Annotated in this window: 96 protein-coding genes and 2 tRNA genes; 53 read left to right on the top strand and 45 right to left on the bottom strand. The window is 45.4% G+C overall.

The annotated features are described in order from the left end of the window. Positions 1–174: 174 nt before the first annotated feature. A complete protein-coding gene (locus C8R34_RS08125) occupies positions 175–960 on the bottom strand; it encodes a hypothetical protein (RefSeq protein WP_110339634.1) in 786 nt (261 codons plus the stop codon). Positions 961–1,226: 266 nt separating this feature from the next. Here C8R34_RS08125 and C8R34_RS08120 point away from each other — a divergent pair, with 266 nt between their 5' ends. Beyond that, positions 1,227–1,946, top strand: coding sequence for a Crp/Fnr family transcriptional regulator (locus C8R34_RS08120; protein ID WP_110339632.1), 720 nt, complete (start codon positions 1,227–1,229; stop codon positions 1,944–1,946). Between the two features lie 90 nt (positions 1,947–2,036). Here C8R34_RS08120 and C8R34_RS08115 read toward each other — a convergent pair whose 3' ends face one another. The 3 genes from C8R34_RS08115 to adk form a co-directional block, all read right to left on the bottom strand. Further along, complete coding sequence (locus tag C8R34_RS08115) at positions 2,037–4,094, bottom strand: sodium-translocating pyrophosphatase (protein WP_110339630.1); 2,058 nt, start codon at positions 4,092–4,094, stop codon at positions 2,037–2,039. Between the two features lie 226 nt (positions 4,095–4,320). After that, positions 4,321–5,580 (bottom strand): 6-phosphofructokinase, encoded by a 1,260-nt coding sequence (locus C8R34_RS08110; protein WP_110339628.1) that lies wholly within the window; start codon positions 5,578–5,580, stop codon positions 4,321–4,323. A gap of 257 nt (positions 5,581–5,837) precedes the next feature. Further along, a complete protein-coding gene (gene adk / locus C8R34_RS08105; protein ID WP_110339626.1) occupies positions 5,838–6,497 on the bottom strand; it encodes an adenylate kinase in 660 nt (219 codons plus the stop codon). A gap of 218 nt (positions 6,498–6,715) precedes the next feature. Between adk and recA the strand changes: the two genes are divergently transcribed. From recA to mutS, 9 genes are all read left to right on the top strand, one after another. Next, complete coding sequence (gene recA, locus C8R34_RS08100) at positions 6,716–7,765, top strand: recombinase RecA (RefSeq protein WP_110339624.1); 1,050 nt, start codon at positions 6,716–6,718, stop codon at positions 7,763–7,765. A gap of 5 nt (positions 7,766–7,770) precedes the next feature. Beyond that, positions 7,771–8,229, top strand: a complete 459-nt coding sequence (recX, locus tag C8R34_RS08095; protein WP_110339622.1) for a recombination regulator RecX — start codon at positions 7,771–7,773, stop codon at positions 8,227–8,229. Next, complete coding sequence (locus C8R34_RS08090) at positions 8,226–8,594, top strand: hypothetical protein (RefSeq protein WP_110339620.1); 369 nt, start codon at positions 8,226–8,228, stop codon at positions 8,592–8,594. Before recX ends, C8R34_RS08090 begins: the two co-directional genes overlap by 4 nt. Next, a complete protein-coding gene (gene alaS / locus C8R34_RS08085) occupies positions 8,591–11,185 on the top strand; it encodes an alanine--tRNA ligase (protein WP_110339618.1) in 2,595 nt (864 codons plus the stop codon). Before C8R34_RS08090 ends, alaS begins: the two co-directional genes overlap by 4 nt. A gap of 109 nt (positions 11,186–11,294) precedes the next feature. After that, positions 11,295–11,828: a YceK/YidQ family lipoprotein gene (locus C8R34_RS08080; protein WP_219999587.1), complete on the top strand. Its 534-nt coding sequence runs from the start codon at positions 11,295–11,297 to the stop codon at positions 11,826–11,828. A 157-nt stretch (positions 11,829–11,985) separates the two neighbouring features. After that, on the top strand, positions 11,986–12,273 hold the full coding sequence (locus C8R34_RS08075) for an MBL fold metallo-hydrolase (RefSeq protein ID WP_110339616.1): 288 nt from the start codon (positions 11,986–11,988) through the stop codon (positions 12,271–12,273). 446 nt (positions 12,274–12,719) lie between these two features. After that, entirely contained in the window at positions 12,720–12,917 is a 198-nt protein-coding gene (locus C8R34_RS08070) for a type II toxin-antitoxin system RelE/ParE family toxin (RefSeq protein WP_110339614.1), read from the top strand. Between the two features lie 28 nt (positions 12,918–12,945). Beyond that, the gene (locus C8R34_RS08065) at positions 12,946–13,845 is read left to right on the top strand and encodes a hypothetical protein (protein ID WP_110339612.1); all 900 of its coding nucleotides are present in this window, start codon (positions 12,946–12,948) and stop codon (positions 13,843–13,845) included. A 640-nt stretch (positions 13,846–14,485) separates the two neighbouring features. Then, complete coding sequence (mutS, locus tag C8R34_RS08060; RefSeq protein WP_110339610.1) at positions 14,486–17,080, top strand: DNA mismatch repair protein MutS; 2,595 nt, start codon at positions 14,486–14,488, stop codon at positions 17,078–17,080. Between the two features lie 36 nt (positions 17,081–17,116). Here the strand turns inward: mutS and C8R34_RS08055 are convergent, their stop codons facing one another. From C8R34_RS08055 to fnr, 14 genes are all read right to left on the bottom strand, one after another. Continuing rightward, entirely contained in the window at positions 17,117–17,602 is a 486-nt protein-coding gene (locus tag C8R34_RS08055) for a peptidylprolyl isomerase (protein ID WP_110339608.1), read from the bottom strand. A gap of 211 nt (positions 17,603–17,813) precedes the next feature. After that, the gene (rnhB, locus tag C8R34_RS08050) at positions 17,814–18,452 is read right to left on the bottom strand and encodes a ribonuclease HII (RefSeq protein ID WP_110339606.1); all 639 of its coding nucleotides are present in this window, start codon (positions 18,450–18,452) and stop codon (positions 17,814–17,816) included. A gap of 35 nt (positions 18,453–18,487) precedes the next feature. After that, positions 18,488–18,931: a 3-hydroxyacyl-ACP dehydratase FabZ gene (gene fabZ, locus C8R34_RS08045; RefSeq protein ID WP_110339604.1), complete on the bottom strand. Its 444-nt coding sequence runs from the start codon at positions 18,929–18,931 to the stop codon at positions 18,488–18,490. A gap of 61 nt (positions 18,932–18,992) precedes the next feature. Next, positions 18,993–19,496, bottom strand: coding sequence for an OmpH family outer membrane protein (locus tag C8R34_RS08040; RefSeq protein WP_110339650.1), 504 nt, complete (start codon positions 19,494–19,496; stop codon positions 18,993–18,995). A gap of 60 nt (positions 19,497–19,556) precedes the next feature. Further along, a complete protein-coding gene (gene bamA / locus C8R34_RS08035) occupies positions 19,557–21,869 on the bottom strand; it encodes an outer membrane protein assembly factor BamA (RefSeq protein ID WP_110339602.1) in 2,313 nt (770 codons plus the stop codon). A 3-nt stretch (positions 21,870–21,872) separates the two neighbouring features. After that, positions 21,873–23,240 (bottom strand): RIP metalloprotease RseP, encoded by a 1,368-nt coding sequence (gene rseP / locus C8R34_RS08030; RefSeq protein WP_110339600.1) that lies wholly within the window; start codon positions 23,238–23,240, stop codon positions 21,873–21,875. A gap of 152 nt (positions 23,241–23,392) precedes the next feature. Beyond that, on the bottom strand, positions 23,393–24,580 hold the full coding sequence (gene ispC, locus C8R34_RS08025) for a 1-deoxy-D-xylulose-5-phosphate reductoisomerase (RefSeq protein ID WP_110339598.1): 1,188 nt from the start codon (positions 24,578–24,580) through the stop codon (positions 23,393–23,395). Further along, entirely contained in the window at positions 24,577–25,401 is an 825-nt protein-coding gene (locus C8R34_RS08020) for a phosphatidate cytidylyltransferase (protein ID WP_110339596.1), read from the bottom strand. The genes ispC and C8R34_RS08020 overlap by 4 nt, the downstream gene beginning before the upstream one ends. A 14-nt stretch (positions 25,402–25,415) precedes the next feature. Continuing rightward, complete coding sequence (gene uppS / locus C8R34_RS08015; RefSeq protein WP_110339594.1) at positions 25,416–26,183, bottom strand: polyprenyl diphosphate synthase; 768 nt, start codon at positions 26,181–26,183, stop codon at positions 25,416–25,418. A 1-nt stretch (position 26,184) separates the two neighbouring features. After that, positions 26,185–26,742 (bottom strand): ribosome recycling factor, encoded by a 558-nt coding sequence (frr, locus tag C8R34_RS08010; RefSeq protein ID WP_110339592.1) that lies wholly within the window; start codon positions 26,740–26,742, stop codon positions 26,185–26,187. 52 nt (positions 26,743–26,794) lie between these two features. Continuing rightward, positions 26,795–27,511: a UMP kinase gene (gene pyrH, locus C8R34_RS08005; RefSeq protein WP_110339590.1), complete on the bottom strand. Its 717-nt coding sequence runs from the start codon at positions 27,509–27,511 to the stop codon at positions 26,795–26,797. Positions 27,512–27,548: 37 nt separating this feature from the next. After that, a complete protein-coding gene (gene tsf, locus C8R34_RS08000) occupies positions 27,549–28,430 on the bottom strand; it encodes a translation elongation factor Ts (RefSeq protein ID WP_110339588.1) in 882 nt (293 codons plus the stop codon). 145 nt (positions 28,431–28,575) lie between these two features. Further along, complete coding sequence (gene rpsB, locus C8R34_RS07995; protein ID WP_110339586.1) at positions 28,576–29,298, bottom strand: 30S ribosomal protein S2; 723 nt, start codon at positions 29,296–29,298, stop codon at positions 28,576–28,578. Between the two features lie 294 nt (positions 29,299–29,592). Further along, on the bottom strand, positions 29,593–30,345 hold the full coding sequence (gene fnr, locus C8R34_RS07990; protein ID WP_110339648.1) for a fumarate/nitrate reduction transcriptional regulator Fnr: 753 nt from the start codon (positions 30,343–30,345) through the stop codon (positions 29,593–29,595). A gap of 228 nt (positions 30,346–30,573) precedes the next feature. On the opposite strand from fnr, the gene hemN reads away from it, so the two are divergent. Further along, positions 30,574–31,974, top strand: coding sequence for an oxygen-independent coproporphyrinogen III oxidase (hemN, locus tag C8R34_RS07985; protein WP_258364424.1), 1,401 nt, complete (start codon positions 30,574–30,576; stop codon positions 31,972–31,974). A gap of 43 nt (positions 31,975–32,017) precedes the next feature. On the opposite strand, the gene C8R34_RS07980 is transcribed toward hemN, so the two are convergent. Then, entirely contained in the window at positions 32,018–32,329 is a 312-nt protein-coding gene (locus tag C8R34_RS07980) for a cytochrome c (RefSeq protein ID WP_110339584.1), read from the bottom strand. A gap of 700 nt (positions 32,330–33,029) precedes the next feature. Here C8R34_RS07980 and C8R34_RS07975 point away from each other — a divergent pair. From C8R34_RS07975 to yut, 6 genes are all read left to right on the top strand, one after another. Beyond that, positions 33,030–33,782, top strand: a complete 753-nt coding sequence (locus tag C8R34_RS07975; protein ID WP_110339582.1) for a DUF2490 domain-containing protein — start codon at positions 33,030–33,032, stop codon at positions 33,780–33,782. A gap of 197 nt (positions 33,783–33,979) precedes the next feature. Then, entirely contained in the window at positions 33,980–36,880 is a 2,901-nt protein-coding gene (gene rapA / locus C8R34_RS07970) for an RNA polymerase-associated protein RapA (RefSeq protein ID WP_110339580.1), read from the top strand. Positions 36,881–37,389: 509 nt separating this feature from the next. Beyond that, a complete protein-coding gene (locus C8R34_RS07965; protein ID WP_110339578.1) occupies positions 37,390–37,953 on the top strand; it encodes an OsmC family protein in 564 nt (187 codons plus the stop codon). Between the two features lie 113 nt (positions 37,954–38,066). Next, entirely contained in the window at positions 38,067–39,254 is a 1,188-nt protein-coding gene (locus C8R34_RS07960) for an NAD(P)/FAD-dependent oxidoreductase (protein ID WP_110339576.1), read from the top strand. Between the two features lie 44 nt (positions 39,255–39,298). After that, entirely contained in the window at positions 39,299–39,937 is a 639-nt protein-coding gene (locus C8R34_RS07955; RefSeq protein WP_258364423.1) for a TetR/AcrR family transcriptional regulator, read from the top strand. A gap of 37 nt (positions 39,938–39,974) precedes the next feature. Further along, positions 39,975–40,943, top strand: a complete 969-nt coding sequence (gene yut, locus C8R34_RS07950; protein WP_110339642.1) for an urea transporter — start codon at positions 39,975–39,977, stop codon at positions 40,941–40,943. A gap of 103 nt (positions 40,944–41,046) precedes the next feature. On the opposite strand, the gene ychF is transcribed toward yut, so the two are convergent. From ychF to C8R34_RS07895, 11 genes are all read right to left on the bottom strand, one after another. Next, complete coding sequence (gene ychF, locus C8R34_RS07945; RefSeq protein WP_110339574.1) at positions 41,047–42,138, bottom strand: redox-regulated ATPase YchF; 1,092 nt, start codon at positions 42,136–42,138, stop codon at positions 41,047–41,049. 78 nt (positions 42,139–42,216) lie between these two features. Then, entirely contained in the window at positions 42,217–42,786 is a 570-nt protein-coding gene (gene pth / locus C8R34_RS07940) for an aminoacyl-tRNA hydrolase (protein ID WP_110339572.1), read from the bottom strand. Positions 42,787–42,897: 111 nt separating this feature from the next. Continuing rightward, positions 42,898–43,524, bottom strand: a complete 627-nt coding sequence (locus tag C8R34_RS07935; protein WP_110339570.1) for a 50S ribosomal protein L25/general stress protein Ctc — start codon at positions 43,522–43,524, stop codon at positions 42,898–42,900. Between the two features lie 63 nt (positions 43,525–43,587). Then, on the bottom strand, positions 43,588–44,538 hold the full coding sequence (locus C8R34_RS07930) for a ribose-phosphate pyrophosphokinase (protein WP_110339568.1): 951 nt from the start codon (positions 44,536–44,538) through the stop codon (positions 43,588–43,590). A gap of 162 nt (positions 44,539–44,700) precedes the next feature. Beyond that, a tRNA-Gln gene (locus C8R34_RS07925) sits at positions 44,701–44,775 on the bottom strand. A gap of 6 nt (positions 44,776–44,781) precedes the next feature. Continuing rightward, positions 44,782–45,621: a 4-(cytidine 5'-diphospho)-2-C-methyl-D-erythritol kinase gene (gene ispE, locus C8R34_RS07920; RefSeq protein ID WP_110339566.1), complete on the bottom strand. Its 840-nt coding sequence runs from the start codon at positions 45,619–45,621 to the stop codon at positions 44,782–44,784. A gap of 38 nt (positions 45,622–45,659) precedes the next feature. Continuing rightward, a complete protein-coding gene (lolB, locus tag C8R34_RS07915) occupies positions 45,660–46,403 on the bottom strand; it encodes a lipoprotein insertase outer membrane protein LolB (RefSeq protein WP_110339564.1) in 744 nt (247 codons plus the stop codon). A gap of 124 nt (positions 46,404–46,527) precedes the next feature. Then, a complete protein-coding gene (gene minE / locus C8R34_RS07910) occupies positions 46,528–46,806 on the bottom strand; it encodes a cell division topological specificity factor MinE (RefSeq protein WP_110339562.1) in 279 nt (92 codons plus the stop codon). Then, positions 46,803–47,615 (bottom strand): septum site-determining protein MinD, encoded by an 813-nt coding sequence (minD, locus tag C8R34_RS07905; protein WP_110339560.1) that lies wholly within the window; start codon positions 47,613–47,615, stop codon positions 46,803–46,805. Before minD ends, minE begins: the two co-directional genes overlap by 4 nt. Before the next feature lie 26 nt (positions 47,616–47,641). Continuing rightward, entirely contained in the window at positions 47,642–48,409 is a 768-nt protein-coding gene (gene minC / locus C8R34_RS07900) for a septum site-determining protein MinC (RefSeq protein ID WP_110339558.1), read from the bottom strand. 145 nt (positions 48,410–48,554) lie between these two features. Continuing rightward, positions 48,555–50,297, bottom strand: a complete 1,743-nt coding sequence (locus tag C8R34_RS07895; RefSeq protein WP_110339556.1) for a tetratricopeptide repeat protein — start codon at positions 50,295–50,297, stop codon at positions 48,555–48,557. 445 nt (positions 50,298–50,742) lie between these two features. Here C8R34_RS07895 and lnt point away from each other — a divergent pair, with 445 nt between their 5' ends. From lnt to C8R34_RS07835, 12 genes are all read left to right on the top strand, one after another. Beyond that, the gene (gene lnt, locus C8R34_RS07890) at positions 50,743–52,212 is read left to right on the top strand and encodes an apolipoprotein N-acyltransferase (RefSeq protein ID WP_110339640.1); all 1,470 of its coding nucleotides are present in this window, start codon (positions 50,743–50,745) and stop codon (positions 52,210–52,212) included. A gap of 35 nt (positions 52,213–52,247) precedes the next feature. Beyond that, on the top strand, positions 52,248–53,168 hold the full coding sequence (gene glyQ / locus C8R34_RS07885) for a glycine--tRNA ligase subunit alpha (protein WP_110339554.1): 921 nt from the start codon (positions 52,248–52,250) through the stop codon (positions 53,166–53,168). Beyond that, the gene (gene glyS, locus C8R34_RS07880; protein ID WP_110339552.1) at positions 53,165–55,327 is read left to right on the top strand and encodes a glycine--tRNA ligase subunit beta; all 2,163 of its coding nucleotides are present in this window, start codon (positions 53,165–53,167) and stop codon (positions 55,325–55,327) included. The genes glyQ and glyS overlap by 4 nt, the downstream gene beginning before the upstream one ends. Position 55,328: 1 nt before the next feature. Beyond that, positions 55,329–55,868: a D-glycero-beta-D-manno-heptose 1,7-bisphosphate 7-phosphatase gene (gene gmhB / locus C8R34_RS07875; protein ID WP_110339550.1), complete on the top strand. Its 540-nt coding sequence runs from the start codon at positions 55,329–55,331 to the stop codon at positions 55,866–55,868. Continuing rightward, entirely contained in the window at positions 55,865–56,596 is a 732-nt protein-coding gene (locus C8R34_RS07870; protein ID WP_110339548.1) for a 1-acyl-sn-glycerol-3-phosphate acyltransferase, read from the top strand. Before gmhB ends, C8R34_RS07870 begins: the two co-directional genes overlap by 4 nt. A gap of 3 nt (positions 56,597–56,599) precedes the next feature. After that, on the top strand, positions 56,600–57,301 hold the full coding sequence (locus C8R34_RS07865; RefSeq protein WP_110339546.1) for a M48 family metallopeptidase: 702 nt from the start codon (positions 56,600–56,602) through the stop codon (positions 57,299–57,301). Positions 57,302–57,596: 295 nt separating this feature from the next. Then, complete coding sequence (locus tag C8R34_RS07860) at positions 57,597–58,868, top strand: RidA family protein (RefSeq protein WP_110339544.1); 1,272 nt, start codon at positions 57,597–57,599, stop codon at positions 58,866–58,868. Between the two features lie 299 nt (positions 58,869–59,167). Beyond that, entirely contained in the window at positions 59,168–59,815 is a 648-nt protein-coding gene (locus tag C8R34_RS07855) for a hypothetical protein (protein ID WP_110339542.1), read from the top strand. A gap of 210 nt (positions 59,816–60,025) precedes the next feature. Next, positions 60,026–60,451 carry an Hsp20/alpha crystallin family protein gene (locus tag C8R34_RS07850; RefSeq protein ID WP_110339540.1) on the top strand — a complete coding sequence of 142 codons (426 nt, stop codon included), beginning with the start codon at positions 60,026–60,028 and terminating at the stop codon, positions 60,449–60,451. A 188-nt stretch (positions 60,452–60,639) separates the two neighbouring features. Beyond that, a complete protein-coding gene (locus tag C8R34_RS07845; RefSeq protein WP_110339538.1) occupies positions 60,640–62,565 on the top strand; it encodes an ATP-binding cassette domain-containing protein in 1,926 nt (641 codons plus the stop codon). 106 nt (positions 62,566–62,671) lie between these two features. Further along, the gene (locus C8R34_RS07840) at positions 62,672–62,998 is read left to right on the top strand and encodes a cytochrome c (RefSeq protein WP_110339536.1); all 327 of its coding nucleotides are present in this window, start codon (positions 62,672–62,674) and stop codon (positions 62,996–62,998) included. A 27-nt stretch (positions 62,999–63,025) separates the two neighbouring features. Then, positions 63,026–63,355, top strand: a complete 330-nt coding sequence (locus C8R34_RS07835) for a cytochrome c (RefSeq protein WP_110339534.1) — start codon at positions 63,026–63,028, stop codon at positions 63,353–63,355. A 90-nt stretch (positions 63,356–63,445) separates the two neighbouring features. Here C8R34_RS07835 and C8R34_RS07830 read toward each other — a convergent pair whose 3' ends face one another. The 6 genes from C8R34_RS07830 to aat are packed head-to-tail and all read right to left on the bottom strand — an operon-like array spanning position 63,446 to position 67,695. Then, positions 63,446–63,886: a DUF1841 family protein gene (locus C8R34_RS07830; RefSeq protein WP_110339532.1), complete on the bottom strand. Its 441-nt coding sequence runs from the start codon at positions 63,884–63,886 to the stop codon at positions 63,446–63,448. Between the two features lie 13 nt (positions 63,887–63,899). Continuing rightward, entirely contained in the window at positions 63,900–64,532 is a 633-nt protein-coding gene (gene nth, locus C8R34_RS07825) for an endonuclease III (RefSeq protein ID WP_110339530.1), read from the bottom strand. Further along, positions 64,519–65,211 carry an electron transport complex subunit RsxB gene (rsxB, locus tag C8R34_RS07820; RefSeq protein WP_110339528.1) on the bottom strand — a complete coding sequence of 231 codons (693 nt, stop codon included), beginning with the start codon at positions 65,209–65,211 and terminating at the stop codon, positions 64,519–64,521. Before rsxB ends, nth begins: the two co-directional genes overlap by 14 nt. Position 65,212: 1 nt before the next feature. Next, on the bottom strand, positions 65,213–66,247 hold the full coding sequence (locus C8R34_RS07815) for a quinone-dependent dihydroorotate dehydrogenase (RefSeq protein ID WP_110339526.1): 1,035 nt from the start codon (positions 66,245–66,247) through the stop codon (positions 65,213–65,215). A 40-nt stretch (positions 66,248–66,287) separates the two neighbouring features. Further along, positions 66,288–66,995 (bottom strand): arginyltransferase, encoded by a 708-nt coding sequence (locus tag C8R34_RS07810; protein ID WP_110339524.1) that lies wholly within the window; start codon positions 66,993–66,995, stop codon positions 66,288–66,290. Next, positions 66,988–67,695, bottom strand: coding sequence for a leucyl/phenylalanyl-tRNA--protein transferase (aat, locus tag C8R34_RS07805; RefSeq protein ID WP_110339522.1), 708 nt, complete (start codon positions 67,693–67,695; stop codon positions 66,988–66,990). The genes C8R34_RS07810 and aat overlap by 8 nt, the downstream gene beginning before the upstream one ends. Positions 67,696–67,826: 131 nt before the next feature. On the opposite strand from aat, the gene C8R34_RS07800 reads away from it, so the two are divergent. Both C8R34_RS07800 and C8R34_RS07795 read left to right on the top strand, forming a co-directional pair. After that, positions 67,827–68,750, top strand: a complete 924-nt coding sequence (locus C8R34_RS07800) for a porin family protein (protein WP_110339520.1) — start codon at positions 67,827–67,829, stop codon at positions 68,748–68,750. 306 nt (positions 68,751–69,056) lie between these two features. Next, on the top strand, positions 69,057–69,887 hold the full coding sequence (locus tag C8R34_RS07795) for an inositol monophosphatase family protein (protein WP_110339518.1): 831 nt from the start codon (positions 69,057–69,059) through the stop codon (positions 69,885–69,887). 17 nt (positions 69,888–69,904) lie between these two features. Here C8R34_RS07795 and scpB read toward each other — a convergent pair whose 3' ends face one another. The 6 genes from scpB to C8R34_RS07765 are packed head-to-tail and all read right to left on the bottom strand — an operon-like array spanning position 69,905 to position 74,785. Then, on the bottom strand, positions 69,905–70,534 hold the full coding sequence (gene scpB / locus C8R34_RS07790; RefSeq protein WP_110339516.1) for an SMC-Scp complex subunit ScpB: 630 nt from the start codon (positions 70,532–70,534) through the stop codon (positions 69,905–69,907). Further along, positions 70,500–71,342, bottom strand: coding sequence for a ScpA family protein (locus C8R34_RS07785; RefSeq protein WP_110339514.1), 843 nt, complete (start codon positions 71,340–71,342; stop codon positions 70,500–70,502). Before C8R34_RS07785 ends, scpB begins: the two co-directional genes overlap by 35 nt. 19 nt (positions 71,343–71,361) lie before the next feature. Further along, a complete protein-coding gene (locus tag C8R34_RS07780) occupies positions 71,362–72,564 on the bottom strand; it encodes a tryptophan--tRNA ligase (protein ID WP_110339512.1) in 1,203 nt (400 codons plus the stop codon). A gap of 26 nt (positions 72,565–72,590) precedes the next feature. Continuing rightward, on the bottom strand, positions 72,591–73,256 hold the full coding sequence (locus C8R34_RS07775; RefSeq protein ID WP_110339510.1) for a site-2 protease family protein: 666 nt from the start codon (positions 73,254–73,256) through the stop codon (positions 72,591–72,593). Beyond that, a complete protein-coding gene (locus C8R34_RS07770) occupies positions 73,249–73,881 on the bottom strand; it encodes an L-threonylcarbamoyladenylate synthase (RefSeq protein ID WP_110339508.1) in 633 nt (210 codons plus the stop codon). Before C8R34_RS07770 ends, C8R34_RS07775 begins: the two co-directional genes overlap by 8 nt. 52 nt (positions 73,882–73,933) lie before the next feature. Next, entirely contained in the window at positions 73,934–74,785 is an 852-nt protein-coding gene (locus C8R34_RS07765) for a 3',5'-nucleoside bisphosphate phosphatase (protein WP_110339506.1), read from the bottom strand. A 109-nt stretch (positions 74,786–74,894) separates the two neighbouring features. Here C8R34_RS07765 and C8R34_RS07760 point away from each other — a divergent pair, with 109 nt between their 5' ends. The 15 genes from C8R34_RS07760 (at position 74,895) to C8R34_RS17355 (ending at position 85,366) form a co-directional block, all read left to right on the top strand. Next, positions 74,895–76,118 (top strand): NnrS family protein, encoded by a 1,224-nt coding sequence (locus tag C8R34_RS07760; RefSeq protein ID WP_110339504.1) that lies wholly within the window; start codon positions 74,895–74,897, stop codon positions 76,116–76,118. A 20-nt stretch (positions 76,119–76,138) separates the two neighbouring features. Then, entirely contained in the window at positions 76,139–76,288 is a 150-nt protein-coding gene (locus C8R34_RS07755) for a hypothetical protein (protein WP_207896456.1), read from the top strand. Continuing rightward, the gene (locus tag C8R34_RS07750) at positions 76,285–76,569 is read left to right on the top strand and encodes a plasmid stabilization protein (protein ID WP_110339502.1); all 285 of its coding nucleotides are present in this window, start codon (positions 76,285–76,287) and stop codon (positions 76,567–76,569) included. The genes C8R34_RS07755 and C8R34_RS07750 overlap by 4 nt, the downstream gene beginning before the upstream one ends. 266 nt (positions 76,570–76,835) lie before the next feature. Continuing rightward, positions 76,836–77,123 carry a ComEA family DNA-binding protein gene (locus C8R34_RS07745; protein ID WP_110339500.1) on the top strand — a complete coding sequence of 96 codons (288 nt, stop codon included), beginning with the start codon at positions 76,836–76,838 and terminating at the stop codon, positions 77,121–77,123. A gap of 146 nt (positions 77,124–77,269) precedes the next feature. Then, positions 77,270–78,157 carry a cysteine synthase CysM gene (gene cysM / locus C8R34_RS07740; protein WP_110339498.1) on the top strand — a complete coding sequence of 296 codons (888 nt, stop codon included), beginning with the start codon at positions 77,270–77,272 and terminating at the stop codon, positions 78,155–78,157. 9 nt (positions 78,158–78,166) lie between these two features. After that, entirely contained in the window at positions 78,167–78,577 is a 411-nt protein-coding gene (ybgC, locus tag C8R34_RS07735) for a tol-pal system-associated acyl-CoA thioesterase (protein WP_110339476.1), read from the top strand. After that, on the top strand, positions 78,574–79,254 hold the full coding sequence (gene tolQ / locus C8R34_RS07730) for a protein TolQ (RefSeq protein ID WP_110339474.1): 681 nt from the start codon (positions 78,574–78,576) through the stop codon (positions 79,252–79,254). Before ybgC ends, tolQ begins: the two co-directional genes overlap by 4 nt. Before the next feature lie 19 nt (positions 79,255–79,273). Next, on the top strand, positions 79,274–79,687 hold the full coding sequence (tolR, locus tag C8R34_RS07725; RefSeq protein WP_110339472.1) for a protein TolR: 414 nt from the start codon (positions 79,274–79,276) through the stop codon (positions 79,685–79,687). Between the two features lie 10 nt (positions 79,688–79,697). Then, the gene (tolA, locus tag C8R34_RS07720; RefSeq protein ID WP_110339470.1) at positions 79,698–80,684 is read left to right on the top strand and encodes a cell envelope integrity protein TolA; all 987 of its coding nucleotides are present in this window, start codon (positions 79,698–79,700) and stop codon (positions 80,682–80,684) included. 114 nt (positions 80,685–80,798) lie between these two features. After that, positions 80,799–82,034, top strand: coding sequence for a Tol-Pal system beta propeller repeat protein TolB (gene tolB, locus C8R34_RS07715; RefSeq protein ID WP_258364422.1), 1,236 nt, complete (start codon positions 80,799–80,801; stop codon positions 82,032–82,034). 31 nt (positions 82,035–82,065) lie between these two features. Next, positions 82,066–82,587, top strand: coding sequence for a peptidoglycan-associated lipoprotein Pal (pal, locus tag C8R34_RS07710; RefSeq protein ID WP_110339466.1), 522 nt, complete (start codon positions 82,066–82,068; stop codon positions 82,585–82,587). Between the two features lie 2 nt (positions 82,588–82,589). After that, positions 82,590–83,492 (top strand): tol-pal system protein YbgF, encoded by a 903-nt coding sequence (gene ybgF / locus C8R34_RS07705; protein ID WP_110339464.1) that lies wholly within the window; start codon positions 82,590–82,592, stop codon positions 83,490–83,492. Between the two features lie 90 nt (positions 83,493–83,582). Continuing rightward, complete coding sequence (queE, locus tag C8R34_RS07700) at positions 83,583–84,239, top strand: 7-carboxy-7-deazaguanine synthase QueE (RefSeq protein ID WP_110339462.1); 657 nt, start codon at positions 83,583–83,585, stop codon at positions 84,237–84,239. Between the two features lie 37 nt (positions 84,240–84,276). Then, on the top strand, positions 84,277–84,948 hold the full coding sequence (queC, locus tag C8R34_RS07695; protein WP_110339460.1) for a 7-cyano-7-deazaguanine synthase QueC: 672 nt from the start codon (positions 84,277–84,279) through the stop codon (positions 84,946–84,948). 292 nt (positions 84,949–85,240) lie between these two features. Then, the gene (locus C8R34_RS17355; protein WP_110339458.1) at positions 85,241–85,366 is read left to right on the top strand and encodes a hypothetical protein; all 126 of its coding nucleotides are present in this window, start codon (positions 85,241–85,243) and stop codon (positions 85,364–85,366) included. 70 nt (positions 85,367–85,436) lie between these two features. On the opposite strand, the gene C8R34_RS07685 is transcribed toward C8R34_RS17355, so the two are convergent. After that, positions 85,437–85,796 carry a dihydroneopterin aldolase gene (locus C8R34_RS07685; protein WP_110339456.1) on the bottom strand — a complete coding sequence of 120 codons (360 nt, stop codon included), beginning with the start codon at positions 85,794–85,796 and terminating at the stop codon, positions 85,437–85,439. A 137-nt stretch (positions 85,797–85,933) separates the two neighbouring features. On the opposite strand from C8R34_RS07685, the gene plsY reads away from it, so the two are divergent. Further along, entirely contained in the window at positions 85,934–86,548 is a 615-nt protein-coding gene (plsY, locus tag C8R34_RS07680) for a glycerol-3-phosphate 1-O-acyltransferase PlsY (protein ID WP_110339454.1), read from the top strand. Here plsY and tsaD read toward each other — a convergent pair whose 3' ends face one another. Continuing rightward, positions 86,549–87,580 carry a tRNA (adenosine(37)-N6)-threonylcarbamoyltransferase complex transferase subunit TsaD gene (gene tsaD, locus C8R34_RS07675; RefSeq protein ID WP_110339452.1) on the bottom strand — a complete coding sequence of 344 codons (1,032 nt, stop codon included), beginning with the start codon at positions 87,578–87,580 and terminating at the stop codon, positions 86,549–86,551. A 148-nt stretch (positions 87,581–87,728) separates the two neighbouring features. Between tsaD and rpsU the strand changes: the two genes are divergently transcribed. From rpsU to C8R34_RS07650, 5 genes are all read left to right on the top strand, one after another. After that, positions 87,729–87,941, top strand: a complete 213-nt coding sequence (rpsU, locus tag C8R34_RS07670) for a 30S ribosomal protein S21 (protein ID WP_013648785.1) — start codon at positions 87,729–87,731, stop codon at positions 87,939–87,941. Positions 87,942–88,029: 88 nt separating this feature from the next. After that, a complete protein-coding gene (locus tag C8R34_RS07665) occupies positions 88,030–88,476 on the top strand; it encodes a GatB/YqeY domain-containing protein (RefSeq protein WP_110339638.1) in 447 nt (148 codons plus the stop codon). 90 nt (positions 88,477–88,566) lie between these two features. Then, complete coding sequence (gene dnaG / locus C8R34_RS07660) at positions 88,567–90,366, top strand: DNA primase (RefSeq protein WP_110339450.1); 1,800 nt, start codon at positions 88,567–88,569, stop codon at positions 90,364–90,366. Positions 90,367–90,453: 87 nt separating this feature from the next. Next, entirely contained in the window at positions 90,454–92,652 is a 2,199-nt protein-coding gene (rpoD, locus tag C8R34_RS07655; protein ID WP_258364421.1) for an RNA polymerase sigma factor RpoD, read from the top strand. A gap of 24 nt (positions 92,653–92,676) precedes the next feature. Beyond that, positions 92,677–92,753 (top strand) — tRNA-Ile (locus tag C8R34_RS07650). 150 nt (positions 92,754–92,903) lie between these two features. Here the strand turns inward: C8R34_RS07650 and C8R34_RS16455 are convergent. Continuing rightward, positions 92,904–93,056, bottom strand: a complete 153-nt coding sequence (locus C8R34_RS16455; RefSeq protein WP_165872541.1) for a hypothetical protein — start codon at positions 93,054–93,056, stop codon at positions 92,904–92,906. Positions 93,057–93,300: 244 nt separating this feature from the next. Here C8R34_RS16455 and C8R34_RS07645 point away from each other — a divergent pair, with 244 nt between their 5' ends. Next, entirely contained in the window at positions 93,301–93,885 is a 585-nt protein-coding gene (locus C8R34_RS07645) for a hypothetical protein (protein ID WP_181415483.1), read from the top strand. Positions 93,886–93,957 lie beyond the last annotated feature (72 nt).

Raw genomic sequence — 93,957 nt, 5'->3', positions numbered from 1 at the left:
TACAAAATCAACTCACAGTGATGGATGAAATGGAAGGGAGGTTTGGGCAACTACCGCTCTTCTAAAACTCGGTCGCTTGCGGCCGAGTTCTTTATGTGCACTCTTCCCAAGGGGCGAAGAATTAAACCCGATAGAGATTGAAATGTGATAAGAGTTCATGTTACAGATTTGAAATTAGGCAGTTGCTAATCCTAGAAAACTATGATCAAGTATACCTACGAGCACTTCACCATGCGTCCAGTGCTTTTCAATGATATAACTAGCTTCATCTTGCACCATCATAGCCATTTTTTCGTCGGACCAAACCATCGATGAGGGTGATTGTAAGCTTGTGAGAAGCAATCCATAATAACCTTCAGTGCTATCATCAGCAGTACGAAGTGCGGTTATCTGATTCCACTCAGACTCATCAATCGCTGAAAACATATTGATTAAAGAACCATAAAATAAAGACTCTAAACTTTCATTTGTTGCTGAAACAGTTCCCAGATTTCCAACGCCCAATTCTTCTGCATCATAAGAGCCATTTTTTTGCCTGTCTCGACCTTCTGGCATAAAAGTAGGGTCATAAAAAAGTGAAAAAGGCGGATTTTGTTCGTTTTCATCTCTTAATAATATCTTTTGAACCCCATCCCTTAGCGCAACATTAGATAGGATATCGGTCTTACTATTGAAATTTACAAGTTGTTCCAAAGAACCCAAATCAGAATTTACAAGAATGCTTTTACCATCTAGTGATTTACCATCTTTGTTTATAGTATTAAAATACTCTTTAACAATATCTTTTGGATAATCTGTGATTTCGCTCAACATAGCGGTTGTAACACCATATTCATATGCAACCTCGAATATTGTTCTGGGATCCTTAATATTTAAACTAATAAACTCCTGTGCTTGTTGGATTGTAATTCCAAAGCTATTTAAATATAGCTCAGCTGAAATGAATGATCTTACTGACATTAGACTCTCCCTTTTCTATGAATGAGCAGCTATTCTAAATTTACTGTTAAATGTTTTTATTCCTACCTTTGAAGCTAATTTAGTTGGAAGCTAACGGATAAGAGCAAATTAACATAATGCCATTATATGTCGAATATCGTAATTCGCATGTAGGATTTTTTTACATTTAATGTAGTAAAGCTATTGAAAATTCTAAGTTAAGTCATTCTCATATAGAATGCTAGGTGTACTGAAAAATTTTATTCACTCAGTTTGAAAGGATTCAAGTGGCTATACGACAAATCTCACCCGATCGCGCCTGTGCATTTCTTTCGGTCATCAAGGAATTTAAAGATCTGTCTTTAACTGACCTGGAAGCTATTGCACAAGTTTGTCAGTGGTATCGCTATGAAGCTGGAGAAGAGATTGTTCGATATCACGATGATTCCAATAGTGTATTCTTCGTCACGCAAGGTGAGGCGCGTGTGAATTATAATTCTATGTCTGGTAAGGAAGTTATTTTGTGCGATCTGGTTGCGGGTGAGATATTTGGTGAATTGACGGCGATTGATGGTCAGTCACGGTCGGCTAATGTTGTTGCCAAAACCAGCACCTTACTGGCATCTATTTCCTCATCAGCTTTCCAGGAATTGATTTTCAGCAATCGGCAGATTGCAGCGGCAATTTTGCAAAGATTGACTGGACAAATACGTCGATTGACCGAGCGGGTTTTTGAATCCGATACGTTGAAAGTGCCTAATCGTATTCGTGCCAAATTGCTGCATCTTGCCAAGACACAAGCAGCGATATCGAACAATAAAGCAATTATTTCATCGGTACCCACGCATGTTGAATTAGCGTGTCTGATTGGTACGCACCGTGAAGCTGTGACACGGGAGCTCAATGATCTGGAAGCTGAAAATATTATTATGCGTGCAGGTGATGCAATACATATTCTCGATGTGGCAAGGTTAACCGAGTTGGTTGAGAGCGTTCGTTGTATGTAAAAAACTTGCTGATGCCTTGTGGCAATTCTGGCCATCAAATAAAAAAAGCACACCATAAATCGGTGTGCTTTTTAATTTCTAAAGACTATATTACAGCAGTGGAATAATCAGCAATGCCACGATGTTAATAATCTTGATCAGTGGATTGATCGCCGGGCCTGCAGTGTCTTTGTAAGGATCGCCTACAGTGTCACCGGTTACCGAGGCTTTGTGCGCTTCACTGCCTTTGCCGCCAAAGTGACCATCTTCGATATATTTCTTCGCATTATCCCAAGCACCGCCACCGGTTGTCATGGAAATCGCAACAAACAGACCGGTTACGATAGAACCCATCAGCACACCACCTAAAGCTTGTGGTCCCAGAATCACGCCGACTAATAAGGGAATCAGTACAGGTAATAATGAAGGAACCATCATTTCCTTGATCGCTGCCTGAGTCAACATATCCACTGCGCGTGAATAGTCGGGCTTGGCCGTACCTTCCATAATACCGGGGATTTCCTTGAACTGACGGCGTACTTCAATTACCACTGATCCGGCAGCGCGTCCGACAGCTTCCATCGACATGGCGCCAAATAAGTAGGGGATCATACCGCCAATGAAGAGACCGATAATAACCATGTGATTGGATAAATCAAAGGTTATCTCATGTCCGGCATGTTCCAGTGCGTGGGTGTAGTCAGCAAACAATACCAATGCGGCTAAACCGGCAGAACCAATGGCATAGCCTTTGGTAACAGCCTTTGTGGTATTGCCAACGGCATCCAAAGGATCGGTAATGGCACGAACTGAATCAGGCATCTCTGACATTTCAGCAATACCGCCGGCGTTATCGGTAATTGGACCATAAGCATCCAGAGCCACGATAATACCGGTCATGGAAAGCATCGCGGTTGCAGCAATCGCAATACCGTACAGACCTGCTAATGCATAGGCCAATAAAATACTGATACAAACAGCCAGAACTGGTGCTGCGGTTGAGCGCATTGAAACACCCAAACCTGCAATGATGTTGGTTGCATGTCCTGTTGTGGATGCTTCAGCGACATGTTGCACTGGCGGGAAATCCGTTGACGTATAGTACTCAGTAATGACAACCATGAGTCCTGTCAGTACCAGACCGATCGTTGCAGCCAGGAATATACGCATCACCAGCATGCCACCGGCAACTTCGGTACCATCAATATTCAAAGACATATCGCCCATGAACCAAACGGTCACTGGAAGATAAGCAAGTAAAGCGATACCGCCAGCAACAGCCAGTCCACGATAGAGCGCATTCATAATCTTGCCACCTTCGCGCATCTTGACGTAGTAGCAGCCGATAATGGATGCGACGATGGAAACCGCACCTAACATTAATGGATAAATCACCGCATCAAGGGCATTGGTTGAAAATAGCAGCGCACCCAAGATCATGGTAGCGATGATGGTTACCGCATAGGTTTCAAACAAATCAGCCGCCATACCTGCACAGTCACCGACATTATCACCCACATTATCAGCGATCACCGCCGGATTACGTGGATCATCTTCCGGAATACCGGCTTCCACTTTTCCAACCAGATCAGCGCCTACGTCCGCGCCTTTGGTGAAAATACCGCCACCCAAACGAGCAAAAATAGAAATCAATGATCCGCCAAATGCAAAACCGATTAAAGGTTTAATCACATCGCTGACTGCTTGATTGGGATCGGCACCATCAAATAACATGGCGCAATAGCCGGCGACACCCAGCAAACCTAAGCCGACTACCAGCATTCCGGTCACAGCACCGCCACGGAAAGCAATAGCGAGCGCTTCATTCAATCCGACGGTTGCAGCCTGAGCGGTACGCACATTCGATTGAACTGAAACGTTCATACCAAGAAAACCGGCCGCACCCGAGAGGAGCGCGCCCAAAGCAAAGCCAATGGCTGTGTCCAAACTGAGTGCTATTGCAAGAGCGATAAATAAAACAACGCCCACGATACCGATCGTCATGTACTGGCGTTTCAGGTATGCGGATGCACCCTGTTGTATAGCGGCAGCAATTTCTTGCATGCGCTGGTTACCAGTCGATTGAACATATATGCCCCTAATCCATATACCACTGAATATCAGGGCTAAAATCGCGCTACCTATTGCGATAACTAAACCATTAGCCATAAAGAACTCCAATTAAAGTCAGACCAAACAAAATCACATGCAGAATCTTGGCCTAAAAATTCCACATTATTAATCACTTGTTAACAACCTAAATACGATCAGGGTGTATTTTAATATGTTCTTGTTACCCGAGTGCAGCAAATTTCATGAAATTTGGATTGCCGGATAACTGGAGCAAGATTGTATGACTTCATTACAACACTCAAACCGGGCAATCCAGTTATTCCTAAATCTTGAACTCATCCAGTTTTTTTACAACCGCAACATTTTTTAACCGAACATAGTCAGGCAGCCCATCTTTATAAGGTGGATAGTCTTCACCTTCAATCAGTGGCACCAGGTATTCACGGCATGCTGGAGTAATACCAAAACCATCTTCACTGATAAAATCAGCCGGCATCATTTTCTCGACATTGGCGACATTGGCAAGCTGTGCCATACCCACCTTCCAGCGATATGGTGTATTGGATTCACGAACGATCGTCGGCATGACGGAATTATGTCCGGCGAGGGCGTATTCCACCGCAGCCTTACCCATGGCGTAAGCTTGCTCTACGTCGGCTTTAGAGGCAATGTGGCGCGCGGCGCGCTGCAGATAGTCAGCGACACCCCAGTGATATTTCAATCCTAGACCATCTTTGATGATATTTGCAACGACTGGCGCAACACCGCCCAATTGCGCATGACCAAAAGCATCGCGCAGCCCCTGATCGGACAAGAAGTTACCATCTTCTCCTTTAACCCCTTCCGATACCACAACTGAACAATAGCCATATTCCCTGACACAATGGTTCACTTTGGCAAGAAATTTTTCTTTATCGAAAGTGATTTCCGGGAACAGAATAACCACTGGAATTTCGCAATCCGGACTGGAAGCCAATCCACCTGCCGCAGCGATCCATCCTGCATGACGACCCATCACTTCCAGTATGAAAACTTTGGTTGAGGTCTTGGACATGCTGGCGACATCAAAACTCGCTTCGCGTGTAGAGACTGCAATATATTTGGCGACCGAACCAAAACCAGGGCAACAATCAGTAATCGGCAGATCATTATCAACTGTCTTGGGAACGTGGATCGCCTGAATCGGATAGCCAAGAGTATCTGCTATTTGCGAGACTTTAAGGCAGGTATCAGCGGAATCGCCGCCGCCGTTGTAAAAGAAATAACCAATATTATGTGCTTTGAATACCTCGATCAGGCGTTCATATTCACGCCGATTCTGTTCCAGGCTCTTTAATTTGTAGCGGCAAGAACCAAAAGCACCCGATGGGGTGTAGCGTAGTGCAGCGATTGAAGCTGCTGAATCTGCGTTGGTGTCGATCAAATCCTCGGTCAACGCGCCGATGATGCCATTGCGGCCTGCATACACATTACCGATTTCATCGGAATGTTGCCGCGCTGTTTCCAGAACGCCCGCAGCGGAAGCGTTGATAACAGCCGTAACACCACCCGACTGAGCATAGAATGCATTTTTAATTGCCATGTTTTTCTCCTGATTGATTAAATCGTAAGCAAGCTACTTATTTATTTGTATAAAAACTCAGGTGCGATTTATCGTGATCCCGAATTCTGTTGATATGAGTCAAAGACGAAGCTGGTTAACTTTATTTTAACAGGCGTTGAAAAATTATCCGCATTGCCGCTACAGTGTTAAAAACAGGCTCAAAATGCTCATTTATCATGCATAAACTGCGCTTTTTCGCCTGTTTTGCCTTGCATTGGCTGCTTCGAATATGTTTCTCAACGACCTGTTAATGCTGCGAAAATCTGATCGCGTATTTCCTCAACTGTCCCTATTCCAGCTATTTTGGTGTAGTGAGGCGCACCGTTTCCACCGTCTGCCGACCACTTCGAATAATAGCCAATCAAGGGTTCAGTTTGTTCGTGGTAGACTTGCAGCCGTTTTCTGACCGTTTCTTCCTTGTCGTCATCACGCTGTATGAGCGGTTCGCCGGTGATATCATCCTGACCAGGTACTTTGGGCGGATTAAAATCGATGTGATAAGTACGACCTGATGCCGGATGCACTCTACGACCCGACATGCGCTTAATAATCTCAGCGTCTGCGACATCGATTTCAACCACGAAATCAATGGGCACACCGGCTGCTTTCATGGCGTCAGCTTGCGGAATCGTGCGTGGAAAACCATCAAATAAGAAACCATTGGCGCAATCAGCTTGTGCAATACGCTCTTTGACCAAATTAATGATAATGTCATCAGAAACCAATCCACCGGCATCCATGATTTTTTTTGCCATGACACCCAACTCAGTACCTGCCTTGACAGCACTGCGCAACATATCGCCAGTAGAAATTTGCGGAACACCAAAATGTTCCTTAATATAATTGGCCTGCGTACCTTTTCCGGCACCAGGGCCACCTAGTAAAATGACTCGGATAGCAATTCTCCCCTTGTTACCAATTAAAATTGATTAATGCAGCTTGTAGTGAATTTATATCTGCCACTTCAATGACATCGTGCGATTATATCGCAGGCAAAGCAGATACTCGAGTTTTTTACTACAGTAACCTTGAGAAGTTAAACAACTTGATCACAAGTTACATTGATGCGGCACAGGTTATGCGATAATTTGATTGACTCTTAACAGGAAAAATCATGGACGAAAATAGAAGTAAAGCGCTTGATGTTGCTCTGGCCCAAATCGAAAAACAGTTTGGCAAAGGTTCAATCATGCGATTGGGCGCTAATGATGTCGCCTATGATATACAAGTTGTTTCTACCGGTTCGTTGGGGCTTGATATCGCGCTGGGGGTGGGAGGATTGCCGCGTGGTCGGGTCATTGAAATTTATGGACCTGAATCTTCCGGTAAAACCACGTTGACACTCCAAGTGATTGCAGAAATGCAAAAAATCGGAGGAACTGCAGCCTTTATTGACGCAGAACATGCACTGGATCCTCAATATGCGCAGAAAATCGGTGTTAATGTTCAGGAATTGCTGATATCTCAACCCGATAATGGCGAGCAGGCGCTGGAAATAGCCGATATGCTGGTACGCTCAGGTTCGGTGGATATTGTGGTGGTGGATTCAGTCGCCGCACTGACACCCCGTGCAGAAATCGAAGGCGATATGGGCGATCCGCAAATGGGATTGCAGGCACGGCTCATGTCACAGGCTTTACGCAAGCTCACCGCCAATATCAAACGCAGCAATACCATGGTCATCTTCATTAACCAGATTCGCATGAAAATTGGTGTGATGTTTGGTAACCCTGAAACCACGACCGGCGGCAACGCATTAAAATTTTATGCATCCGTGCGTCTGGATATCCGCCGCACCGGATCGATCAAAAAAGGTGAAGAAGTCATCGGCAACGAAACGCGCGTGAAAGTGGTTAAAAATAAAGTGGCGCCACCGTTCAAGCAAGCGGATTTCGATATTTTGTACGGCGAAGGTATTTCGCGTGATAGCGAGATTATCGAGCTGGGCGTATTACATAAGCTCATCGATAAATCAGGTGCCTGGTATGCTTATAAAGGTGAGAAAATCGGCCAGGGCAAAGATAATGTGCGAGACTACCTGAAAGAGCACGAAGATATCGCCCAGGAAATCGAACAAAAGATTCGATCGATTGTAGGCATTGTGGATCAAGCCAGACCTGCAAAAGAGAAAGTCGAGAAAGAAAAAACGGATAAAGAGAAATAAGCTTTGTGGAAACCCGTTCCCCCCTGGAAATGCGTGCGCTGCGTTATCTGGCTCAACGCGAGTATTCTCGTTCGGAACTGGAAAAAAAGCTTTGCGCTTACGCACGCTCGTTTTCTCCGGAAGCTTTGTCGACTGTACTGGACAAGCTGGAACAAGATGGCTTTTTATCAGCCGAACGGGTTGTTGAACAAATCGTCCGCACGCGCAGATCCCGTTTTGGTAGCCAACGTATTGTTTATGAGTTAAAAGAAAAAGGCATTGATGAGCATTTGATTCACAGTGCATTGCTATCGCTTAAGGAAACCGAGTTGGACGCAGCACTTGCAATCTGGCAAAAGAAATTTGGTGAATTACCCTGTACCAGAGAAGAACGCGGCAAACAAATGCGGTTCATGATGAGCAGGGGGTTTTCAATGGAAGTAATACAGCAAGTTTTATCACAAGCGCACGAGGAGAATCCATGAAAAAATTGCTGATGCAAACGATGTTCATACTGGCAATTTTTTTATTGGCAGGCAATCAGGCCAGTGCGGATGAAATAGTATCCATCAACGAAATCAACGAATCCACCGTCAATTTTGATGACAAAGAAGTGAAACTGAAGGGCATTGCAAAAAACCCCACACGTCTACCGATGGTCAATCTAAAATCCTATGTATTGGAAGATAAAAGTGGTGAAATTACGGTGTTAACCGAACTCGATTTACCCAAGATGAACGAAGAAATCACCATCCGCGTTAAAGTCAAAAGCCTGGCCATCGTCAAAGGCGAAGCAGTGGGTTTGACGGTATTTGAACTAGAACGATACGAGCAACAGCAAAAAATATGAAAAGCAGCGAAATACGACAAAAATTTCTCGAATTTTTTGAATCACATGGTCACACCATCGTAGCTTCCAGCCCGCTGGTACCGAACAATGACCCGACTTTATTGTTCACCAATGCGGGTATGGTGCAATTCAAGGATGTATTTCTGGGCCAGGATAAACGTCCCTATGTGCGTGCAGTCAGTTCGCAGCGCTGCGTGCGTGCCGGTGGTAAACATAATGACCTGGAAAATGTCGGCTACACGGCGCGGCATCATACGTTTTTTGAAATGCTAGGAAATTTCAGCTTTGGCGATTACTTCAAACGTAATGCCATTCAATTTGCCTGGGAATTTCTGACCCAGTCGCTCAAAATTCCGCGCGAGAAATTGTGGGTGACTGTCTATGCGGAAGACGATGAAGCCGCGGATATCTGGTTGAATGAAATAGGTGTTGAACCATCGCGAGTGGTACGAATTGCCACTATGGATAACTTTTGGCAAATGGGCGATACTGGACCTTGCGGTCCTTGCTCCGAAATTTTTTATGATCACGGGCCGGATGTCAAAGGAGGGCCACCGGGTTCTGCCGATGCTGATGGCGATCGTTACATTGAAATCTGGAATCTGGTATTCATGCAATATAACCGCGACAGTGCCGGTACACTGCACCCGCTGCCCAAGCCATCGGTGGATACCGGCATGGGCTTGGAACGGATTTCCGCGGTCATGCAGCACGTTCACAGTAATTACGACATCGATCTGTTTCAAAGCTTGATCAAAGCCGCCGCGCGCGTCACCCATACCAAAGACCTTGCGGATAATTCCTTAAAAGTGATTGCCGATCATATCCGCGCCTGCTCGTTTTTGATTACCGATGGCGTCATTCCCGGCAGCGAAGGGCGCGGTTATGTGCTGCGGCGCATCATCCGTCGCGCTATCCGCCATGGCTACCAACTCGGACAAAAACAGCCTTTCTTTTATCAACTGGTAGAAGATTTAAGCAAAGTGATGGGGCAAGCCTATCCGGAACTGGTTGCTGCCAAAGCACGTGTTGCCGCCGTGTTACAGCAAGAAGAAGAGCGCTTTGCCGAAACACTGGAAAACGGCATGCAGATTCTGGAAACTGCACTCAGTCAGAAAATCAAGGTACTGGACGGTGAAACCGCATTCCGACTCTATGACACGTTCGGCTTCCCTGTTGATCTGACTGCCGACATCGTGCGTGAACGCGGCATTAGCGTCGACCATGCCGGTTTTGAGCAGGCCATGGCACGGCAGCGCGAACAAGCGCGCGCCGCCAACAAATTCACCATGCAGGAAGGCATTGAATACAGCGGCAATCAAACCACTTTCTATGGTTACGAGACCTTGCAGCACGAAGGGCAGGTATTGGCGATTTACAAGCAAGGCAGCGCGGTGGATTTCATCGAAGCCGGTGATGAAGCGGTGGTGGTTCTGGATCAGACGCCGTTTTATGCCGAATCCGGTGGACAAGTGGGCGACAGCGGCGAGTTGCTGGTGGCGAATGGTACTTTTGTCGTAGCGGACACGCAAAAAATACAAGCCGGCGTGTTTGGACATAAAGGCCGGTTACGCAGCGGCCGACTGGTGATCAAGGATACCGTGATGGCCAAAGTCAATCCGTTAACCCGTACCAGTATCGCGAACAATCATTCCGCGACTCACTTGCTGCATGCCGCACTGCGCCAGATACTAGGTACGCATGTGACGCAAAAAGGCTCGTTGGTCGACGCCAACCGCACCCGCTTTGATTTTGCCCATAACGCACCACTATCTGCAGACGAAATTCGTGACATTGAGCGTTTGGTCAACGACCAAATCCGTAACAACGCCATCGTGGAAGCGTCCACGATGAAATATGACGACGCCATCAAGCGCGGTGCCATGGCGCTGTTTGGTGAAAAATATTCGGATGTCGTGCGTGTCATCGGCATGAGTGAATTCTCTACCGAATTATGTGGTGGTACGCATGTGCCGCAAATCGGGCAAATCGGCTTTTTTAAAATTGTAACGGAATCGGGCGTCGCTGCCGGTATCCGCCGTGTTGAAGCGGTCACGGGAAAAGCAGCGGTTGACTATGTGCAGCAGCGCGAGGCGCAATTATTGGAAATCGCTCAGACCTTAAAAACTAGTCCGCAGGAGGTCACGCAAAAAATTGCCCAAATTATCGACAATGTACGGCAAGCTGAAAAAGAACTGACACGGCTAAAAACCAAACTGGCCAGCTCTCAGGGCGACGATCTGGCGGCACAAGCGCAGGAAATAAAAGGTATCAAAATTTTGGCTGCCAACCTGGAAAATGCCGATGCTAAAGTTTTGCGTGAAACGCTGGATCAGCTCAAAGATAAACTGAAATCCTGTGCCATCGTGCTGAGTGCTGTTGAAGACGGAAAAATAACCCTGATCGCCGGTATCAGCGCTGATCTGACCAGCCGGATAAAAGCTGGTGAGCTGGTCAATTTTGTGGCGCAGCAAGTCGGTGGCAAAGGCGGCGGTCGACCCGATATGGCGCAGGCGGGCGGTACACAGCCGGAGCATTTGCCGACGGCGCTTCAAAGTGTGATGGATTGGGTGGATAGGAGATTGGTGTAGTAAGGGATGTACTGCTGTCGGCTATTCGCGCTAAAAACAGAAATAATCCTGACTTAGGATCGTTCATTTGATTGATCATCCACGACACTCGACAAGCTGAATAGTACTTTTGTACAACATCCCTGCAATCAATTCTGGTTTTAATCTGTGGTCATATGTCAGAGATAATTATCGAGCAGGCTCCGATATTGGTCTTACTATTAAGAGCGATGAAATTCCATGTGCTGAAGTGGATATTTATAACAAGAGGAGAGAGGTACTCATCATGTCGTTGAGCAATGAGCCAATATTTCTGCATATCAGTAGCATAAAAAATATATTTAAAAATACGTTTGTTTGTTTGATAGTTTTTTCTCTATCGGGATGTGGGACGATCAATACAGTTATCAAAGGCGATTCAGCCGTACAATATAATCTTAATCAAGTAAAGTCGCCTTGTGAAACGATACCGCGGATTTACAGTGGTATTTCTTATGATATCTGTGCTTTACGCGGAAAACCACCTCGTACAGCGCTGTGGTTAGGATCGGCACCAGAATTGGTGCTCATTGATTTGATGCTGTCAGGGGTATTGGATACGGTTTTTTTACCTTACACAATCTATGGGCAAATGAGTGAAGGTTCGATCCATATAAAATATTGATTTCAGATAATATTTCTTGCAACACTCGAAACAGTTGGTGGTAATTTCAATGCCTTTTGGCCCAAAAATCATGAGAAATGTCCCATGGGCCACTGTCATTTCCCAATAGTTTATTCATAATGAACTCCATCAAATGCAGATAGAGGAGTTTATAAAAATGCAATTCACGCAAATCCGAAGCGCAACTCTTAAGATTAACTATGCAGGTAAAAAAATATTGATCGATCCTTGGTTGGCAGAAAAGGGGGCAGTGCCGGGGGTTGGTGGAACGATCAACGATCACATCGGCAATCCGACGGCTGAACTACTGATGCTGATCAACGAGATCGTTGATGTGGATGCGGTTATTTTAACGCACGATTATCCGGATCATTGGGACGAGGCAGTCAAAAATGTCATCCCAAAAGAACGGTGCAGTACACTACGGAAAGAAGGTAACGTATAACCAGCTTGGTTACTTATGGGCTAGCATGAAAGGTGTGCAATAAACAACTTGTGCATTTTACTTCTCCATTATTCAATTTGAAATCGGTAATATCGGACAGATCAGTGATACGCACGATTCGTTAAGTGGAGTTTACCCACGTTTATTTTTAGAACGTTGTTCGGTTTCTTCCCACCAAATCTCCCTCACAGTTTTATTGCTTACGCCACCGTCCAATCCTGCTTGAATGGCTTAATTGTTGGTTGTTTTATGGATTAAAATCAAACGCTCTATCAAAGATAGAGAGTCGCTATGTCCGTTAATGTCAAATTACCAGAGAGTTTTGTCAATTAAGCCAAACAATATACTCAGATCGAGCATCACTCGATACCGGAGCAAATTGGGTATTGGTCAAGAATTGCATAAACAGCAAAAAGTTGTACGTGACATTGCCGTTAATCCCGTAATTGGGGAAGAAAAGGTCGCGATATAAGGGTTTAAAGTTTGTTTTATCCAACCCGCTTATTCTGCTGGCTTATCGTACTATCGATCAAGATACCGTCAAGCTACTGGCTTTAGGGCCGCATGAAAATTTTTACCACAATCTGAAACGGTTGAGCAAGTGGGAAAATAGCCGAAATTTATTACATCATTTGTGCATCTAGATCAAAATAATCCAGAGAAAGGAGTGAAATGCAGAATCGGAAAGCTATTCTGAAAGCGGGTGCTAACGTAGGTTTAATTGCTGGGATAGTGTACGTTGTGTATATCGTTTTTACGTCAACCAGTTCAACAGCCCCTATCGGTTTGATACTTATCCCCTTCTATGGTATGTCGGCCGCAGCTGTGGGGTGGGCTTTGGTTTACACTATTTTTGCTTTGCTTGATCTGAGTACCGGTAGGTCTTCGTGGAAAAGTAAGAATGTACTTGTCGCAGCAGTGTTTCTAAGCGCTTTCTCAATCGCGGGGTTCTGCTTTTTCGTGCAGCAGAGTGCGCTATCGGTTGCGAAGAATTTGTTTTCTACGCCGCAGGCGCTTGAAGAAATCAGTCAGCGCTGGATTCCTTGGGGTCGAAGGGATGTAGACATTGCATTGGCAGAGCATCCGTCAACACCTGTAGTTATTCTCGAAACGCTGGCGGAATCGAGTGATACTTCTTTGGTGCAATTAGTCGGTGCCAACCCCAGCACGCCGCCAGCGGTTTTGGAAAAGATCGCCGCTGGGCCGCTCACTTATGATCGAGTTGCGGGATTGGCCAGTAATCGCAACATTTCGCGAGCGATCATGGAAAAGTTGATCGTGGCTACGATGAGTAACGCCAACACTGCCGACCGTTGGCGTGATGAATTATACAAAACTTATGTTTTGGGGGCGCTCACCCGTAATTCAGTGCTGCCGCAAGATCTCTTCGACCGCTTGGCTGCTATCCGTTCGCCAACGAATTACATGGTGCATGCGATTATCAACCAGCCCCGTGTCAATTGTATGCAATTGTCCGAACTACTGACTTCTGCACCGTCATTGAAAAATGACGGCTTGTACTATGAAATCCTAAACAAAATGACCGAAAAGGGCTGTGCCGTCGAGGAATAGCGTCATAAATACTATGTGAACGAGTAAAATGCCGGGGGTCATCTGCGCGGATGAATGCTCGGCTGGGAAAGAGTTATCGACATCGTATGTCGATACCACAATTTATGGAAAGAAATCTAAATTTGTAGTGGTATTTTGCTCCTTGGCCTGCATAGTAAATATTGGCTTAACTCATGAGCCTCGAACTCCTCTATACCCCTTAATAGAAGGTGAAGAAGGTCGAATACTTCCGATTATGCTGTAAAATATTGATGTTCTCGGTTTACCGAAATCTATTGGCCACATCAGTGCTAGTTTGAAATCGGTAGATGAAATTGTTTTACTTTTAATTGTACTAGCTCAGATCGAGTCTGGATTACTACAATTTATGCCGGATGGCGGGAAATTATTTGAAGAAACTGTTGGGGCGGATTGTGTAAAGCTATCTGCGTTACCACCACAGTGTTAAAAACAGGCTCGTGATGTTCATTGATTACGAATAAACTGCGCTTTCCCGTCTATTTTTGCCTGGTATCGATTATCTCAAAAACGTTTTTCAATGGCCTGCTAACTTCCGAACAATTAAAATTTGTACCATAATCAACGCTTGATATCAGCGATTTCAGTTTCTCCAATGTAACAATAATCTTCTGTAGAGCCGATGAAAACCCAAAAAGACCCACATACCCCCATGATGCAGCAATACTTGCGCATCAAGGCGCAGCATCCGGACATGCTGATGTTTTATCGCATGGGGGATTTTTATGAATTATTTTTTGACGATGCGGAGAAAGCGTCAAAACTGCTGGGAATCACGTTAACGCAGCGCGGCGCTTCTGCCGGGGAGCCGATTAAAATGGCGGGGGTGCCTTATCATGCGGCTGAGCAGTATTTGGCAAAGCTGGTCAAGGTGGGTGAATCCGTCGCTATTTGTGAGCAGGTGGGGGATCCGGCGACCAGCAAGGGGCCGGTAGCGCGTGAAGTGATCCGTATCATCACACCTGGAACGTTGACTGATGCGGCATTGCTCGAGGATAAGCGTGACTGCATTTTACTGGCTTTATTTTTGCATGAATCGACTTTGGGGTTTGCGTGGCTGAATCTGGCGGCTGGGCAATTGCGTGTGATGGAGACGTCATCTCAAAATCTGCTCAGCGAGCTGGAGCGATTGCAACCGGCAGAAATTCTGTTACCAGAAACGTTGACACTGCCTGAGCTACAAGGGAAAAATTGGGCATTAAAGCGCTTACCGGTGTGGCAGTTTGATAACGATAGTGCAGTTGATAATCTTACGCGACAGTTTGCAACGCATGATTTGTCCGGTTTTGGTTGTGAAGATTTATCGACCGCGTTATGCGCCGCCGGCGCTTTATTGGAATACACCCGCCTGACGCAAGGATCGGCTGCGCTTCATATCACGTCATTGCAAGCTGAGCGAGAAAGTATCTATGTGCGCATGGATGCTGCGACGCGGCGTAATCTGGAGATTTCTGAAACCATTCGCGGTGAACGATCGCCTACGTTGCTGTCATTACTGGATACGTGCTCAACCAACATGGGTAGCCGTTTGTTGCAATTCTGGCTGCATCATCCATTACGCGATCGTTCGGCCATACAAAAACGGCTCGATAGTATTGCAGCTTTGATCGGAGAGAATGAGCAGAATCATTATCTGACCGCGCGCAGCCTGTTGCGGCAGATTGTCGATGTTGAGCGGATTACTGCGCGCATTGCGCTCAAATCTGCGCGCCCGCGAGATTTATCGGGATTGCGTGATAGTTTGCAACGATTACCGGAAATTATCCAGGCCATTGCAGCGTGTTGCAGCGAGAGAATCAGTCAATTGATCCAAGCCATGCAGATCGAACCTGCACTGGTTGAGTTATTGGGCAAATCCTTATTGAAAGAACCCGGTGTGGTACTGCGCGAAGGCAATGTGATTGCCGATGGTTATGACGCTGAACTCGATGAGTTGCGTGCGTTGCAAAACAATTGCGGGGAATTCCTGTTGCAGCTGGAAATGCGTGAAAAGGAGCGCACCGGTATTCCTAATCTGAAGGTGGAATACAATCGCGTGCATGGTTTTTATATTGAAGTCACGCACGCGCACAGCGAAAAAATCCCCGATGATTATCGGCGCAGACAAACCTTAAAAAGCGCTGAGCGCTACATTACGCCGGAACTGAAAGCTTTTGAGGATAAAGCATTGTCTGCGCAGGACCGGGCGTTGGCGCGGGAAAAATATTTATATGATGGATTGTTGGAGGCGCTATTAAAGTATGTCCATGCACTGCAGAAAATAGCCGCGAGCATTGCTGAGATTGATGTTCTGTGCGCACTGGCGGAACGTGCGCAAGCACTTGACTATTCTGCCCCGCATCTATCTGATGAGGATGTTTTTACCATAGAGACCGGCCGTCACCCGGTTGTGGAGAGCCAGATAGAAAACTTTGTTGCCAACGATGTTCAGTTAGGCGCTGAGCCTACCGGAAAGCCGAAAATGCTGATGATTACCGGCCCCAACATGGGCGGTAAATCCACCTACATGCGGCAAATCGCGCTCATTGCCTTACTAGCTCATTGCGGCAGTTATGTACCCGCCAAACAAGTGCGCATCGGTGCGCTGGACCAGATCTTCACCCGGATTGGCGCTGCCGACGATCTTGCCAGCGGCCGATCGACGTTTATGGTGGAAATGACGGAAACAGCCAATATATTGCATAACGCGACGGCACACAGCCTGGTGCTGATGGATGAAGTCGGGCGTGGCACCTCCACCTTTGACGGTTTGGCGCTAGCGTTTGCAATTGCCCGGTATTTACTGACTAAGAACCGCAGTTTTACATTGTTTGCAACGCATTACTTTGAATTAACAAAGCTTGCGGAAGAATTTAAGCACATCAAGAATGTTCACTTGGATGCGGTGGAGTATAAACACCGTATTGTTTTTCTACATAAAGTGGCCGAGGGTCCGGCAAGCCAGAGTTATGGCTTGCAAGTCGCCGCATTGGCAGGCGTTCCCGAGTCAGTCATTAAAGTGGCGAGAAAGCACCTGATCAAACTGGAACAGGAGAGTGTAAAGAGAGCACCACAACTGGATTTGTTTTCCAATTCCGTTTCTGAGCCGGAACAAGATATTGCAAAAGAGCATCCGGTGATTGCGATGTTGCAAAACCTTGCACCGGATGAACTCAGCCCCAAGCAAGCGCTCGAACAGCTTTATGTATTGAAGAAAGCAATTGATACTACAAAATGACAGTTAATCTTTCGAGCAACCGGATCCGATTTTTTGTTAATGCTCATGACCATGACCATGCGCACCATGCACATGCTCATGAGTAATTTCATCCAGCGTGGCTGGGCGAACTGCAGTCACTGTACAAGCAAAATTCAATCGCATGCCTGCAAAAGGATGGTTGCCATCGACAATGACGCTATCGTCAGTCACATCGGTGACTTTGTAGACGATGACGTCATCCGAGTCTTCTGCACCGCCCTCAAAATGCATGCCCACCGCCACATTATCAGGAAAAGAACTGCGTGGTTCTACGCGGATCAATTCGGCATCATATTCACCAAAAGTATCTTCCGGTTCCATAGAAACGGAACAGGAATAACCAATTTCCATTTCATGCAGCGCTTCTTCAACCAAAGGAAAAATGCCGCCGTAGCCACCGTGCAAGTAACTGATGGGCGTATCTGTTTTTTCCAGAATGTTTCCTGTGGCATCTGACAATTCATAATTGAGAGAGACCACGGTATTTTTTTCGATGCGCATAGTATAGGTTTATCCTTATTTAATCTAATACTAAAAGAGTTTATCTAAAACTTATATGAAATTGAATAAGCGCCATTATACGCACAAAGCAAATTTTTGCCTTGTTTTGGAAGATATAAATGCTCGGTGAAAATGCTATCCCCAGCTATTGCAATTACTTTATTATCCCATTTTTCAGACGAAATTCAGTTACTGGTTAAGTAAATACGAGTTAGCAGCAGTTTGGTATTGCTGCTTGTGTGAGCGTATCCTGGGAAAGTGAGCTTTTTCTGACCGGCGCAAAACTTTGCCGGTGTATCTTGCTGGCACCATGTTGTTGTAACGCGGCTAAATGTTGTTTGGTGGGGTATCCCTTGTGCTGATCAAATCCATACAATGGGAAACATTGATGCAATCTTTGCATTTCTGCGTCCCGCGCTGTCTTGGCAAGGATTGATGCGGCTGAGATTTCGGGTATCAGACTATCACCTCGTATGATGGTGCGTACTGGGCATTTCAGACGCGGACTTTGATTGCCATCGACCCATACCAGATGCGGTGTGAAGGGCAAGCTTTCGACAGCGCGTTTCATGGCAAGCAAGCTGGCTTGTAGAATATTGAGCTGATCAATTTCTTGTACCGAAGCAGAAGCGATTGCCCATGCTTTGGCATATGTTTTGATCGTGATTGCCAGCGCGTTACGCTTTTTTTCACTTAATGTCTTAGAGTCAGCCAATCCGTCTATTTTGTAGCCGGCATCCAACACAACGCATGCCGCAAAAACAGGCCCAGCCAGTGGTCCTCTGCCAGCCTCGTCGGTACCGCAAATCAACGTATTGGCACCAGTCGTTTCGATTCCTGGATTTTTCATTCGCGGCAGCTATAACAGCGGGAGATGGTTAAGTATCATATATTTCTCGAGGTACACATCAGTTTGGCTTCAGTGACGAGTTGTCCATCGACTTCAGCGCGCGCTGAATATTTCCATAAGCCTTTTATTTGCCGCTCGATGGCCACCTTGAGCATTAACTGATCGCCGGCCATAACAGGTTTTTTAAAACGAACGCCATCAATGCCTACAAAGTAATAAACTCTGTCGTCCTTGCTGGTTGTGTCTTCTGTTCTAAGTGTCAGAATGGCGGCAGCTTGCGCTAATGCCTCTACAATCAAAACGCCAGGCATGACAGGATAATGCGGGAAATGCCCTGAAAAGAAGGGTTCATTGATAGAAACATTTTTTAGCGCAATGATATCCTTGCCCGCCTCGAAAGAGATCACTCTATCCACCAATAGCAGCGGATAGCGATGTGGAAGATATTTTAGGATTTCATGAATATTCATGGTGCTCATATTGTTTTCCTTTTAACTCAACATCTATCTTAATAGACGACTGGATTCCATAAATGATGGGTTATTCACTATTGAGTGCTTTAATGACTTGGTCTGTAATATCAATGCGATGGCTTCTATAAACAGAGTCTTGTAGTTGCAAAATCAGATCATACTTTTCCGCTTCGGCGATTTTGCTGATCGCTCGATTGGTACGTTCTAGAATGACGCCGTATTCCTCATTTTGACGCACGCTCAGATCTTCACGCATTTGTTTTTGTGCGCGCTGATATTCCCGGCTAAGATTTGCCAGATTTCTTTCTAAGTGGCGTCGTTCAGTCTCTTCCATGGTCATGCCGTTTTTCTCAAGTTTGTCTTGAAGTGTCTTAGCTTGTACAGCAATTTTTTTGATATCTTCGTCACGTGGCACAAATTCCTGTTCAATTTTTTTCTGTGCTTGTATCGCCGGCAAAGATTCTCGCAAAATTTTTTCGGTATTTACCACACCAATTTTGATATTGCTGGCATACGCAATACCGTCGGCCAATCCACTGGCGAAAGCCATGAGGATAAGGACCATCGTCATATTGCACCACCATTGATTGATTTTTTCCGGTATTTTCACCTGACAGGATCTCAACTGAATTTAGAATTGTTGGCCAAACATAAATTGGAATCTTTGTAAATTGTCAGCAGGAACGTCGTTGAGCGGTTGTGCAAGGCTGACTTTCAGCGGCCCCATCGGCGATACCCAGGTAAGCGCAATCCCAGCGGAGTAACGCATGAAATTGTTAAGTTCACTGAAATGGTTAAATGTTGTACCGCCATCCAGGAATGCACTCAAGCGCAACGATCGGTCATCTTTCATAAATGGCACGGGATACATCAGTTCTATATTACCAACAACACGTTTACTAGCACCTACTGCAAACAACCTTGAGTTGAGGGCAGAGTTGCTGGTATTTGGGATAACCGTATCACGAGGGCCCAGAGAATTTAAGTCATAACCCCTGACAGAGTTATTACCCCCGGCAAAAAAGTTTTTGAAAAAAGGTAGTGATTTTCCGGTATAGCCATCACCATAACCAAACTCTCCATTGATCATCAGGGTCAGATCATCTGTAATGGGATAAAACCATTTTTGATGGTAACTCACTTTATAGTAATTTAAATCCCCACCCGGTGCGCTGACTTCACCAAATAATCGATGCGTCGTTCCGGAAGTTGTCCAAATCGCGCTATCACGGCGGTCACGCGCCCAGCTGATTGTGAGCGGGAAATTGTTGGTTGACGTGCCAAACTCCCTAACGAAATCTACGTAGCGTGGCGGACTATTCTCGAAAATACCCAATTTCGTGTTTTCTGCCGCCAAACCGATCGATACAATATCATTTTCTGCAATCGGGATACCTACTCGTATTCCGGCGCCTACAGTTTCGGTTTTAAACTCGCCAAATCGGGTTAACGGTCGTGTGTCTACGTCGCGTTTGTAAACATCGAATCCAAGGCTTACTCCATTCACTGTAAAATAGGGATTGGTAAATGATGCGGCATAGGTTTTATTGATCGCGCCGGTATTGACATCAAGGCTAAAGAAATTACCGGTGCCAAAAATATTGTTCTGAGAAATTGAACCGTTCAGAATCAGTCCCTGGCGATCCGAGTAACCAGCACCGAACATAATAGATCCGGTGGGCCTTTCTTCTACTTTGACATTGATATCGACCTGATCAGTTTTGTTAGGTACGGCCGGCGTTTCCACGTTAACACTGTTAAAGAAAGCCAGCCTATCAACGCGTTGCTTGGAAAGATTAATATTTTTCGTGGAATGCCAGGCGCCTTCCATTTGACGAAACTCGCGGCGTATGACTTCATCGCGTGTACGGTCATTACCCGATATATTGATACGCCGCACGTATACACGCCGTCCCGGATCAATAAAAAATGTGAAGGCTGCTTGCCGGTTTTCATAATCCAGTTCCGGTGACGCATTGACATTGGCAAATGCATAGCCATCGTCACCTAAACGATCTGTGATCAATTTAATGGATTCCGTCAATTTCTGGCGCGCAAATACTTGTCCAGCCTTGAACAATATCAATTTGCGAATTTCTTCTTCCGGTATCAGGAGCTCACCAGCCACTTTGATATCAGAGACTTTATACTGAGCTCCCTCGGTAACATTGATGGTGATGTAAATATCACGCATATCGGGTGTTATGGACACTTGCGTGGACTCAATATTGAATTCCAGATAACCGCGATCAAGATAATAGGAGCGTAGTGTTTCTAAATCGGCGCCTAGTTTCTGTTTTGAATATTGGTCATTTTTGGTGAACCAACTCAATAAATCAGGCTTCCTGAGAACAAGCAGACCGCGTAACTCGCTATCTTTAAATTGTTCGTTACCGACAAAATTTATTTTTTTGATGCGGGCGGTGCGGCCTTCATGAATGTCAAAATTAATGCCAATGCGGTTACGTTCTAAAGGTTTCGTCGTGGTGGTGATTTTGACGGCATATTTGCCGCGACTGATATATTGACGCTTGAGTTCTTGCTCGGCGCGTTCCAAAAGTGAGCGGCTGAAAATTCTGGATTCCGCTATGCCTGCTTGTTTTAAGCCTTCAGCAAGCTTATCTTTTTCAAATTCTTTTGCGCCGTTGATGCTGATTTGCGCGATAGCCGGCCGTTCATCGACTTCTACGATTAACACACCGCTTTCAGATTTTAATCTGACATCTTTGAAGAAGCCTGTTGCATAAAGTGCTTTGATGGCTTCTGTTGCTTTTGCTTCATCCAGCGTATCGCCGACTTTAATCGGGAGATAACTGAAAATAGTACCAGCTTCAGTGCGTTGTATACCTTCAACGCGAATATCTTTAACTACGAAGGATTCACTTGCCCAGCATGAGATCGCAAAGAAAAAGCCAGCTAGTGCAACAAAATACTTGAATTTCATTATCTAACCAGTGATAAGCCGATTAATATCGTTATATATGGCAAAAACCATCAGTGTAAGCAACATCGCCAGACCGATCTTCTGGCCAATCAGCATAATCTTGTCAGAAAGTGGAGCCCCTCTGATCATCTCGATGAGATAATACATTAAATGTCCGCCGTCCAGAATGGGGATGGGCAGTAGGTTCAGCACACCGATGCTGACGCTGATTAAAGCAAGAAATGCCAAATAGGATACCAATCCCATTTGTGCAGATTGGCCAGCATAGTCAGCAATCGAGATGGGGCCGCTGACATTTTTCCAGGACACATCCCCCGTGATCATTTTAGATAGCATTTGTAATGTTAGGATGGTTGTTTCCCAAGTCTTCTCAATTGCTTTCTGAATCGCTTTACCGGGTGGATAGCTGACGGTGATCATTAATTCTTCGAATTCAGCTTGATTGATAACAGGCGCTATGCCGATCTTGCCGATTTGCTTGCCATTTTCTGTGGCTGTTTCCGGTGTGATGGCCAGCATGACCACTTGATTGTCACGTAAAATTTCCAGCTCTAGGGTGCGCCCTGGATTGGTGCGTATCTCTTGCACCAGCGTCATCCAAGTTTCGATTTCGATATTATTGATGGCTAAAATTTCATCCCCTACTAGTAAGCCGGCATGATAACCAGGGCCATCAGCGACTACTTGAGCGATAACAGGCTTGATCGTGGGCTGATAACTATTTAATCCGATAAGTCCAAGCAAATTTTCATTTAATTTATCGGGATCAATATGACTCAAGTCTAAATGTCGCCAGTTGATCTCGCCATTCTTATTGACGGTTTGTACTTTGACGTTTGCCGATTGATCAATTGCGTATCGTAATAAAGTCCAGCGGGCATCCTGCCAACTGACGACTGCTTCATTCTCGATACTGACAATGGTTTCACCTGCTTCAAATTTTGCATAGGCAGCAGGTGTGGCCGGTTCAACGGGTCCCAATACTGGTTTCATGCCATTAACACCCAGTATAAATAGTAGCCAATACAGCGCGATAGCTAATAGAAAATTGGCTATCGGGCCTGCTGCAACGATGGCAAAACGACGCGCAACCGGCTGACGATTAAACGCGCGAGATAAATCTTCGGGGGCTACTTTACCTTCATTCTCATCCAGCATTTTGACGTAACCACCCAGTGGGATAGCCGCAATTACCCACTCTGTTTGATCTTTTCCCCAGCGTTTACGAAAAATGGGTTGACCGAACCCAATGCAGAATCGCAATACTTTGACGCCATTCCAGCGGGCTATCAGGTAATGGCCAAATTCATGGAATGTAATCAGGACGCCTAAGGCAACAATGAAAGAAATGATTGTATAAGTTATAGACATATCAAGTTGTTGTGCCAAGTATGCACGTGGAGATGGATGTTAACTGCGTGACGCTGATCATTTCATGGCTTCATTGAGTAAATGCAAGGTAGATACTATCATTAATTAAGAAAAATTGAATCCATCATCATTAACAAGTTTTTTCGTGGCACTTATTGCAGATTTGCAAGCCACTCTTGTGCTTTGTCACGCGCTAATGCGTCTGTTCTTAGCACATCATCCAGCGTAGTCATCTCTTCCCGTTGTATTGTTTGCATAACATGTGCAATCATGGTTGGGATCGCTGTGAATGCCATGCGTTTTTTAAGAAAAGATTCTACGGCGACTTCATTGGCAGCATTTAGCACTGCGGGCATGTTTCCACCCGTGGCAAGTGCTTGATACGCTAATCCTAAGCATGGGAATCTATTAAAGTCAGGCGCTTCAAAATCAAGATGAGCAACTTTGAACATATCTAAAGCGGATACCCCACTTTCAATTCTATCGGGATAGCCCATGGCATGCGCAATCGGTGTACGCATATCAGGATTACCAAGCTGCGCGATGACCGAGCCATCGACATAGGCAACCATCGAGTGAATCACACTCTGTGGATGAATGACCACCTGGATTTTATCCGGCGCGGCATCAAACAGCCAATGCGCCTCAATGACTTCCAAGCCTTTATTCATCATGGTGGCTGAATCCACTGAAATTTTCTGTCCCATGTCCCAATTGGGGTGCGCGCAAGCCTGCTCAGGCGTTACTTTCTCAAAGGAAGCTAAAGGAGCGCAGCGGAATGGACCACCCGAAGCGGTGAGCAGTATACGACTGATACCTGCTGCAGCTAAGTTACCATTAAAGTGATGCGGCAATGATTGATAGATCGCGTTATGTTCGCTATCAATAGGCAACAGTGTGGCATTGTTTTGCTTGACCAGATCCATGAAAATCCGCCCAGCCATAACTAACGTTTCTTTATTGGCGAGTAACACCAATTTTCCTGAGCGAGCTGCTGCAAACGTCGGACGAATACCGGCAGCCCCTACAATGGCTGCCATGACAGCATCTACTTCTGGCAGGGAAGCTACTTTTTCTAATGATTCAATGCCTGATAAGACTTCGGTATCGATTCCGGCTGTTTGTATTGCTTGAGTCAATTGCTCAGCACTTTCTGCGTTTAACATTACCGCATAGCGTGGCCGGAAACGTTGACATTGCGACAGCATCTTTTCAGCACTATTGTTGGCAGTCAGTGCAAAAGCCTGGAAACGTTCAGGATGACGCGCGATGACATCGAGCGTGCTTTCTCCAATACTACCGGTAGATCCGAGTATAGTTATTTGGCGGATAGTTTTCATAACGAAGGAGAGTAATAAATGAGTAATGCCAGCGTAGCAAGTGGCAATGAAGACGTCAGCGCATCAATGCGATCGAGTATGCCGCCATGACCTGGCAGAATGCTGCCACTATCCTTAACACCCGCCTGACGCTTTATCAGTGATTCGTACAAATCTCCGATAATGCCTAGGATGGCCATAGTCATCAGTAATGGTATCAATGTTATCGCTGAAGACTCTTCGGTTATCCAGAAATTCCAAGCTAAGCCATATATCAATACAGCAATTAAAGCACCCGCGACACCTTCCCAAGTTTTATTCGGGCTAATCGTATAGGCAAGTTTATGTTTGCCTAGCGATCGTCCGGTGAAGTAGGCTGCTGTGTCTGAAATCCAGATGGTTGCCATAAAACCCAGTAAGAGCAAGGGACTGATAACGCGTAATTGATATAGCGCCAGACAGGTTGGTAGCAATACTATCCAGCCAATCAACATCCAGATCACGGGATTTTTAATGGTATAAAGTTGTTTTAGATAGAGTGGTGCGCCCACTATCCAAAAAATAACCGACAAGATGTATACCCATAGTAGATCGGATGAATAGATGCTGGTCTGTACAGATTCACGCAATAGAAACAATAATTCTCCGCCTACTAATACCGTGAGTAGCATATAAGCGATGGTGTTTCGGACCGAGAGTTGTGCTAATTTACTCCATTCACGTGCACCGATGGCTGTCAGCGCCAGTAAAAAAGTTACCCAGAAAATGTCTTGCAAATAGAATATTGCGGATAGAAATAAAGGCAAGATGATGATTGCGGTGAGAATACGAGCTTTAAGCATGTATATTGCTCTTCTTATCCTTCGGCAGATAACGGCATCTGAAGCTGCTCGCTGGTGCGGCCAAATCGACGCTCCCGCTGTTGATAAGATTGAATGGCTAACTCAAGTTCATGTTCATTGAAATCAGGCCATAGCGTATTTGTAAAATATAATTCAGTATAAGCGAGCTGCCATAGCAAAAAATTACTGATGCGATATTCTCCTCCGGTACGAATAAATAAATCCGGTTCGGGCGCATAGCTTAGAGAAAGATATTGTGCCAGATTTTCTTCCTCGAAGTTAAACGGTACCTCGGATGATTGCGCCATCATTTTACGCATAGCCTGCATGATATCCCAGCGCCCCCCGTAATTGGCGGCGATAGTGAATGTTAGCCGTGTATTTTGAGCAGTTAATTGTTCGCCGTTCTGGATGAACTCTATTATTCTAGGTTCAAACTTTGATATATCGCCGATTACTTTAAATCGAATACCATTTTCATGCAGCTTGGTAATTTCTTGCTCCAACGCACCTGTAAAAAGTTGCATCAAAAAAGAAATTTCTTCTGCAGGTCGGCGCCAATTTTCGCTGCTGAATGCGAACAAAGTGAGGTAGGCAACATTACGCTCTATACAGGCTTTTATAACGCCACGAACGGTTTCAACGCCTTGCTGATGTCCAGCCATACGAGGCATGAAGCGATTTCGAGCCCACCGCCCATTACCATCCATGATAATAGCGATATGTTTGGGCATTAAACCTGTTTCAGGTATCTCTAATGTTGAACTTGGGCCTTGAGGCATATCAAACAGCCATCAGTTCGGCTTCCTTGATTTGTAAAACTTTATCGATCTCAGTGATGTAACGATCAGTCAATTTTTGAATATCGTCTTGACCGCGACGCTCATCATCTTCCGATATTTCTTTGGATTTCAGTAATTCTTTCAAGTGCGCATTGGCATCTCTGCGTATATTGCGCATTGCAATACGAACAGCTTCCGCCTCATGTTTTACCACTTTAATAAGATCTCGGCGTCGTTCTTCAGTGAGCGCCGGCATAGGAACACGGATGGTTTCACCAACAGGCATTGGGTTTAAGCCCAAATCAGATTCCCGAATTGCTTTTTCAATTGCACTGCCCATTTTTTTTTCCCAAGGAATAACGCCGATGGTTCGTGCATCAATTAAATTGATATTGGCCACTTGGTTGATTGGTGTGGGTGTTCCATAATAATCAACGGTAATATGATCAAGGAAACCAGTATGTGCTCGCCCACTTCTGACCTTACTTAAATCTACTTTTAATGCTTCGAGGCTTTTTTGCATTTTTTGTTCAGCAGATTTTTTTACATCAACAATCATAATATTTATCCCTTTTGCATCTTTATTTCAAGAGATTACAATCAAATTTGGATCAGACTGTTACTAACGTTCCTTCATCCTCTCCAATTATTATACGTTTAAGAGCTCCGACCTTAAAAATACTAAATACATTTAATGGTAATTTCTGGTCACGACAGAGTGTCAATGCTGTTGCATCCATCACTTGCAAATTCTTGGCAATCGCTTCATCAAAAGATAACTTATGAAAACGCGTTGCTTCTGGGTTGGTTTTGGGGTCGCTGGTATAGATACCATCCACCTTGGTAGCTTTAAGCATAATATCGACATTCATTTCCATGCCCCGTAATGCAGCCGCAGTATCTGTGGTAAAAAAAGGATTTCCGGTTCCTGCTGCGAAAATAACTATTCTACCGTCTTTCAGATAGCGTATCGCTCTTCCGCGGATATAGGGTTCCACCACTTGCTCGATGCGCAAAGCGGATTGTATGCGCGGTACCAGTCCAACCAGCTTCATGGCATCTTGCAATGCCAAAGCATTCATGACGGTAGCCAGCATGCCCATATAATCTGCAGTAACACGTTCAAGCCCGCTATTGGCCGATTGCATGCCACGAAAAATATTACCACCACCTACAACGATTGCGATTTCAACCCCTAATTTACTGATTTCTTCAATCTCAGCAACGATTCTTCCCATTACTGCGTGGTTAATGCCATATTTATCTTCGCCCATCAGGGCTTCGCCGGAAAGCTTGAGTAAAATGCGTTTATAGGCAGTTGTGGTCATAGAGGGTGGATTTTTGAGAGTACCGTAACTTAAATGATTATACTTGTCCCATCTGTGCTTTTACTTCCTCAGCAAAATTCTCAGATTTCTTTTCTATACCTTCGCCTACAACAAACATAGTGAAACCATTTACTTTGGCAGATTTTTTAGCCAATAATTTTTCCACGGTTTGTTCTGGATCTTTGACAAAGGGCTGGCCTACTAATGTTATTTCGGCTAGATATTTTGCGATGCGCCCATCAACCATTTTTTCGATAATATTCGCTGGCTTACCACTATCGGCGGCTTGCGCAGTAAAGATCTGACGTTCGTGTTCCAATACATCTGCCGACACCTGTTCCTTGGATACACACATAGGTTTGCTGGCAGCAATATGCATCGCTAAATCCTTGCCCAGTACTTCATCTCCACCTGTGTAATCTACCATGACACCGATTTTGGTTCCATGGAGATAGGATGCCAGTTGGCCTTGTGTCGTATGGTGTGCACAACGGCGGATGCTGATGTTTTCACCCAATTTCATGATTAGTGCCTTGCGGGTTGATTCCACAGTTTCGCCGGAAGGGAGCGATGAGTCACTTAATGCCGCGATGTCAGTCAAGCTTTTGGTTGCTATGAGTTCAGCCAGGTTCTTGGAAAAATTAATGAAGTCGTCGTTCTTGGCGACAAAATCCGTTTCGCAATTGACTTCAACGAGCGCACCGCAGCGACTATCTGCTGAGATATATGCGCCAACGACACCTTCCGCTGCGATTCGGCCTGCTGCCTTACTTGCTTTGGCGCCACTTTTAATTCTCAACAAATCCTCAGCTGCTTTCAGATCACCAGCAGTCTCTGCCAAGGCTTTCTTGCACTCCATCATGCCGAGCCCTGTCATTTCACGCAGTTCTTTTACCATGCTTGCGGTAATTTCTGCCATTTTTACTTTACTCCAGATACAAAATTAGTTTACGAATGAGATACAGATACTTACCAGATTGAGAGTACGCTTATATTCTATACAAATCTGGTAAGTTGCACATTCCAATATGCTTGATGAATACTAAAGAAAAACAGTTTTTTGTTTATTCAGCTTCTGCAGTACTCATTTCAACAATTTCTTGAATAGCTTGATTACGTCCTTCCAGAATAGCATCAGCTACACCTCGGGCATATAAGCGTATTGCCCGGCTTGAGTCATCGTTTCCTGGGATGATGTACTGTAAACCATCCGGATTATGATTGGTGTCCACTACGCCAATGACTGGAATACCAAGTTTTCTAGCTTCTGTAATAGCACCCTTCTGATATCCAACATCAATGACGAATAAAGCATCGGGAAGGCCTTTCATGTCTTTGATGCCACCTAGGCTGTTGTTGAGTTTGTCTAATTCTCTTTGTAGATCAAGTGCTTCTTTTTTTACTAACTTATCCAGCGTGCCATCTTGAACCATATTTTCCATATCTTGTAAGCGCTTGACAGATTGTTTTATGGTCTTGAAATTAGTCAACATTCCGCCTAACCAGCGTTGGTCTACATAAGGAGAATTGCAACGCATTGCTTCCTCGCGCACAATGTCGCGTGCCTGCCGCTTGGTACCAACAAACAGGATAACACCTTTGTTCGCTGATAATTGACGTACGTATTTCATGGCTTCTTCGTACATCACCAAGGTATTTTCAAGATTGATGATGTGAATTTTATTACGATGGCCAAATATATACGGGGCCATTTTTGGATTCCAAAAGCGTGTTTGGTGTCCAAAATGAACACCTGCTTCCAGCATTTGTCGCATGGTTACAGACATAAGTTCTCCTTTAGGATTGAGCCTCCATTCACCGCGATTGCCCCACATGCAGAGTATATTTTATAGGTGAATGTGCGAATTTAATTTGACTTGCATATAATGCAGGTATTACAGCCAGTTACCAATAATTGAGAGTCAAATTATTTGTATATTATAGCATTTTCCAATACTTACTCAAGTTGACATGAAATAGAATAAGCGTGTTGACGATTTTTATGCTGTGATGGAAATTTTTCCAGAGAACTGATCTGATAAGATATTCTGTTGATTCGTGGCAAAGATCATCAAGGCTTGCTAGGTATCACAAGTTGTGTTTCCCATTTTCATTCTTAAGCGAGTAATATCGTTTATTTGTATATGCTTGTTATCGACTCTAATGATATTTTCATCCTGAAGTTTAGAAAAAGCGCGACTAACGGTCTCTAGTTTAAGGCCGAGGTAGCTGCCAATCTCTTCGCGCGTCATGCGCAGATTAAAATTGCATTCGGAATAGCCACGCATTAGAAACCGGCGCGATAAGTTGAGCAAAAAGGTTGCCAGACGTTCTTCCGCTTTCATACTGCCTAGCAACAGCATAACCCCGTGATCTCGTACTATCTCACGACTCATAATTTTATGAAAATGACGCATCAGTGATGGGATAGCGCGGCTGATTTCCTCTAATTTCTCAAAAGGAATCTCGCATACTTCGCTATCTTCAAGGGCGATCGCATCACACGTGTGTATTTCAGTACTGATAGCATCCAATCCCAGCAATTCGCCTGTCATATGAAAACCGGTAACTTGTTGCCGTCCATCTTGCTCGAGTATGCAGGTCTTTAAAAATCCTCTGCGAATGGCGAATAGTGATTGAAACTTTGAGCCTGCGCGATAGAGTGTTCCGCCCCGTTGAATTTTGCATTTATGGCTTACTACATCGCCGAGTGTTTGTATCTCTTGCTCATTAAGGCCGACCGGCAAGCATAGTTCGCGCAAACTACAAGTTGCGCAGCTTGACCTGATGTGTGAGATGTCAAGATGATTACATGTTGAGGTTTCTAGAGGCAAAGTATTTTCCAAATGTAAAAAACTACGTATTCATACTCCGGTTGATTTGAATCAAAGCTGGTATTTGTGATTTATGCATAATCTTACCGATATTATCCAAGAAAGTGGAGCTTCTTTTTTGATTTGAACAAGTATTTAGGGTCATGCGGATTAGTGTCATTAGATTTACTGATTACACCTCAATTTTAATTTCTTTTGACTTCAATCGTTACAAAGGGAAATATCTTAGTGCATTCGTCATCGGTTGCTGATTTGCTGGAAATTAATTCGGACCTTATGCGCCATTTCGGATGTCATTATGCAGACTATCGCGTGTATCCGGAAATAGATTCTTTTGTTGAAACATTTGACGCGCATCGATATTCAGCTTGGTTTAGTCGTCGTAAGACTGGGTCTTTTCGTAGATCGTTGTCATTGTACGTGCATATTCCTTTTTGTCATTCCGCATGCTTTTATTGCCATTCTAATCAGATTGTTTCCGATACTCATGAGAGTATAAAAAAATATCTCGATTATTTGTCACGTGAAATAAGACTCCAGGGCCAGTTACTTAAAAATGCCCCCATAGTTGAGCAATTGTATTTCGGAGGAGGCACACCTACTGTTCTGAGTAATGCGCAATTAAGCGGCATCATCAACGACATCCAGAAAAATTTTAACTTAATAAAAGCGGGAGAGCTTTGCATAGAGATTGATTCGCGGCAAATTGCTAAACTTTCTATGCCTGCATTGAAAGCAATCGGTTTTAACTGTGCAATTATCGGGGTACAGGATTTTGATCAACTGATACAGCACTCCATACATCGTATTCAAACAGAAGATGCTACATTGTGTGCTATTCGCGATGCGCAACAGGCAGACTTTAAAACAATCAGAATTGAATTGATTTATGGATTACCTAAACAGGACCTAGAAAAATTTGCCTATACTTTGGAAAGCATTATTGCTGCAAACCCGGATCAAATTAACTTATTGAATTATTGGCATCTACCAGAGAAATTCAAGCCGCAGCGAGGCATTAACTTAGAAGATTTGCCAAATGAAGAAATGAGGGTTGAGATGTTGTTGCTTGCAATTACTCGTTTAACTGACGCGGGTTATATGCATATTGGCATGAATCTTTTTGCTAAACAGGATGATCAATTAGTCATAGCGCAACGGCAAGGAAAGCTGCATTATGGTCTGCAAGGTTATTCGATTCATCCTGATTGCGATCATATTGCACTAGGTGTCTCGGGAATCGGAAGTATCGGGCCGACCTTAAGCCAGAATTATTGTGATCTTCTACACTATTACGACAAGCTAGAACACGGCATACTTCCAATTATGCATGGGATTGAATTAAGTGCTGACGACTTGATGCGCCGTTCCGTTATGCAAGCGCTTATTTGTCACTCAGTACTCGCATTCGAATCGGTGGAAACTTTCTTTTCAGTCGAATTTAAATGCTACTTTGCAACGGAATTAAAAGAACTGCTGATGTATGCACAAGCTGAATTGATAACGCTGGATGATGAAGAGATTGTTGTTACACAGAGAGGGCAGCTGCTGATTAGCAGTATTTGCGGAGTCTTTGATAAATGCCTGCATATCAATCAGCAGCGCAAAAACTATTCGCTGCTGATATGATTTAATTCCACCTACGCGTCTATTCAAACTGCCGAGTGAAATACTATTTATTGACTTGACTATTAGTCAGAACATACTCGGCTAAACGATCTGCAGCTTCACCTTGAATATTTTTGAATGCTGGCATTCTCATGCTTCCCGACTGGAATTTCTTAATAATCGCTTCCTTATTAGCAACTTTTTCACTCAGCACCATCGCAACATTGGCGCTTATTGGTTTGTGGCACTCCGTACAGGCTGAACTGAAGATCGTTTCGCCAGAAGCACCTGCCGGAGGAGTATAGTCTTTACTAGTTCCACAGCCGACTAATATCAATAGTGCCGACATTGTTAACGCACAATTTAATTTTTTCATTTTATAACTCCGGTTTGCAGTTTTATTTAATTCAGTTCTCAATAACACGGAAGAAATTTCATCTTCCCGTTAAAAAATTAGCTACAGTAGCATTATATAATCAAGTCGCCATATAATCAGGCTACCATACCCAGTGTTATGATAATTTGTCAAACAAATGTTTTAAGTCGATTGTTGGTTATTTTGTACTCACCTTTTTTGATGTTGTATTTAATGCATTGATTATTATATTAATTTGTGATGAAAAGAAGTGTTTATTTTAATAAAGGTGAAAGTTCTTAAGAAAATAACGTCGACTTAAGGTGTCAAGCCTTAGTGAGAACAATTGAAGTACTACCGCACATTGTGGTTTTTCTTGACACTTTCTTAACAATTGCCATGTTATTGTGCGCAGCTGTGTCATAAAAAGATGTCATTAGAGTTCTTGGATTTCTAACTTAGGTTATTAAATCTTAATTGTAATTAGCTACAATAATTATGTTTGTTGTGGTCGTTTTCGTTAACACTTTTTTAACATTTATTGTGTTAATGTGCGCGGCTGTGTGAATAGTAAGAGAGCGTGAGAATTCATTTTTCAGGCGAGAAAGTCAAGTAACTATCTACATTTAAAATTAGTGTAGTTGTTGCATGCGATAAATATTGCTTTATTTATATTAACTAACAGCTTCAGAGAATTATATTGTTTTAAAAGGGAGATTGCATGTTTAAGAAAATAAACAAACTTGTTTTATTGGCTGCGTTTGGTTTGGTTTTTAGTAATCCAGTTGCCGCCGATGCTACAGCCGAAGATTTTCAGGTGTGGGGCGCTGTTTTTTCACAAGGTAATTTTGGTTTTGTCAATCAAAATAATCCGGACTTAAAAAAATTCAGATGGTGGATGGAAGGTCAAGGACGTTTCGGTAATGATGCTTCTCAATTTACGCAATCCTTGATACGTCCCGGTTTAGGCTATGCGATAACCGATAAAATTGTTGTGTGGGCAGGTTATGCTTGGGCGCCTACAGCTGAGCCACTAGCCGCGCGTCCATTTAATGAGCATCGCATTTGGCAACAAGTGACTTGGGCAGATAATTTCTCATTCGGTAGATTATCGGCGCGTAGCCGTTTTGAGCAACGCTTCTTTGATCATCATGCACCCATTGCTGGTAATGATGATGTGGGTCATCGATTCCGTCAATTGGTTAAACTGGCGGTTCCAATGCCGGCAATAGATCCGAATCTTAGTTTTATCGTTCAGAGTGAATTGTTTATCGCGATGAATAGCGTTGATAATCATGCTTTCATTTCTCGTGGCTACGATCAGAACCGCGCCTTCGTTGGATTGGGTTACAAAGTCAATCAGTATGCAACCGTTGAATTGGGCTATATGAACCAATTCATCAACAGGCCGCATAGCGCTCGTCCCGATCAAATGATGCATAATCTGGTAGCTAGTTTGTTCCTGAATTTCTAATATGCAGTAGTGATCAAACACAATATCCGGCACACAGCCTGATGTTATTCAGCCGACTAATTTCCTGGGATCCGGGAAATTAGTCGGCTGAAATTTTTTTGCTTGCCGGAATCTCAATTTCTCTGGGAAAGAGTAATATTTTTCTTCCGCTTCCATTACCATACAGCTCCTTTTCAATTACACAGCCAAAGTAATACATGCACGATTTTAAGCCGGGTCAACGTTGGATTTGCGATGCTGATTTACAACTGGGTCTAGGTACAGTCCAGAATGTTGAACATAGAGCAATCAGTATCGCTTTTGGGGCGGTGAATGAAACTCGCTCATACGCCAGACTTTCAGCGCCGTTGACACGTGTTGTTTTCAAGGTGGGAGATGTCGTCAGTAGCCATGACGGCATTTCATTGAAAATCGAGCAGGTGGATGAGCATGATGGCCTGGTTGTCTATTCCGGCACCAGTGAGAGTGGAGATTGGCTTGAACTCGCCGAAGAACAGCTAGCACACCATCTGCAATTGAATCGTCCGGCAGAACGCTTATTTACCGGCCAGTTTGATCAGGACAAATGGTTCCGGATTCGCTATCAAACCTTGCTGATACGTAATCAACTGGCAAACGCGCCGCTATACGGACTGATCGGTACTCGTACCAGCCTGATTCCGCATCAACTCTATATTGCGCATGAAGTTGCGCGTCGTTATGCGCCCCGTGTTTTACTGGCGGATGAAGTGGGATTGGGAAAAACCATTGAAGCGGGATTGATACTACACCAGCAATTGTTGACAGAACGTGTCAAGCGCATACTCATTGTGGTTCCAGAAACATTGATACACCAATGGTTGGTGGAAATGTTGCGGCGTTTCAATCTGCAATTCAGCATATTTGATGAAGCGCGCTGCCAATCATTGGAAGAAGGCGATGAGTGGGAGAATCCATTTCATAGCGAACAACTCATACTTTGCAGCTTGAATTTTCTGTGTCAAAACCCAAAACGATTTCAGGCCGCATTGACAGGTAATTGGGACTTGTTGGTGGTCGATGAAGCGCATCATTTACGCTGGTCTGAACAGGAGGTCAGTCCGGAGTATGCCATGATTGAGCAACTGGCAGCCCGTATCAAGGGTGTGCTGCTATTGACAGCGACCCCGGAGCAATTAGGTAAAGCCAGTCATTTTGCGCGTCTGCGCTTGCTTGATCCGGATCGCTTCAATAGCTTTGCGGCTTTTGTTGCTGAAGAACAATCCTATGAACCGATTGCTAAAGCAGTCGAAGCGTTATTGGAAGGCCAGAAGCTGAGTGACGCAATCACACAGATGATTATCTCGACAGTCGATTCCGCGCAATGCAAAGAATTACTTGCGCAGCTACAAAGCCAGGAAGCAGATGAGGGACAAAGTTGGCGAGCAAGAAAAATGCTGGCTGAATTATTGCTGGATAGGCATGGAACCGGCCGCATATTATTTCGTAATACGCGTGCGGCGATTAAAGGATTTCCTGAGCGCAAACTCAATGCTGTTTCTTTGGCGTTACCCGCACAATATCAGCAATGTTTGACCACCTTTGAAACAACAAATCTGTCAAAACCCCAATTGTTGTTGTGTCCCGAATTACTTTACCAAGTCAGAGCCGAGCCGGAAGATCCCTATTGGACAGACGTAGATCCGCGTATTCACTGGTTAACTGTTACGCTCAAACAGTTGAAACCGGAAAAAGTGTTGGTTATTACCGCTAATGCGCAAACCGCCCGGGATATCGCTCAAGCACTCAAGATTCTGACTGGTCAATATATACCGGTATTTCATGAGAGTATGAGCTTGATTGAGCGTGACCGTGCAGCGGCCTATTTTGCTGATAAGGATATTGGAGGGCAGGTATTGATTTGCTCGGAAATTGGCAGCGAAGGGCGCAATTTTCAGTTTTCCCATCACCTGGTCTTATTTGATTTGCCGCTCAATCCTGATTTGCTGGAGCAGCGCATAGGCCGATTGGATCGTATCGGCCAGACTGATACCATCAATATCTATGTTCCTTATCTGGAGGATAGTGCATTGGCGGTCATGTTCCATTGGTACCACGAGGGATTGAATGCGTTTGAGAAAACCTGCCCGGCGGGCCAAACTGTCTTTATGCAAACGCAAGACGTGCTTATTGCTGCGCTGCACCAGCGCAAAACCCACGATGATACGTTGTCAGATCTAATCACTGTCACACAATCTGCTAATCAGTCACTTAATGAAGCATTAGAACGTGGGCGCGATAAATTGCTGGAATATAACTCTTTCCGTCCTGCTATATCGGAAAGACTGTACCAAGAAGCGTGCGCTCAGGATGACGATCCCGTACTGCCGCACTATATGGAAACGGTTTTTGACTGTTGCGGCGTGCATGTCGAAGAACACCGTGCCGGCAGTTATTTGATCGAACCGAGCGAGCACATGAGTATGCCGTTTCCCGGTTTAATGGACGAAGGTTCGGTGATTACGTATGCTAGGAATGTTGCGCTCGCCAATGAAGATATGTATTTCCTGACGTGGGAACATCCGATGGTCATCCACGCGATGGAACGAATTCTGAATCATGAAACCGGTAACGCAGTGGTTTCTGCCATGAAACATAAAAAGGTACAACCGGGCACCTTATTTTTGGAAAGCCTGTTCGTGCTGGAGGCGGGCGGGCAAGGTATGCAGCAAGGCAACCGCTATTTACCGCGCGCCGTGATTCGAATTGTGCTCGATGAGCAAGGCAGCGGCGACTATCCTTATCTCGACCGCGAATCGGTTAATCAACACCTGCAACCAGTTGCGGCAGCCATCGCCAAGCAAGTGATTCAACTGAAAGAAGACGTGATCCGCGAGCTACTGACAGCGAGCGAACAGGCAGCCGCAATGCAGGCACCACAACTCATCGCTGAGGCGGAAGCGCGCATCCAACAAACCTTCATTCCGGAAATCGAACGCCTCAAAGCCTTGCAACAAGTCAATCCGAATGTGCGTGAAGAAGAAATTCAATTCTTTGAACAACAATTTCAGCAACTGACAGACGCACTAAAATCAAGCAATCTGCGTCTCGATGCCGTGCGGGTGATTGTGGCGACTTAAAGAAGTCCAAAACAAGTGTTATTCCGAGTAAGAGCGAGAAATCTTTTGCATTGATTACTACAGATTTCTCACTGCGTTCGGAATGACAAATGCGGGTTATTTAGCATTTCCTAAGCGATTTCCAATGGTGACAAGCCATTGATGATTTTTCATCGTTTCCAGGTTCACGGTGATAACGCGCATGAACAATTCCATCGGGTAGCGCGGATTGCCCATCGCTTCGAAGGCCAAGTCGTCGGAAAGTTTTTAACGCTGCTAGACGTTCTACCAAGAAATGGCGCAATAGCGCCTCTATCTCTTAATTTTTTTGCAGAAAGTTTACCTGAATTCCAGTATTGGACTTTCAAGAATCCGCAACAGAACCGAATAGTCTCAATGATTATATTTAATATAGACCGATCGGTATGCTTTCTTTAAGAAATGTACTAGAATGGTGATTAATTGGATATATTTGAGGGATAGATGGAAGATCGGCTTTCATCATCCATACTTATCACGGAGATTTAGCTATGATTAATTCGACGAATGATATTACTGTGAACGGACTCGACTTCAATCGAATGCGAGAGGTTCTTGATTCAATCAAAGCGGATAGCCAAGGCGACATCGCTAACCCGAGATTCCAGACAACGGTAGTTTGGGATAGCGGCTATCACAGCACGGCGTGTGTCACCGATGGTCAATCGATCATTTCCGATGAGCCCAAGCGATATGGCGGCGAAGAGGTGGGTGTTACGCCAGAAGATTTATTGTTGGCTGCCGTTGGTTCCTGTCTAGTCAATACTTATATTGCTGCATTATCCGCCGCCCGCATCAATGTGGGATTCCTACGGATAAATGTTTCAGGTCGTGTCAATTTTCTAACCGCTTTTGGTTTGGAGGCTGGCGCACCTGGCTATGAGGCGATTAAGATCGCGGTCGATATACAGACCGACGCTCCAACAGAAAAAGTGACTGAGCTTATGGAAAAAGCATTTCCTGCCGCACCCATTCCTGACACGATCATGCGGCCAGTGCCCATCAAAGTCGAAATTGCCCACCATCTCGAAGAGAAAGCGATGCACCCATCCTGAGTGCATCATGCAATCGCCAGGTTTTTCAGGAAATCTTTTGTGTTGAAGCATATTGCTCTGACTATGTGATGCACGGTTTTGTGCATTGTTTATGATTCCCCACAATATTGATTATGAAAAATGATGATATACATGACGTAGTCGTGGTTGGTGCAGGTCCAGCGGGATTATCGGCTGCGTTTGAGTTGACTAGGGCAGGTTTAAATCCATTAGTGTTGGAACGTACGCCAGCAGTGGGAGATGTCTGGCGTAACCATTATGATGGCGTGCGCCTGAATTCCGGTCGTTATTTCTCTGCATTAGCAGGTAGCAAATTTCCCCTTTCTGCAGGGTCTTGGCCTTCGCGTGAAGAAGTGGTGCGTCTTTTGGAGACTTTTCCTGCTCGTGGAGGGTTTTCGGTTCAAACCAACATTGACATTGCGCAAGTTAACTATGATCGTGAACGAGATCTCTGGATTATTACCGGTAGCGATGGTAAACACTTTGAATCTCGCAGTGTTGTCATGGCAATTGGTGGGTGCCGCATTCCGATAATTCCTAAATGGGATGGGGCAGAATCCTTTCCAGGTGAGATCATCCATTCTTCGAAATTTAAGAGTGCCAAAGATTTTTCCGGCAAGCATGTACTGGTAATAGGCACGGGAAACTCCGCTGCCGAAATTGCCAGTAGGTTAACCGAGTACGCTAGCTCAGTCACCGTATCAGGTAGGACGCCCCCTCATATCCTGCCTAAAAGTATTTTCGGTATCCCATTGATTGGAATCGGCGTATGGACAAGGAGCTGGCCCAGCGCTGCGGTGGATCGCATATTGAGCTTTCTGCAACGAACAGTGATCGGGGATTTGAGTGCTTACGGTCTTCCCTATCCGAGCCTGCCACTTTCCAAACAATTCGATATAAACAATGTCGTGCCGATTCTTTATCGTCCTTTTGTTGATGATGTCCGTACGGGTCGGATTAAAATTGTGGGGCCGATACAGGAAATTACCGGGCGAACAGTACAAGCCCAGTATGCCATGAGAGCTTCTCCGAATAATGAGCACACATTGATTGCACTGGAACCCGATGTCATCATCGCAGGAACAGGATTCCGAACCGGTATTTCTAAACTGGTTCAAGTCCCTGGTATTGCTGACGAAAAAGATCGGTCGCTTATTTCGGGAGATCAGGAACACAAAGATGCTCCACGCCTTTATTTCATTGGACAAATCAATCCGCTAAGTGGACTATTGCGGGAAATTCGCCTTGAAGCTGAAAGAATCGCCAAAAAAATCAAAAAACAACTGGAAGAAGGACGATAATGAAAGCTTTTAATCATATTGCTCCCTCGCTCTGAAAGAGAAATATGCGCTCGAGTTTAGTCATGTTATATCCCGGAATGCAACAACGCTCAAAAAACAATTCAAGAAAAGAAACCAGTAAAAGAAAATTACTGAGTACAGCTTGCCGGTTGTTTTGCAAAGAAGGTATTCATGCCACTGGAATCGCCAGGATTATCGAAGAATCAGGAGTAGCTCGTCGTACCCTTTATCTACATTTTGGTTCGAAGGAAAACCTGCTCAAAGCTGTCTTTGAAGCTGAGGCAAGCATCTGGTTTTGCTGGTTCGATCGTGATCTTCCTGCTATGCAATGTTCTCCCATCGAACGTATCTTGGCTGTGTTCGATTTGATGCAAAGCTGGTTTGCCAGCAAAGATTTTTACGGTTGCGTATTTATCAATGCGGTTGCTGAACATGACAAAGGTAATAGCTGGATACAGGAGATTGCCAATCAGCACAGAGAGAAAATTAACGCCAGGTTGCAAGCGATGGTTATGGAAAGTGGCGCGAAAGATCCCGAGTTGGTAGCGGAGAAATTGAGCCTCCTGATCGACGGTACTATCGTAACCGCAATGGTGACGGGTAAAGGCGATATCGCCCATATTGGACGATTGGCTGCCGAAGACATTCTACGCAGTACTAATGTTTCTTGTATCGAAAAATGAAGATAAATGTAGATCCACTTTAAGAAAGGAAATCATCTTGAGCTGGCTACTAAATTTTGACAAGATATTACCGGGGTTTCTGCGAGTGTTGCTAAGAGGCGCTGGACAGGTGGTTTTTTGTGATAATGCCGCTACTGGACTGATCGTACTGGCGGCATTCTATACTGGCGGAATAATCACCGGGTTGGCGGCAACTATCGGCTTAATCAGCAGTACCGTGGCCGCTTATACTTTCAAGTTTGAAAAAAAAGATATTGAAGTGGGATTGTGTGGCTTCAATGGTGTGTTGGCGGGAGCCTGCTTATCAATATTTCTCGAGCATACGCCTCTGTTTTGGTTCTATGTCGTATTTGCATCCATGCTATCGAGCATCCTATGGGTTGCTCTGACAAGAACATTGCAGGCGCTTAATATTCCCGCAGCAACCTCGCCATTCGTTCTCATTAGCTGGATATTCCTGATGTTGATCTATGCATTTGATAACCATGCTCTTGGTTCGATATTACCAATAGCGAGCACGCAGCCAGTTGCAATAGACATTGGCGCTCTCTCGCTGGAAACATGGTTTACTGCGCTGATAAGAGGTATCGGTCAGATTGTTTTTACTGACAACCTATTTTCTGGTGGCTTACTTTTGGCTGCGATCACCATTACTACTTTACGCGGCGCACTTATGGTTATTGGCGGCGCTTTCATTGGGGTTATCATGCCAATGCTGATTGGCGTCAACCAAAGTGTCATTGAAACAGGGCTATATGGATTTAATCCGATTTTGACCATGATTGCAGTGGGTTGGGTTTTTTTTGCACACAACAGCAGAACTACTCTACTAGCTATTCTGGCCAGTATTTTAACCGTGCTTTGTCAAGCGGGATTGACGAGCTTGCTATCGCCATTAGGTCTTCCGGTTCTGGCCTCTCCCTTCATTCTCACCTTATGGATAGTTCTTTTTATTGTAAACAAATCTAGAAACATAAGCGGTGGCGGTGTTATCTTCCCGCGTTAGTTTCAGCCAGATTCTAAATCCGGCAAGTTGCAAGTCCTTATGTCGTTCGCTACGACAGGTCAATCGAATATGTCGCAAATTTCAATTTTTTGTGACATATGGATCAGACATTAAACCGGAAGTGCATCACATCGCCGTCCTTGACGATATATTCTTTTCCTTCCAGGCGCATCTTGCCGGCTTCCTTGGCGCCTTGCTCGCCATTACAAGCGATAAAATCCTCATAACTGATCACTTCAGCGCGAATAAAGCCTTTCTCAAAATCAGTATGAATAACAGCAGCGGCTTGCGGTGCAGTATCACCTTTATGGATGGTCCATGCTCTGACTTCTTTGACGCCGGCGGTAAAGTAGGTTTGCAACCCAAGCAATTCATAGCCCGCACGCACCAATCGGTTGAGTCCGGGCTCTTCTAGGTTAAGATCCGCTAAAAAGATTTGCTTATCTTCATCAGGCAACTCTGCAATTTCTGCCTCAAGTGCTGCGCATATGGCGACTACCGGTGCATTTTCGCTCGCTGCATATTCCTTTACGCGTGTTAATAATGGATTATTTTCAAAACCGTTATCGCTCACATTGGCTACGTAAATAGCCGGTTTTGCGGTTAGCAAACAAAGTGGTTGCAGTAATTGTTGTTGTTCCTTATCCAATCCGAGTGTTCTGGCTGGTTTGCCGCGGTCGAGATGCGCTTGCACCATTTCCAGTAAGGCGCACAATTTGATGGCTTCCTTATTGCCCGACTTGGCCACTTTGGATTCGCGTTGCAGTGCTTTTTCTATGGTGGAGAGATCGGCTAGAGAGAGTTCGGTTTGGATGACTTCAATATCCGATATCGGGTCGACTTTGCCGGCGACATGAACGACATTGTCATCAGCGAAGCAGCGCACCATATTGACGATACCATCCGTTTCACGAATATTGGCAAGGAATTTGTTACCAAGGCCTTCCCCTTTGGATGCGCCAGCCACTAGCCCAGCAATATCAACAAATTCGACGATAGCCGGTTGCACTTTTTGCGGTTTGACGATTTCACTGAGTTTTTGCAAGCGAGGATCCGGCACTTCAACAATGCCAATATTGGGATCTATCGTACAAAAAGGATAATTTTCTGCAGCGATCCCTGCTTTGGTGAGTGCATTAAACAATGTGGATTTGCCTACATTGGGCAGACCTACGATTCCGCATTTCAGACTCATGACCTGATTCTCATTAAAATTTGTTTGAACAATGGCATGAAGTTTTGCAAACTAATAGCATACAGCTTCTATATGCGCTTATGTTTTGGTGTGCAATTTTAACATGGCTGCTTCACAAGCGCCTTGAGCAAGGAGTGGCCACACTTCCAGGCTTCTCTCAATCGCTTCTGCAATTAATTGCGCTTCTTCTTTTCTGGGTGGATGTAATACATAACCGACCACTGCGCTACGATCACCCGGATGACCTATACCTATTCTCAATCGCCAGAAATCCTGCGTACCCAATTTTGCCGCAATGTCTTTGAGTCCATTGTGGCCGCCCAAACCTCCGCCTTTCTTTAACTTGACGATACCTGGCGGTAAATCGAGCTCGTCATGGATGACGATCATTTCTTCAACCTGGATTTTATAGAATTGACATAGCGCAACTACCGCACGTCCACTGACGTTCATATAAGTTTGCGGTTGCAGTAACCATAGATCAGTATCTTTTTGATCGACATGTGCACATAATCCATGAAACCGTATTTCCGGTTTAAGTGTGACATGTAGCATTTCAGCAAATCGATCGATCCACTCAAAGCCGGCATTGTGACGTGTGCCAACATATTCTTTGCCTGGATTGCCTAATCCAACGATAAGCTTCATGAAATGCGATAAGACAGTTGATGAGATAAGCTCAAAAGACAAATCTGCCGGTATTTGTTCAATCCCAGCAGATTTATCGAATTTTGAGTGCGATTGATTAGTTCTTTTTTATCAATCAGGCTTTTTCTCTGCGCTGGCTTCTTCAGCGGAGGCTTCATCAGAGAGCGCGGAGCGTGGAATGACAATCGTTGCAATCGCTGAATTATCGCCTTTTGCCAGTGCAACAATTTCGACCCCTTCGGGCAATATCAGATCACTTAAGTGCAGTGTATGTCCGGCCGTGAGTTCGGCTAAATCGACTGAAATGTATTCAGGCAAGTCTGTCGGCAAACAACTGATATCTACTTCAGTCAAGATATGCGTGACAATACCCCCGGATGTTTTTACACCGGGAGAAATTTCCGCATTGATAAAGTGCAACGGAACTTTCATGTGTATTTTTTTATTCTTATCAACTCTCTGAAAATCCACATGTAACACTTGATGCTTGAAAGGATGCATTTGTATATCGCGTAGCAACACTTGCTCTGTTTTTCCTGCAACACTGAGTGACAGAATGGATGCGTGGAAAGCTTCCAGTTTGAGCTTGTGAAATAAATCGTTATGGTCCATTTCAATCGATTGCGCTTCTTGATCACCGCCATAAATGATTGCTGGTACTTTACCAGAACCACGCAGGCGGCGGCTCGCACCCTTTCCCTGCAGTGTGCGCTTATCGGCACTAATTTCAATTTTCATTGCTATACTCCATAATTGTGATTTGTTCGCGACCAAACAAATCGGTTAAAAAAATGGTTCAGTTTATTCCATGAATAGTGAACTTAATGAACTTTCATTGCTAATGCGCAACATGGTTTCCGCCAGCAGATTTGCGATGCTCAACTGACAAATGCGATCACAAGCCAGCGCATCTTCGCGCAAAGGTATCGTATCGGTGACTACCAACTTATCCAGTGCCGAGTTTTGAATGCGATCCACTGCATTGCCTGATAATACCGCGTGCGTGGAGTAAGCTAGCACTGATTTTGCACCGTGTTGCTTTAATGCGTTAGCTGCTTCACACAAAGTGTTGGCAGTATCTACCAAGTCATCGATGATGACACATGTGCGATCCTTAACTTCACCAATGATGTTCATGACTTTTGCCTCATTGGGTTTGGGGCGCCGTTTGTCGATAATTGCCAGATCGCATTCCAAGCGTTTGGCCAAATGCCGGGCGCGTACCACACCACCAACATCAGGCGATACAACCATCAGATTCTGATAATTATGCTTCCAGATATCTCCCAGCAGGATGGGCATACCATAAATATTATCAACAGGAATATCAAAAAAACCCTGAATTTGGTCTGAGTGCAAGTCCATGGTCAACAATCGATCAATGCCAACGGTCGTCAGCATATTGGCAACTACTTTGGCGGTAATTGGCACACGAACAGAGCGTGGCCTTCTGTCCTGGCGTGCATATCCAAAATAAGGAATTGCAGCAGTGATGCGACCGGCTGAGGCACGCTTCAGCGCATCCACCATAACCAATATCTCCATCAGACTGTCATTGGTCGGTGCGCAGGTGGATTGCAATACAAAAACGTCTTTTCCTCGCACATTCTCAAGGATTTCCACCATGATCTCGCCATCACTGAAACGACCGACAGTCGCACGTCCCAGATGGATATTCAGATGCTTTACAGCATCCTGGGCCAATTTTGGATTGGCAGTACCGGTAAAAACCATCAAACTGTCATAAGACATGCTGTTTCTTTGAAATAATTAGCTGGAAAAGACGAACACTGGTTTTTCTTGTTAATATGAGTCGTTACAGAAGCTTAGAATATGATTGTATTGCTATTCATCTATTTTGTTAATGAAATAGATTGACTAATTAATCAAATGAAGTTTTCTCTAAACTAAAACTGGCTGGGGAGGTAGGGATCGAACCTACGAATGCCGGAATCAAAATCCGGTGCCTTACCACTTGGCGACTCCCCAAAATCTTTATTTCATCAACCTGTGTAGCGGATGAAGATCTAATCCTTTTGCTACAAAGCCTTTCATATTGTCAGGAATTTGTTCAAAAGCGCTTTGTGCTGCTGACTCTGTTTCAAACTCAGCAAACACACAAGCACCCGAACCACTCATAGCCGCTATTGTAGTATTTTCTAGCTGCTTTAGCCACTCCAAACATCTGGCTATTTCAGGGTATGTTTGGCAAACGACTAATTCCAGGTCGTTATGTCCTTGCCACACAGAAAAGGGCGGTATTTTGATCGGTAATGTGTTGCGTGTCAATTCCTTACTTGCAAAAATTTCCGCGGTCGATACCTGCACAGAGGGTACAAGCACTAAGTACCAAGCTGGCGGTAATTCAATGGCTGTCAGTTTTTCGCCAACGCCTTCTGCAAACGCATTTTGCCCAAAAATAAATATGGGAACATCAGCGCCGAGTTGTAATCCTAATTCGAGCAGGTGATCTTTGCTCAGATTCAGCTCCCATAAATGATTGAGTGCCAGCAAAGTGGTCGCTGCATCAGAACTTCCTCCTCCCAAACCGCCACCCATTGGAATCCGTTTTTGTAGAAAAATATCGACACCTTGTTGGGTATTGGTTGTTTGTTTGAGCAGCGTGGCAGCACGAACGCATAAGTCTTTATTCTCTGGCACACCTGTAATGGGATTGTGCAGTTTGATGATGCCATCAGTACGTAACTTAAAACTTAATTGATCAGAGAAATCTATCAAACGGAAAACAGTTTGCAATAAATGATAACCATCCGGTCTGCGACCTACGACGTGTAAAAAAAGATTCAGCTTGGCGGGAGCCGGAAATGTATGCATGGATAAGTAGTAATTTTTGTTTTTAGTGAAAGAATAATTTATTCAACTTTCCAATTATCAATGACCAATTTGATCTTCAGATTTTCATACGTTAGGTATAAAACTCTGGGAAGAAGGGGATGATTTAGCTGTGCAGGCGTGTAATTACTATAATAAATTTTCCAACCATCTTGCCGGATAGCTACCACCTGATCTTTGTTATCCAAATCTTTTTCCGCGGCGGTAACAGGTGAGTGCATGCCTTGTATCCAATATTGCAAGCCTTCGAGTGGTAACCGCCACCCTAAGATTTCTTCTGTTAAGCTTTCTACATCATTGGCATAGAAAGCTTCCAGCTTCGATGTGATTAAACGTACACCCTCTTGATCTTTGGTTATTTCCGCCACTGCCTGACCGAGCGGTGTAAACAACAAGATTTCATCGCTGCTTGCTAAATGTTGCCAGCGAAAGCTGCCGGAGGAACTTTGGTTCGGGCTTTGAATGGATATTCTGCCGAGCAGATTAAAATCAGTGGCTGGAGCAGCTTGAGCACCGGTAGCAGGCTCAATGAGGATGGTTTTGACAGTGGTGTCAGCCGTTGTTTGATCAGTCAGGGTAACACAACCGGAAATCCATGGAAAAGCACTACATATCAGGATTCCCGCATAGATAATCTGCTGATTGGCGCTAAACCGCCAGGGCGATAATAATTTAAGGCTTTTCACTGTTCTATTAGAACTCTCCGAATTGATCCAGAAATAGCCGGCGATTTCCAGCAGGCCATTGAAAAACGATCTGCACATCGCCGCTATGGCGTTAAAACAAGCTCAACATGTTCATGTGTCGCGCATAGCAAACTTGTTTCTCCTTGTGCTGGCTGATTCGAAACGTTTCTCAACGGCCTGCTAGTGAAGGTATATGCACAGGCTAATTATTGAGTCCCTTATCGGAATGCTGATAATCAGGCAGCACAATGTTCAGCTCTAATGTCTCCTGATTCTCATCTTGCTCAAAATTAACTGATATTGCATCCTGATCCACGTTGACGTACTTTCGGATAACTTCCAGCAATTCTTTTTGCAATTGCGGCAAATAGGAAGGTTGATTGCGATAACTACGCTCATGTGCAACAAGAATTTGTAATCGTTCTTTAGCAACCGATGCAGTTTTAGGTTTGGATGATCTAAAATAATCCAGTAAGCTCATTTTCTTCCCCCGAAAAGCCGCCTGAAGAACCCTTGTTTGCCGTCAATGAATCGATGTGGCCGCTCCTCTCCTAAATATCGCGCGACGACATCAGCATAGGCTTGGCCTGCTTCACTTTTTTCATCGAGAATGACGGGTATGCCGGCATTAGATGCAGACAAAACTGATTTTGATTCAGGGATGATACCTAACAAATGCAAGGATAGGATTTCTTGAACATCCTCGAGACTCAGCATTTCACCCAACTTGACTCGATCAGCATCATATCGGGTGAGTAACAAATATTCCTTGATCGGCTCCTCATTTCTCTCCGCTCGACGTGATTTGCTGGATAAAATACCCAGCATGCGATCCGAGTCTCGTACCGAAGAAATTTCTGGATTGGTGACGACAAAGGCGTCATCAGCAAAATACAGTGCCAAATTGGCGCCTTTCTCAATACCGGCAGGAGAATCGCAAACAATATATTGAAATTCCTTGGATAATTCATCCAAGACTTTACCGACCCCTTCTTGTGTCAGTGCATCTTTATCGCGCGTCTGGGAGGCTGGAAGAATGTATAGCAAATTGCAATTCTTATCACGAATGAGTGCCTGATTGAGACTGGCTTCCCCGTTGATGACATTGATGAAATCATAGACAACTCGGCGCTCGCAACCCAAGATTAAATCCAGATTGCGTAGTCCCACATCAAAATCAATCACAGCAGTCTTGTGGCCAGCTTTTGCCAACCCCATGGCGATTGCTGCGCTTGTTGTGGTTTTACCAACACCGCCTTTGCCTGATGTCACGACGATTATTCTTGCCAATTGAGCCTCCTTTGCCGTATTTGGTCTTAAGCAATCTCTTTAATGATCAATGCATGGTTCTGCAAATATATTTGTACCGGATTTGCGTAGGTTTGCTTGTTTAAATCCTCGCTGGTTTTATAATCCCCGGCGATGGAAATAAGTTCAGCCTGCAAATCAAAGCAAAATATTCGGGCGGCTGTGTTGCCATGCACGCCTGCCAACGCGCGGCCTCTCAGCGTATTATAGACATGTATGTTGCCTTCAGCCATTATTTCAGCACCTGCGCTGACCTGAGATAGAATGATCAAGTCGCCGGATGCATAAATGCGTTGTCCTGATCGGATCGGTTGCGTAACGAGTGTTGCTGCTGCAGGAGCGGGCGGAGCAGGAATAGGATTTGTAGATTCCTGGGCAATGGGCACTTCCGGTTGCACGGAAGGTTGTGGCGTGGTTTCCTGTTTTTGTGTTTCGCCAATATTGATAGAACTGTTTTGCTCGCGTACGGTGTCAAGCGGAATGGATAATGCTCGCGCCTGTTTATTTTGCTGCTCGTTACCGCCGCGAATACCTATCGGGAAAAAGCCAACTCTACGCAATATCTGCACTATCTGAGTAAAATCCAGATCCTGGCTCTGTTTGTTGAGTTCACGCAAATCGACAATCAGTGGAGAATCTTTAAAAAACTCCGGTGCCAGGCTTATTTTATCCTGCAGTGCTTCTTCAATTGCGGCCATGTCATTGTTGAAAAGAATCAAAATAGGTGCAAAGAAGGTACTGCTTTTAAATTCAAGTACGGGTGAAGTGTTAAGCATGTCTGAGGATTCTATCGATAACCATAGAAAGTTGATTGATGATATTGATAGTGCTGGTCAATTATACTGTCGTGCTTATTATAGCTTGACTTGTTAACTATGATTGTTCTCATGGTGTTATTTTGCTCGGCTTCATCTCAAACCGTTAATCCACCACTTTCTTTTTAATAAAACGCTGCAAGGTTTCAATCAATACTTCGTTATCCGGGTCTTTCTCTAAGGCAAAACGCCAGATATTTTTAGCATCTTCTTTGGCGCCCTGCATCCACAGTACTTCTCCCAGATGCGCTGCAATTTCTGGATCAGGGCGAGCAGCGAAAGCCAGATTCAAGTAATTCAATCCCTCAGTAAAATTACCCATGCGATAATATACCCAACCCAAGCTATCCATAATATAGGGATCTTCCGGAGACAATTCGACCGCTTTGCGAATTAATTTCAAAGCTTCCGGTAATTGATTGCCACGCTCAGCGAGACTATAACCCAATGCATTGTAAGCATGGGCATTGTCCGGTTTGAGTTTTATCAGTTTACGCAGATCTTGTTCGAGAACAGCAAACTTGCCCAGTTTGTCCGCTGCTAAAGCCCGATCATAAAGCAACTCAGGATAATCAGGCAGTTTCTTTAACCCATCACTCAATAAGTTAAATACCTCCCGATGCGCTCTGGTTCTTCGCAAAATTTGCGCTTCTGCCAGTATCAAATGTGCTGCTTGCTGATCGTTGGTGGCTGGAAGTTTCTGCAAATGTTCGCGTGCTTCGTTCACATAGCCTTTCGAAGCCAATAAATCTGCGTAACGTATTTGTGCCGGTAAATAGCGTGGACCGTTTTTTACCATTTGATACGACTCCATCGCAGCATCGGGGCGCTTTGTTTCCTCGTAGACCTGTCCTAGATGAAAATGGATAGCGTTTGGATCTTTATATCCCAGGCTCAGCGCTTTCTTAAAGCTTGTTTCCGTGATATCAAAATCGCCCATTTCGGTAGCGAGCAATCCAATGGCCAGCATGATTTCAGGATCTTCCGGGTTCTTGGCTAGCAAGAATTGCAACTGTTCCCGAGCTAAATCAGTACGACCGTCGTTAATTAATACCCGGGTATAAGCAATCCTGGCCTCGTTGGCTGCGGGATATTTTTTTAAGTAATCATGATAAAACTCGCTCGCGTCACTATTGGATGTACGCTGTAATATTCTTCCATTGTGAATCGCGGCGATTTCCCAATCGGGACGTAACGCCAGTGCTCGTTGCATTTCTTTCAGCGCTAGCTGATGCTGGTTGGCAAACCACGCTGCCTGGGAAATTGAAAAATGGATTTCCGGTAAATCTTTATAGGGCTGGGCGAGTTGCTGTACTAATTGTAATGTGGCCGCTTTATTGGGGTTGCGTGACAACAGCTGATTAAGTTGCATGAATGCATTGCCTACGCCGTCTTTTTCTGAAGCCAGTAATTTTTCCAGATGCGGCCGTGCTGCATCCAGTTTGCCCAGATTGACCAATAACGCTGCAATGGTTTGGCGTGCATCCACCGAATCGGGCTCAAGTGCGACCCACATGGTGATCGCTTGTTCTGCTGCATATGGATTCCCTGCGTGCAAAGCAATTTCACTGGCACGTTTTGCGATCCGAGGATCGCGCGTAATCTTGGCCAGCTTGATATAGCGATTAACGGCAATATCCAGATTGCCGCGCTGTAAGGCGGTTTCGCCTACCAAAAAATCAAATAAAATAGGTGCGGTTAATTCCTGCTTGGGTAAATTGAGCGGATTGATTTCTTCTTGTTCCTGCTCAGTGGATTCTCCTGTTTCCTCTACTCCTTCTTTGTTTGGAATCTGCGCGCAGGCAGTCAATCCAAGCAGCAGTAACACGCATAGAATTCTAAATTTCATGAAAAATCCAATTGGTTCCAAATATAAGATAAAAGATACAACTATTCCGCGATACTTGAAAGAACTATGAAATTAAATTACTTAATATCATTTTTCACCGCTTGATCTTTGCACCCGTAGGTAGATTTTTATCATCATCAATGCGCATATTCTACTTTTATACCGACAATAAAGTGAATAAATAATTATTTAGCGCTTGTAGTATTTTATGTCACCACGCTAAGCAATGTTAGAATTGCGCGCAAAGCAGTCATTAATTAATTTATGATAAGAAAGGATGAGAATAGCATCAGATCATGAAAGTTCACATAACTCATACTGCACGTTGCACTTATTCTATCGACTGCTTTGTACCTTGTTCACTCTTTTTATCCATTAAGTCATCTCGCGGGTTCGCTTGAAAAATCTGTATAGCATTCATCTGATCATTGTTTTTTTACTGGGCATGCTGACCGTGCTCGGTTTTGCGCCATTTTATCTGTTTCCGGTACCGATCATCACGCTGGCCGTGCTGTTGGGATTTTGCCATAGAAGCCGCTCCCCTATGCGCGCAGCCTTGCTTGGGTTTTGTTTTGGCATGGGATTATTTTGTGCGGGAGTAACCTGGATCTATGTCAGCCTGCATGATTTTGGTGCCATGCCGATGCCCATCGCGGTGATTGCGCTGATCGTACTATGCGCTTATCTATCGCTATTCCCGGCTTTGAGTGTTTGGATATTAGCCAAGCTGCGGCTCACATCACCGCTCATCTGGGCAGCGGTCGCCGCTGCGCTATGGATGCTGTTTGAATGGCTACGCGGTTATCTATTTACCGGCTTTCCATGGCTGGCGCTCGGCTATTCACAGGCGCCATTCAGTCCGTTGGCAGGTTTTGCACCCATCATCGGTGTGTATGGTATTTCGATGGTGTTGATACTCAGCGCGGCGTTGCTTTTTCTTTGGACGGAAACAGGTTTCAGGAAATGGCGTTATGGATTGCCATTCGTTTTGATTTGGCTCGGTGGTTTTGGTTTACAAGCGATCGAGTGGGTAAAACCTGAGGGAGAGCCGATCACGGTGAGTCTGCTGCAAGGCAATATCGCACAGGATATGAAATGGCGTGAAGATCATCTCGAGAATTCCATGGAAACTTATGCCAAGTTGATTTTGGAAAGCGATAGTCGACTCATTGTGACACCGGAAATTTCCATTCCGCTTTTCAGCGACGTCATGCCACAATCCTATTTGTCTCATCTTGCCGCACATGCCAGAAACAATGATGGTGATGTTCTGATTGGTCTGGCTGAGCGCACCGTTGATGGCAGTGACGACTATTACAACACCATGTTCAGTTATGGTTCCGCGCCGGAACAGCGCTATCGCAAACACCACCTGGTGCCTTTTGGTGAATTTATCCCGTTGAAACCCATCTTTGGCTGGGTGATTCAGGTGCTGCAAATTCCGTTATCCGATTTTTCACGCGGCAGTTTGGATCAGCAGCCGATGGATCTAGCGGGACAACGGGTTGCCATCAATATCTGTTACGAAGATGTATTTGGCGAAGAGATTATTTATCAATTGCCACAGGCAACCATGTTGGTCAATGTCAGCAATGATGCCTGGTTCGGGCGCTCGATCGGGCCGCAGCAGCATCTGCAGATTTCGCAAATGCGCGCATTGGAAACCGGACGCTATATGTTGCGCGCCACCAACACCGGTGTGACGGCGATTATCGACGAGCGCGGCAGAGTATTGCAAACCATCGAAATTTTCACTACTGCAGCGCTGCGCGGACTAGCGCAAGGTTTCAGCGGCGCCACACCGTATGTGCGTGCCGGCAATTACCCGGTGCTTGGACTGGCCGGCTTGCTGGTGTGTATCGGATTGATGTCCGCGCTTTCGCGCCGTACAAAAAACCCTGTAAAATCCAGTTAATGTTCATTTTAATGGTGGTTTAATCCAGATTCTTCATGCCGACACTGACTTTCCAAGAAATTATTCTTAAACTGCAACAGTATTGGGCCAAGCAGGGCTGTGCAATTTTGCAGCCTTACGATATGGAAGTGGGCGCGGGAACGAGTCATACCGCCACTTTTTTGCGCGCTATCGGCCCCGAGCCGTGGAAAGCGGCGTACGTGCAACCATCGCGCCGGCCTAAAGACGGTCGTTATGGCGACAATCCCAATCGCTTGCAGCATTATTATCAGTTCCAGGTAGTGCTCAAACCGGCCCCGAAAAATATTCTGGATTTGTATTTTGAATCATTGCGCGAGTTGGGATTTGATTTGACGCAAAATGATGTGCGCCTGGTTGAGGACGATTGGGAGAATCCCACGTTGGGTGCTTGGGGCTTAGGTTGGGAAACTTGGCTCAATGGCATGGAAGTCACGCAATTTACTTATTTCCAACAAGTCGGCGGCATTGATTGCAAACCGATCACGGGAGAAATTACGTATGGACTGGAACGCTTGGCGATGTATCTGCAAGGCGTGGAAAGTGTATTTGATCTGGTTTGGACCAAAGGATTGAGTTACCACGATGTGTACCATCAAAACGAGGTGGAGCAATCGAAATATAACTTTGAACAAAGCGACACCGAATTTCTGTTTCTGGCCTTCGGTAAGCACGAGGCGCAGGCGAATCATTTAATCGCGCAGCAATTAGCGTTGCCAGCCTACGAGCAAGTGCTGAAAGCGGCGCATACGTTTAATCTGCTGGATGCGCGCGGCGCTATTTCAGTCACCGAACGTGCTGCCTATATCGGACGTATCCGAAATCTGTCGCGGCAGGTCGCCAAAGCGTATTACGACAGCCGTAAAAAGCTGAATTTTCCCATGGCACCTCCTGAATGGGTTGCGCAAATGCCGGATATCGTGGAATCTGCATCATGACCAAAAATCTACTCGTTGAATTGTTGGTCGAGGAACTGCCGCCTAAGTCGCTGAAGCAGCTTGGCAACAGCTTTGCGGAATTATTGGTTGCCGGCTTGAAAGCGCAAGATCTTTTGGCGGCGGGTGCGCAGGTTACCGCGTATGCCTCGCCGCGACGTCTGGCGGTACATATTACCGGCGTATCAGCGCAAGCCGCCGATAAAGCGGTCACGCAGAAATTGATGCCGGTCGCGGTCGGATTGGATGCGCAAGGCCAGGCAACACCGCCGTTATTGAAAAAACTGGCGAGCCTTGGGGCGGATGCCTCAGTGGTGCCGCACCTCAAGCGCGTGATGGACGGCAAGACCGAAACCTTGTTTTTGGATGTTGTCGCCAAGGGCATGCTGCTAACTGACGGTCTGCAAAAAGCCTTGCAGGAAGCGATCGGTCAATTGCCGATTCCCAAAGTCATGACGTACCAGCTGGCAGACGGCTGGAGCAGCGTCAATTTTGTACGTCCGGTGCATGCATTGATCGCATTACATGGTGCCGAAATTGTTCCGGTGAATATCCTCGGTTTGCAAGCCGGGCGCGAAACGCAGGGACATCGTTTTGAAGCCAAAGTAAATCCCATCGTGTTGCACAATGCGGATAGCTATGCACAACAACTGCTGACTGAAGGTGCCGTGATTGCCAGTTTTGCCGAGCGCCGCGTGGAAATTGAGCGTCAGCTCGCTGTCGCTGCTGTGAAGGAAAATCTCACCCCGGTTGATGATGACGCTTTGTTGGACGAAGTCACCGCATTGGTTGAACATCCCAACGTGTTGGCAGGGAAATTTGCTGAGGAATTTCTGCAAGTGCCGCAGGAATGTTTGATTCTGACCATGAAAGCCAATCAGAAATATTTGCCGCTGCTGGATGCGCAAGGAAAGCTGGCCAACAAGTTTCTGCTGGTTTCCAATATCCGACCCACCGATCCAGGTCTGGTGATTGCCGGAAACGAGCGCGTGGTGCGTTCACGTTTGGCCGATGCCAAGTTTTTCTTTGACCAGGATCGTAAAAAAACACTGGCGTCGCGCTTGCCGGCATTGGATAAGGTGGTTTACCACAATAAACTGGGTACGCAGGGGCTGCGCATGCACTATGTCCGAGCGATCGCAAGCATGATCGGACAGCAATTGGATGGCGATGCACTGGCTGCTCAGGCTTATGAGGCCGCTACGCTGGCGAAAGCGGATTTGCTCACGGATATGGTGGGTGAATTCCCAGAACTGCAAGGCATTATGGGACGCTATTATGCGCAGCATGAAGGATTGGGCGACGATATTGCGTTTGCCATTGAAGATCACTACAAGCCGCGCTTTGCTGGCGACGAATTGCCGCGCAACCTAGTTGGTGTCTGTGTTGCATTGGCAGATAAACTGGAAACATTGGTGAACATGTTTGGAATCGGTCAAATTCCGACCGGTGACAAAGATCCGTTTGCATTACGTCGCCATGCACTTGGTGTTATCCGCATATTAATTGAGAAAAGCTTACCCCTTGAGTTGGATAAATTGATTCAACAGGTGATTGAAATTATAGAAGATAAGGAAATTCCTAAGCAATGGGCAAGCTTGCAGCTATCAAGTATTGTTTCAAAACAATGGATTGTTGCAAAAGAATCGGGCAAACAGTTGCTGACTTTTATCCATGAACGCCTCGCTGGAAATTTACGTGAGCAAGGCTACACCGCACAGGAAGTCGACGCTGTTCTCAGTTTGAATCCGCAAAATTTAAGTGATATTCCCAAACGCCTCGCCGCCGTACGCGCTTTTGCAGTATTGCCCGAGGCGGTCAGTCTGGCGGTTGCCAACAAGCGGGTTGGCAATATCCTTAAGAAAACGAATGGTGGCATCAATAAAGAGGTGGATGCCAGTTTGCTGCAGGAACTCGCCGAACAAGCGCTGCATCAGGCATTAACCAGCCTTTCTTCCAAAACTAAAGAGGCTTTTGACGCCGGAGATTACACCACTTCCCTGCAAATACTCGCCGCCTTGAAAGCTCCGGTCGATACCTTTTTCGATCATGTGATGGTGAACGTTGACGATGAAAAATTGCGCAATAACCGCCTCGTCTTATTGGCGCAGCTCCATCAGATCATGAACCGGATAGCCGATCTTTCAAAGCTGGCAAACTGATATGAAACTGATCATTCTCGACCAAAATGGTGTGATTAATCAGAGCAGTGATACGTTTATTAAAATACCGGATGAATGGATTCCCATTCCCGGCAGTCTGGATGCGATCGCCCAGCTGACGCATGCCGGTTATCGCGTGATCATCGCCACCAATCAGTCGGGTATTGGCCGCGGGTTAATCGACATGGCGACTTACAACGCGATCAACGACAAAATGTATAAGGCGGTTCATCATGCCGGTGGGCGTATCGATGCCATATTTTTTTGTCCGCACACTAACGCGGATAAATGCCTGTGCCGTAAACCCGCGACCGGTATGCTGGATGAAATCATGCAGCGGTATGGTGTTAATTTAAGAAATGTTCCAGTAGTGGGTGACTCATTAAAGGATCTGCAGGTTGCCGCCGCAGTCAACGCGCTACCGATGCTGGTGCTGACCGGCAACGGACAGAAAACCCGCGCTGCGGATGAGATTCCCGCCAACACGCAGATTTTCGAGGATTTGGCAGCGGTGGCCGATGCGCTGGTCGGAGGAGCATGATGCAGGCGATTGTGCGTTCGACCCTGTATATGTTGCTGCAAATCATCATTACGCCACCGTATGCATTGCTGACGCTGGCCTGTTTCCCCTTATCACCGCATAACCGCTATCGCGTCACTTCCAGTTGGACAATGATCATGTTGTTTCTGCTGCGACACCTGTGCGGTATTCGCTACCAAATCATCGGCGCGGAGCATATCCCTAAAACCCCGAGCATCGTGCTTTCCAAGCATCAGTCGGCATGGGAAACACTGGCTTTCCAGAAAATTTTCCCACCGCAGGTGTGGGTACTTAAAAAGGAATTGTTGCGCATTCCTTTTTTTGGTTGGGGATTGGCGATGACCAGCCCGATCGCCATCGACCGGAGTGCGAGAAAAAAAGCGCTGGAACAAATTGTCGAGCAAGGCAAAGACCGGTTGCAACAAGGATTCTGGATCGTGATTTTCCCCGAAGGCACGCGCATTCCACCGGGGCAACGCGGCAAATATCGCATTGGTGGCGCGTGGTTGGCGACGCATACTAATACACTAGTAGTACCAGTGGCGCATAATGCCGGCGAGTTGTGGGGGAGAAATTCTTTTGTTAAACACCCGGGTACGATTACTGTCAGCATTGGCGCACCCATCGACCCCACCGGCATGGAAGCGGGCGAATTGAATGCGAAAGTGGAAGCCTGGATTGAAGCAGAAATGCTGCGTATCAGTCATCCAAAGCAGCTAAAAACATAGAAAGTGTTCGTACAAACCATTTTAAATGGCCAGGAAATAACGTATACGCTCAAACGCTGTAAGCGCAAATCCATCGGTTTAAGAATTGACGGTCATGGTTTGAGTATCAGTGTGCCATTACAAACCGCACTACCTCATATTGAAACCATCCTGCAGGAAAAAGCGAATTGGATCACGAAAAAGCTTCAGCACTGGCAATGCAAACAAAGTCTTGCGTTGACATGGGCGCATGATGCGACATACCCATTATTGGGCGAGCCGTGGCGCATTGCGCTGAGACCCTCGGGTGAGATACAAATGGCATGTCAATCCGCCAATGAAGTAGCAGATTCGGCATTTGCGGAACAATTCACGTCGCAACTCAATCCCCGCCAAATCGAAAAATTCGTCATGGTCTGGTATGGCCAGCAAGCCATCGCCTGTTTCAAACAACGCATTGCGGTGTATGCGCAAGCCTTGAATGTGTCCGTACCCCCATTCCGCCTGTCGCGCGCCAAAACCCGCTGGGGCAGTTGCAACAGCCGCGGCATCATCCACTTGAACTGGCGTTTGATCCAGATGCCGCTGCATTTAGTCGATTACGTGGTGGCGCACGAACTGTCGCACTTGATTGAAATGAATCACTCGCCTGCGTTTTGGGAAAGGGTGGAAAGTGTTTATCCGGATTATCTGGTAGCTCGCAAGGAGCTCAAAGGATATGGTTAGTTGCAGGCTAATCTGAGGCTATCGATAGAAAAGCGGGCTAATGGGTGACCCAATGTATGATTGCACAAGAAACAAATAAATTTGTTCCGAGCGCTCTGAACCTATCCCCATGACGAGACCAAGGAGCATTACAAGTTTAACCTGCTCCTTAATAAACGCTCAGTTTTGTGACTATCTGCTGGATTGTTTGACAGGATATTGGGTATCTGATATTTTCCGGCCGGATCAAAAAAGCGGCTTATTGCTTCTATACATATCTAAATTAAATTTAACTAAACTAAAGAGGAATGCTGTCATGAGTGGCTATAATGTTGTATTGGCAAGAAATACGAACAGTGCTCCAAAAGGTGTGGGGCCATGTTCACAAACTGTAGCTTTCTCTCATTACAATAATCTTTCAGCTCAATTACCTATCGATCCAAAATCTGGTGAGATTGTAGCTGGTGGCGTAAAAGAGCAGGCTGAGCAATGCTTAAGAAATATTAAGGCAATTGTAGAAAGCATCGACCATGCAATGAGCGATGTTATTAGAATCACCGTATTCGTTAAAAATATCTCAGATATTGACGCTGTAGACGAAGTTTATAAAACATTCTTTCCGACCTATGTTCCTACACGGACAACAGTCGCAGTTGCAGCTTTACCTATGGATGCTTTGGTACAAATTGAAGCACTTGTTTCAAACGGTGTAGGTTCAATTCCAAACGCGCCACAGGCAGGCAACCTCATAAAGCTTACAAATAACACGAGCAATGCGCCAAAAAATCCGCTATCTACACAAACTGTAGCTTTTTCTCATTACAACAATCTTTCAGCTCAATTACCTATCGATCCAAAATCTGGAACAATTGTAGCTGGTGGTGTAAAAGAGCAGGCTAGGCAATGCTTAAAAAATATCAAAGCAATTTTAGAAAGTATCGATGTTCCTTTTGACGATATTGTTAGAATCACTATATTCCTTAAAAGCCTCTCGGATATTGAAGCCGTAAACGAAGTTTATACAACACTCTTCCCAGACTCGGGTATCGCCAGAGCCGTAGGTTATTTCCCTGCACGGACAATAATTGAAGTAGCAGCTTTACCTATGCATGCTTTGGTACAAATTGAGGCAGTTGTGTCACACGGAGACGGTACGCCCCCGCAAGCTGTTGAAGACAGGCATGGAATCATCATAGAAGCAAACAATACGGAAAACGCACCAAAAGACTCTCTATCTACACAAACTGTGGCTTTTTCTCATTACAACCATATTTCAGCTCAGTTAGGTATCGATCCAAAATCAGGTAAAGTGGTAGCTGGTGGTGTAAAAGAACAGGCTGGGCAGTGCTTAAAAAATATCAAGGCAATTTTAGAAAGTATCGACCATAGTATGGACGATGTAGTTAAAATAAATATTGCCCTTAAAAATATCGCAGATATTGATGCTGTAGACGAGGTTTACACAACATTTTTTCCAGGCGGTGTTCCTGCGCGAAGAATAATTGGCGTATCAGCGTTACTTAAAGATGCTTTAGTCCAAATCGATGCCGTTGCAGGAAACAAAGAAGGAACACCTCCAAAAGCATAATAGGTATTTGTATTCATAGAAAAGGGAGCCGAGAATGTTCTTTTCAGCTCCCTTTTTTATTTTCTTAGGACATTGAGTACTCCAATAAAGCATATCGAACCGGGTAATCCCATCCTTTGACAAGACCTTAATGTTAGATCAAATCTGAACTACTACACATGAGCCCAACCGGATGATAGCGCTGGCTCAACTGATGAATTTAGATCATCAGGCGGAGCTTGATACTTCCGATTTGCTCAGTTCATTCTTCAAGAATGATATGATCTGGCTCTATGGATGAATAATCAGTTGGAGGAATCATGCGCAGTTCAGAACCTGAATCTGGTTTGAATTTTAATCTGATCATGCCGGCCGCATTATTGCTGGTTTTATTAGTCGTACCCTTCTCGGTCAATTCTTTTATGCATATGCTGTCGGCTAAAAAGCATTTTAATACGCTGATGATGAAGATTCCGATTGATAGTAATGCGATCACAATCCCATCAGCAGCCAAACAATATGAACCTTTCGACGTGACTCTAAATCTGGAAACGAAGCAGCTTTCTAAGTTTTTGAACGAAATTGTTTCGACAGCATCTGAAGGCACCGCAATACAAGGGATTGTCGGCGTGGTGTCGCCAAACATGAAGGCGGAAATTGCAGGTGAGGATTTTGCGATTGACAAGCAGGGGCCGCAAGAACAGCTATCTGTATATGGCGGGAAGGCAGATTGGCGCTGGCGTGTTACACCGGAATCATCGGGATCTCATGAGTTGAAATTTCAGCTGCATCTAGTAACGCAACATAATGGTCAGCAGAGCACCAAAGTTCTTGATCTTGCCGAAGCGAGCTTTTCTGTTCAGGCAAATCCATCGGAATGGTTTAAGCGTAATGGGTTATGGATTGCTCTACTGCTGTTGGTGCCTGTTGCGATCATTTTCGGGTTGCGGCGTCGTTATGCGCGATAGAATCACTTTTACAATGGCTGCCGATAATTTTCTATTAGCTTTTTGTTTGGTCGCTTGAAAAAAAACGAATGATCCTTATATCGGTTTCTGAAGTTGTATTGTTGTAACTGTAAAAACGCCGCATTGAAAGTTTAGCGATTACAGATTGAATGGGGCGTTGATGTTGTTGATACGCAATGTACTTTTTTAATCGATAAGGAGAAATGTATTATGGCCATTACACGTTATGAACCCTGGGGTTTATTGAGTCAACTGCAAAGGGAATTGGAACGCAACGTTGCTGAAGGCTCTACTGCAACTGCGGAGTGGGCGCCTGCCGTTGATATTAAGGAAGAAGCCGATAAATTTGTTATTCATGCCGATATTCCCGGTGTCAAGCCTGAAGAGATAGATATCAGCATGGAAGATGGTGTACTCACAATCAAAGGCGAGAAGAAATCGGAAAGTAAAACTGAGAAAGAAGGTTATAAGCGTGTTGAGCGCACGTACGGTTCCTTCTACAGACGTTTCAGTTTGCCGGATACGGCAAATGCTGCAGCAATCTCGGCATCGTCGAAACATGGCGTGCTGGAAGTTGTGATACCAAAGCGTGAAGCCGTGCAACCGAAAAAAATCAGTGTGACAGCAGCGGAATGATTCAATTAATCTGAACTTTCCAACTCAGTGCGCTTTAGAGATTAGGGACATAATGTAAAAATGGAGTCTTCGGGCTCCATTTTTATTTATACTTGTTTTGCCAAGCTTGATAAAGCATGACAAAATAGTCGCTTGTTTCCTTGAAAATCCTGATGAATTCCACAGATCAGCAGTTTTAAACTTCCCCGATGCCACTTATTACACTGGAAAATGCCTGTTTGGCTTTTGGCCATCATGCCTTGCTGGATCATGCAAGCTTACAGCTTGATCCGGGTGAGCGTGTTGGTTTGATCGGTAGAAATGGCGGAGGTAAATCAAGTTTGCTGCGCGCCTTATCAAGTGAAATAAAACTGGACGATGGCATACTTTGGCTTGCTCCTAACTTGAAGTTGGCTTATGTGCCACAAGAACCCATACTGAGTCCCGCTAATACGGTCTATCAGGAAGTTGCAACGGGTCTGGGTAACATCAGTCAGATATTGCTGGATTATCATGCAGTCTCTCATGCGTTAAGTGAAGCGACAGAAGATACGCAAGCGCTACTGATTCGATTACAAGATCTGCAAGGTGCTCTAGAGGCTCAGGAAGGTTGGAATCTGCAAGCAAAAATAGAGACGGTCATCGACAAACTCAATCTGCCTACAGATACTTTGATTGCGCACCTTTCCGGTGGCCTAAAAAAAAGAGTGGCGCTGGCGCGTGCGCTGGTGGTATCGCCTGATGTGTTGTTACTTGATGAACCCACTAATCATCTCGATTTTTCATCCATTGAATGGTTGGAAGGATTGCTGCAAGATTTCTTGGGGAGTGTCCTGTTTATTACGCATGATCGGCGCTTTCTGGATAATGTGGCGACAAGAATCATCGAGCTGGATCGCGGAAAATTGGAATCTTTTTCCGGGAAATTTACCGATTATCAACGCAAAAAAGCAGAAATGCTGGAAGTTGAAGCGGTTCATAACCAGAAATTTGATAAAGTCTTGGCACAGGAAGAAGTCTGGATACGTAAAGGAATTGAAGCACGACGCACCCGTAATGAGGGCAGGGTTAGAAAATTAGAAGCATTGCGCCTGGAGCGTGCGGCGCGACGAGAAAAAGTGGGCAAAGCCAATATCAGTGTGGATGTAGGCGAGCGCTCGGGTAAACTGGTTGCTGAGCTGGAACATGTCAGTAAAAATTACGGTGATAAAATCATTATCGAAGATTTCTCCTGTCGTGTTATGCGGGGTGATCGAGTAGGGTTACTAGGACCCAACGGTGCTGGAAAATCGACCTTATTAAAATTGATCCTCGGTGAGTTACAACCTGATTCCGGTAAAATTCAACAAGGCACCAAGCTAGCGGTTGCTTATTTTGATCAAATGCGTGAGCAGCTCAATGAAGATATGATTCTGACGGATACCATCAGTCAGGGTTCTGAATTTGTGGAGATTAACGGTAAGCGCAAGCATGTCATCAGCTATCTGGAGGATTTCCTGTTTGCACCGGAGCGTGCTCGCTCTCCAGTCAAATCCCTGTCAGGGGGTGAAAGAAATCGTTTATTGTTGGCACGTTTATTTACCCGCCCTGCCAATGTCTTGGTGCTGGACGAACCAACCAATGATCTGGATATTGAGACACTCGAGCTACTGGAAACCTTGTTGCAGGACTATACCGGTACATTATTTCTGGTCAGTCACGACCGTGAATTTCTTGATAATGTAGTAACGCAAGTAATTGCATTTGAAGGAAATGGAAAATTATGTGAATATATTGGCGGTTACGAAGATTGGGTACGTGCAAGAAATTTTGAAGATGATATTAGGCGGCAGAAAATATCATCGAAGCAGTCAGAAACTTCGTCACCCAGTATTTCTAGATCCCCCGAGCTTGTTCGAGCTAAAAAACTGAGTTATCAAGAAGCGCGCGAGCTTGAGTCATTACCTGGTAAAATTGATACCTTGGAGCGAGAGCAAGCGAATATTACATTGCGTCTGAACGAACCAACTATTTATCGTGATTTTCCAGATGAAGTAAAAGCGTTACAAGCCCGCTTTACTATGATTGAAGAAGAACTAACAGATTGTCTTGCAAGATGGGAAAAATTAGAGTCAAAATCTACCATGAAAACGTAGCGCCTGCGACAAATTTCCCCATAAACAACATGGACATGCTTGCACTTATACATTGACCAAATCGGGCGCATCGTTTAAAGTTCAACTTTTGAGAAGAGGAGGTTACATGAAACAAAAATCGATTATGAGTTTATTACTTGCCTTGGGTATGCTTTTTGCATTTTCTGGGGTAACTCAGGCGGCTGGGGATGCAGCAGCAGCAAAGGACAAAACCTCAATGTGTGAAGGGTGCCACGGAATTCCCGGCTACAAGACAGCTTTCCCATCTGCTTATCATGTTCCTAAACTGGGTGGACAGCATGCAGAGTACATCATAAAAGCATTGGAAGGCTACAAAAATGGCACCCGCAGTCATCCTACTATGACAGGCCTTGCTAAAACATTATCTCAGCAAGATATTGAGGATCTTGCCGCTTATTATGCCAAAAATTAATTAAGTCATTAACGCAAGGAACGAATTATGAAGAATTATGTGATAGCCGCTTTGAGCGGTGCAGCCTTGATACTATCTAGTCAAGTAATGGCTGCTGATATTGAAGCAGGTAAAAGTAAAGCAGCTGAAGTTTGTGCTTCATGTCATGGTGCTGATGGTAATAGCCCAGCGCCTGCTTTCCCAAAGATTGGTGGACAATACAGAACATACTTAGTAAAAGCACTGAGCGATTATAAATCTGGTACCAGGAACGATCCAATTATGGCTGGAATGGTCGCTAATTTGAGTAAAGCAGATATTGAAAATTTGGCCTTCTATTATTCAAGCCAACCAGGCAATCTGAACTCGAACAAGTAGAGTTCAACACAAACACCAATAAAAACAAATTTGTTGGGTTTTCAAATTTAAGAATGGGATAAAATTACGGATTGGTTTTATCCCGTTTTCTTATTGATCTATTGAATTGAGCTGTCTGTCCAGACATTCAAAATAAATCGTTGCATCCGGTGCAGATTGCATGCGCTGCGCTTGCCAGATCATTTCCGCTAAACATTCCATCATTAGATGTGCAGCTGCATGCTCATCCCCTACATTTATCTGCAGGCGTGCAAAGCGTTCACAAATACCGACGGGCTGGTTGATTGATAATTGTTCTTTGATCGCCACATGCATGCTCATATGTAAAAACGGATTGGTATCACCCATCTCAGGTAAATAATCCTTATCAAGATAGCGCTCGGCATCATCCAGGATGTGATGATATTCCGGGTGCAGCAATATCGCTTCCAGTGCAATCGTCTCAATACCCGATAATATTTCCCCTTGGCGATACCTGCGCCAGGTATCAAAAAATAATTGGCGTGCCTGTTCTCTGGACGGTTTAAACATAGTGTGATCGAGCTCAAATAGTTTTGTTTTTATACTCGCAGAGATGGTTAATCTTGCATACTGCACATTCCGGTTTTCTGGCTTTACACACGTATCGACCGTGAAGAATGAGCCAATGGTGCGCATCCAGGCGAAACTCTTTGGGCACTACTTTGAGTAGCTTTAATTCTACCTCCAGAACATTCTTGCCGGGTGCAATACCGGTGCGATTAGCAATCCGGAAAATGTGCGTATCGACTGCGATGGTAGGTTCGCCAAATGCTGTGTTCAGAATCACATTCGCCGTTTTACGCCCAACGCCGGGTAATTTCTCCAGTTGTTCCCGTGTGCGAGGCACCTTGCTATGGTGCTGCTGTATCAGTAATTGGCAGGTTGCCAGAATATTCTTGGCCTTGGTTTTATATAATCCAATACTTTTTATAAATTCGGTTAAGCCCTGCTCACCCAAGGCAAGAATTTTTTCGGGAGTACTGGCCTGTGGAAATAATTTTCTGGTTGCCAGATTTACGCTTTTGTCGGTGGCTTGCGCGGAGAGAATAACAGCGATCAATAGTTCAAATGGCGAACGGTATTCCAATTCAGTGGTGGGATGCGGATTTGCTGATTTCAGACAAGCAAAAATTTCATGACGCTTAGCTGAGTTCATGGGGTTTTGTCGGTGAATTGTTTGAGGCTGCCCGTGTTCGAGCGGCTATTGCACGCTTTATCGCTGCTTGAACAATGGCCTGCTTGCGCTCTTCCGCTGATGCTGGGGTTATCGCGGATTGCACGATATTTTTGTGTTTGAGTGATTTGTTATTGGCTTGTTTCTCTCGTTCAAGCCGTTGTTGCCTGAATTGATAGCGTGAACGCGCCCTATCTGCAACCTGCTTCTTAATCGTATCGGCTGGCAGATTAAGTACGTCATTCATATGTTCATCGATCGGAATCAAGCTGATGCAATTCATCGGGCAGGGGGCAATGCATAGTTCACACCCTGTACATTCTGCAGCAATCACGGTGTGCATTTGTTTGGCCGCACCGACGATGGCATCGACAGGACAGGATTGAATGCAAAATGTGCAGCCGATGCACATGCGCTCATCGATCGAGGCGATGGATCTGGGTTTGGGAAAACCATGCGATGTATTCAGCGGCTTAGGTTGTACACCCAGCAATTCCGCCAATTTATAAATGCCTTCGACATCTCCGGGCGGGCACTGATTAATATCCGCGTGGCCTGTCGCGATGGCTTCCGCATAAGGCCTGCATCCGGAGAAACCGCATTGCCCACATTGGGTTTGCGGCAAAATGGCATCTATTTTTTCTATCAGTTGCTGATCCATTTTAATCAAAGCTCCGTTTTGCTTTGTCGGCACAAACGGCCTGTGCAATTTCTTTGACCAAATCAGGGCCACGATAAATCAAACCGGTATATAACTGTATCAAGCTGGCGCCGGCTTTGAGTTTATCCTGCGCATCGCGTGCCGACATAATGCCGCCGACACCAATGATAGGAATGGCACCTTGTAAACAGTGATGCAGTTGATGAATAACCGCGGTGGCACGCTGCGTCAGCGGAGCGCCGCTTAATCCGCCGCTTTCCTGTGCTATTGGCAGATGCTCGATTCCAGTGCGTGAGATGGTTGTATTGGTCGCAATCACACCATCCACTTGATGTTTCATCAGTGAGGCAGCAATTGACTCAATTTGTGCCACCTCAAGATCGGGGGCAATTTTTACCACCATCGGCACATATTTTCCATGCACTTGTGCCAGTTTTACTTGCTCGGATTTTAGTTGGCCCAACAGTTGATCGAGCGCATCGGTAGCTTGTAATTGCCGCAAATTTTGTGTATTCGGCGATGAAATATTGACAGTGATGTAACTGGCATAGCGATAAACTTTTCGTAAGCCAATCAGATAATCATCCGCTGCTTTCTCCAACGGCGTATCAAAATTCTTGCCGATGTTAATGCCCAGTACGCCTTGATAATCCGAACGTTTGACATTTTCTATCAAGCGATCCACGCCATGATTATTAAAGCCCAATCGATTAATCACGGCATTTGCTTCAGGAACACGAAAAATACGCGGCGCCGGATTACCTGACTGAGGTCGTGGTGTCACCGTGCCAATCTCAATAAAACCAAATCCCAACGCAGCGAGTGCACCCAAGTGCTCGCCATTTTTGTCCAATCCGGCGGCAAGTCCGACGGGGTTGGGGAAAGCCAAGCCCATGATTGTACGTGGCTGACAGACAATCGGCGTGTTTTTCAGTAATCCGAGTTTTCTGGCATTCTCAATTGCGCTGAAAGTAATGCAATGCGCGGATTCCGGGTCAAGTTTGAAAAGCAGTGGGCGAAGGAGTGTATAGAGCATGCGGAATTTTATCCTGAACGACTGGCGGTTTAAATACGTTTCAAGTAAGACTGTCGCTATCCAGCAATTGCCATTGACCATCCATTAGGATTTCCAATGGTTGAAAATTGACTTTATAGCGCATCTTGCGGTTCTCTTTGATCCAGTAGCCCAGATACAGATAAGGTAAACCAAGTTTCCGGCACTGTTCAATCTGCCATAGGATGTTGTAAGTGCCAAAACTTGCATGGGTGACATCTGCGTCATAAAAAGTATAAACCGATGAAAGTCCGTCGGGCAGCACATCGATAATACTGATCATGCGTAACGCTTCACCTTCATGGAATTCGACCAGTTTGGAATTCACATGACTTTGTAATAAAAAATTCTGGTACTGCTCAAAGCAATCATTGTCCATACCGCCACCCGCATGGCGTTTTGTCTGATAATGTTGATAGAGTGCATAATGATCCGCTTTGTAATGAAGTGCGTGCTGCGTAGCTGTCAGATGTTGATGATGCTTCCATGCGCGGCGTTGCGCACGCTTGTAAACAAACGCATTGACATTGACGCGTACCGATAGGCAAGCATGACAATGTTCACAATTGGGGCGATAAATATAATGACCGCTACGGCGAAACCCAGCCTGCAGTAATTTCCCATACGTTTGCGCGTCGATCGGATAATCCGGCGTGACCACTTCAGAACACGCCAGCCTGTCGGGTAAATAGCTACAGGAATAAGGGTGGGTAGTGTGAAATTTAAGCACGGGTATCGCTCATTGTACGATCGAAATTCCAATGACTGCTCGGTTCAAATTGGGTTATCAGCGTCTCTAACTTTTGACTGAATTCCAGTCTGGAAATTTCCCGTGCACCCAAAGTTGCCAGATGGTCAGTTCTAACCTGACAATCAATCAAACCAAACCCCCAATATTGTAATTGCTTTACCAGATGTACGAAGGCGATTTTTGATGCATCCGGTACGCGCGAAAACATGGATTCGCCGAAAAACACCTTATCCAGCGCTACACCATAAAGTCCGCCGACAAGTACGCCATCCACCCAGGTTTCCACGCAATGCGCCAATCCCATTTCATGCAGCGCAGTGTAAGCGGCGATCATCTCCGGGTGTATCCAAGTGCCGGCTTGTCCTTTACGCGGTGCAGCGCATGCGTGCATAACCTGGCTGAAACTGCAATCGGTGCGAATTTGGTAGTGGTCCTTGTCAAGTGTTTTGCGCAAAGAGCGAGAAATCTTTAATTCACTGGGAAACAGTACCATACGTGGATCAGGGCTCCACCAAAATATTGGGTCGTCTTCGTTAAACCAAGGAAAAATACCTTTGCTGTAAGCCTCAAGCAAACGCTGTGGCGAAAGATCTCCGCCGGCTGCCAATAAGCCGTTGGGCTCTCTGAGTGCACTCTCCACCGATGGAAAAGAAGAGCAAGATCTAACGCTGGAACTCATAAAATTTTTCAAAAATAAATACTGATTGATAATAACTTGATACAGATCAAGGTTCCTATTTTAACGTTTATCTATTATCAGATTTCAATCTAGAACCTAAAAATAAAGAAAATATATAAAAGGAGACTCAAGTGAAAAATATTTTTGACAGAATGCGGCAGGCTTCCCGCATCGCTGCGAGTTTATTTGTTGTAGTCGGTGCAATGGCAGCGCCCAATGCGCTGGCTTATGATAAGGCGGCGGAACGTATCAAGCAATTGGAACAAAGCTTGCAGGCCATTCAGGCTGAATTGCAAAAAATGAAATCTGAATCCGCTCAGGCTGCGCAAAAGGTTAGAAGTATAGAGCAAACAACTAGTCAGACAGAACAGAAATTAAATAGTCTCGAAGAAAGGAAGGTTGTGTTGACAGAAAGGGTAGATCCATTAACGCAACGCATTGGTTCGGATATAACAGAAAAAACTCGTTTGCTGCACTTCCGTGGCGGCTTTGCGCACATGATGAATCACCGCGACGGTGTGTCCATACAAAGTCAAGTGTCTCCGGTTGGAGCTCAGGATCAATCTGATAAGCAAGGTTGGTATGTTGGAGCTGGTATTGATTGGGGGCTGACCAGAGATATGTGGGGACTTCTACCCAAGACGACTGTTTTTGCAGAACTGATGTTTGAGTATAAGCAATTTGGTGCGCATGTTCTGGGCAATGGAGCAGTAGGTAATGCTCCCAGCATGTTAGCAGGCGGCGCAGTGAATCCGGTTAATGTAACGGTTAGCCAATTTACAGTATCCGCATCACCCAAAATAAAATTTTTCGAAGGGTCAAAAATTAGACCCTGGATTATTCCTGCAGGTTTGGCAGTTCACGTCATGAGCCCGCCATCCGAATCCATTACGGTTCTGGCGCCTGGAGTTCAATTTGGTGCGGGTGTTGATTACAACATCTGGAAGGATTTCTTTGTCGGCATTGAGGGTCGCTATCACTTGACAGCCGGCAGGACAGACGGCGTTAATTTGAGTGGCATGACGGCGGGTGGTTATGTTGGAATTGGTTTCTAAAGATTCAAATGCTGAGGAAGGCGAGAGAAAAAGCGATGAATTAGCAGTACATTGGTTTAGGCAAAAAATTAATAGTCTTTCCTCGTTTTTATAGCATTGTATTTTTGTTTCGTGTGCAACAGAAGGGTATGAGAGCTTACGAAGCCTTTACACCTCACTATTTTTTGTGAGGTGTTTTTTTTTGTTATGCTGCCCGGTAAAAGGAATAATTTTTTTACCTGCACAGTGTTTTTAACTATATAAAACCAAGCGAGCAAGGTGGATTCATATTAAAATCGCGCTTCTGTTTAATTCTGAATCAAAAACATGCATCCAATGCTAACCATCGCGGTGAAAGCCGCGCGCCGTGCTGGCAGTATTATTAATCGGGCATCACAGAATCTGGATTTGCTCAATGTGTCGAAAAAATCGCACAGCGATTATGTCAGTGAAGTGGATGGTGCGGCTGAAGACGCTATCATCAAGGTGTTATTAACGGCTTATCCCGATCATGCGATTCTGGCGGAAGAAAGCGGTCGCCAAGGTGATCATAAAAAATCCGAGTTTCAATGGATTATTGATCCGCTGGATGGCACAACCAATTTTCTGCATGGTTTTCCCAAGTATTCGGTTTCCATTGCGGTCCGGCACAAAGGCGTGCTGAGCCACGCAGTAGTTTACGATCCCGTCTTGAATGAGTTATTTACCGCCAGCCGGGGTAGTGGCGCTTATTTGAACGATCACCGCATTCGTGTCAGTAAGCGGTCACGGTTTGAAGATTGCTTGATCGGTACGGGAATTCCATTTCGGGATTTGACGCATATCGATGCTTACTTTGCCATGCTAAAGGACATTGTGCCGCGCACTGCGGGGATTCGGCGGCCAGGTTCGGCAGCATTGGATCTGGCCTATGTGGCAGCGGGTCGCTATGACGGTTTCTGGGAAATTGGATTGGCACCGTGGGATATGGCGGCTGGCTGCTTGCTGATTACCGAAGCGGGCGGATTGGTTGGTGATTTGGAAGGCAACGGAACACAGTTGGAGAGCGGCCAGGTTATTGCCGGAAATCCGAAAGTATTCGGACAGTTGCTGCAGGTGATTGCGCCACATCTGACACCGGAACTGATTGAAGTACAGCGGACTGCCAAGCCTATTTAGTCAAATTGTCGGGAAATCTAACGATCTGACGCTTCAGGTGCAGAAAAAGGTAATTCTTGGTGGTTATCGCTGGACTCGATCAGCGATCTCATTTCTTCAAGTGGCGGGAGTTCTTCTAAAGTACGTAAATTCAAATCATCCAGAAACTGTGATGTCGTGGCAAACAATGCCGGTTTTCCGGGTACGTTGCGGTGTCCGACTGCTTCAATCCAGCCACGCGTAGTGAGTGTTTTGAGCACCGAACTGGACACGCTGACGCCACGGATTTCTTCAATATCACCACGCGTCACGGGTTGACGATAGGCAATAATGGCGAGTGTTTCCATAATGGCACGTGAATACCGGAGTGTTTTTTGTGGAGTCAGTCGATCCAGATACGGCTGTATCTCAGCTTTGGTCTGAAAGCGCCAGCCGCTCGCTACAGTGACCAGTTCTACACCGCTATCGCGCCATTTCTCGCGAATTTCTTCCAGTATTTTGGATAGCAATGCAGCGCTCAATTCATGGTTGAATAATTTTCTCAGCTCATTAATAGGCAAAGGCTCCTGCGTTGTCAGCAATGCGGCTTCGAGAATTTTACTGGTTTTCTCAGGCGTGAGTGAGTCCAATGCGTCAGGCTGATTCGGCGGCGTCGATTGAGCGGACATAAATGATTCCAAAATCTTGGGATTGAGAAATTTCCAGTAGCAATTCCTTAGCCAGTTCCAGAATTGCCAGAAAGGTAACCACAACTTCAGCGGCAGTCGCTGTCGGGCTAAACAAGTCGTAGAATTCCACTTGTTCCTGTCCGCGCAGATCGCGTAAAACCTGACTCATATAAGCACGTACGGAAAGCATCTCACGTTTGACTTGATGATGACGGTTGACTTTGGCACGCGTCAGGATGGTAGTCCAGGCATGTCGCAAATCATCCAGATTGATATTGGGTAATTGTTCGGCAACGTTTTGTTCGATCCATACCTGAATGACGGTGAAGTCACGCTCAGCTTGCGGTAATTCATTCAGGCGTGATGCGGCTTTTTTCATTTGCTCGTATTCGAGTAAACGCCGCACCAGTTCAGCGCGTGGATCGTGCTCTTCTTCCATTTCCGTTTTTGGAGTGGGCAGCAACATGCGCGATTTGATTTCAATCAGCAACGCAGTCATCAGCAGATATTCGGCGGCCAGTTCCAGTTGATCAACGCGCATCATGTCAACATAGGTCATGTATTGCAGAGTGAGTTCGGCCATCGGAATATCCAGAATATTCAGATTATGCTTGCGGATCAGATAGAGCAGTAAGTCCAACGGTCCCTGAAAGGTATCCAGGAAAACTTCGAGCGCATCCGGTGGAATATAAAGATCCTGCGGAATTTCCAGCAAGGGCTCGCCACAGATTTTGGCTATGGGAGATACGTCGACAGAATCACTCACTGAATTCACTGCGCTATACAACGTATTCGGTTGTGGTTGCATTAATCCAGTACGAAGTGCATCAGGAGTAACTGAGTCCCATCGCTTTGCGGATGTCGCGCATGGTTTCTTCCGCCAATTTGTTGGCTTTCTCACAACCGTCTGCAATGATGTTGCGTACTAGCGTCGGGTCTTCTTGGTATTGCCTGATGCGCTCGACCATCGGCGCTTGTTCAGCCAGGATCGCATCAATGACGGGTGATTTGCAATCCAGGCAACCGATTTCCGCGTTCCGGCAACCGTGTTGCACCCATTCTTGCGTACTGTCATCGGAATAGACCAAATGGAATTGCCATACCGGGCATTTGGCAGGGTCGCCTGGGTCGCTACGTCGCACTCGCGCCGGATCGGTGGGCATGGTGCGGATTTTCTTGCGAATGCTTTCGGGATCTTCCCGTAGGCTGATGGTGTTGTTATAAGACTTGGACATTTTCTGGCCATCCAGTCCAGGCATTTTGGAGGCCGCGGTGAGCAGGGTTTCTGGTTCGTTCAAGATCATTTTACCGCCGCCTTCCAGGTAGCCAAATAAGCGTTCGCGGTCACCTAGGCTGAGATTCTGTTGTTCATTCAGTAATGATTTGGCTTCTTCCAGTGCATTTTCATCGCCCTTTTCTTGATACAGCGTGCGCAGCTCGGCATACAGTTTTGATTTTTTTGAGCCCAGCTTCTTGATGGCCAACTCAGCTTTTTCTTCAAAGCCGGCTTCTTTGCCATAAATATGATTGAAACGGCGGGAAATTTCGCGCGTAAATTCCAGGTGTGGCGCTTGGTCTTCACCAACTGGCACCCGATTGGCGCGGTAAATCAGAATATCTGCGCTTTGTAGCAGCGGGTAGCCGAGAAAACCATAAGTGCTGAGGTCTTTCTCGGATAGTTTTTCCTGTTGATCTTTGTAAGTGGGCACGCGTTCCAGCCAGCCGAGCGGTGTCATCATCGACAGCAATAAATACAGTTCCGCATGCGCCGGGACCTTGGATTGAATGAATAAAATCGCCTGTGATGGATCGACGCCAGCAGCCAGCCAGTCAATCACCATATCCCAAACATTTTGCTCGATAATTTCCGGCGTATCGTAATGAGTCGTCAAGGCATGCCAGTCGGCGACAAAAAACAGGCATTCGTATTGTTGTTGCAACTTTACCCAGTTTTTTAGTACGCCATGATAATGTCCTAAATGCAGGCTGCCGGTGGGGCGCATGCCTGATAAAACGCGATCAGCAAACATGTTGATTTCCTAAATTTAAAACGTTGTTAAATATATAATCCAAAAACTGACACAATCATTATTTTGGCCCAGGTGATTGCTGGCCCGATCACGGCACCCAGTACACCGCTGAATAACAATGCCAGTAATATCATAAAGCCGTAAGGTTCGATGCGGGAGAATTGATAAGCCAAGCGGTGCGGCAATAAACTGACCGCCATGCGACCACCATCCAGCGGGGGCAGCGGCAGCAGGTTGAGCACCATCAATACGACATTGATTTCAATACCTGCGATTCCCATAAGTGCCAATGGTTTTGCAAAACTGCTTTCGGGCATGAAAATGGCCAGTTTGATCATCAACGCCCAAAAAAACGCCATCAGCAGATTAGCACCCGGTCCGGCAGCGGCAACCCAGAGCATATCGCGTTTGGGGTGGCGCAGATTGGAAAAATTAACCGGCACCGGTTTGGCCCAACCAAATAAGAACCCTGCGCCGACAGTCACCTTACTGAGAATAAATAATGATAGTGGTACCAGGATCGTGCCGATCAGGTCGATGTGTCGCACCGGATTGAGGCTGATGCGTCCTTCATTAAAGGCTGTGAAGTCACCGAACCGTTTGGCGATATAACCATGTGCCGCCTCATGCATGGTGATGGCAAAAATAACCGGTAAGGCATAAATAGCGATGCCTTGAATGATGCTATCCATGGCTGATTCCAAAGGGCTCTATGCTGCCTTTGCCTTGTCGGATCAATTCGGGCACGTCGCTGGTCAAATCAATCACGGTGGTCATGTCGATGCCGCAGGAGCCGGCATCCATCACCAATTCTACTTGATGCTCCAGGCGTTCGCGGATTTCCTCCGCGTCATTCATCGGTAATTCATCCCCCGGCAATACCAGCGTGGAACTGAGCAAGGGTTCGTCGAGTTCTTCCAGTAGCGCCAGTACAACCGGATGATCGGGAATGCGTAGGCCGATGGTATTGCGCTTGGGATGTTGCATGCGGCGCGGCACTTCTCGCGTTGCTTGCAAAATAAACGTATAACTGCCGGGCGTCGTCGCTTTGAGTAACCGATACTGGCTGTTATCCACTTTAGCGTAGGTGGAGATTTCCGCCAGATTCCGGCACACCAGTGTGAAATGATGATGATCGTCCACTTGCCGGATGGTGCGGATGCGCGACATCGCGTCTTTGTCGCCGAGATGGCAGCCCAGGGCATAACAGGAGTCCGTGGGATAAACGATGATTCCGCCGCTGCGTACTATCGCAACAGCTTGCCGGATCAGGCGCAAATGCGGTGTGTCGGTGTGAATTGAAAAGAATTGGGCCACAGTAAAGAAAATGTCTGGATTAAAGAATGATTAGGGTAGCATATCGTGAAAATTATTCGATTGATGTAAGATTTTTCCAGTCATGCCAGACCGGCTTGCATCCCAGCGGAAGTTCGGGCAATTGGCCCAGATCGTAATAACTCTCACCAGGACCATGAAAATCTGAGCCGCAAGAAACCATCAGATCCATGTTCCGTGCATGTTTTGCAAAATCTATGACTTGCTCTGGTGTGTGGCTTGATGTGACCACTTCGATGGCTGCTCCGCCTAACGCGCAAAATTCATCGAATAGATCATTGAGTACATTTTTACCCAAATGATAGCGTCCCGGATGCGCAATGACTGCCCGGCCTCCGCTGCCGCGAATCCAGTCGATCGCATCGCTGAGTGCTGCCCATTCGTGAGGGGTATACCCCGGCTTGCCTTTGATCAGATATTTTTTAAATACGGATTTGACGTCTTTAGCATAGCCTTGCTCGACCAGAAAACGCGCAAAGTGTGTGCGTCCAATCAAGCGTTGCTCGCCCACATACGCATAAGCGCCTGCCAGACTGTCGTGGATGCCGATTTTGGCGAGCTCTGCGGCGATATTCTCGGCGCGCTGCGTGCGGCCTGCACGGACAACGGCCAAGCCTTCAATGAGTGGCGTATACTGCGGATCAATGTCCAACCCGACAATGTGTAGTGTGCGTCCGCGCCAGCTGACAGAGATTTCCACGCCGTTTATAAATGTGATATTTTTCGTTTCGGCTATTTGGCGCGCTTCTGCAAGCCCGGCGATGTCGTCGTGATCGGTTAGAGCCAGCGTTTCAACACCTCGGATGGCTGCCCGTTCGACTAATTGTGTGGGAGTTAACAAGCCATCAGAAATGGTGGAATGACAATGCAGATCAATATTGAGCATGAAGCGGATTATATGCGCAAAGCGGGACGTGCACCATAAGCAAATAACCCGGCTTAAGAGAAACTACTCTGGATTCATCAATAAATTACACGTTTCATAAGGAATTAGAATGACCATGACCTCGACTATGCGCGATCATATTTCCGCTGCACCGCATCGCAGCTTGTTTCTGGCCGGCGCACTGCAAGGCGTGCTGACTGTACTCTGGTGGGTGTTTGACCTGACCGGGCGCTACGCCATTGCCGGATCAGCCACAACTTGGAGCATTGCACCTACTTGGGCGCATGCCTTCCTGATGGTCTATGGATTTTTCCCGTTTTTTATTCTCGGTTTCCTGTTTACTACTTACCCCAATTGGATGAACGGTGACAAAGTAAAACCGCGCGAATACATGGCCACCAGTCTACTGATGGCGCTCGGCGTGGTGTTGTTTTATGCAGGCCTATTGACGCACAAAGTGGTCATCATCATGGGCGTAGAGATCATGCTGGTCGGCTGGGGTGTCGCGGTGTATGTGTTATTTCGTATCTTACTGGGCACACCTGCGCAAGACAAGCGCCATGCGCGGGTAACCAGCGCTGCGCTGCTCATGGGCTGGCTGGGTCTGGCGGCGTATTTGGGTTGGCTGGTCACCGAAGTTCCGGCAGCACTGGATTTTGCGCGTCATGCGGGCATCTGGTTTTTTCTGTTGCCGATCGTGCTGACGGTTTCGCACCGCATGATCCCCTTTTTCTCCAGTCGGGTATTGGACAATTATGAAATGGTCAGGCCCTACTGGATGCTATGGTTGATGCTGGCCTGTATTGTTGTGCACGGCTGCCTGCAATGGCTGGAGATGACTGCTTATCTATGGATCGTGGATTTTCCGCTGGCAGCCTGTGCCATTTATTTATCGTACCGTTGGGGGTTTTTGCGCAGCTTTAAAGTCAGTTTGCTGGCGGTATTACATGTTTCCTTCGCCTGGCTCGGTGTGTCGATGTTGTTGTACGGGATACAGAGCTTGGTATATCAGCTATCCGGCAATATGCTACTTGGCTTGGCACCCTTGCATGCATTGGCGATCGGCTACTTTGCCAGCATGGTATTGGCGATGGCGTCACGAGTTACGCTCGGACATTCCGGGCGGCCATTGGAATTGGATCGTTTCACATGGCTGCTGTTTCTAGGTTTCCAAGCGGCAGCCGCACTGAGGGTTCTAGCGGATATCGTGCCGGCGATAGCACCGATGTTCTATGTGGCCGCCGGACTCGCCTGGCTGATTTGTTTTGTGCTCTGGGCGGCCAAGTACGCGCCAATTTACTGGCGGCAACGGGTGGATGGGAAGCCGGGATAATAAGGTTTAAGCGGCAGAGAGTGTTTTGTTGTGATGAAAGTCGAACATATCACTATTTGCGTGAAGTGGAGCTGGAGGCTGCGTTGTATGAGGCGAAGCAGGACATGGTATCCGGTCGATTCAGCAAAGAAAGTGTCGATCAGCATGTCGATGATCTATTTTCAAAATGAGCTACACGCTCATTTATACCGAAAGCTATAAAAAACGTGCCATACGCTTTGCTCAAAAGCATCCCGAATTAAAAGAGCTTTATCGCAAGACCTTACAACTTTTGGTCTTTAATCCATACCGCACTTCTTTGAGAATTCATTCACTGAGAGGTAAATTGGCAGGGCTGTATTCAGTTTCAATCAATCTTAATTATCGTATTACCTTTGAGTTATTGATTGCTGAACATGAAATTATCTTGGTTAATGTGGGTAGCAATGATGAAATCTACCAAGTTGGGTAGGGGTGGTTTTCTTCGGGTACCTTTTGTTGACGCGATTGTCTTTCAGCAGCAATAGTCGACCGTCTTTTACCTATCATTATTCTAGGTATTTATTGGATTAACGTGGGAGGTGCTGGAATCTTTTGAAGAAAATAGATTTTTCAGAGATGGTTAATTCAATTAATTTCTTCTGTATCCGATATAACCCAAGCCTGTGTAAGTAGCATCTAGGTTTTTTATGCAGGGTTTTATTTCTATGTATCAATTGCTTATGATAAAGGAGATATATGAAGAAATTGTTTTTTGTTATGATTCTGACACTGTTGTTTGCCGGTACTACATTTGCGGCTATCAATATCAATACAGCTTCGCAGGCTGAACTTGAATCTTTGCAGGGTGTTGGCCCTGCGAAAGCAAAAGCAATCGTTGAATTTCGTGAGAAAAATGGTTCCTTTGCTTCTGTGGATGATTTAAAAAAAGTTGACGGTATTGGTTCTGGAACCATCAAACAGCTGCGCGATGTGGTTACGGTTGAAGCCGGTAAAAGTACGGAAACTCCAGCCAAGCAGGAATAAGTTTCTAGTTCTAGTGTTTTTCTAAATAAAAGCCTCTCTGAGAGAGTTTCAGAGAGGCTTTTATTTTATTTAGGTAGGCGTTCACAATGTTTCACGCAGATTGCTTATGTGATAATCTCAAGAAACCTATTATGAAGTTTTCGTCCATGTATAAAACGATTGAAAGTTATGTCGGTAACACGCCTTTAGTAAAACTCAAGCATCTGCCTGGGACAACCAGCAATATCATTCTCGCCAAACTTGAGGGTAATAATCCTGCCGGTTCGGTAAAAGACCGACCGGCATTGTCCATGATTTCGCATGCGCAGCAACGCGGAGAAATTAAACCGGGCGATACGCTGATTGAGGCAACCAGTGGCAATACCGGTATCGCGTTGGCGATGGCTGCTGCTATTATGGGTTACCGTATGGTGCTGATTATGCCGGAAAACCTTAGTGTAGAACGGCGACAATCCATGCGCGCATATGGTGCGGAGCTGATTCTGACTCCCAAATCCGGCAGTATGGAGCAAGCGCGTGATGTGGCGGAGAAAATGCAGGACGAAGGGAAAGGCATCATTCTGAATCAATTTGCTAATCCGGATAATCCATTGGCGCATTATGAAGGCACAGCACCAGAAATTTGGCGCGACACCGATGGGAAAATTACCCATTTTGTCAGCAGCATGGGAACTACCGGAACGATCATGGGGTGTTCGAGATTTTTCAAAGAACAGCGACCAGCCATTAAAGTGATTGGCGTGCAGCCGGAGGAAGGTTCACAAATTCCCGGCATTCGCAAATGGTCGCCTGCTTATTTGCCTAAAATCTATGATGCGCAACGAGTGGATGAATTATTATATGTTTCTCAAGGAGACGCTGAAGATTTAACGCGCCGGCTGGCAAGCGAAGAAGGGATTTTTGCAGGCATCTCATCGGGCGGTGCTTTGGCAGCGGCATTACATGTGTCTGCGCAAGTTGAAAATGCGATAATTGTATTTATCGTATGTGACCGCGGTGATCGTTATTTGTCGACAGGTGTTTTTCCTGCTTAGCGAAACAGCATGCTAATCAATAATTTTTCACTTCCTGTGCGTGTCTATTACCAAGATACGGATGCTGGCGGTGTGGTATATCATTCAACCTACCTTAATTTTATGGAGCGTGCGCGATATGAGTGGCTCAGGGAATTAGGGTTTAATGTAAAATTACTAACTGAAATTCACAATGTATTGTTCATGGTACGCTCGCTTGAGATCCAATACCTCAAGCCGGCGGTCCTTGATGACTTTTTGAATGTGACAGTGGCCGTTAAGGAGATAGGCAGAAGCCGCATTGTGCTATCTCAGGAAGTTTTATGCAGCCATGTCAAATTAGTAAATGCCACGATCCATGTGGTGTGTGTCGGTGCAGAAACACTGAAGCCAGTCAGCATTCCTGCACCATTACGTGAGAGAATTGGGAAACCCGCATGAGTACAACAGTAACACAAGATATGTCGTTTCTGCATCTGATCAGTAGCGCCAGTTTGCTGGTACAACTGGTGATGCTGATTTTGGTCATGATTTCACTTTTATCATGGTGGTTTATTTTTCGTAAATTATTCGTTATTCGCAATGAGATAAAGAAGACTGATGATTTTGAAGATATTTTTTGGCGTGGCGCCGATATGAACGCGCTTTATCAGCGCACAACAAGTGCACGCTATGACTCGGGCAGTATGGAACGTATTTTTGCTGCTGGTTTTAGTGAATTTAATAAGCACCCGCCAGGATCTGATCTTGAAGCGGTGATGGACAGTACGCGCAGAGCCATGCGGGCGACTTATCAGCGGGAAATGGATTACTTGGAATCACACCTATCGTTTCTGGCGACGGTCGGGTCAGTCAGTCCTTATATTGGTTTGTTGGGTACCGTGTGGGGAATTATGAATTCTTTTCGCAGCTTATCGAGCGTCACGCAAGCTACCATTGCGCATGTTGCGCCGGGTATTGCGGAAGCACTGATTGCAACTGCGATGGGATTGTTCGCGGCAATTCCTGCCGTGGTTGCTTATAATCGCTATGCCAGCGGTACTGATCAACTGGCAACCCGGTTTGAGAGTTTTATGGAAGAACTGTCCAATGTATTGCAACGGCGAGCAGCCGGATAAACACAACTGAGAGGATTGTATGGCGCGTCGTGCCAAACATCGATTAATGAATGAAATCAATGTGGTGCCATACATTGATGTCATGCTGGTGCTGTTGATCATTTTTATGATTACAGCGCCAATGATTAACCATGGACAGATTGAGTTGCCGCAGATTGGCAAATCATTGGCGACACCGGCTGCACCAATGGAAGTGATTATTAAAGCAGATGGCAGCTTGACCTTACGTGATCGCGCCAAATCATCGGTGGAACAGAAAGTGGATCGGAACCAGTTGATTGAAGCTATTAAGCAAAAGCAAGCACAGAATACGGAACAGCCGGTGGTAATTGCGGCCGACAAAAATGTACGTTACGAAGAAGTGATCAAAGTGATGGACATTCTGCAGCAAAATCAAGTGCAGAAAGTGGGTTTGCTGGCGCAACAAAAATGAATGAGCTGTAATGAGTGTGAGCGTCTTACGCAATTTTTCCCATTCCGAACCAAAATCATTATTGGCGGGTGTGCTGGCGGTGCTGGTGCATCTCGTTTTTGTCGCGCTAATGATTTTTGGCTTGAATTGGAAAGACCATCCGCCAGAAGGCATGATCGTAGATATATGGACAGAGTTGCCTAAATCTGTGCAGGAGCCGGTAAAAACTCAACCACCTCCGAAGCAACCTAAGCCCGTTCAGGAGTCTGTCAAACCTAAGTCGGAGCCAGAGCCGGAACCACCCAAGCCAGAGCCGCCCAAACCGGAACTAACTAAGTCGGAGCCGCCTAAACCTGCGCCGCAGAAAGCGACTACACCACCGATTAAGAAACCTGATATCGCAATGAAAGAGAAGCCTGAGCCCATTAAAGAGGCTAAGCCGGATGTGGAAGAGCAAAAGAAAAAAGAACGAGAGAAAATTAAAGAGCAGGAAAGATTGAAAGAGCTTGAAAAGCAAAAGGAACTTGAAAAGAAAAAAGAATTAGAAAAACAGAAAGAACTGGAGAAACAAAAAGAATTCGAGAAGCAGAAAGAGCTGGAAAAACAAAAGGAATTACAAAAGCAGAAAGAAAAAGAGCAAGCCGTACAGCGGCAGCGTGAACAAGAGGCAAAGGCACAGCGGGAAGCCGAAGCTAAACGTGCTGCTCAGCAAGCAGCGGCGAGAAATCAGATAACGAACGAGATTTCCAAATATAAGGCGATGATTCTTGCCAAGATCAGGAGCAGAATCGTCATGCCGCCTGACCTGCCAGGTAATCCGGTGGTTGAGTTCAATGTCACGCTGCTTCCGGGTGGGGATATTCTGGATGTCAGGTTAAGCAAGAGTAGCGGACATACGGCTTTTGACAGTGCTGTCGAGCGTGCAATCTTTTTATCAAAGCCATTGCCACTGCCGCCTGATCCTACTTTATTCAATGAGTTTCGTAACTTGAATATTACCGTGCATTATCGTGAATGATTGTTATAATCATCGTGAATTTTTTTGTTTTCTAACAACTTAATACTTATGTCAATTCATTGGTTCAAAACTATTCGTAGTAGTGCATTGATTCTACTTTTATGGTGGGTGAGCATGCCTTTGCATGCGCAACTGAATATCGAAATTTTTGGTGGCGGCGCATCACGCATACCCATCGCCATTGTTCCTTTTGCGGAAGAAAATAAACTTAATCAGGGTATCACGCCGGTGATTGGTGCTGATTTGCAACGTACGGGTTTGTTCAAATTGGTGGATTCCTCCGGGTTATCCCCTCATGTGCCGACCGATGTGGTATATGCGGATTGGGCGAATCGCGGTGCCAATGCGCTGGTCATTGGTCGTACGATAGCGTTATCCGGCGATCAAGTGGAGATTCAATTCCGCTTGATGGATGTTGCGAAGAAATCGCAATTAACGGGTTTGTCGATTACTGTTCCTAAAACACAATTGCGTGCCGCCGCGCATCGCATTGCAGACGTTATTTATGAAGCATTGACCGGCGATGTGGGGGTATTCAGCACGCGTATTGCCTATGTGCTGAAACGGGGTAATAAGTATGCACTGCAAGTTGCGGATGCAGATGGCTATAACGCACAATCCATCATTGAGTACACGGAGCCGATTATTTCTCCGGCTTGGTCACCGGATGGTAATCAACTGGCTTATGTTTCATTTGAAAATAAAAAACCGATTGTGTATGTGCAAACATTATCAACGCGTGAGCGTAGAGCGGTTGCCAGCTTTAAAGGCAGTAACAGTGCGCCGGCCTGGTCGCCCGACGGTAAAAAACTGGCCGTCGTACTAACCGGACAAGGCGGATCGCAAATATTTCTGGTGAATGTCGATGGCAGCGGTTTACAGCGATTGAGTCGAAGCTCCGGAATCGATACCGAGCCAAATTTTTCTCCCGATGGTCGGTACATCCTATTTACATCTGATCGCGGCGGTAGCCCGCAAATTTATCGCATGGCAATCACCAATGCCGAAACCAGTAATGCTGAACGCCTCACTTTTGAGGGGAGTTACAATGTCAGCCCGGATTTTAGTCAGGATGGTAAAAGTTTCACGTTTATCCATCGCGGTGATAGTCGATTTAACGTAGCCGTTCAAGAAATTGGTTCACGTCAGGTGCAGATACTGACCAATTCCAAATTTGATGAATCTCCAAGTTTTGCGCCCAACGGCAAGATGATCTTGTATGCAACTGAGATTGACGGGCATGGTATATTATCCGCTGTTTCGAGGGATGGGCAAACAAGGCAACATCTTTCCGTACAAACAGGTGATATCAGGGAGCCGGCATGGGGGCCTCTGCCTAAGTGGAAATAACGCAAGTTTTTTAATTACAAGGAGTGAGTAAATGAGGAAATTAGCAGGTATTGCATTAATCGTGTTGTTATCAGCGTGCGCCAGCCAGACAACTCAGCCTGAGGTTGATGATCTAACCGCAGGTGGAGTCGGTAGCGGTTCGGGTGGCAGTGATTTGATGGACTCTGGTTCCGGAAGGCCGAGCTATTTTAGTCAATTGCAAGACCCTAACAGCATTCTGTCGCAACGTAGCGTTTATTATGACTATGATAGTTATACCGTTAGAAGCGACTACAGGGAATTAGTGTTGTCACACGCCCGGTTCTTACGCGACAATGCCAGCGCCAGTGCGATTCTGCAGGGCAATACCGATGATCGTGGCAGCCGTGAATACAATCTTGCGTTGGGACAACGTCGTGCGGATAGCGTAAAAAATATGATGACATTAGCGGGTGCCCGCGATGAACAGATTGAATCTGTGAGTCTGGGCGAAGAAAAGCCACGCGCATTGGGGCATGGCGAATCAACCTGGAGCCAGAATCGCCGTACAGATATTCTTTATCGAGGTGAGTAAACATGCTGATACGCGCTTTCTTACTATTGCTATTAATGAGCGGTAGTGCCAGTCATGCGGCATTGTTTGGCGATGATGAGGCACGCGAACAAATCAGCGTCTTACGGAAACAAGTCAATGAGATGGAAGCGCGTATTGCCAAAATGGAGCAAGCGTTGAATAGCCAAGCGCTGCTTGAGCTGTATGCAAAGGTTGAAACGCTCGGGCTTGAATTGGGTAAGCTAAACGGGCAAATAGAAATGCTGAGCAACGATAATTCGCTGTTACAAAAGCGACAGCGCGATTTTTATATTGATTTAGACAACCGTTTGCGCGAAATTGAGCAGCCTAATAAGCGAGCTCCTTCATCTCATCCTAGTCCGAAAGGCTCACCGCAGAGCATGGTAACGCCGCCATCCAATGAATCGGCAGCGCCAGCTTCACTCGCGGCGACTGCAGTAATGCCGGAAGTTGCAGCAACTGAAGAAACAGTTGCTGCGGCACAACCCGATTCAAGAGCATTGTCAGCCAATGAATTGATGCCGCCCAGTCCAGTAGAAAACGATGCCTATAAAGAAGCCTTTAATTTATTTAAAAATGGCGATTATGCAAGCGCCATCGCACAATTTGAGAATTTCCTGGAGAGCTATCCGCAATCGAATTTGGCACCCGGGGCTGCCTACTGGGTTGGTAATGCACGCTACGCGCTGCGTGATTATCAATTGGCTATTGATGCACAAAAGAGATTGATTAATAAGTATCCGGATAGCCTTAAAGCGCCGGATGCTTTTCTTAATATGGCCACTAGCCAGCATGAAATGGGTGATAGTAGGGCGAGTAAGCATACCCTAGAAGATTTGGTAACAAAGTATCCGAGCAGTGACGCCGCAAAAAAAGCCAAGCAGCGTTTGGCCAATTTCAAATAAATTCTTCATATCACAAGTAGCACATGCTATTTGTTGCACTAGCCGGTAGGCGATCGTGGTTAAATTTTTTCCTCCAGATAGTCAAGCATTGTGCAAACACTAGAAACAACAACTTTGCGTATCAGTGAGATTTTTTTTTCCTTACAAGGAGAGACAAGTCGCGTCGGCCTACCAACGGTTTTTGTACGTTTGACGGGATGTCCTTTGCGGTGCGGCTATTGTGATACGGCCTATGCTTTTACTGGCGGCGGCAATATATCGATATCAGAAATCCTGAACCAAGTCGCGCACTATAAAACCCATTACGTGACAGTGACAGGCGGCGAGCCTTTGGCACAGAAAGCATGCTTGGTTCTATTGACAGCATTGTGCGATGCGCAGTATTCAGTATCATTGGAAACCAGCGGCGCGCTGGAGCTATCTAATGTGGATACACGTGTATGTAAAGTAATGGATATCAAAACACCCGGCTCGGGGGAAATGACTAAAAATAACTGGTTCAATCTTGCTCATCTGACTCAACAGGATGAGATTAAATTTGTACTTTGTGATGAGGCAGATTATCAATGGGCTTGTGAAATCATTTACAACCGGCAGCTACAGAAAATATGTCCTATCCTGTTTTCACCTGTTCATGCCGAGCTTGACCCAGCGACATTGGCGGCCTGGATTTTGCGTGACCAACTGCCGGTGAGAATGCAGATTCAGTTGCATAAATTACTGTGGGGAGAAGGGCCTGGGCGTTAATGTTTGCGATACCCTAACCCATCAGGCCGATTAGCGTATGAAAAAAGCGGTTGTATTGTTATCGGGTGGACTGGATTCTGCAACAGTGTTGGCTATTGCACGAAACCAAGCATTTCAGTGCCATGCTTTGAGTGTCGATTATGGTCAGCGCCATCAGTCAGAATTAACGGCTGCGCAAAATGTTGCGCGATCTTTGGGTGCTCATGCCCATCAAACTATCCGGCTGGATCTGGCAGTGTTTGGTGGATCTGCACTCACCGATCAGTCGCTCGAAGTGCCGGTCTCCGGAGAAAATATCGGTATTCCCATTACCTATGTTCCTGCCAGAAATACCATCATGTTGTCACTGGCGCTGGCATGGGCAGAAACACTGGATTGTCAGGATATTTTTATCGGCGTGAATGCGGTCGACTACTCCGGTTATCCCGACTGTCGTCCGGAGTACATTCAGGCCTTTGAGAAAATGGCGAATTTAGCAACTAAGGCAGCCATTGAAGGCAAAAAAATAACCGTTCATGCACCGCTGATTAGTTTGTCTAAGAAAGACATTATTGAAAAAGGGTTGGCATTAGATGTTGATTACAGCTTGACTGTTTCCTGCTATCAGGCGGATGTGATGGGGCGAGCCTGTGGTAGGTGTGATTCGTGCCGCATCCGACGTGCTGGATTTATTGCAATGGAAATAGCGGATCCAACACGTTACCAATAGCAAGTTATTAACTCTAAATAATAAATGATAGCTTGCGGGTATTATGGTTAGTTGATATAGCTGGCCGTATGGGATAGCTAATCATATATGCTTGTGACATATTGTTTTTGAGGCAATTAATTTCATATTATTCTCGACATTTGTAATATTGGAGGTTGGGGAAGTGGTTTTAATATTTTGATATATAATAGTTTTTGTGAATATCTTCTCAAAAGAATCTCTAGCTAGAGATTCTTTTTTGGTAATGAAAAATTGTGGAGGTAGTTTTAAGCAGAAGTGATCTTGGTTTTTAATCCAACAGGCCATTGTCGGTACACCGAGTAACGATAATCTGGTGGGCGCGGCCGGCAATGATACCTTGGCTGGTGCGGCAGGCGCCGACTCGTTAACGGAGGGAGCAATTAAAATAGATTTTTAAAACAATATTGCGAAGGCACCAATAACGTATCCTTGTAATTTGATGCAAGGATACGTTGTGGATTTAATGCTTAAACAGAACTGGCTTTTCGTTCAATACATACTCCCAGTTTTTTTACCCCACGTATAATTCCAAGTTTTGCAACACTGATTTTAACCCATGGTGAATGAAACTCCATCAGGATGGTTTGTGCGATATGTTCTGCCAGGGCCTCCAGTAAAGAAAAGTGTTGTTCTGCCAGAATCTTGTTAATTCTTTCAATGATCAGAGCATAATCCAGCGCGTCTTCGATATTGTCCGATTGGCATGCCCGGCTGGTTGGGAGTGCAATCTCCAGATCTAATTGAATGGTTTGGGGGACTTTGCGTTCCCATGGATAAATTCCAATTAAGGTTTTTGCTTTGAAATCGTGCAGAAAAATAATATCCATCGGTGATTAAGCGCTAAAATGAGCAAGCTGTTGCCGGAATTAAAAAAGCACTGAGTCAATGTTTCTTTAATGGGCATTTTGCTGATGTGAAATATCTGGGATTCTATTCTATTTTGTTTGGATGGTGCTAATTACACATGACAATATTGTTGTTTGCTTTGTTGGCTTACTTATTGGGATCTGTTTCTTTCGCGGTGGTATCCAGTTGGATTTTTAAATTGCCGGACCCGCGTACATACGGTTCTAAGAATCCGGGAGCAACCAATGTCTTGCGTAGTGGTAAGAAAGCTGCAGCTGTTTTGACATTGTTGGGCGATGCCGGTAAAGGCTGGCTTGCGGTGGTTTTGGCGCAATATTATGCCCCGATTTGGGGATTGGGTAATGAAGGGATTGCTGTGGTTGCACTGGCAGTATTTCTTGGGCATGTTTTTCCAGTATTTCTGCGCTTCCAGGGCGGTAAAGGCGTCGCAACCGCAGTGGGTGTGTTGCTGGGTTTAAATCCGTGGGTTGGTTTGATGGCGATAGCGACTTGGCTGTTGGTTGCATTGATTTGGCGCATATCGTCCTTGTCGGCTTTGGTTGCGGCAGTACTGACGCCGCTTTACGCCGCGAGCATGCTGGGTTTTGAAGGGAGTACGCTGGCGGTTTTATGCATGTCATTGGTGTTGGTCTGGCGTCACCAATCGAACATTGTTAGTTTGCTGGCTGGCAAAGAAGGACGCATTGGTGAAAAGAAGTCCTCGGTTCCTTGATTAGTCGCTTGATGCTTTAAGTGTTTCCAGATTCCAACGTGCCCTGACGGTGAAGCTGCTTGTGGGTTGCCAGGTTTTATGCGGCGCAGCTTGCAATCGCATTGCACCGGCAAAGGCGATCATGGCGCCGTTATCGGTGCAGAATTCAAGTTCCGGATAGAAAACGGTTGCTCCGTTTGAAGCTGCCTTGTTGCTGAGATTCTGGCGTAATTGCGCATTGGCGCCTACGCCTCCGGCGACGACCAGTTGTGTGATGCCGGTCTGTGATAGGGCCGACAAAGATTTTTGTGTTAATACTTCTACAATAGCTTGCTGAAAAGCCAAAGCAATGTCCGCGTGGTTCTGCTGCGTGCTTTCCTGCTTGTTAATCAAAGTAAGCACTGCAGTTTTAAGGCCACTAAAACTAAAGTTGAGATCCCCGCTATTAAGCATTGGTCGCGGAAGTTTGAAGCGATTTGGCTGGCCTTGCTGTGCAAGTTTTGATAAGGCTGCGCCACCCGGATAACCCAATCCCAATAATTTGGCTGTTTTATCAAAAGCTTCGCCTGCTGCATCATCAACCGTTTCGCCTAACAGCTTGTATTGGCCTACACCATCGACTTGCATCAGTTGTGTATGGCCTCCGGATACCAGCAATGCAATGAACGGGAAGCTTGGTGCTGGCGTGGATAACAATGGCGATAATAGATGGCCTTCCAGATGATGGATGCCTAGTGCAGGAATGCTTAATGCAAAACTCAATGCGGCGCCAATGCTGGCGCCAACCAAGAGTGCGCCAGCCAATCCGGGCCCCTGGGTATAAGCGATGGCGTTGATTTCGTGTAATTGACATTGCGCTGTGCGCAAAGCTTGCTTGATCAATGGGAGAACACGTCGGATGTGATCGCGCGATGCCAGTTCCGGCACCACACCGCCATATTCACTATGCATTGCTATTTGTGAATAGAGTGTGTGACTGAGTAAACCTCGTGTTGTGTCGAAAAGTGCGATCCCTGTTTCATCACAAGAGGTTTCAATACCTAGAATAAGCATTAGGGAAAATGGGAGAGAAGATTTGCGCTTTTATAACAGAATTCTTGGTGTTATAATCAAAAACTTTTTTATGCCTCGTTGATTTTGTTGTTCTGGCACGAAAAGAAAATATTATATATTAACTAACAACCGAGGATTTTGCATATTTATGACAACTATTAAAGTCAAGGAAAATGAGCCATTTGAAGTTGCTATGCGACGTTTTAAGCGATCCATAGAAAAAACAGGGATACTGACAGAATTGCGTGCGCGTGAGTTTTATGAAAAACCAACAGCAGAACGTAAACGTAAGCTGGCAGCGGCTGTTAAGCGCAATTACAAACGGTTGCGTAGTCAATTGCTACCTCCTAAGCTTTATTAGATCATAGCTATTTACATGAAAGTAACTTGATGCTTCTGCTTTTTGAGTATTATGTGAAAGCCTAATGGTTGTGCCGGAAACTGCTACTATGAGTTTGAAACAGAAAATTACTGATGATATGAAGGCAGCTATGCGCTCGGGCGACACCAAGCAGCGAGATACGATTCGCTTGTTGCAAGCGGCTATCAAGCAGCGTGAAGTGGATGAACGCATAGTACTTGATGACGCAGCGGTAATTGCGGTGATTGAGAAAATGCTCAAACAGCGTAGAGATTCTATTGCGCAATATGAGGCTGCGCTGCGTAATGATCTGGCTGATAAGGAAAAAGACGAAGTTGCTATTTTAAGTGCCTATATGCCGCAAGCATTGAATGACGCCGAGATAGATACTTTGATTGCTGAAGCGATTTCAGCGACAGGAGCCAAAAACATGCAGGATATGGGTAAGGTGATGGCTTTGCTGAAGTCAAGACTTGCTGGACGTGCTGATATGGCAAAAGTATCGATACTGATTAAAGAAAAAATATCAGCCTGAAATTGTGCTCTATTCGGGAATTGCTGGTTCTTAAAAAAACTGTAATTTCTTTATAATTGATTGCGGGGCACTATTGATAGTTTTCTATAGATGATTCCTCAGCCTTTTATTCATGATTTACTCAGTCGTGTAGATATTGTTGATGCGATTGACCGTCATGTTCCGCTTAAAAAAGCAGGCGCTAATTTTGTAGCCTGTTGCCCGTTTCACAGTGAAAAAACTCCCTCATTTACGGTCAGCCAAACCAAGCAGTTTTATCATTGTTTTGGTTGCGGAGCACATGGTAATGCGATCAGTTTCTTGATTGATTATAGTGGCTTGAGCTTTGTTGAGGCAGTGCGTGACTTGGCCGCCTATGTGGGCATGCAAGTACCGGTGCAGCAAGTCGATACAACTTCCAATCAAATTGATACCAATGATTTATCACAATATCGGATAGAAAGAGATGGTATCCATAATTCAGAGGTATCGCCACAAGATTTGATCAATGTAATGCAGGTTGCTACTCAGTTTTATCGAGAGCAACTGAAAGTATCAGAAAAGGCGATTGCTTATCTCAAAAAACGTGGATTGTCCGGTAAAACTGCAGCGCGGTTTGCAATGGGTTATGCACCTGCGGGTTGGCAAAACCTTGAAGCGGTTTTTCCTGATTACCAGTCTGAAGAAACCCGGGGATTATTGGTAAAAGCAGGGCTGATCATCATTAATGATGAGGCTAGGCAATATGACCGATTCAGAGATCGCATTATGTTTCCGATCCTTAATCAAAAAGGCCAGATTGTTGGTTTCGGCGGCAGGGTATTGGAGCAGGATGAGCCGAAATATTTGAATTCTCCAGAAACAATTTTATTTGAGAAAGGACGGGAGTTATATAATTTCTTTTCCGCCCGTCGTGCCATTCGTGAGGCGAATTGTGTGATTGTGGTAGAAGGTTATATGGATGTGATCGCACTCTCGCAACATGGGATTGATTATGCCGTGGCTGCTTTGGGTACAGCGACCACCAGTTTTCATATTCAGAAACTTTTGCGCCAGACCGATCGCATTATTTTCTGTTTTGATGGCGATAAAGCAGGTAGAAAGGCAGCATGGCGTGCGCTTGAGAATAGTTTGGCACTCATTTCGGATGATAAATATTTAAGTTTTCTGTTTTTGCCTGAAGGTGAGGATCCCGACAGTTATGTGTGTCGATATGGAAAGGAATCTTTTGAGCGGCAACTCAAGCAAGCAATACCCCTATCGGAGTTTTTATTCAAGGAATTATGCTCAGGAATAAATCTTCAAACCGGTGAAGGTCGTGCCAAATTAGTGAATGATACGAAACCCTTACTGCAACAAGTGAAGGCACCGGCGCTGTCATTGATACTTTTAAATCGCTTGGTTGAATTGAGCGGGATTAGTCGAGATGAATTGGAAGATTTGTTGCAAGTAAAACGTATATCGACGGCTCGTAAGACGGGGAATGCGCATAGAAAACAGCAGATTACACTCTATCATCGATTGATCCGGATGCTGTTGTACAGTCCGAATTATATCGCTAAACTGGATAGAAATTTGCTTGTCGAATGCAGTGAAGATACCGAAGAATTTGCTGCCCTAAAAACGCTGGTTGATTTTTTGAATACACATGCTCACCTAGCTGAGAGTAAATCAACTCCTTCAGTATTGACTTATTTGCAAGACAGTCCATATAGAACGCTACTGGAGAGTATTGAAAGTGAGACCCTGGAGTGGGGTGATCCGGATGATATAGAGATGGAATTTTTGGATACCTTAAAGAAATTGCAACAAATACAAAATAAGAAGCGTATGACTGAGTTACACAGCAAATCTTTGGATAGGTTAACCGATGAAGAGAAACGAGAATTGCAACGATTAGCCATGCTATGAAGTGAGTTACTAAGTGTCAGTTGTATCGAATTTTGATATAATCTGGCGTTTTCAGCTTTTAATTTATCCATATTATTGGAATACAACATGCCAAGAACAAAAGTGGTCAAGTCAAAAGATACTGAAGTTATCAAGAAAGAGAAAGTAACAACTGTAGAAATAAAAAATACCGATAAAGAAATGCTGGAAAAAGAGGCGCTTAATCAGTTAACAGCTAAAACTGAAAAACAAATCGAAACATCTCCTAAAGCAATTGACATCAGTATTGATGAGATGACGCAAGCAGTATTGGATACTAATGATATCGAGTCTGGTAACGGTAAGAGAACCCGGGGCAGAACGCCCAAAAAGATAAAAGCAGCTGCTGATCAGTTGGATGAGCTGGCACCTATTGCTATCAGCCAGAATAGTGCCGCGTTGCCGCAAGATATTGAGGCACGCCGCATGCGCCTCAAAATACTTATCGGATTAGGTAAGGAACGCGGTTATCTGACTTATGCTGAGATCAACGATCATTTGCCTGATGATATGTTGGATGCAGAGCAGATAGAAGGCATCATCAGCATGATCAATGATATGGGCATATCGGTACATGATGAAGCGCCGGATGCTGAAACATTGCTGATGTCGGATGCTGCGACAACCGTTGCCGACGAGGATGTGGCGGAGGAGGCTGAAGCTGCACTTTCTACAGTAGACTCTGAGTTTGGACGTACGACGGATCCTGTGCGTATGTATATGCGTGAAATGGGTTCAGTAGGATTGCTGACGCGTGAAAGTGAGATTGAGATTGCCAAACGCATCGAAGGCGGTTTGCGTCATATGATTCAAGCGATTTCAGCTTGTCCGCCGATTATTGCGGGAATTGTCGGTCTGGCAACCGAAATTGAAAAAGACAGCTTACGTATTGATGAAGTTGTAGATGGGCTGTTAGATGCCAATGCACAAGACATCATGAACGAAGAGTTTTCCGAAGAATCATTGGAACAAGAGTTAGAGGCCGGTGATCTCGAAGACGAAGACGAAGACGAAGATGGAGACGCCGCAGTTGCCAGTGCAAATTTGTTGAAGCTAAAAGCTGATGCGCTGGAACGTTTTGCAGTTATTCGTGAGATTTATAACGAGATGCAAGCGCTGCTTGAAAAAGAAGGGCCTTATCACTCTGGATATATTGAGTTACAGGATAAAATTTCATCTGAATTGATGGCTATTCGTTTCTCGGCAAAAATGGTCGAGAAGCTCTGTGATACGCAACGTGAATTAGTGGGTGATGTCCGCAACTATGAACGTAAGATAATGGATCTGTGTGTATCCAAAGCGAAGATGCCAAGAAATCATTTTATCAAGACATTTCCTGGAAATGAGACAAATCTTGGGTGGGTAGCGCAAGAAATCCAAGCTGGTAAGCCCTATAGTCAGGCGCTTGAGCACTATAAGCCTGCAATTATGGAAGAGCAACAGAACTTGCTAACACTGAAAGATAAGATTGGCATTCCCATTAAAGATCTGAAAGAGATCAATCGCAAGATGTCGACGGGCGAAGCTAAAGCACGCCGAGCTAAACGCGAAATGACGGAGGCGAACTTGCGTCTGGTGATTTCGATCGCTAAAAAATATACTAACCGTGGATTGCAATTTCTTGATCTGATTCAAGAAGGAAATATTGGCTTAATGAAAGCGGTCGATAAATTTGAATATCGGCGCGGCTATAAGTTTTCAACCTATGCAACATGGTGGATACGACAAGCAATTACCCGATCGATTGCCGATCAGGCGCGTACTATCCGAATTCCAGTGCATATGATTGAAACGATTAATAAAATGAATCGTATTTCACGCCAAATTCTGCAGGAAACCGGGCAAGAACCAGAGCCAGCGGTTCTGGCGCAAAAAATGGAAATGCCCGAAGAAAAAATTCGTAAAATTCTGAAAATCTCCAAAGAACCTATTTCTATGGAAACACCAATCGGTGATGATGAAGATTCCCATTTGGGTGATTTTATCGAAGATGCAGCAACAATGGCGCCAGCCGATGCGGCAGTTTATGCTAGCTTAAGGGGGGTTACAAAGGATATACTGGATTCGTTAACACCGCGTGAAGCCAAAGTACTACGCATGCGTTTCGGAATTGAAATGAATACCGATCATACGCTGGAAGAAGTAGGGAAGCAGTTCGATGTTACGCGTGAACGTATCCGACAGATTGAAGCCAAAGCACTGCGTAAACTGCGTCATCCAGCACGTTCCGAGCGTTTGCGAAGTTTCTTGGATACGGGAAATAATTGAGTTTAGCTTAAAATAATAATATACGGGTCTGTAGCTCAGTTGGTTAGAGCAGGGGACTCATAATCCCTTGGTCGCTGGTTCGAGTCCAGCCAGACCCACCAAAAAATCAAGCGCTTAGTGACAAAAATCCTAAGTGCTTTTTTCTTTTCTTAAAATTGTAACCGTTTTGTAACCGCAGTCCATCATTGGTTTGATGTATCTAAATAGCAGGAATTTAATAATACCGACTTCTAATTTGCGTCGTTGTGAATCTACTTGACACTTGGTGCGATGGATTCAAAATCAGGAGAATCCCAACCTCGCGAACCCCGTTTGGCGCGAAGTGTTTTAAAGATTTCGCCACATTCAGGAGTAAGTGTTTTTGCTAAAAAATGGGCAATCGATTTTTCAATGCGTGGTTGCATGTAAATCTCAGAATTCCATTCATTAGATTAAAGTTTCAGGTTTGAAGGACAGATAAACAAATGCATCTGGCTTTAATAAATCTACAAACATTTCACTTTTTAACGGATTATCTCTATGCTTTATTGAGAATAGGCACAACAGCTTTGCTCTTGTGCATGGTATGAGGACAGACTGGCTATGCCAGACTGTAGTAATGGGCGTGAAGTTTGCTGCAAATATGGACTGTAAAGCAAAAAAGGGAAAATGAATTTAAATCAGTATATAGAAGCCATTCACAAACGTTTCCAATCAGGCATAGCTAAAGAACATGCTTATCGAGGAAATCTTGAATCACTTATTCGTGAATTAGTGCCAGGCGTTGAAGTCACCAATGAACCGGCTAATGTAACTGAGTGTGGCAACCCAGATTATGTAATCACAAAAGGGAAAATACCGATTGGTTTCATTGAAGCTAAAGACATCGGCAAAGATTTAAATGATAAGCAGTATAAGCCTCAATTTGACCGCTATCGTAAGGCGCTAGACAACCTCATCATTACCGATTACCTTTGGTTCCAGTTCTATCAGAACGGCGAAATAGTTGCGGAAATCCGCATTGGTGATATCAAAAACAACAAGATTGAACCGCTGACAGAAGGCTTTTCCGAATTTACTGCCCGGATACAAAATTTCTGCACATTTATCGGGCAAACAATCAAATCCCCGAAAAAGCTTGCTGAAATGATGGCAGCCAAGGCAAAACTATTGCAGATGATTCTTGAGAAAGCGATTGAGTCAGATGAGAAATCACAAGAAAATACTAGTCTGTTGACACCGATCGAAACTTGACACTAAAAGCCTAGTTGTACCGGTTGAAAACTGACCAGGTAATTCACGTATCTTGCCTAAATTTTAGGCGGG

The sequence above is a fragment of the Nitrosomonas sp. Nm84 genome (genome assembly GCF_003201565.1).
Classification (GTDB): domain Bacteria; phylum Pseudomonadota; class Gammaproteobacteria; order Burkholderiales; family Nitrosomonadaceae; genus Nitrosomonas.
This window is presented reverse-complemented; position numbering and strand designations above follow the sequence as displayed.

Excerpts from the sequence above, each read along its gene's own strand:
- C8R34_RS08125 (WP_110339634.1), bottom strand. The coding sequence starts at position 960 with ATGTCAGTAAGATCATTCATTTCAGCTGAGCTATATTTAAATAGCTTT.
- C8R34_RS08115 (WP_110339630.1), bottom strand. The coding sequence starts at position 4,094 with ATGGCTAATGGTTTAGTTATCGCAATAGGTAGCGCGATTTTAGCCCTG.
- C8R34_RS08110 (WP_110339628.1), bottom strand. The coding sequence starts at position 5,580 with ATGGCAATTAAAAATGCATTCTATGCTCAGTCGGGTGGTGTTACGGCT.
- recA (WP_110339624.1), top strand. The coding sequence starts at position 6,716 with ATGGACGAAAATAGAAGTAAAGCGCTTGATGTTGCTCTGGCCCAAATC.
- C8R34_RS08090 (WP_110339620.1), top strand. The coding sequence starts at position 8,226 with ATGAAAAAATTGCTGATGCAAACGATGTTCATACTGGCAATTTTTTTA.
- alaS (WP_110339618.1), top strand. The coding sequence starts at position 8,591 with ATGAAAAGCAGCGAAATACGACAAAAATTTCTCGAATTTTTTGAATCA.
- C8R34_RS08075 (WP_110339616.1), top strand. The coding sequence starts at position 11,986 with ATGCAATTCACGCAAATCCGAAGCGCAACTCTTAAGATTAACTATGCA.
- C8R34_RS08065 (WP_110339612.1), top strand. The coding sequence starts at position 12,946 with ATGCAGAATCGGAAAGCTATTCTGAAAGCGGGTGCTAACGTAGGTTTA.
- mutS (WP_110339610.1), top strand. The coding sequence starts at position 14,486 with ATGAAAACCCAAAAAGACCCACATACCCCCATGATGCAGCAATACTTG.
- C8R34_RS08055 (WP_110339608.1), bottom strand. The coding sequence starts at position 17,602 with ATGCGCATCGAAAAAAATACCGTGGTCTCTCTCAATTATGAATTGTCA.
- rnhB (WP_110339606.1), bottom strand. The coding sequence starts at position 18,452 with ATGAAAAATCCAGGAATCGAAACGACTGGTGCCAATACGTTGATTTGC.
- fabZ (WP_110339604.1), bottom strand. The coding sequence starts at position 18,931 with ATGAGCACCATGAATATTCATGAAATCCTAAAATATCTTCCACATCGC.
- C8R34_RS08040 (WP_110339650.1), bottom strand. The coding sequence starts at position 19,496 with ATGACGATGGTCCTTATCCTCATGGCTTTCGCCAGTGGATTGGCCGAC.
- bamA (WP_110339602.1), bottom strand. The coding sequence starts at position 21,869 with ATGAAATTCAAGTATTTTGTTGCACTAGCTGGCTTTTTCTTTGCGATC.
- rseP (WP_110339600.1), bottom strand. The coding sequence starts at position 23,240 with ATGTCTATAACTTATACAATCATTTCTTTCATTGTTGCCTTAGGCGTC.
- ispC (WP_110339598.1), bottom strand. The coding sequence starts at position 24,580 with ATGAAAACTATCCGCCAAATAACTATACTCGGATCTACCGGTAGTATT.
- C8R34_RS08020 (WP_110339596.1), bottom strand. The coding sequence starts at position 25,401 with ATGCTTAAAGCTCGTATTCTCACCGCAATCATCATCTTGCCTTTATTT.
- uppS (WP_110339594.1), bottom strand. The coding sequence starts at position 26,183 with ATGCCTCAAGGCCCAAGTTCAACATTAGAGATACCTGAAACAGGTTTA.
- frr (WP_110339592.1), bottom strand. The coding sequence starts at position 26,742 with ATGATTGTTGATGTAAAAAAATCTGCTGAACAAAAAATGCAAAAAAGC.
- pyrH (WP_110339590.1), bottom strand. The coding sequence starts at position 27,511 with ATGACCACAACTGCCTATAAACGCATTTTACTCAAGCTTTCCGGCGAA.
- tsf (WP_110339588.1), bottom strand. The coding sequence starts at position 28,430 with ATGGCAGAAATTACCGCAAGCATGGTAAAAGAACTGCGTGAAATGACA.
- rpsB (WP_110339586.1), bottom strand. The coding sequence starts at position 29,298 with ATGTCTGTAACCATGCGACAAATGCTGGAAGCAGGTGTTCATTTTGGA.
- C8R34_RS07980 (WP_110339584.1), bottom strand. The coding sequence starts at position 32,329 with ATGAAAAAATTAAATTGTGCGTTAACAATGTCGGCACTATTGATATTA.
- C8R34_RS07975 (WP_110339582.1), top strand. The coding sequence starts at position 33,030 with ATGTTTAAGAAAATAAACAAACTTGTTTTATTGGCTGCGTTTGGTTTG.
- rapA (WP_110339580.1), top strand. The coding sequence starts at position 33,980 with ATGCACGATTTTAAGCCGGGTCAACGTTGGATTTGCGATGCTGATTTA.
- C8R34_RS07965 (WP_110339578.1), top strand. The coding sequence starts at position 37,390 with ATGATTAATTCGACGAATGATATTACTGTGAACGGACTCGACTTCAAT.
- C8R34_RS07960 (WP_110339576.1), top strand. The coding sequence starts at position 38,067 with ATGAAAAATGATGATATACATGACGTAGTCGTGGTTGGTGCAGGTCCA.
- C8R34_RS07955 (WP_258364423.1), top strand. The coding sequence starts at position 39,299 with ATGCGCTCGAGTTTAGTCATGTTATATCCCGGAATGCAACAACGCTCA.
- ychF (WP_110339574.1), bottom strand. The coding sequence starts at position 42,138 with ATGAGTCTGAAATGCGGAATCGTAGGTCTGCCCAATGTAGGCAAATCC.
- pth (WP_110339572.1), bottom strand. The coding sequence starts at position 42,786 with ATGAAGCTTATCGTTGGATTAGGCAATCCAGGCAAAGAATATGTTGGC.
- C8R34_RS07935 (WP_110339570.1), bottom strand. The coding sequence starts at position 43,524 with ATGAAAATTGAAATTAGTGCCGATAAGCGCACACTGCAGGGAAAGGGT.
- C8R34_RS07930 (WP_110339568.1), bottom strand. The coding sequence starts at position 44,538 with ATGTCTTATGACAGTTTGATGGTTTTTACCGGTACTGCCAATCCAAAA.
- ispE (WP_110339566.1), bottom strand. The coding sequence starts at position 45,621 with ATGCATACATTTCCGGCTCCCGCCAAGCTGAATCTTTTTTTACACGTC.
- lolB (WP_110339564.1), bottom strand. The coding sequence starts at position 46,403 with ATGTGCAGATCGTTTTTCAATGGCCTGCTGGAAATCGCCGGCTATTTC.
- minE (WP_110339562.1), bottom strand. The coding sequence starts at position 46,806 with ATGAGCTTACTGGATTATTTTAGATCATCCAAACCTAAAACTGCATCG.
- minC (WP_110339558.1), bottom strand. The coding sequence starts at position 48,409 with ATGCTTAACACTTCACCCGTACTTGAATTTAAAAGCAGTACCTTCTTT.
- C8R34_RS07895 (WP_110339556.1), bottom strand. The coding sequence starts at position 50,297 with ATGAAATTTAGAATTCTATGCGTGTTACTGCTGCTTGGATTGACTGCC.
- lnt (WP_110339640.1), top strand. The coding sequence starts at position 50,743 with ATGCTGACCGTGCTCGGTTTTGCGCCATTTTATCTGTTTCCGGTACCG.
- glyQ (WP_110339554.1), top strand. The coding sequence starts at position 52,248 with ATGCCGACACTGACTTTCCAAGAAATTATTCTTAAACTGCAACAGTAT.
- glyS (WP_110339552.1), top strand. The coding sequence starts at position 53,165 with ATGACCAAAAATCTACTCGTTGAATTGTTGGTCGAGGAACTGCCGCCT.
- gmhB (WP_110339550.1), top strand. The coding sequence starts at position 55,329 with ATGAAACTGATCATTCTCGACCAAAATGGTGTGATTAATCAGAGCAGT.
- C8R34_RS07870 (WP_110339548.1), top strand. The coding sequence starts at position 55,865 with ATGATGCAGGCGATTGTGCGTTCGACCCTGTATATGTTGCTGCAAATC.
- C8R34_RS07860 (WP_110339544.1), top strand. The coding sequence starts at position 57,597 with ATGAGTGGCTATAATGTTGTATTGGCAAGAAATACGAACAGTGCTCCA.
- C8R34_RS07855 (WP_110339542.1), top strand. The coding sequence starts at position 59,168 with ATGCGCAGTTCAGAACCTGAATCTGGTTTGAATTTTAATCTGATCATG.
- C8R34_RS07850 (WP_110339540.1), top strand. The coding sequence starts at position 60,026 with ATGGCCATTACACGTTATGAACCCTGGGGTTTATTGAGTCAACTGCAA.
- C8R34_RS07845 (WP_110339538.1), top strand. The coding sequence starts at position 60,640 with ATGCCACTTATTACACTGGAAAATGCCTGTTTGGCTTTTGGCCATCAT.
- C8R34_RS07840 (WP_110339536.1), top strand. The coding sequence starts at position 62,672 with ATGAAACAAAAATCGATTATGAGTTTATTACTTGCCTTGGGTATGCTT.
- C8R34_RS07835 (WP_110339534.1), top strand. The coding sequence starts at position 63,026 with ATGAAGAATTATGTGATAGCCGCTTTGAGCGGTGCAGCCTTGATACTA.
- C8R34_RS07830 (WP_110339532.1), bottom strand. The coding sequence starts at position 63,886 with ATGTTTAAACCGTCCAGAGAACAGGCACGCCAATTATTTTTTGATACC.
- nth (WP_110339530.1), bottom strand. The coding sequence starts at position 64,532 with ATGAACTCAGCTAAGCGTCATGAAATTTTTGCTTGTCTGAAATCAGCA.
- rsxB (WP_110339528.1), bottom strand. The coding sequence starts at position 65,211 with ATGGATCAGCAACTGATAGAAAAAATAGATGCCATTTTGCCGCAAACC.
- C8R34_RS07815 (WP_110339526.1), bottom strand. The coding sequence starts at position 66,247 with ATGCTCTATACACTCCTTCGCCCACTGCTTTTCAAACTTGACCCGGAA.
- aat (WP_110339522.1), bottom strand. The coding sequence starts at position 67,695 with ATGAGTTCCAGCGTTAGATCTTGCTCTTCTTTTCCATCGGTGGAGAGT.
- C8R34_RS07795 (WP_110339518.1), top strand. The coding sequence starts at position 69,057 with ATGCATCCAATGCTAACCATCGCGGTGAAAGCCGCGCGCCGTGCTGGC.
- scpB (WP_110339516.1), bottom strand. The coding sequence starts at position 70,534 with ATGTCCGCTCAATCGACGCCGCCGAATCAGCCTGACGCATTGGACTCA.
- C8R34_RS07785 (WP_110339514.1), bottom strand. The coding sequence starts at position 71,342 with ATGCAACCACAACCGAATACGTTGTATAGCGCAGTGAATTCAGTGAGT.
- C8R34_RS07780 (WP_110339512.1), bottom strand. The coding sequence starts at position 72,564 with ATGTTTGCTGATCGCGTTTTATCAGGCATGCGCCCCACCGGCAGCCTG.
- C8R34_RS07775 (WP_110339510.1), bottom strand. The coding sequence starts at position 73,256 with ATGGATAGCATCATTCAAGGCATCGCTATTTATGCCTTACCGGTTATT.
- C8R34_RS07765 (WP_110339506.1), bottom strand. The coding sequence starts at position 74,785 with ATGCTCAATATTGATCTGCATTGTCATTCCACCATTTCTGATGGCTTG.
- C8R34_RS07760 (WP_110339504.1), top strand. The coding sequence starts at position 74,895 with ATGACCATGACCTCGACTATGCGCGATCATATTTCCGCTGCACCGCAT.
- C8R34_RS07750 (WP_110339502.1), top strand. The coding sequence starts at position 76,285 with ATGAGCTACACGCTCATTTATACCGAAAGCTATAAAAAACGTGCCATA.
- C8R34_RS07745 (WP_110339500.1), top strand. The coding sequence starts at position 76,836 with ATGAAGAAATTGTTTTTTGTTATGATTCTGACACTGTTGTTTGCCGGT.
- cysM (WP_110339498.1), top strand. The coding sequence starts at position 77,270 with ATGTATAAAACGATTGAAAGTTATGTCGGTAACACGCCTTTAGTAAAA.
- ybgC (WP_110339476.1), top strand. The coding sequence starts at position 78,167 with ATGCTAATCAATAATTTTTCACTTCCTGTGCGTGTCTATTACCAAGAT.
- tolQ (WP_110339474.1), top strand. The coding sequence starts at position 78,574 with ATGAGTACAACAGTAACACAAGATATGTCGTTTCTGCATCTGATCAGT.
- tolR (WP_110339472.1), top strand. The coding sequence starts at position 79,274 with ATGGCGCGTCGTGCCAAACATCGATTAATGAATGAAATCAATGTGGTG.
- tolA (WP_110339470.1), top strand. The coding sequence starts at position 79,698 with ATGAGTGTGAGCGTCTTACGCAATTTTTCCCATTCCGAACCAAAATCA.
- tolB (WP_258364422.1), top strand. The coding sequence starts at position 80,799 with ATGCCTTTGCATGCGCAACTGAATATCGAAATTTTTGGTGGCGGCGCA.
- pal (WP_110339466.1), top strand. The coding sequence starts at position 82,066 with ATGAGGAAATTAGCAGGTATTGCATTAATCGTGTTGTTATCAGCGTGC.
- ybgF (WP_110339464.1), top strand. The coding sequence starts at position 82,590 with ATGCTGATACGCGCTTTCTTACTATTGCTATTAATGAGCGGTAGTGCC.
- queC (WP_110339460.1), top strand. The coding sequence starts at position 84,277 with ATGAAAAAAGCGGTTGTATTGTTATCGGGTGGACTGGATTCTGCAACA.
- C8R34_RS07685 (WP_110339456.1), bottom strand. The coding sequence starts at position 85,796 with ATGGATATTATTTTTCTGCACGATTTCAAAGCAAAAACCTTAATTGGA.
- plsY (WP_110339454.1), top strand. The coding sequence starts at position 85,934 with ATGACAATATTGTTGTTTGCTTTGTTGGCTTACTTATTGGGATCTGTT.
- tsaD (WP_110339452.1), bottom strand. The coding sequence starts at position 87,580 with ATGCTTATTCTAGGTATTGAAACCTCTTGTGATGAAACAGGGATCGCA.
- rpsU (WP_013648785.1), top strand. The coding sequence starts at position 87,729 with ATGACAACTATTAAAGTCAAGGAAAATGAGCCATTTGAAGTTGCTATG.
- C8R34_RS07665 (WP_110339638.1), top strand. The coding sequence starts at position 88,030 with ATGAGTTTGAAACAGAAAATTACTGATGATATGAAGGCAGCTATGCGC.
- dnaG (WP_110339450.1), top strand. The coding sequence starts at position 88,567 with ATGATTCCTCAGCCTTTTATTCATGATTTACTCAGTCGTGTAGATATT.
- rpoD (WP_258364421.1), top strand. The coding sequence starts at position 90,454 with ATGCCAAGAACAAAAGTGGTCAAGTCAAAAGATACTGAAGTTATCAAG.
- C8R34_RS16455 (WP_165872541.1), bottom strand. The coding sequence starts at position 93,056 with ATGCAACCACGCATTGAAAAATCGATTGCCCATTTTTTAGCAAAAACA.
- C8R34_RS07645 (WP_181415483.1), top strand. The coding sequence starts at position 93,301 with ATGAATTTAAATCAGTATATAGAAGCCATTCACAAACGTTTCCAATCA.